Raw genomic sequence first — 109,573 nt, 5'->3', positions numbered from 1 at the left:
CTCCCAAACGGCCAGCAACCCGCACGCGTAGAAGTCGTCCAGAAGTTCTGGTAGTTTCCGGGCCGACAGATACGCGCGCTGCCAAGCGATCGGCTCCAATGCGCTTACGAGCTCCGATACGGCCTTGTCGTCTCGCGCGGCTGCTGCCTGCAGCAGTTTGGGTGTCTCTTCTGGCGTTAGGTCGATTCTGCGGTTCACGCGGATGCGCTCAGTCATTGCGGGTACGCGCTTCTAGTTTCTGGTCAAGCAACGAGTCCACTTCTAGCATGATTTCCGTTGCCCTTTCTATGTTCATGTCGGCGATGGCTTTCGCGCGTCGCTGCAGTGCGCGACGTATCAGCCAGTCAATCGGCTTCCGCATGTCCGCAGTCATCGCTCCCTGAGTTTCCGGAGCTCCACGAGCTCGAACGCGAGTTTGCGGAACATGCGCAGTGTCATCACGACGTAGGCGTCGGCGACTGGCTTGCGAGCGCGTTTGACGACCGCGACGCCGTAATCAGTGCCGGCAACCGCGGCTTGTTTCTCGGCGCCTTCTACGCCTTCACGTACGCCGTCTGTGACGTTGCGATAGTTCTTGGCCTGCAGGGTGAAATCACCCGGACCGATATCCACGTCGCCGTCGTCCAGGTAGCCGTGCTGGATTTTTCGGGCGGCCCGTAGTCCGCCGTCCTGTAGAAATCGCACTATAGCGGTCTCGAACGCTGTGCCTTTTGCCTTGTTAGCGCTGCTCATTTCGGCCGCCGTTTCGCACCCGTACGCGCCCACTTGCGAAGGCTAGCCACCGTGGTCGTTAGTGCGTCGCGCATTTCCTCGAGGTCGGGATGCCGAATCGTTACGGCCTGTGTGTCGATGACCCATCGTTTGTCTTGGTAGGTTCCGCCGCGGAACCCCCGGATCGTTCCAATTATCTCCCAGTGGCCGGTCATCGGCTCAAGTTCGAGCTCGCCTTCTGGGTGTCTATTCAGAAAGGCCAGTGCCGTCTCGGCTCGCGACAACACCGTGCGGACTTCTGTCAGCTCGTTGGAAGTCAGCCGGCCGATTTCGTAGTCAGGTGGCATCCCCATTCGATTCTCGGCCGCCCTTGAGGGACTCGGACCACAGTGGGCGGGACTGCGGGTTGAAATGCGCAGGTGGCGCAGACTTGAAATAGCGAATCTTGTTGTGCCGCGGCACGAGCGTGCGGATAGCTTCGATTTCCGCGACGTGAGCCGATCCGTAGTTGGCGTGCTTGAACATGCGCACGTCATAATGCCGCGGCCACCAGTCCTTTTGCACGTGTTCGGCAAGGCGCGCGAATGGCGAGCGAATGGAACTGCCGACATACAGTAGGTCGCCGTTGTTGGCGTCCATGATGTGGTAGGTGAAGCCGATATCGGGGTCGGTGTCATCCCACCAGGCCGTTCGACGTGTCGCGGGCCTACGACGTACTATCTTGTATCGGCCGTGCAGCCACTTCGCCAGTCCGACAACCGCGATGATCGCGAGACCCGCGGCGAATGGCCACGCGACCCGGATCAGTATCACAGATCGGCCATATGACACAGCGCCAGCCATACACGCTTTCGCAGCCGCATTCGTGGCTGTTGGTTCGGCGCCGTGCGCACGAAGGCCAGCACATCTCTTCGACAGCCCTCACACAGATCGATACTGACAGTTGTGGCCAGCGAGTCATAACGAGACGCATATACGTGTGTGAACGTGTTGTCCCGTTTTCCCGTGTGCTTGCAGCGATTGCACATCAGCATCTCAGCCATTTTCGGTCCCTTCAGTTGCACAGCACCCATCGCAGCCGTGTACGCCCTGCCAGCTGCGGCCGGCCGATACGTGGAATGCCATTCGCCCTGCGGTGCTCGGCAGTCGATACACAGGAACTCGCCGCCTGATTCAATGACTGCCGGTCCACGGTGCGTACATTCGCTCACGCTGACCACACCTCAACCTCGGCCGCTGGCATGATCTCTGTAACTCGACTGGCGGCGATACCGCTTGCAGGGTAGTGCACTACAAACGTCCGGCGGCCGATATACACCGTGGTGTTGATGTTCACGTACCCCGAAGCCATCAAACCGTTATTCCGTTCAGTGTACAGATAGTCCGCAACTCGTATCGCTAGCTGCACGCGATCAGCCGTGTCGTCTACTGGAGTAGGTTGCTTCACGGCCGATTCCGTTTCCGTGACTGCTTCGCGACGGCGCTTTTGGCCCGGCGACGAAGCTTGACGTGATGCGGCACTGTGCCTCTATACATGATCTTGAACTGCAGGGCACGTAGGACCGCGAGCTGCTCAACTCGTGGTGTGTTCATGCGCTCTCCGTGCCTTGGGTTGTCGTCATTCCTCTACCTCCACTTGCAGCCGATGCGGCGGCACTAACGACGCGCTGGCCAAGAATTTGATCGCCGCGGCCCGGTTCTGGAACACGCCCACCGTCAGCCGGTCGCCGGTTTCGGTGTTTACGCGGACCACCTTGAATGGGTATTTCGTGTCGGTCATCGGCGCCATTTCGGGTCGTAGTCGGGATGAGCCGAATCGATAGCGGCCAGATACGAAACAGCGTCACGCCACGCCTCGAACAATGCGGAGTCAGATTCGTCAGCGTATCCGCACGCGTCCACGATGGCGCGCTTAGCCGCGACGTCACGCAGGACGTAAGCGGGATCGTTCGCGGCAATGTGCGTGTCGTCACGCGGGGCTACCGGCTGTTCGACTACCTGCTCCCAGGTCGCGTTTTCTTCGTAGTCCGCGATGACGCCGTCGCAGACAACCCAGGGCCCTGGTGTTGCGCGTTCAGCTATCTGGGCACGCTCATCCAGCCGGGCGCGTACGAAATCAACGATGTCCATCAGGCGGACCTTCTTGTCGGGGCTTCGGGCGCGACACCGAAGCGGGTGGCGGGGCCGTGAGTTCGCACGATTACGTTACTGCGGTGAGCGCCGTCGAGTTGCAGCAGCGCAGTCTCCACCGCAGCGCCCAGTGCTCGTGCCATCAGCGGAGGTACTGCGTTGCCGATCTGCTTGAGCATCTGCCATTCGCTGGTCTGGAAGACGAACCCGTCGTGGAATGACTGGAGGCGAGCGGCCTCGCGGACCGTGATCCAGCGCTCAAAGTCCGGATGGACCCACTCCGAAAGGTCTCGGTGCATCTGCGCCAGAATGGTGTAAGCGGGCTTGTCTGGATGCAACCGCCGCCATTTCTCCGGTCGGGCGCCGTTCCAGATCTCCGGCGGCAGCGTATCAGCCTTGGCGCCCGGCGCCAGCAGAGAGATGAGGTTCAGGCGCCTACTCTGGATCTCTTTGGTGTGGTGGTTGTGGAGCTGAGGTTGAGTACCGACTCGTTTTTTCTTGTAGCCGGAGGCATACCAGCGGCCGTCACGGTCGAGTCTCATCTCGTCCACGATGTCATTCTTGCGTCGGAAACCCGGGTAGCGCAGCGGCTCATAGTGAATGGCCGTCGATTCGGGGAGATCGCCAATCGCCTGCCGGACTGTCATCAGCGGTTGGCTTTCGCGGCCCAGCGCAGCTTCGAGGAAAAGCTGAGCATCGATCCCGAGATCCTCACCGTCCCGCACTCCGAAGAATATCGCCCGCTTCCGGAGCTGCGGAACGCCGAAGTCGCTAGCCGCTACGACCGAGACGCCGCAGTTTCCGTATCCCGCCTGTTTGAAAGCGTCAAGGACTTCGCGTTTGAATCGTCCTTTGGCGAGCAGCAGCATATTCGGAACATTTTCCATCAGGAAGACGCGAGGCTGCAGGGTGGTCAGAATACGGACATACTGCAGGTAGAGCTCGTTGCGGGGATCGTCGAGTATCCGGGTGCCGATCTGGCTGTACCCCTGGCACGGAGGGCCGCCGAAGAGCAGATCGATGCGGCCTCTCTGCACTTCCTCGAAGCGGGATGCCTGCTCTGCCCATGCTGCACTGTCGGCAGCGAGGAAGTCATGCACGTCTCCCTCGAAAAGGGGCACCTCGGGAAAATTGTGCCGGTACGTCTGCGCAGCGAAGCGGTCGAGTTCGACCGCACCTTTGACGTCGAACCCGGCAAGCCGGATCCCTTCGCAGAAGCCGCCGCAGCCGGAGAACAAAGACACTGCACGGTAGGCGCTCACGCTGCGGTCCTCTGGGGTGCCATCACGCACGCCAATCCTGCGCATTGATCGTCGGGGCGGACGCGTCCAACAGGGCCATGCCGAGCATGTACGCCTGCTCCTTGGTGCCGATCATGTTGTTTTCGTCCCGTTCGGGGTCAACCGGTTCAGCGTCGATGTGTATTCCGTTGCTCCACGTGTCGACCTCAACCATGAAGTCTCCGAACCGGATTGGGGGATTGCTCACGGTTTCACTCCTATCTCGCGAAGAACAGACAGCCGTTCAGCACACAGCTCATCATCTTTGGCGTGGCGGCACGTGTTGCAGCGAACGACATAGGCCATGCCGCTCCAACGCTCCAAGGGCTTATGCCGGTCCCAGCGCTCCCGCCATGATGACACCAGTGGCCTCGTGACCTTCGTTGCATGCCAAACCAGGTAACCCAGCGGATCGAACTGTGGGGACGGGGACGGACCAGGCGTGGGGCCGAGGTATTTCTCAAATTCGGCTAGCCGCGCCTGTACGCGTTCGTTCAGGTCATCCAGCATTGCTTCGTCTCCTGAACTTCCGCAGCTCCACAACTGGACCGTCGCTCAGGCCACGCAAATATGGCCCCCACTTTGCATACACCCACGGCCGCCTTGGCACGCCTGGGCGTTCGGCGTCTCGTAGGTACGCGGCGAATGTCTGAATAGTAGTCACGTCGTGAAGCGTGATCTTGCCGTCACTGAGTTTTTGACTCAGCTTTGCGTTCAGGTCATCCGGCATCGGTCGGTCCCCATTCGGGTCGATAGCCGGGACGGTCCGCGTACACCGATGTAAGGTCGCGGATCTCATCACACGGCCACGATTGGCCAACAGGGCCATACGTCTCAGTGCACCGGGCACAAAATGGGTCACCCGGAACAATTTCGCAAGACAAATGCCGTTCGAGGATGCGGCGGTTACGCGCTATCTCAAGGCTCAGACGCCGGGATAGGTTAACGCTGATTATGGCAGGCAACAGACGCGTGTCAGTCACGATGCAGACTGTCAGCCACTCCACCAGGTCATTCGTCATACGCTCGCCTTCGTCCTGTGAACTCGCGTGACGCGGTCGGCTCGGACCGCGCGTATGGGCTCTTTCTTGGATTGGCCGGTTAGGAAGATCTCGACAATGTCGATCCACTCGGCGACCGGCGTCTGTACGTGCTGGACCAGGCGCCAACGGCCGCGGAGGTTCTTGATAGAGAGGATCGTGCCGGCCTTTATCGTGCGGGTGCCGTGTTTGAATTCGGGGCTGTAAGTCCACGTTCCGGTTGGGGTTTCGCGGGTGGTCATGAGATGTCCACGTCGGGAAGTCGGAGCCAGGAGGCGGGCACCATCGCGCCGGTGTGCGCGGCGAGCATGTGCAGCTGCGCACCGTAGAAGGCGTCTTCCTGGTTGTCGTACGGGAATCCGGTTGCCGGGTGTGTGCGGCCTGGACAATGGTGCTCCCATGCCCAATGCTCCGGGCCGTTGCGGTAGACCTGCGCTTTCTTCACGGCAACTCCGCCGTGTCGTGTGTCTTGGTCAGTCGCAGAGCGCACTGCCAGCACGACCACCCAGTGATCGTGTAAACCACGGTCCGGTTTTCGCCTGCGATGGTAATACTGTCTCGGCTGAGCTGAAACACCGAGGCGTCTGCTTCTCGGAAAATCTCGAGGCTGACGAGCGAATGTACGGGCGCTTTAAGGATGCGCACGCGGTTGCCTACTCGCTGTAGTATGATCTCTCCGTAGCTCATGCTTAGCTTCCCTTTCGCCAATGGCGGCCTAAGATCTCTCCATCGGCCGAAATAGGTACGTCTAGAACTGTGGTGCTCATCAGCTCGCCCAGACGTTTTGCGTAGTCTGCGGCCAGGTCTTCGCGGACCTCTGAAATGATCTCGTCGTGTACTAGCAGAATTATCTGCTGCGTCATACCGGCGTCTCGCAGCCGCAGCAACGCATCCGCGAACACGTCACGGGCCACCGACTGGCAGATGAAATTCAGCGCGGCGTAGGATTTACCTGTATCCGTAGGCAGCTTGCGACCGGTGGGCGAGACTACGAAGCCGTTAAGGGTGGCTTCTCGCTGCAGCGCGCGACTGTAGCGTTTGATCTCTGGGTATACGCCGAAGAACTTACCCTGAACGTCGCCGGACTCAGCTAGCGAAAGGCCGGTCTGTTGACTGACCGCGGTCGGCCCGCCTCCGTAGACGCTGCCAAACGCAACTACCTTCAAAATGCCGCGCTGGCGTTTCGCCCACGGGTCGCCCTGTGTGATGCGCTCCGTAAAGTCGTCTCCGTAAATCATGGTGCCGGTTGTGTTGTGTAGGTCGCGACCATTAGCGATGGCGTCTTTCATAGCCGGAATATCCGCTAGGGCCGCGAGCAACCGTAGCTCCACCGCGGCGTAGTCAGACGCGACTAAGACGTGACCTGGTTCGGCAATGACACAGCGACGGAGCCGCACGTCCGATGCGGGCCACTGCTGCACGGGAATGTACGAGACACTCATGCGCGCGGTGCGGGCCTGTAGTGAGTTGAACTTCGGGTGTACGCGGCCCTTTACATCTGCACCGTCAAGCAACTTGCGTACGTAGCTCTGCCAGTGCTGAGCTCGTTTGGTATACATGACCGCTAGAGCAAGCGAGTTGGGCTCTCGGGTTTCGAGAGCCTCGCCCCAGTCCTTCACGTTCACATCGGCCAGGCGGCAGAGCACGAACTTGTCAGTCTTGACCTTGCCGCCGTCCGTGCGTTCCGGAATCTCTTCGCCCATCGCGAGAAGGGCCGCGGCCACCTGGTCACCTGAGTTAGCGTTTTTGACGCCGTATCGGGCGACCGCGTCTGCGTGTGACCGCTCCTCCTCGCGCAAGATCTCGAACAGGTCCGTTGCGTACGGTCGATCAATCAGCATCCCCTTTTGCTCGGGACGCATGACCTCGCCCTGAACCTGTCGCTCGAAGTTCAGCAGGCCGTACGACGGCGAGGGCTTCAGCGCCTTGTACAGGACCGGGAACAGCCGGGACAGCAGGATCACATCGAGACCGGCGTACAGCCAGTAGACTGGCTCTGTGAGGTCAACGAGACCCCAACCGAGCGGCTTCTTTTGGCTGTCCTTGATACCCCAACTTTGCGAGGCGAAGAAGTCGGCTAGCCCCTCTTGAGTGTCGGGTGACGCCGGGTCTACGTACACGTCGCATAGGTCTTTGAGCTTGTGACCCGCTGCGCCAGGCTGCCCCTTGGACCGCGGGTCCTCCAGCCGGCTGATAAGGCCCACGTCGACCATGCGTGACTGCAGCTCGACAGCGTCGTCTACCAACGAATCGACGCCAGCCGCCAGCGCGTCGAACGGTACGTTGAACCCGAGCATTCGTTTGTGTTTCGTGAGAATGTTCCGGGACGCTGATCGCGACCACTCGTCACGCTCGACGGGCAGCACGTACGCCACGCTGGAATTACCGAACTGTGCAAGACGTACGCGGAAGTCGGCGGCGAAATGGAGAAGGTGCGGGGTCTCCGTATCCACCGCAAGCAGCTGTTGCGCGAGGCTCCAACGCACGGCCTCGTCAGCGTCTGCCGCGGTTTCAACGAATCGGATTTGTACGGTGTCGCCGGCTAGTTGGTACGCTTGGGTGCGCACATCAGTAGCCCGCGTCCACGAGGGTCAGCGTTTTGTCGTCTTTGATTTCGTCCCATGCAAACACAACACGGTTACTGGTGTCGTCGACCGTCGTCGCGATGACCCATGCGTCCGGGCCGACCTTGATGTATGCCGGCCCGGTCCGGGTCGACACGAGCACGCTGCCAAGCTTCTCGGGCTCTTCGAGTTCGGGAACCGGCGGCGAGAGCGGGATTCCGTTTACGGAAATATCAGACAGGCCAGAGAGTAGGTACACAGTCACGTCGTCGTCGCCAGCGTAGCCGTAACCAGGAAAGTCGCCCACGGGAACAAATGCTTTGTCGGCCTGCTGAGCCGCGAAACACACAAACCTGATGCGGTCTCCGTCCTCGTCGTATGCCGCTTCGACCACCGTACCGAGTTTGATTTCCGGGGCGGCGGGTGGGAACATGAACTCTCGGTAACGGGTCTTGGCGTCGTCGTCCGTGTCCGCACCAAAGGCTCCGGTATCGTCGTACCGCCACTCGCCGTTGGCGTGCTTGGTGAGTACGCGGTCCGAGATTTTGCCGCGGGCCTTCGTGCCAGCCGGGTACGTGCTAGACATTGGCAACCTCTCCAAAGAGTTCGTCGTATGTTTCGGTGTCGGTCGATGGCGCATTTACAGACACGGGACGATCGTCGGCCACCGTGTCACGTTTGGTGCTCTTTCGAACGCCAACAAGGGTTTGGCCTTTCTCTCGACGTTCACGAGAGATGCCGCGCTCTTCCATGGCTCGGTAGAAGGTCTGGCGTTTCCAGACATCGGTACCTTTGAGACCTTCGCTGTCCGCCCAGTTGCAGTAGAGCAGATAGGCCTGATTACCCAGCACCACAGACGCGGGATCTTTTATCAGGCCCTCGGTCTCGCCGCCGGCCCAAGGGAAAAAGCCGGATAGGGCGTCGCTGGACTCTTTGTAGGAATCGACGGACGCGGTAATCACCATCGGTTCGCGTAACCCGTCCTCGTACCATTCTACCGCGCCACGCACCGCCCACGCTAGAATGCCGGCGGACTCTTTCTGTAACGTGCGTGACAGTTCCTGGTCACGTTCGTCCGGAGCGAACCAGCGCTCAAACGGGATCAGTTTCACACGGCGCCACAGGCCCTCGTCCTGGCCTTTCATCAGCGGTTTGTGGTTTGTCGCCAACATGATCAGGAATGAGGGTTTGAACTCGAAGAACTCTTGGCGCATGAATCGGGCTTGAACCAGATCTGAACCGGTGACCCGTTTGATAAGGGCTTCAGCGATATAGCGTCCTTGATCGCCTTCGCTAGCCATGACGAGTCGCGATCCCTTGAGGGCCGCCACATCGTTCGGGATGCCGCCTCCCGGCTTAGCCTCAAACGTCGAGAAGGCCGTAGTGACGGTGATCGCGCGGAACACTTGGGTGAGCGTCTCCGTGAGGACCGATTTGCCATTAGCGCCCTTTCCGTACAGCACCGCGAACATTTGCTCAGACGTGTGGCCGGTGATGCCATAACCGACCAACCGCTGCAGGTAGGGGACAAGCTCTGGGTAGTTCGGGAAGATCTCCGCCAGGAACCGCTCCCACCGTGGCGCTTTGGCGTCAGGGTCGTAAGTGACACCTAGCCGCCGGCTTAGTTTCATTTCGGGATCGGGGTCCACGAGCTCGCCGCGGCGCAAATCGAGCACGCCGTTCTGAACCGCGAGCAGATCTGGGCTGGCATCGAAATCGTTAATGTCGCAGTGGACACCGGACATGGCTTCCAGGTCCCGCACCATGGCAGCGATAGATGCGGATGACTGGGTGGTGTGCGCGAATTTGAGCCAGGCCTTCTTGTACGGGTGATCGGCCGGTAGCGATTGTGCATAGTAATACACGTCATCGGCGACCGCTTGGGCCTCCGTGCGGACCTGAGAGCGACCGTCGTGCGCCCAGTAGGATCCGTCCCACAGGAAGAAGCCGGCGGCATCCGTGTACCGCACAAGCCCGTTCAGCCGGTCGTACAGGCGCTTCGTGTTGCCTAGATCCGTGTGCGGGTGCCGGGCCACATAATCGAGCTCGCCGCCCGCGGAGTCTTCTTCTTCATTGTTGACTGTCTCGCGTACAGCGAACGGAACCGCGTCGCGGATAGCTTGATAGAGCAATCCCGCGAACTTGACCCCGTCGCGTTCATACCATTTAGAGAGGTCGTCGCCTGGTCCAGGCAACGCGAGACGGCGCGTGTCTATTCCGTGTGACGCTAGCGCTTCGCCCAGCCGGGTTGAGAAGGCGCTTCCGCTGTTGTCAGCGTCGCCGGCGAGGATCACGCGGCGGCCCTGCAAGTGCGGAGCCAGCATCTCGGCCAGAGACTGGTTTCCGTTGCTTGCGCCCGCCACCACGATCGCGTCATGACCGGCGCCAACCGCGGTCAGGCCGTCGCCAGGTCCTTCCGTGATGATGACGACATCGGTGTTAGCACCGCCGTGCAGGTAGGCGTGTTTGTGCCAGGGGACCTTGCCGGAATAGGCGTATAGGCCCGACCAGCGGACACGGTGAGACGTTAGCGCCCGCCCCTGCAAGCCGCGGGCAACGCCGTCGAAATCGATAAACGGAACCGTGATGCGCGGGACCTGACGGAACGTCGCTTTCGTGTATTCGAAGTCGATCGCGTCAGAGCCGGGATCGAGGCCGATGCGTAGGTCCGCGGCAAGCTCGGGGGTTATGCCGAATCGGCGGCGGAGATACTCCAGCGCAGAGCCTGCGAGCTCGCTTCCGTCGTGCAGGCGCTGGAGGGTTTCGTCTACATAGACCGCCAGCCTGGTTACGCTTTCCGCCGGCAAGTCCGCGGCAGGCACAGCCTGCTCCGGGATGCCCGCGGCTTGCCATCCCGTGACGTTGAATAAGGAACGCATTTGGATACCTGCGGCCTTGCAGATCTCCTCCGCGCTGCAGGCTTGCGATCGACACTTCAGGAGTAGGCTGTTGTTCTCTCCGCGGGCAATGCGCAGCGACGGGTCGTGGTCGCCGTGGGACGGGCAGATCGCGAGGAAGGCAGAACCGTCCGGCTGGACGCCGTCGAAGTGAGCCAGGATCGCTTGAAGCTTCATATCACCGCCTTAGTGCTTCTCATGCATGTCTCTCCAAACGAGGGCGGCCGGGTGGACGCCGCGGACTTGCTGTGAGGGCTGGGCTGACGAAAGCCCTGTCAAAATGTCGAACTGAACTGATTTCTAGGTCGATCTCGCAAGAAAACAAAATCCCTAGAGTTAATAGGGGGATGACGTTTTTTCGACATTTTGACAGGTCAGTCCCGCGTCTCGTCGAGCGAATCGCGCATCTTGGCGGCACGACGGATACCCATGTAGGGCAGAACGTCACGCATGACCTGGATAGCCGTCTCGCCGTACACGTCAGCGCGCCACGTGCGCTTGTTGCCGCCGCGGACACGGGTGCGCACCGACTTGGATTTCATGATCTCGGCAGCGCGCTCTACTACATCCTGATCGGCCATCTCGATTTGGATAGCGCGGCGACCCACCCAGCCTTCGCCCTCAATTAGGGCAGCGAGCCACGCGGCGTGATAACTGTTCATGTGCGATCACCAGTCATTAGCGGCTTCTTGTGACATTTCGAGATCGTCTATCCGCGCTTGCAGTGCCGGGACTTGAGACATACGACTGAGAATCTCGGCGCGGGCTTCCATGTCGCAGCGGCATTCGTCCGACTGGACCAGGCAAAAATCGACGGAGTCTTCGTAATGCTCCATCAACTCTGAGTCAGACATTTCGACGTACTCTTCAGCGCTCACAAGCAATCCGCCTCGTCTGGCTCTAGCGCGATGTCCTGAAACCGAACCTCGCCGGCCCAATCGCGCTCTGTTTCTCGGCGAGCTCCGCAGAGGTAACAGAATTCGATGGTGAGGGTGAGGCCGTCTTCAAGACGGTCTTCGGAGTCGTGCTCGAAGTAGTGCGGGCAGTCGTTCATCAGCGCCACCACCCCGTGTTGTTATTCATTTGCGCACTCTCCGTCTGACCTCGGCGCCGTGGAGCACTGCCAGGCCTATAGCGGGGGCAAACGCACCCCAGTTGGTTGTGTCGTAATCAGGCTCGCCGTCAACAACGAGCACCGCACCGCGGCCAAGGCGACCGATTTCGGCGGGACCTATTTCGCGTAGCTTGTCGCCGGCTAAGCGGTATACGCGGACGGTCACTGCAGCGGCCACGATGCGTCATACCCGCTGTCGTAACCCGCGTCGAAGGCTTCTTCAAGCCACCGGCGGATATCGGAGGGGTTTGGAAATTCTTCGAGGTCCGTCGCTAGGTCGTAAATACCTTCCGGGTAGTCCTTTTGATCGAACAGCCAGTTCTCAAACTGGCGGTTCTGGTGGGCGGTCATTCGTCGATCTTTTCCACGTCGCAAAGCTCGACAAAGCTTGGGTCGTCGTCGATAATTTGGCCGGCCAGCGCGTACGCCTCGTCTTCGTTCGCCGCGTCGACCTCGACGGCGCCGTCGAGCCGGATTAGGTATTTAGGCATCGGCCCGCCGATCAATAGCCTCGATCCATTTGACCGCAACCGCGGCCACCTGGATCAACTCCTCGCGAAGGCGGATAGGGTCGGATTCTGCGAATGCCTCGCACACTTCCTCGTCCAGCACGTGTCGGAAAGTCATCTCACTGCGGCCACGAGCCGCCTCGCATTCGAGCTTGGCGTCATTGGCGGCGTTCACCCAGAAGCCGCCACCGGTTCCGTCTGGCAGATTCTGAGCTCCCCACCGCTGGTCTTGGGCGTCGCGCTCATCTCCTACTTCTGCGAGAACGCGCATGGTGACGACGAACTTAGTCAGGTCAACGCTCATGGATAGATCACCTCTAGGTGGCCGAATTCTTCGCAGAGTTCTTGCCAGCTGTAGTAGTCGACGATGTCAGTGCCGTATGTGGACAGGTCCAGCCAGGCCGAACCACGACGCTCGAACCATGTCAGCCATTCATTGATCACGACGGCGCCTGGCGCTGGCTCACTCCCCGGCAGGCACATCGGGCTCGAACTCCAGATCCGCTAGCGCGTCAAGGTCAGCGGGCTCCCCGAACGGCCGCGGCACATCAATGCCGACATGATGGCAAGCGGCGTGTAGAAAAGTGCCGGCGGCGATGCGCGTGGCTGCGACGTAGTGCATCGCGAACTCGTTTGACTCTTCGATCTCTTCCGCCGAAAGACCTTGGGCGGTGCCGCTTTTCTCAAGGGCAACTCGCATGTAGGCGACAACGCGCTCGAACAGCTCGCTCACGGTCAATGCGATGTAGGCGGTTATCGGGTCGTGTCGCAGGTTGTAGCCAATGCCGCAGCCCTCGGTGAAGTTACGCGATATCTGGTCGATCTCCGCAGCCAACGTGTTATTGCCGGCGTACCGCATCTCGCGCTCGTCAGAGGTCTGCTCGGCGAACTCTTTCAAAGAGGCCATGTGCACGGCCCAAGGCACTTCATGTCCAGCCATTTGACTAGTCCTTCGACGTTAAGTACTCCATGAGACGCGGGTTGTCGCGGATGAGACTCAACAACGGCGCCTCCAACAGCCGGACGAGCCGCTCTTCTGCCGCTATCTGACCTGTCGAACCCTTGAAATAGGAACGGAAATCAGGTGATCCGCACACCAAAGCGAGTAGCGCGTGTAGCAGCTCGTGAACGGTCGTGAGACGCTGCACGGTCGGCGGATGAGCAGGGTTAACGGCGATCTCTCCCAGCCACGGGAAGGCAACTCCGTAGTCTTCGCTGTCGATGACCGAACCCTCTCGATCTACAGCGGCCTTCCAACCGACTCGCGTGGAGGCGACAGTGAAACTGATCGGGCCGACCTTGACTTTGCGCGGGGGTTTCACACGATCCCTGCAGCTTCGGCGCGTGCGCGTGCGAGTCGGTCATACTCCGCATGTGCCAGTACTGCGCTGGAGCCGCGAGCATGAATGAGCGTACGTACCCCGTTCCGCGTCTGGTACTTGCAGGTCTCCGAAACCACCTCTTCGGATTCGGTCTGGTCTCGAAGGACTCGACGCGAGTTGTGAACGGGTGTGCTGTCGTAGTTGCTGTCACTTACCGTGTGAATTTCGCCGACAGTCAACGGCTGGTCTAGCAACGGACGCTCTACTACTTCAGCGTCGTTGTACGTATCTAAGTTGATCTTGTCGCACGCGTCTTGAGCAAGCTCGCGCGTCGCGAAGATGTGTGTTACCTCGTAATCGGAATACGAGCCGCTCTCGACGGCATAGACATGTTGCATGTCTCTCCAAACGTGCGATGTAGCAGCCGGCCCGGCAGACCTTTGTCAGTACCGGACCGGCGCTCTGGTGTGCTTAGATCGCTTCCAAAATGTCAGCGATCAACCCGCCTTCGTCGAAGCCGCCTTCGACGTACTGATCGAGGGCGCGTACAACTGCGACACGTTCGTCGGAGTCCATCCGCAAGATGTAGATAGGGACGACGGCGGATGATTCTTCGACGGTGGCCATTACAAACCCTGAACCTTCGCCCACGCCGAAATCTTGGCGTCGTCCCCGTCGTCGGTGTCGTTCAGAACGCCGCCGGTGGTGCCGAACTTCGCGAACTTGATCACCTTGATGCGGCCGGCAACGGTGTCCGAGAACTTGCCGCCGTCCTCGTCAAGGAGGCCGTTGAGAATGGCGCCCTTCACTACGACGCCTTTCTGAATCTCGCCGTCCTTGGTGAGGTCGGCGAAGTCCGCCACGACAGCCTGCTTCGGGCCGAAGTTGCCGGACGTGTCGGTGTGCGGTTCCTGGATGTTGGTAAACACCACAAGGGAGCCGTCGTGCTCTTTGGCGTTGAAGTACGAGCCTTCGCTGCTCTTGGTGGGCTTTTTGTAATCGAGACCCATGTGTTACGCTCTCCTAGCTAGATGGATGACGCGGCGCCTTTACGGGGCGCTTGAACGGTGACTGATTTACGGGGGCGTTGATTGCGTCCTTGCCAAGCCCACGTACGCCTTTCCAGCCGTGCCAAGGCATGACCTCAGTGGCTAGCGCCTTAAATACCGAGAACACCTCCGGTCCTGTATTGATCGGATGCAGCGCCCAACCCTCTGGACGGGTGTGCAGAACGACCGTGGCCTCGTACTCGCGGTTGTCCTCGACAACAGTTTCGCCGTCGACCGTGCGTAAGATGTACGGCGCGTACCGGTAGGCGCTTAATTGCAGCGCCACGGTGTCATAGACGCCGTTACCAGCTTTCGTGTCGCCGAGAACTAGTTGACCGTCGATGACAGCGCACCAGTCCGCGGTACCGAAATATCCAAGCTCTGGATTCCAGACGCTGAACTCCTGGTCGACGAATGTCGGGTGGTACTCGGCAATGAACTGTTCCCAGTTGCCGAGAAACGGCGCCATCTGCTCCGGAACCCAGCCGACTTCTTCGCCGTCCGCCAGACGCTCGTACATCTTGTGGACCTTGGTGCCGAGCTGCGCAGCCGCGCTGGTCTCGCGGTAGGCAGCTCCGCCGATGCGGTTCTCTGCCTCTACGAACTTGCCGTCAACCAACAGGCGCACGATCTCGTCGATGTGATCAACGGCGTATTCTGACGCCTTGTTTGCGCTCCATCTCTGTAAGAAATCTTTAGAGATCAGGCCGCCGATACTTGTTACGCCAGGGATGCGCTTTCCCGTGACCGAGTCCTCAGCGTATTTATGCCCGTCGCCCTCGAACAATATTCGAGGAGGCACCACCGCATCGGTCATGTTCTCCTCGAACCTGTCGCCTGTCGCCGCCGATTACGCTGGCAGGTTCGGCACTCGCGGCCACCGTCCACCTTGCGTATATACAGATTTTCGCCGGAATACAGATGACCGCTTGGGCAGTGTGTTTTGTTTCGCAGATGCGCGCCGGCTTCGCCTCGTCGCACATTTTCGGCGAGCGTTACAGGCTCTAGATGCCATGGGTTGACACACGCGCGATTTCGACAGAGGTGGTCTAAGTGGAGACCGTCAGGTATATCGGCCCGCAGCGCGGTGTACGCCCACCTGTGCGCCCGCCACACATGCGGCCCCACCCGGAAACGCCCGTACCCTGTAGTGTTAGGTGCTCCCGCCCAGATCCAGCAATCGCCAGGACCCACGGTGAGTTTTCGTCCGAACCGCGCCAAATATTCCTGCTCGATAGATAGCCCCGGTGTCTTGTGCGCAAAGCGTGGGCTTAGTACACTGGGGTACGTGGGAAACGCTGTCACTCGTCATCCGATCCGGAATCATCCGGCCACTCCCACGCATCGGCCGGCAGGATCCAAGCGAACAGCCGCAAAAGAGCAGCCTGAATGTAGTAGCTGATCAAAACGCATCACTTCCCGGGTTTAGGCCGCGGTGTTTTCGGCGGCTTAGAGGGTTTAGGGCGACTCGGCGGCGGACGTGGTTTTGGCGGGTGTGTGGTCATTTCCTGAACCAGGCCCACCAAAACAGGTACGGCACCGATAGACCGAAGAATGCAGCGACCGGACACTGCGTTGGGGAGCGCTGCCAGTCAGCGCCCATTAGCGCACCCAGTAGCCGAGGTCCGACAACTTGATCTTGTAGCTGCGGACTGGCAAGCCCGCATCTGCTAGTAACTCTTCGAGCTTCTCCGCGATGCGCGAAACCTTCCGGCCGAGCTTGATCTCTTCGCCCGCGTCCTCGCGGAATCCCTCAAGCGCAGCCTGTACGGCCTGTGCTTCATTCGGGGTCAGCGTGACGACAATTTGGGTGACCTCGTCGGTACGCGTTCGGACTTTCGCCACTTCAGCTCTCCTACCTAATCGTGTACGAGTCGCCGTACGTTTTCCACGTCAGCGGAGTGTGCAGGTCGTAGTTACCGGCCGCCAGGAATAGCCGCTGCATTGTTTCGATGCGCGATGTGTCGCTGTGCGCTTCCTCGCGGAGCATGGCGGCCTTGCGAACGTTCAGGAACGCGTTCAGGAAGACGTATTCTTTGCCGCCGTGACTAGGCAACGGGGCGTACGGAATCGTCGCCGCGCGAATGCCGCCGAAGCTGTCACGGTCGTACCCTGGTCCGTGCATTACCAGCGCGTCGTAGTAAATGAACTGACCAAGAATGCTCAGGCCATCCGCCAGCGCCTGGTTAACAGCCGGCGTGAAGTACTCGTAATCCCGGATCGAGTCTTGAGCCGAACGAAACGTTGCATTGGGTGCCGACGTCTTCCAAGACGAGACGAACGCAGCGCCCAGCCCCGTGTGGCTCGCGGTGCCGTTTACCTTACGCAGTGCCAGCAGGAAACGTAGCAAGCCGGCCTTGGGCGCCAGCACCGCGTACCGCTCGACGACCCGAAGCATGTCGCCCGTTCCGGAGGTGAAGCCGATGATGCCGCCCGTGTAGCCGCGGCCGTCCCCGATATCCTCGATGTAGCCGTACTGTGCGCGCCAGTCCAGAGAGCTGTTCTCCGCGGAACTGACCAACTGCATCGCGATTTCTTTCTTGGCCGTGTCGGCGAGAGTGGTCACTTGAAGATCAGCTCGACGATCCCGGCGCCGAAGAAGCCGCCAGCAACGCCGCCGCCCAAAAGGCCGATAATCGCGGCGACTACGGTCCCTGTGTCGCCCCCAGCCGCCGTGCCCAGTACGCCGCCCACGACTAGGGTCGCGGCGAGGATCGCGATACCTACAAGAATTTTAACCACTTCGAACTGCCTGCCTTCTCGGCTACTGCGCTCGCTGGACGCGAACGTCTACGTAGAACCGCGCCCGGTTGCCTGTTTCCACGTCGGTCACGATCCACTGGTCGAGACCGAAATCCAACCGATAGCGCGAGCCGTCTCGGTATACGTAGCTGCCCGTGTCGCTCGCGGCCCACGCGTGGATGATTTCGGCGACCTCGGTTTCGGATATCACGCCGTCAACCACAACACCACAGAGACGACGGCTCACGCCACGGTCGCCCAGAAAGCGCGCGGGCACAGCGCTCAGGCACCTGAGCCGCCGATCGGCAATGCCTCCGGCAGCGCCATGACCGTACGGACACGGTTCCAGTCCTCACGCGTCATCTGCTTCGTCACCCGACCGGTGAGCCGGTCATACTCGTCCACCAAACCGATGTACAGATCAACCTTGGCGTTGGCGGCGTAGGCGGCGGCGTTGGCGGCGTAGGCGGCGGCGTTGGCGGCGTAGGCGGCGGCGGCGGCAGCGTAGGCGGCGGCGTTGGCGGCGTAGGCGGCGGCGGCGTTGGCGGCGGCGGCGTTGGCGGCGTAGGCGGCGTTGGCGGCGGCGTTGGCGGCGTTGGCGGCGTAGGCGGCGGCGGCGGCAGTGGGCGATTCGCACCAATGTTCAGCCGCCGTAATCGCGGTTTCGCATACACGCCGGTCGCTTTCGCGAACGAACGGAAGTGCTTGCCGCGCGCACCACACCGCGAGCCGAACGTTCAGGACCTTACTGTCCTGCTCGGACCAGTCCGCCACAGCGTCAGCGGAACCAGAGATCCGTGGCGCCATCAACGCCAACCGATGCCTCTCACCGTCGCTCACGGCATCGTTGACGCGAATGCCGGCCGACCGCAGCACTGGGTGCACGCACGTCACGTCGTCAGCCCACGACTTGCCGTCGTACAGCCAGCCGGCGACCTGGACCAGGCACCCGCCATCTTTCGGGGTGGCGCCGACGCCTTTGCGGATCATCGGGATGTAGTCTGGGATGTTCATTTACCTGTCCGCTTTCTTTGAATCGCGACCAACGAGCCAACCAGCCAGCACGAAGGCCGCTATTAGGGCAACTAGGTAGGTGACGAGGGTCATGGATGAGTTGTCTGTGAGCACACAGACGCCGGCGGCGGGGATGGCGGCCCCCAGCACACACGCCCACACTAAGAGAAGCGCCTTGAATTCGGTACTCACGGCTGTCCTGCCTTTACCATGATTCGCTGATTCGGATTTCGTTTCGCTAGCGCCTTGATCGTTTTCTGCGCCAGGTGCCACGAACCGAATACGTGGGTCGTGCCGTTCATGTAGACGGTCCAGCATTCGCCGTCGATGGTGCTCATTTCAGCTCGTCCCGTTGCGCGAGCGTGATTCCGCCTAGCGCGGTTGCGTATGCCTGCGCCTGCGTCCGGTATTCCTGAGCCTTGGATTCGTCCGCCTTGGCCCAGTTCCGCGCCTTCGTAGCGGAGCTATCGCGGACAATTTCAAGTGCGCGAATCAGCTTGCGTGCCTGGTCGCCGCTGATGAATCCTGTGCCGGCTACCGGTGGCGCGGCCAGTTCGTGACCTTGAAGCTTCATGACGCCATCTCCAGTTCCTGAGAGATCTTGATGGAGCCGGTCACCAGGTGGCCGAAGGATGCTCGGGCGCCGTGCTCTTCCAGCAGATTGGCGAGGATGCCCGCGGCGACCAACGCCAGCCCATCCGGCGAGCCGCCAACGTGGTACAGAATCGTGGCGAGGACGTCGGCTTCGGTGTCGCTCAGGGGCAGGCGAGTGGCCACCGGACTAGTCCTCGTCTACCGGGATGTAGACGTCGATCCAGTCGGCGATTTCTGGAAATGAGCTACTAGCGTCCGTGGGTGTGCCGTCGTTCAAGGCGGTTAACTGATCCTGATAAACCGATGTCGGCCAGCCGAGAGTCTCCTTCGCGTCGTCACCCAGTATCGCGTCGTTGAAGCCGTCGGTCGTCGATAAAACCACAAAGGGTTCGCCGCTGTTTACCATGGTGCACGTTTCCCACGCCGCCAGACCTTGTCGCACAAGCTGATCGCCCAGCACGCCTAGACAGCAGTACGCATCTGCTCGACGCAGCGCGCTTCTGCCTTGCTTGAAATCTCCGCTGCGCAGATCCCGCAGCCACTGCTCTTTCACGGCTCGCTTCATCTCAGCCTCTCGCGAAGTCTCGGCGCATCTCGCGCACGTACCGGTAATAGTTCTCGATGCTCATGGGTGATGCGCCAAGCCCGATGTGCTTGACCCGCTCGCGGTGCTGCATGTACGACCGCACGAATCGGAGCGTTGAGGCGAGTGATTCGCCCTGCTCCGCGGCGTACCAGGCTGCATGGACTTCGAGGTCAGGGAAGTGCATGTCAGAGACCGGCCAGCGTGGAGTACTCGACGTATTCAGTGCTGACGTTTTGTTCCGCAAGCGCGTCGTAAACCTCGCGCATACGCAGGCCGTCCCACACGCTACTGTCCACGCCGTTGCCGAGTAGCTTCCGTAGGTTTTCGGCGACCTCGCCCGCCAGAGTGATCGTGACGTTGGCCGGCGTCGGGGGCTTCGGTTCGCGCGCTTCGACCGTCAGCGGGCCGTAATAACGAGCCACAGAGAGCATGCTCCGCCCATCGGTGAACACCTCGGGCTGTTCCCCGCGCGTTCTGTACGAGTCCGCCCCGTCGCTCGACTGGTACCAAGCATCCCCATCGGCGTCTGTCAGCTTGAGTAGTGGCATGTTGTCTCCTAGAGTCTGCGGCGTTGATCTGATCCTAGCGGATCAAAAACGATCCGGATAGAGCTAGAGGGATCTTGTGTCAGCCGTCACGGAAATTGGGTGTCCGATATTGGTCCGAATCCGGGCGTGCGGGTTGTCAATAGGTCCTTCGACCTACACAATGGTGGACATGACAGCACCGGGGCGGCGGAACGGCCGCAAGACAAATCGGAAAGTGGAGCGTTCGCAGGTCAGCGACCTGTCGAACACGGTTGCGCTGGCGGTCTGGTACCTCATGCGCAAGAACGGGATCACGTCCGGCAACCAACTGGCTGCCGAGCTCGACGTGCCGCAGGCCACGATCAACCGCAAGCTGAACGGCCGCGGTGAGTTTGACCTAGGTGATATCGCGATACTCGCCGAGTTTTTCGACGTGAGCGCGGTTGAGCTGATCGCGGGGGCGCGTCTTGGAGGTCAGGTCACTCTAGCGCCGTAGCGGGTATTTCAGTGGATCCAGGTTGACCCGCACGCATGGGGCATGCGGGGCCAAACCGGGACGGTCGGTGGCTGGAGTCAAGGAGTGGTTAGTTTTGCCGCACTAATGCGGAGAACAGGTCGAGCGTACGGGCGCGGTCGGCGTCGGAGCCGACCGGAAAGGCGATGAACTCGGTGGCACCGGCGTCGAGTTGGCGCCGCAGTTGCCGCTCGACCGAGGCCTCGTCGCCCGCGATGACGACGTCCGCTACGCCGTCGACGCCTTCCCGGTCCAGCATCGCGCGGTAGTTGTCGAGAGTGGCCGCCAACCCGAAGGTCTCCGCGACCCAGGTCCGTACGGCCGCTTCGTCGCTGGTCACCGACACGATGACCCCGGCGACGATCCGCGGCGCCGGCCGCCCGATCGCGGCCTTGGTAATCGTCGGTACGACGTGGTCCGCGAGGGTCCGGATACCGGCCCAGTTGGTGATCGTGCCGTCGGTCAGCTCGCCGGCGATCCGTAGCATGGTGGGGCCGAGCGCGGAGATCAGCAGCCCCGGCGGTTGCGCCCCGGGGACCGCGACGGTGCCGGTCGCGGTCAGGGTCTCGCCGGCGTAGGACACCGTCTCGCCGCGCAGCAGCGGTGCCAACGCGGTCAGGTATTCGCGCAGGTGGCGGGCCGGTCGCTGGTACGAGATGCCGAACCGGCCCTCGACGACCGGCCGGTGGCTGACCCCCACCCCGAGGCTGAGCCGGTTGCCGACCGCAGCCTGCGTAGTGAGCGCCTGGCTGGCCAGCGCGACGGGGTGGATGGGGAAGCTCGGCACGATCGCGGTGCCGAGCTCGATGCCCGGCGCTTCACGGCCGACCGCGGCCAGCGTGGTCAGCGGATCCCAGCCGTAGTGCTGGCCCATCCAGAATCCGGCCAGGCCACCGGCGGCCGCCGACTTGGCTTGCGCGGCGATCTGGTCGAAGGTCAGACCTCGTTCGTCGATCAGCAGTCCGATACGCACGAGAACTCCTAAGTGGAGGAATTTTCCTCCGCTTAGCGTACGGTGGTTGTCCGGTGCTTTGCTAGTGCGATGGCCGAGACACTGCGGGCGGACGCTCTGCGCAACCGTGAGCAGATCCTGGCCGCGGCTCGCCGGCTGTTGGTCGAGTACGGCCCCGACCATCCGCTGGAGGACATCGCTCGGGCCGCCGGCGTCGGGATCGGGACACTCTACCGCCGCTTTCCGGACCGTGCCGCGCTGGTTGACGCGGTTATCAGCAATGGCATGGACCAGTTGGTGGCGGCGGCCGAGACGGCGTTGGACGAGGAGCCGGACGCGTGGTCCGCGCTCTGCCGGTTCGTACGTTTCTGCGTTTCGATGCGGCTCGGTGGCTTGTCATCCGTCATCGACGCGCAGCGACATGAGGCCATCCGGCTGCAGCCGGAAACCATCCGCCGCCGGCTGGTCCTGACGGCGGCGCTTGGTCGAATGGTGCGGGACGCCCAAGCCGACGGCATGCTGCGTACGGACGTGGATGTTGGCGACATCGGCATGGTGATCAACGTCCATGTCCGCCAGTCGGCGGGCCTCGCGCACCTCGAGGCGTCAGTGGACGCACGGCTGGCGGAGCTGCTGCTCGCCGGCCTACGCGCCGCCGCGGAGCCGGAATTCCCGCTGCCCGGGGTGCCACTCACCGGCCCCGATATCGGCGGCTGACCGCTAGTCGGCCGTTTCGGCGAGGATCCGGCGCTCGGTGGCCCGCTCGACGAAGACCGAGGCGAGTGGGATGACGCCGGCGAGCATGACCAGGATCGTCCGCTTCATCGGCCAGCCGAGTTTGTTGCTCAGGTCGAAAACGCACAGCAGATAAATGATGTAGACGAGGCCGTGCGCCGGCCCGACCAGCCCGACCACGGTCGGATTGTGCGCGAAATATTCCAGTGGCATCGCGACAAAAAGCAGGACCAGCAGGCCAAGTGCGGTCAGATACGAGAAAATCCGGTAACGCAACAGCGGCCCACGCAACTGCTGGTGGGTCATTCGGGTTTGGGTGTCAGTCATCCTCCGCCGCCAACCGAGCCAAGTAGTCGTTGTAGCGAGCCAATTCCTGGTCATCGTCGTCCGCAGGGGCCGCGCTGCCGGCCTTGACCAGCACCGGCGGTCGTACGACCGGAGCCGGCTCGGGTTCAGCGGTCGCGACCGGCTCGGCGGGCTTGGCGAGCTGTCGGGCCTCCAGCTGCATCATCCGGAACCACGCCCAGACCACGAAGATCGCGAAAAGCGGCCACTCAAGGGCATAACCGGCATTCTGCAGGGTGCCGGTCGGCGAGCCGGCTCGGTACCACTGCCACCAGGCGCCGCCGACGCAGATCGCCAACAACACCAGGGCAGCGACATGCTTCCAGAGCCATCGCCGCGAGAACATCACTTGCCGCACGTCGAAGAGCCTAACCGGTGCCAACTGAGAGACCGCTGGGAGAGGCTCAGACGTACGCCTTCGCCGGCTTGACCATGGCCCGCACGGTCTTGCCGTCGTGGAATTCGCCGATCGCGGTCATCTCCCACCCGCCGCCAGCCCGGCGCAGCGTACACATCACCACGCCGGTGCTGTCCTTGGTGCCGGACAGGTCGAAACGTACGAGCTCGTCGCCAGTCACGTCGTCCAGCAGCCGGCACCAGGCCGCCCGCAGCGTGCTGAACTTCTGGCCGGAGAAGCTGTTGACGGTGAACACCAACGAGGTGACCACGGCCGGGATCCGGGTCAGGTCGACGGTGATCTGCTCGTCATCCCCGCCGTGCCCGCCGACCAGGTCGTCGCCGGAGTGCTGGACCGCGCCGCCGGCGCCCTTCTTCGACATGAACCAGACCTTGTCCACGTCCTTGCCGAGCGCGTTGAACAGGATCACCGACGCGTCGAGGTCGATGGACCGGCCCGATCCGGCGGCCCAGCCCAGACCCATCCGGACCCGTACCAGCGGCGGCGCGCCCGTCTTGACCAGCGAGACGCTTTGGCCTTTCTGCAGCGAAACGCGGCCCTTGTCGAGGTTGATCCGGCCACCGGCGGCTGGCTCGGGCCGCTTCTGGTACGCGGACTGTTGCGGCGCGGCGGCGGGCGGCTGCTGGTGCGCGGGCGGGCCTGGCGGAGGTGCGTACGGCGCTGCACCTGGTGGCTGACCGTACGGCGCCGGTGGTTGCCCATAAGGCGCTGCTGGCGGCTGGCTCGGCGCTGCCGCGGGTGGATGGTACGCCGGCGGTGGCGCGGGCGATTCCTCGACGCTGATACCGAAATCGGTGGCGATCCCGGCGAGGCCGGTGGCGTAGCCCTGGCCGACCGCGCGGACCTTCCACGCGCCCTGCCGGCGGTAGACCTCAACCAGCACCAGCGCGGTCTCACTGGCCAGCCCGGTCGGTACGAAATGGGCCACCGGGGCTCCGCCGGCGTCGGTGACGGTGGCCGCGAGGCCTTGTACGGACGCGAAAGTGCCGGTCCCGTCGACGGTCGCGGTGATCACCACCTTCTCGATCTGCGCGGGCACCGCCCCGAGGTCCAGCCGCAGGGTCGACGGCGGCTGCAGCGTGACGCCGGGAGCCGAAGGTTGGTTGAAGAACACGAAATCGGCGTCCGATCGCACCTTGCCGGTCGCGGTGACCAGCAGCGCCGCGATGTCCAGAGCCGCCGAGGCAGTCGCCGTGATGACCACCGCAGCGCCGGGCAGCGCCGTGTTAGCGCCTTTGGTCAACTCCACCACGCACTCCTTTTCACCGTTTGCGGCAACCCTACGACCCGGATGCCAGTGCCGGAGACCGAAACTGGCGAGCCATCGGTGACCGGCGGCATAGACTCGGCACATCACGAGGAGGACACCATGAGCGCTGGAGATGCCGCGCGGGCGAAGAGTTTGTCGGACCGGGCCCGGTTCCCGGGGATCAGCCCGCGGGCGTACGAACATCCGGCCGACCGGGGCGCGCTGGTCGCGCTGCGGTCGGTGCCGGGGTTCGACAAGGTGCTCCGGGCGATTTCCGGTGCGGTCGGGGAGCGGAGCGTGCGGCTGCTGGCCCTGGCCTCGCACATCCGGGTGTCGCCGCGCCAATATCCGGTGCTTGACCAGCTCCGAAACGAGACCGCGACGACGCTGGACATCACCCCGGTGCCGGAGATGTTCGTGGTCCGCGACCCGGTCCCGCAGGCGATGGCGATCGGCCTGGACACGCCGATCATCACCATCACCACCGGGCTGCTGGAGCTCTGCGACGAGGACGGGCTGCGGTTCGTCATCGGCCACGAAATGGGTCATGTGCTGTCCGGTCACGCGCTTTACCGGACGATGTTGCTGTGGTTGATCCAGCTGGCCCAGAATTTCGCGTGGTTGCCGCTGGGTTATTGGGGCTTGCGGGCGATCATCATGGGTTTGCAGGAATGGTTCCGAAAGTCGGAGCTTTCCTGCGACCGGGCCGGCCTGCTGTGCGTGCAGGACGCCAAAGCCGCGCTGCGGGTGCACGCGGTGCTGGCTGGCTCGACCGACCCGGACGAGATGGACGTGTCGGGATTTCTGGGCCAGGCCGAGGAATACGAGTCCGGCGGGGACATTCGGGACAGCATCCTGAAACTGCTGCACCTGTCCGGGCAGACCCACCCGCTGGCCGCGATGCGGGCCGCCGAGCTGCAGAAATGGGCCGGCAGCGAGGCGTACGAGCGGATCCTGGCCGGGGACTACCCGCGCCGGTCCGACGACGCGAGCACCCCGATCAGCGAGGAGGTCAAGGCGGCCGCCCAGTCGTACAAGGAAGCGTTCACCACCTCGCGCGACCCGCTGAACAAGGTGGTGAACGACGTGGGTGGCATAGTCGTCGGCGCCGCGTCCCGCGTTCGCGACTGGGTCCGGACGCCGTCCTCCGGCAGCACACCGCCCTCGGGCGGCACGAACGGCTCCGACCGTACCGACCGCGACGACAGCGGCGGCCCCGACTCACCGAACTGAGATCGTCAGAGGCTTGCCGGCAGGCCGAAGGCCGGGAACAGGCTCGGGTCGTGGAAGGCCACGACGTGGGTGACGCCGGTCGCGGTCACTGTCAGGACCTGCAGGGACTGCGGGTGGTGGCCGCCGTCCGGGCCACGCCGATAAGTGCCGAAGGCCGGCTGTCCGTTCGCTGACGTCGGCACCATTCGTACGGCGCCGCGAGTGTGCAGCGCCTTCGCAGCGAGGAAGCGGACGACCAGCTCGCGACCGGTGAACCAGGTCAGGTGCGGCGGCATCTCCAGCGCGGCTTCCTCGGTCAGCACGTCCATAAGGGCGGTCATGTCGGCGTTTTCGAAGGCGGACGCATAGCGGGTGAGCAGCACCCGCAGCTGTTGGTCGCTCGGCTCGCTGACGTCCTCCTCGATCAGCGCTGCCCGGCGCAGCTGGGCGCGTGCCCGCTGCAGCGCGCTCGCCACCGCCGCGGTGGAGGTGCCGAGCAACTCCGCGACCTCGGCCGCGCGCCATCCGAGCACGTCTCGCAGGATCAGCACCGCGCGTTGGCGGGGCGTCAGGTGCTGCAGCGCGGCGATCAACGCCAGCCGCATGCCCGCCCGGGCCGTGTGGACGGCCGCCGGGTCGTCCGGATACGGCTGCAGCCAGGCTGTCTGCGGTGACGCCGTGATCAGGGCGGCTTCGCTGTCCGCGGAGGGGCCGCCAAGGCCGGACGGCAGCGGTCGCCGGCCGCGAGTTTCCAACGCCCGCAGGCAGGTGTTGGTGGCGATCCGGTAGAGCCACGTACGCAGCGAGGCCCGACCCTGGAATCCGTCGTACGACCGCCAGGCCCGCAACAACGTCTCCTGCAGTTGGTCCTCCGCGTCGTGCAAAGAGCCAAGCATCCGGTAGCAGTACGCGAGCAGCTCCGCCCGGAACGGCGCGGTGAGGTGGTCGAAGTCCTCGTCCGCCGAGGTCACTGCTGCTGGCCGCATCGCCGTCCTCCGTCGCTCGTGCACCGGTCTCCACTCGTACAGACCCGGACCGGGCGGCGAAGTAATCGGCTCGCGCCCGGCCAGTTCCGCGGACCGCTCGGATCGATATCGGTGACTGTGCCACATCCGATCCGGAGGATAGACATGACAACGAAACAGCGCTGGGTGCTCGCGCTGACCTCAGCGGCGTCTTTCATGATCGCGCTGGACACCACCGTGGTGACGACCGCCCTCAGCACGATCCGACGAGATCTCGGCGCGTCCGTGGAGACCCTTGAATGGGTGGTCAACGCGTACGTGCTGACCTTCGCGGTGCTGCTGCTCACCGGTGCCGCGCTCGGTGACCGGTTTGGCCGGCGGCGGATGTTCGTGGCCGGGCTCGCGACTTTCACGGTCGCCTCGGCGGCCTGCGCGTTGGCTCCGACGATCGGCCTGATGATCGCCGCCCGGGCGGTCCAGGGCGTCGGTGCCGCGCTCGTCCTGCCGTTGGCGATCACCCAGCTCAGCGCCGCGTTTTCAGCTGAACAAAGGGGAAAAGCGCTGGGCATCTGGAGTGGCATCACCGGCCTGGCGACCTTTGGTGGGCCGTTCATCGGCGGCGCGGTAGCGCAGGGTTTGGCCTGGCAGTGGATCTTCTGGATCAACGTACCGGTCGGGCTGCTCGCGGTCGCGTTCACTTTCTTGCGGATCAACGAAAGCCGTGGGCCGAACCGCGGCCTCGACGCCGGTGGGGTGGTGCTGGCGATTGGCGGGTCGCTGGGGCTGGTTTGGGGACTGGTACGGGGAAACGCTGCCGGCTGGGGCAGCCTGGAGGTGGTCGCGTCGCTGACCGTTGGGGTGGTGTTGGTGGTTGCCTTTGTCGGCTGGGAAATTCGTAGCCTTACGCCGATGCTGCCGATGCGGTTCTTCGCCGTCCGCGGGTTCAGCAGCGCCAACGCGGCGAATTTCGCCATGATAGCGGGCATGTACGCGACGCTGTTCTTCCTGGCGCAGTATTTCCAGACCGCGCAAGGCGATGGACCGTTGCTGGCCGGGCTGCGGATCATGCCTTGGACCGGCACGCTGATGGTGTGCGGGCCGGTGGCCGGTCGGCTCGCCGACCGGTTCGGTGAACGCGGCCCGCTGCTGGCCGGGTTGCTGCTGCAGGCGATCGGCAGCGGCTGGTTGGCGCTGATTATCTCGCCAGATCTGGGTTATGGGTGGATGCTGCCGCCGATGATTCTCGCCGGCTGTGGAATCTCGATCGCGATGCCGGCCGCGCAGAAGGCCGTCGTCGGTGCCGTTCGTCTGGAGGAGATCGGCCCGGCGTCCGGAGGTTTCAGCATGCTACGCCAGCTCGGTGGCATGTTCGGTATAGCGATCGCCGTCGCGGTTTTCGCCGCGGTCGGGAGCTATGCCTCACCGCACGATTTCTCCGGCGGTTTCGCGGCCGTACTCACCGCCGTCACCCTGTTCGCGGTCATCGGCGCCGCCTGCGCCGCCGCGCTGCCGGGCCGCTCACGCACCGCCCCGGCCGTTTCCGCACCGACTGTTTCGGTCGCCAGGTGAATGCCCCGCCGCATCAGGCGGCCGGATATTCCTCGGCGTCGGCTTCTTCGAGGTCTGCTTCCAGCAGTTTTCCGGCCATCACAAGGGAAGCGATCGCCGAGCCGCCGGCGAGGCCGGCTACCAGCCAGCGGTTCACCCGGGGCAGCCGTCGCCAAGACAGCAGCGTGGCGGCGAGGTCGGCGAGGTCGGCCACTCCACCGAAAGCGATCCAGCGGGACGCCGAGACGAGAGTGTCGTCGTTTTCCTGCTCGCCCATCGCGGTCAGCGTGCCGAGGCCGAGGACCACGTCACGGCCGCCCATCGCGCGGGCCAGGACCTTGGTGCCGGTGTGTTCCGCGTCGGCGCCCACCCACGTACGCCCGAGCAGTCCCGGAGCGACCAGAGCGGAGAGGCCCAGCACGGTCCGGCCGACAGCTAGCCAGCGGGCGCCGACGGCGGCTTGGGCGGGAGTGACCTTCATACCTCCACTTTGTCACGACCAGCCAACACCGGCTGCGTGGTTGTCTCACGCCGACGCTTGCGCACCTCCAGCATCGCGAGCAACACGAAGCCGGCCACCGCCATGATGCTGAACGTGAACCACTGATACGCGTACGACTCGTGGTTGCCCTCGTCCAGCGCGCCCTGCGGGATCGCCTCCGGATATTTGCCGGTGACGGCCGGATTCTGGCTCACCAGCTCGACATATCCGTCGTACGTGGGGGCGCCGATCGCCTTGCCCAGCGCGGCCGCGTCGATCCGGGTCACCGAGATCATCCCGCCCACGCTGGACTGGTGCGTGTCGCCGGGCTCCGGCAGCCGGATCCGGCCGGTCACGGTGACCATGCCGTCCTTGCCGGCGATCGGCGCCGGCACCGGCTGCTCCTTCGACGGGTTCTCGCCGAACGGGATCCAGCCGCGGGCGACCAGCAGTCGGGTTCCGTTCGAGGTGACCAGCGGGGTCACGATGTAGAGGCCGTTGTCGTCGGCGATCTGTCGGTAGCGGACCAGGATCTGGTGGCCGGTGTCCCAGCGGCCGGTGGCCACCACCGAGCGGTATTCGATCTGGGTGGTCGGCGCCTTGTCCGTACGCATCAGTTGCTCGACCGGCGTCGCGGTGGCCGACCGGGTGGCGAGGATGTGCTGGTTCTCGTCCCGCACCCCCTGCAGCCGGCCCAGCTGCCAGAACCCGAGTGCCACGAACGTCACCGCCATCACGATGACCAGGAACCCGAGGATGATCCATTTCGGTTTGCGAAGAAACGCCAGCACGCGATCACCGTACGCCGGCCCCCACCCGCCACTGCCCTCAGTCCCGCTCGTTTGTCCGCGTCGACGCGATGCGTGCGTTGGGCCTGGGTTCACCTCACTCGGGTGTTGATCTTGAAAGTTGGCACCCAGCGGCCATGGTCGTTGAGTGCGGCACAATGTCCCGCAGTCGACGTCGAGTGCGGGACATTGTGCCGTGGTCGATGAGCGGCCGGCCTTCCAGCGACGCGAAGAGTGGCCCGGACGAATGACAATCCACAATGGATAGTCATGACGTTGGTCAGTGTTATGGATGGGTGTTCTCTGCGTAACGTGGATGGTGGGGTTGATCCCGCTATTCAGAAGAGGTAATGCATCTATGTTGACAAAAATAATGGTCGGCGCGGCGACTGGTGCGCTCGCGATGGGTTTGCTGGCGGCGCCCGCGGCGGCGGCGCAGCCAGCGGACTGGGTTTTCAGCCACCAGACATTTTCCAGCAGTGACGCCTGCGAACAGGGCGGCCGCGCTGACAAGCAGGCGGACCGCAACATCAAGGCCTTCAAATGCACCCAGGACGGTGTCTGGTACTTGTGGCTGAACTACACCTGAGTGGATCCGTTTAGTCCGCGCAAAAGAGCGAGCAGCACCTGGTTGGTCGGCGTGGGAATGCCATAGCGGGCGCCCAAAGCGACGACCGCGCCGGTGATGAACTCGTGTTCGGTCGGGCGGCCGGCGAGGCGGTCGTAAAGCATCGAGCTGCCGCCTGGATCGGCTGTGTGCCGCAGGTACGCCCGCATGCTGAGGTCCACCTCGTCCGGCTCGAAGTGGGCGCCGTCCGCGGTGCCCACGGCGACCGCCTCGACCAGCAGCGCGCGACTGAGCTCGACGATGTCCGGCTCGGTCATCACGTCGAGGCGGCGCAGCGTGAGCGCGGTGATCGGGTTCGCGGTCACGTTGTTCAGCAGTTTGCGCCAGGCCGCGGTGGGGAAGTCCTCGTCCTGCCTGACCGGCACCGGCGAACCGGCCAGCACCTGCGCGAACCGCGCCCCGACCGGGCCGGCCGGCACGGTGATCTGGCCATCGCCGCGCAGCTCGACCTCACCGGGCGCGATGCGTTCGGCCGGCTGGTAAATGAGCGACGGCAGGATCTCGGTGCGGTCGCTCACGAGCGGACGTACGCGATCGCGCTGCCCGATCCCGTTCTGGACCACCACGACGACCGTCTCCGGGCCAACCAGCCGGTCCAGCCAGCCGCGAATGCCGGCGGTGTCCTGCGCTTTGGTAGCGACGACCACCCAGTCGTGCGGGTCGACGGCGGCCGGGTCCGTGACCGTACACGCCGGGACCTCGGTCGTCTGGTCGTTCTTGGTGATCCGCAGCCGGTCGAAGCCGGTGCGTACGCACAGTGTCGGCTTGCCGCCGACCTCGGTGGCCGCCCAGCCGATCGCGCTGCCAATGGCGCCGGCCCCGACGATCGCCAGTGAGCTCACGCGTTCTCCTTCGGTCCGTACGCCCGCAGCCAACGGGACAAGGCCTGGAAGTACCGCTCGCGGGCTGGTTTGGGCGACAGCGCGAGGTCGTGCAGGCCACCGGCGATCCGCTGCACGGTGACCAGCGGTCCGACCTTGGGCGCCCAGCGCGCGGTCTGCTCCACATCCAGCACCGCGTCCGCGGTCAGCAGCGACTCGTCCCAGCCGCGGGTGATCACGTACGCCGTCGATGCGGCCACCAGCACTGGGCAGGGCACTTCCAGACCGCCGTGCAACTGGCGCTGCGCCACTCGTACGGCCCGCAACCAGCCGGCTCGCAGCGGTACGCCGACGATCGGCTTCCACCTGAGGTCGAACTGCCATTCGCCGTAGTAGTCGGCGTGCACGGACTCCGAATACGGCGTGCGGTGCAGCGACGGGATCACCGCCATCGGGCGGGTCCGGCCGAGCGCCTCGATCCAGTCGCCGCCCCGGCCACGCAGCGCCGGCGGCACCGGGAGCTGGAAGAACGGCGAGTTCAGCAACATCGCGTCGAGGATGCCGCGGCCGTCTCGGCGGTCCCGTCGCGCGTGCGCCCACATCGCGGCGATCAGGCCGCCGGTGGAGTGGGCGTTCAGGATGACGGAGTCGTGGCCGTCGGCGGTGATCAGCGCATACGTGGCGTCCAGGTCGGCGGCGTACTCGCCGAGATGTCGCACGTACGCGAGGGTCTGGTGCGATAGCCAGCTGCGACCGTTCTTGCGCAGGTCAACGGCATAGAAGTCGTAGCCTTGCTCCACCCAGAAGTCGGCCAGGTGGGTCTGGAAGAAGTAGTCGGCATAGCCGTGCACATAGAGCATCGCGCGCCGAGTCGCGACCGCGGCGCGGCGGCGGATCACCGTCGCGACGACCGGGCCCTGCTCGTCCGGGCCGAACTCCAGCGTCGTTCGCTCGTACGGCTCGCCGAGCAGGTCAGTCACCCAGGTCCGTACCACGATCCCGTTCCACCCTTCGTCGCTCCAACCGTACGCGGGAGTCGGTGCCCGACGATGTCGACGGTGGTGGAGGCCACGCATAATTGTGGCCGTTTTATTGTCGATTGGCGCCTTTGGGCGGCCGTTTTGGGGCCGACAAACATCACTTCCACGCATAACTCGTGGTAAACGCGTGGTGACGCTTAGCCTGTGCTGGTGATCGTCTCTGTGGTCGGCATGGCTGGGACCAGCGCGAACGGTTCGCGAGCTGAGGAGTCGTTCAGCTCGCCGGCGGAACTGAAGTCGTTGTTGGAGGACGCGGACCTGGTGGTCGGCGCGCTGCGGCATATCGCCGCCGCCGACGTGCCCCGGGACGTGCCGGTGGTCGAGCTCGGGCCGTTGGAGTCGGCGATGGCCGCCATCGACCGGCTGCGCGCGGACGAGATGGCGATGGTCGCGGCGGCCGAGAAGCTGCCGCACACCGAGTTCGAGCCGACCCAGGTCTTCTCCACCGGCAAGGGGCAGGCGCAGGTCGTCGTACTGGCCGGCGGCGACCCGACCTTCTTCGGCATCGTACGAGTGCTCGCCGACCGGTTCGGCCGGTCCGCGCTGAAGGTGTGGCCCACCATCTCGTCGCTGTCGCAGCTGTTTGGCAAGCTTGGGATGAGCTGGGATGACGCCGTCGTGATCAACGCCAACGGGTCAGGTGAGGAGGAGACGCGGCGCGCCCTGAACGCCTGCCTCGCCTTCCCGAAAGTGGCCGTGATCAGCACCGATGGCGAACTGCCCGGCAAGCTCGGCCGCGGCCTGCGGCACCGGGACCGGATGCTGGCGGTCGCCTCCGCGACCGGCACCGCGCAGGAGCAGGTCACCGAGCTGACGCCGACCGCGGCCAGCGCCCAGTGGTTCACGCCCTCCACGGTGACCGTGGTGTGGCGGCCGGTGGGTGTTGCGGTCGCCAAGGCCCGCGGTGTCCACGTGTGCGCCGGCGCTCCCCGCGTCCCGTACCGATGGGCGCTCGCGGACGCGGCTTTCGCGCACCAGGACGCTGCGGTCACATCGGCGGAAGTACGGGCGATCGCGCTCAGCCGGCTCGGTCCGGGCCCCGGTGACCTGGTGTGGGACATCGGCTCGGGGGAGGGGTCGGTGGCGGTCGAGTGCGGCCGCTTCGGCGCGGCGGTCGTCGCGGTCGAGGCCGATCGCGGTGCGTGCGTACGCATCGCCACCAACGCCCGTGCGCACGGTGTTGAGGTCGACGTGGTGTCCGGGAGGGCCCCGGAAGTGTTGGCGGACCTGGCCGACCCGGACGCGGTCTACGTCGGCGGCGGAGGGGCCGCGGTGGTCGCCGCCTGCGCGGCGCGGGTCCGCCGCTGCGTGGTGGTCGCGGTGTCCTCTGTGGACGAGGTCACAGCCTGCCGGTCCGCGATGACGTCCGCCGGGCTTGCCGTCGATGGTGTTCTGCAGCAGGCTTCTGGTCTGACCGGGCTCGGGTCCGGTGACCGGCTGGCCACCGCCAGGCCGACGTTCCTGCTGTGGGGGGAAAGATCGTAGCGACATCATCGCCGTACCAGCTGGGTCTGCGGCTGGCTGGCCGCAAGGTGCTTTTGGTCGGCGGCGGCGCGGTCGCGCAGCGCCGGCTGCCGGCGCTGCTCGACGCGGCCGCGCGGGTCACCCTGGTGGCACCGCTGGTGACGGCCGGCATTGAGTCCTTGGTCAGCGCCGGATCGGTGGCTTATGCGGCTCGCACGTACCAGCCGTCCGATGTGGACGGTGCCTGGTTTGTGTTGGCCGCCACCGATGATCCGGTGGTGAACGCCGCCGTCGCGGCCGACGCCGAGCGGCTGCGGATTTTCTGCGTACGCGCCGACGAAGCGTCCGAGGCCTCCGCATGGACGCCGGCTGTCGGCCGGCACGAGCAGGTGACCGTGGCCGTCCACGCCGGCCGCGACCCGGCCCGCGCCGCCGCCATCCGCAGCTTGATCGTCGAACGGCTCGCCGACGGCTCGCTGGATGCGCCGCCGGTCCGCCCCACCGCCAGCGGCATTCCCGGCGTCGCGTTGGTCGGCGCCGGCCCGGGCGACCCGGAGCTGATCACCGTCCGCGGCCGCCGGCTGCTCGCCCGGGCCGAGGTCGTCGTGGTCGACCGGCTGGCACCGCATCTGTTGCTGGACGAGTTGCGCAGTGACGTCGAGGTCATCGACGCGGCGAAAATCCCGTACGGCCGCTACGTCGCCCAGGAGAAAATCAACGAGGCGCTGGTTTCCCGGGCGCTGGCGGGAAAATTCGTCGTACGGTTGAAGGGCGGCGATCCGTTCGTCTTCGGCCGTGGCGGCGAGGAGATCGAAGCCTGCGTGGCCGCCGGCGTGCCCGTACAAATCGTCCCCGGCGTCACCAGCCCCATCGCGGCCCCCGGCGCCGCCGGCATCCCGATCACCCACCGCGGTGTCGCCCACGAGTTCACCGTGGTCAGCGGCCACGTCCCGCCGGACAGCCCGCAGTCCCTGGTCGACTGGGACGCCCTCGGGCGGCTGCGCGGCACCCTGGTCCTGATGATGGCGATCGAACGCCTACCCGCCATCACTTCCGCCCTCCTGGCCGCCGGCCGACCAGCCTCGACCCCAGCCGCCGCCGTACAGGAAGGCACCATGGGCAGCCAGAAAGTCGTCACCGGCACCCTCGCCACCATCGCCACCGAAGTCACCTCCGCCGGCCTGAAACCACCCGCCGTCGTCGTGATCGGTGACGTGGTAGCGGTAGCCGAGCGACTCCTCCCCGCCCTGAGCTAGCCCTTCCTGTCGGCCCTGTCTGAAAGCCTCGATTCGGGGGCGGCATTTTTAGGGGCAAGCCCGCTATCGAGGTCAGAAAGTCAAGGTCACGGGCGAAGGTCAAGGGCGAAGGTCAAGGTCAAGAGCGGCGGTTGCCTCGGGGGAGGGTGGATCCCGGTTCTTCCGGGTTTTGGTGTGGCGTGGCGTTTGGGTACGGGGAGAACGGACACCTCGCGCTGCTGGTGATGACGTTGCTTAGTTCTGTGCCCTGTTTGTCGCGTTTCCCGAGCCGTTTCCCGGGTATCGCTCGCCGAGTGCGGGCTTTTGTACCGCACTCGACCCCCGACCTGTGACAGCTGGGACTGGTGGGGCTCCTGCGGTGTGCCCGTCCCATTCTTCGGGACGAGAGTTGTTGATCTTGGTTAGTTGGCCTACCCAAAACGGACATCGGCCTGAAATGTCTGGTTTGGGTAGGCAAACTAACCAAGATCAACAAAGGATGTCGCGGAGAGTAGCCGAACTCGCAGCGGGTGGTGGCGCAGAGTAGCGAAGTCGACGGGGGAGGATGGGGTCGCGTGAGGGTCGATGGAGTGGGGTGAGGGGGATGTGCTTTTTTGCGAGTGTGGGCTGCTTGTTCTCCCCGTCGGCGGGCGTAGCCCTGCACATTTCCTGACCCGGCGGTGGCAAACAAAAGCCGGGCACGGCACCCAAGCTCCGCCGCCGGGCCGGGAAATGTGCTGCCCTTGGGCGCCGACGGGGAGAACAAGCAACCCAACCACCCACCTGCACCCAAACTCCGTTCTTCCTAGAGGCGCCGCCCGCAGGGCAGACCTTGACCTTCGCCCTTGACCTTCTGACCTCGACCTCCGTCTTTGAAGCCCTTGACCCGCACCTCAGCGTAAAAGAAAGCCCGGCGTCGGAAGAATCCGACGCCGGGCGGAAAGGGTGGGATCAGCCGCCGACGGACTGGTTGTATTGGCTGATGGTGGTCTTCAGGCTCGCTTCGGTGGCGTCGAAGGTGGCCTTCGGGTCCTTGCCTTGCAAAACGATTGCCTGCATCGCGTTTTCGACGGCTTTACGTGTCTGCGGCAGGGTGCCGAGCGCGCAGCCCTGAGTGGCGGTGGTGAGTTTGGTGTTCTGCAGCTGGGTGATCGCGGTCTTGAACTGCGGCCGCTGGCCGACCCAGGCCTGGTCGACACTGGTGGTCAGGGCCGACTTGCTGATCGGGAAATAGCCGGTGGAGGTGTGCCAGGTGGCCTGGGTGTCAGCGCTCGCCAGGTATTTGATGAATTCCCACGAAGCGCGTTCCTGCTCGGGCTTCTTTCCCTTGCCGACCACCCACAGGGAGGCGCCGCCGATGATCGGGCCGCCAGTGTCGGACGCGTTGACCTTCGGGTAGAAGCCGGTGCCGATGTCGAACTTTCCCTTGGTGGCCTTGAGGAAACCGCCGAGCGAGCCGGTGGATTCCAGGGTCATCGCGACCTTGCCGGCGGTGAAGGCGTTGTCGCCGTTCTCGGTGTTGCTGTCCAGCTTCAGCGCGAGGCCCTGGTTGACCATCTGCGTCCACCACTGCATCAGCTTGACGTGCGTGGGGGTGTCGAGTTTGACGCTGGTGGCCCGGCCGCTGCGGCCGTTGGAGGCGTCACACATCTCCTCGTTCGCGGCCGCGGTCCACTGCTCGAAGAACCAGCCGTAAAGGGAGGCGCCGAAGCCATACTGTACGACGTTGCCCGAAGCGTCCTTGACCGTCAGCTTCTTCGCCGCGGCCATGATGTCGTCGAGGGTTTTCGGTGGGTTGTTCGGGTCAAGGCCGGCCTTGGTGAAGGCGGTTTTGTTGATATACATCAACGGCATCGACGTGTTGAACGGCATCGAGTAGAGCTTCTTGTCGATGGTGTAATAGCCCGCGATGTTCGGCTGGATGTCCGACGTGTCGAACTTGTCCTTGTCCACAAAGGACTGCATTGGCAGGATCGACTGGGAGTCGATCATGAAGCGGGTGCCGATGTCATAGACCTGCAGGATGTCCGGCGTCTGGCCGTTGCTCAGCGCGCTCTTGTACGCCGTCAGAGTGTCGTCGTACGTGTTCTTGAACTGCAGGTTGACCTTGATCTTGCCGGTGTGCGAGGCGTTGAACGCGTTGGTCACCTTCTGCAACGCGTCGCCGTTGGCGCCGGACATGGCGTGCCAGAAGGTGACGTTGACCAGGCCCTTGCCGTTCAGCACCTCAGCGCCGGGGGCTTCGGTCGAGGTGCCACCGGAGCCCCCGTTGGACGCGGCTGAGCTGCAGGCCCCGAGCATGGCGACCGCGGCGAACGCGGCCACCAGGACGGCACCTTTGCCGCGAGTGAGTCGACGCACTTTTCCCTCCGAAAATTGGGTGGATCTCATTTCACCGCACCGGCGGTGAACCCCCGGATCAACCAGCGCTGGCCGAAAATGACCAACAACAGAGTCGGCACCAGGGTAATGGTAATTCCGGCCAGTAGGATGCCGGGGTCGCCGAACTCATTGCTCTTCAGCGCGAAAACCGCGGTTTGCAGCGTGTTCAGTGAATTGTCGCCGGAGGCGATGATCAGCGGCCAGAAATACATGTTCCAGCCTTGCAGGAATGACCACACCGCCAACGCGGTCAGCGACGGGCGTACGGCCGGCAACAGGATGGTGAAAAGAAATCGCAGATGGCCGCAACCGTCGATTTCGGCGGCCTGCCGGAGCTCGTTCGGGAACTGCTTGAAGGCCTGCCGCATCAGGAAAACCCCGAAGCCGACGGCCAGGAAGGGCAGCACCAGGCTCAGCCGGTTGTCGCCTATTCCGAGGCTGCGTACGAACAACGCGTTCGGCACCACGATCGCCTCGTACGGCACCATGATCGTGGCCATGAACACCCAGAACAGCAGCTTGCCGATGGGGTTGCGCAGGAACACCAGGGAGTACGCGGCGAGGCAGGACGTGACCACCTGCGCCACCATCATGGTGATGCCGACGAACAGCGAGTTCGCGAATGCCGGCCCGAGCGGCACAGTGGTCTGCTGCAGCGCGGAAAGATAGCTCGACAGGGTGAAATGGCCGAGCAGGTTGGGCGGTTGCTGCAGCAGATCCGACGACGGCAGGAAACCGCCGACCACGGTCAGCAGCACCGGGAAGAGCAGGACAATGGCCGCGATCACCAGCCACACGTAGATGATCGTGGCCGAGACCTTGCTCGGCTGGGTCACCCGACTCACCGGTAGTGCACCCGCCTTTCGATGACCCCGAACTGCACGACCGCCAGCAGAACACCGACGACGAGCAGCACCAGCCCCTGAGCGCTGGCAAGGCCGTAGTTGCTGTTGTTGTTATGGAAAGCGTTGTCGAAAACGGAGTAGACCAGCGTCGCACTGGAGCCGTTCGGGCCGCCGTCGGTCATCACCTGCACCTGGCCGAGGCTCTGCAGCGCGGTCAACGTGGTGGTGACGATCGCGAAGAACACGCTCGGCGAAATCATCGGCAATATGACACTGACGAACTGCCGCAGGCCCGAGGCGCCGTCGATGGTGGAGGCCTCCAGCACGTCCTCGTCGACGCCGGCGAGGCCGGCGCCAAGCACCAGGATGTTGAACCCGGAGACCATCCAGACTGTCACGCCGGCGACCGTGACGATCGCCCAGTTCGAGTCGGTGGTCCAGCCCGGCGCGGCGATCCCGACCAGCCGCAACGCCCAGTTGATCGGCGACATCGCCGGGTTCAGCATCAGCAGCCAGACCACGCTCGCGGTGGAGGCGGAGTAGGCGAACGGCAGGCTGAAGAGCGTACGAAACACCCGCATGCCGCGCAGCGGCTGCGAAATCGGGGCGGCCAGCAGCATTGGCAGAACCACCCCGGCGACCACCACGATCAGGGTGAATTCGGCGGTCTGCAGCAGGATGTGGCCGAACTGAGGGGTGAGTAGCTGCTCGAAATGTTGCAGACCGACGAACCGGGTCGGGTTGCCGAGGATGTCGCTGCCCCGGGTGGACAGGAACACCGCCTGGAAGAGCGGGAAGATCACGAACGTCCCGACGCCGGCCAGCGCGGGCAGGACGAACAGCAGCGCCAGCGCGAGCTCGCGGGGACTCCAGCGACGGCGCCGCCGGCGGGCGGGGACCGGCACCGAGCGTGCCGGGGCGGCGGTGGGGGAGGCGGTTACGGATACGGGCACGGCTGGCGAGTCTGGGTCAGTGACCGGGCTGGCCGACGAATCAGCGCTGTCCGTGGCATGACGGCTGCCGGAACGGCTGGTGCGGTCGTGGTCCGCAGAATTCACCCTTTTTGCCTTTTTCTCGATGTAATCATCGTTTCCTCAGGTCAACGCGGGCGCAGTCTAGCGCCCCGGGCATCAGTTGACGCGCAGATCGCCCCTTCCGGACCGATGCGTTTTGCCTCCGCGGTCGGTCTGTATTCGTATGGCGCAACGTGTGGAGTTCGTCCAGGAGACCAGCCCGTACCGGGGTGAGCTGCTCGCGCACTGTTACCGGATGCTTGGTTCGGTGCACGACGCCGAGGACCTGGTGCAGGAGACCTATCTGCGGGCGTGGCGCGCGTACGACGGCTTCGAGGGCCGTTCCTCGGTGCGTACGTGGCTTTACCGGATCGCCACTGGCGCCTGCCTGAACGCGCTGGAGCACAGCAGCCGGCGGTCCCTGCCGTCCGGTCTTATGGACGCGACGTATGAACCGGTCGTGGCGCCGGTCGCGGCCCGTGCGGAGGTTTCGTGGCTGCAGCCCTTCCCAGACCGGCTGCTCGGCACCGACGCGACCGACCCGGCCACCATCGTCGCCGAGCGGGGCAGCTTGCGGCTCGCACTTATAGCCGCGCTGCAGCACCTGCCGGCGCGCCAGCGCGCGGTCCTTATCCTGCGGGACGTGCTGGCATGGCGGGCCGATGAAGTCGCGGAGTTCTTCGGCACCACGACCGCGGCGGTCAAGAGCGCGTTGCAGCGCGCGCGTACGCAACTCAAAGCGGCCGCACCGAACGAGCGGGCCAGCGTCGACCTCGCCGGCCCGGATCAGCGGGCGCTGCTCGACCGCTATGCGGCGGCCTTCGAGAACTCCGACATCGCGGGGCTCCTGCACACCCTCCGTGACGATGTCGAGTTCGAAATGCCCCCCATTCCGACCTGGTTCAGTGGCCGGGACGAGGTCGTCCGCTTCATCGGCGACTACGTCCTTCCGGCGCCCGGCGACCTGCGACTGGTGCGTACGAGTGCGAACGGGCAGCCGGCTTTCGCCATCTACAAACGGGAAACGGACGGCCGGCATCATGCGCACGGGATCCAGGTGGTCACCGCCCGCGCGGACGGCGTCAGTCGGATCGTGACTTTCCTTGGCACGGGGCTGTTTCCGGATTTCGATCTACCCTCGGTGCACCCGTACGAGCTGGCCGTCCAACGCTGACCGCTCCCTTTCCGGCGGCTGTCCGGTCTGTATTCGTACCCACTTCCTGAGGTCGAAAGAGGACAACCTGATGGTCGCTCTTGTCACCGGCGCGAGCCGGGGTTTTGGTCGAGCCACTGCGATCGCGCTGGCCGAGGCGGGTCACGACGTGGTAGCGGTGGCGCGTGACCGCGCTCTTCTCGAAGAACTACGGGCGAAAGTCGGCCCGGCGGTGACTCCGGTGGTCGCCGACGTCACCGATCCCACCGTCGCTGGTCAGCTGCTCGACACGTACCAGCCGACGACGCTCGTCCTGAACGCCGGCGGGGTCCCGCTGACCCGGCCGATCCACCAGCAGACCTGGCAGACTTTCAGCCATAACTGGGAAGTTGACGTGCAGCACGTTTTCCACTGGACCCGGGAGGCGTTGCTGCGGCCGTTGGCGCCGGGCAGTACGGTCGTCACAATGTCCAGCGGTGCCGCGGTAAAAGGCTCGCCGATGAGTGGCGGCTATGCCGGCGCCAAGGCGGCGATCCGGTTTGTTTCCTCGTACGCGGGCGAAGAATCCGCGCGGGCCGGGCTGGGTATCAGGTTCGTCGCGCTGCTCCCGCAGCTGACTCCGGGGACCGATGTCGGGTCGGCGGGGGTCGCCGCGTACGCCAAAAGGCAGGGCGTCGATGTGCCGACCTTCATAGCGAACATGGGTCCGGTGCTGACTCCGGACCAGGTCGGCCTAACCATCGCCGACCTGGTCGCTGATGCCGGCAAGGATCAGGCCGCTTACCTTTTGACGGCGGAAAAACTCGCCGCTCTCTAGACGGGTTGGGAAACGTCCCGGAGCGCGGCGATGACCTCCAGCGACCGTACGCGGTCCGACAGCGCGCTCAGGTTGGTGGTCACCATCAGCTCGTCGGCGCCGGTCGTGGCGAGCAGGTCGTCAAGGCCGGCGCGTACGGTCGAGGGCCCACCGACGATGTAATGCGAGGTCAGGTTCTCGATAAAGGCGCGGTCTTCGGCGGTGTAGTCGTACGCGGCGGCTTCTTCTGGGGTCGGGAAGGCGATCGGCCGGCCGCGCCGCAGCGACATCATCGCGAGCGCGAGCGGAGCTGCCAGGTATTCGGCGCGCTCGTCGTTGTCCGCGCCCACCACCGAGGCCGCGACCAGCGCGTACGGTTCCTTGAGAACCTCGGACGGCTGGAAACGCTCGCGGTAGAGACGCAGCGCCGGCAGGGTGTTCTGGGCGCTGAAGTGGTGGGCGAAGGCGAAGGGCAGCCCTAGAATCCCGGCCACCTGCGCGCTGTAGCCGCTGGAACCGAGCAGCCACATCGCCGGCTGGTTGCCGCGGCCGGGGGTGGCCACGATCGGCGCGTACGGGTGGTCGGCCGGGAAGTCGCCGCCGAAGAAGGCGAGCAGCTCGCCGAGCTGTTGCGGGAAGTCGTCCGCGGACAGCGGGTCGGCGGATCGGCGCAGCGCTCGGGCGGTGTTCGGGTCGGTGCCGGGCGCTCGGCCGAGGCCAAGGTCGATTCGGCCCGGGTGCAGCGCCTCCAGGGTGCCGAACTGTTCGGCGACCACCAGCGGTGGGTGGTTCGGCAGCATCACCCCGCCGGAGCCGACCCGGATGGTGGTGGTCGCGGCCGCTACCGCGCCGATGAGCACTGCCGGCGCTGAGCTCGCGATGCCGGGCATCGAGTGATGCTCGGCCAGCCAGTAGCGCAGGTAGCCGAGCCGCTCGGCGTGCCGGGACAGTTCGATGGTGTCGCGGACCGCCTGGGCGGACGTACGGCCGGCGCCGACCGGCGCGAGGTCGAGCACGGACAGCGGGACGTTCGACAGGTCAGCCACGTCAGCTCATAACCCGCCGCAGCGAGGCAATCTTCCCGGCGAGGCGGGCCAGCGGATTCTCCGCCGGTGGGGTGCCCAACGGCACGGTGACGGTCAGCTGGAAACCGTCGCCATCGCCGATCCGTACGCTGCCGCCGGCCAGCTCGACCCGCTCGGTCAGGCCGCGCAGCCCGTTTCCCGGTCCGGCGGCGGCACCGCGGCCGTTGTCGGCGACCGTGAGCACCACCGTGCGGTCTCCGGTCCGTACGGTGATTTCGCAGGTGGTGGCCTTGGAGTGGCGGATCACGTTGGTGACGGCCTCGCGTACGGCCCAAGCCACTACGGCGGCCGCTGACGGCGGCGGAGCGGACCCTTCGTGGGTGATCGTCGGGCGGATGTTGGCGGCCTCGAGCGCGTGCGCGGACCTGGTGATCTCCTCGGCGAGGCTGCTTTCCCGGTAGCCGCTGACGGCTTCCCGAACTTCGCGCAGCGCGTCCCGGCCGATCCGCTGGATGTCGGCGACCTGTTCCTGCCCGCGCGGATCGTCGCGGCCGAGCCGGTCGGCCAGCTCGGCTTTGATCACGATCAGTGACAGCGTCTGGCCGAGCAGGTCGTGCAGGTCGCGGGCGAACCGCAGCCGCTCCTGCTCGACGGCCGCCTGCGCCAGCTCCTCGCGGGCCGCCCGGAGCTCGCCGATGGCGGCCAGGAACCGCCGCATCGTGGTCACGACTACCCCGGAAATCAGGGTGGTGTAACCGATCGCGAGCGCGTTGTCGATCGACCAGAACAGCGCGATGGCAACCGATCCCACTGTCAGGGCGAAAATGCAGACGTACGCCTGCCGCCATGGCAGTCCCGTCGCCATTCCGATGGACAGCAGCGCGAGTGGGCCAAAGCCGCTGCCGCCGAAGGCGATGATCATCAACGGTGTGGTGAGCGCCAGCAGGATGACGAGGATGACAGGGCGCGATCGGCCCGCGGCGTCGCGAACGCCGAACCACACGGCCAGCAGGTAAAGAGCGATGAAGACCGGCAGAATGATCGCGCCGAACCACAGCGGATGGATCTTCGCGTCGAACAGGTCGGTGATGTCGCCGAGCACGATGACCACCCAGGGCATCAGTGCGTACGGCGAGATTCTCGAGTCGATTTTCTCGTGGTCGGTGGTGTCGACCGCGGTCACGGCTGTCCGGATTTCTGCTGGACGACACCGCGGAACAGATCTGGGCGGAATTTTCGTACGCCCGCACCGAGATCCGCCGCGAGACGCTCGCCACGGCCGAGTTTCATCCGGTACCAGTCGGGGGACAGTTCTTCAAGATCTTGGTGCTTCTTGGGCGAGGAAATCAGCAGTGCCACATCGTCGCCGGTGCCGACCTCGATCGCGGTCACGTCCTTCCAACCGAGCTGGACGGTCGTGCCGGAGTTCTCGAATCGCACGCCACCGGCGGTAAAAGTGACCTTCGACCGCTGGTTTGCCTGCACAGCCGCGGCCAGTAGCAGGATCAGCGCGAGAAGTGACAGCAGCGCCCCGATAATGAACATGATCACCCGGCCGGCCGGCGGGAGGTAATTCGTGTGCGCGGTGCCAATGGGGTGCGCCGGATCCACGTGGTTGGTGATGGCCTGCCAGATCGCGCCCGGCCCGAGCACCAGGCAGGCGAGGGCACCGCCGAGCAGTGCCCCCACCGAGCCCTGCCGCGCACCCTTGACCACCACCGGTTCGATGTCCACGATTCCCCTTCCCACTCGGGCAATGATCACACGACGAATGGGATGCCCCGCGTCCGAGCGGCCACCGCGATCGGTCCGGAGTAGGAGTCCGCGGCGGCTCGTACGGCTGCTTCGTTGTCAGTCTTTGGGAAAAGGTGGGTGAGTATGAGTTGCCCGACCTCCGCCTCGGCGGCCAGTTGGCCCGCCTGGTGGGCACTGGACAGATGCTCGGCGCTGGCCGCCGGCACCTCGTCGGCGAAGCTCGCCTCGGCCAGCAGCAGGTCGACGCCGGCGGCGAACGCGGGCAGCGCCGGGCTTGGACCGGTGTCGCCGGTGTACGCCATGGTCTGCCCGCCGGCCGTCAACCGGACGCCCGCGTTCGGCAGGAAATGCGGAAGATTGGTCGTACGCACCGAAAATGGCCCGATGTCGAAGGCGTCGTCGGCGCTGAACTCGACCAGTTCGTACGCGGAGTCAAGCCAGCCGGGGCGGTCCAGAGCTAGTACCGCGGTGAGCGCACCGGGGAGGGCATGCACCTTCAGTCGCGGCGCGTTGACCGCCGACCGGGCGCGCAGCAGCGGGTTGAGGTCTGCGCAGTGGTCGGGGTGACCGTGCGTGACGAAGACGGCGTGGACCTCTTCGGTGAGCCGCGGGAACACCGCGTAACCGGGGTCGATCAGCAGCCGGAAGCCGTCGTGCTCCACGACATAGCCATTGCAGGCACCGCCGGGCGCCGGGAAGGCGCCGTCGCCGCCGATGATTTTCAGCTCCATAGCGGCTGATTATCGCCGTTTGGCAGGATGATCACATGCGGGCCGTCGTGTATCAGGGTTTTGCCGAGCCACCGTCCCTGGTGGAGGTCGCCGACCCGGTGCCGCCAGCCGGCGGTGTGGTCGTACGCGTGGAGGCCACCGGGCTGTGCCGCAGCGACTGGCACGGTTGGCAGGGCCACGACTCGGACATCTCCACTTTTCCGCATATTCCCGGGCATGAGTTCGCCGGTGTGATCGCCTCCGTCGGCGCTGGCGTGATCGGCTGGCAGGAGGGTGACCGGGTGACCGCGCCCTTCGTCTTCGCCTGCGGGGCCTGCCCGGAATGCGTGGCCGGCGACCATCAGGTGTGTCGTCGGCAGCAGCAGCCCGGGTTCAGCCTGCCCGGCTCTTTCGCCGACTACGTCGTCGTGACGGACGCGGCCACCAACCTGGTGGCGCTGCCGCTCGCGGTCGACCTGGCGACCGGCGCCAGCCTCGGCTGCCGCTTCGCCACCGCGTACCGAGCCGTCGTCGCCCAGGGACGTGCCGCCGCCGGTGAGTGGGCGGTGGTCTACGGCTGCGGAGGCGTGGGCCTGTCGGCCGTCATGATCGCGGTCGCCCGCGGCCTGCGGGTGGTCGCCGTCGACGTGTCGGTCCAGGCTCTGGAGCTGGCCCGGTCCTTCGGCGCTTCGGTCACCGTTCTTGCTGGTGACGCGCCTGATGCGGTGATCGAGGCGACCGGCGGCGGTGCCCACCTGTCTCTCGACGCGCTCGGCAGTCCCGGCACCTGCGCCGCCGCCGTCGCGAGCCTGCGCCGCCGCGGCCGGCACGTTCAGGTCGGGTTGCTCCCCGGCGGGGCCCCCGACCTGCCGATGGGCCGGGTCCTCGCGTACGAACTGTCCGTGGTCGGCAGCCACGGCATGGCCGCGCAGGCCTACCCGGGCATGCTCTCTCTCGTCGCCTCCGGTCAGCTCCGCCCGGACCTGCTCATCACCCGGTCTATCTCTCTCGACGAGGCTCCGGCGGCTTTGGTCGCCCTCAGCACCGCCAGCCCCACCGGCATCACCATGATCGCGCCTTCGCTGAGCACTACCTAAAAATGGCGCCCCCGAACTCGAGTCAAGTCTGTGGGGGTGACAGTTTTGGACACCAAGGAGCGCTAGGACAGCACGGACGTCACCAGAGCGCGGGCTTCGGACTGGAGGGCGGCCAGGTGGTCGTCGCCGCGGAAACTTTCCGCGTAGATCTTGTAAACGTCCTCGGTGCCCGACGGGCGGGCGGCGAACCAGCCGGATGCGGTGACCACTTTCAGTCCGCCGATCGGCTCGTCATTTCCGGGCGCCCGGGTCAGGGTGGCGGTGATCTTGTCGCCGGCGAGTTCGGTCGCGGTCACCTGGTCCGCGGACAGCTGGGCGAGCGCGACCTTCTGGTCCGGGGTGGCTGGCGCGTCGATTCGCGCGTACGACGGCGCGCCGAACTTTTCGGTGAGCTGGCGGTAGTGCTCGCCCGGATCGGACTGCGTGGTGGCGAGGATCTCGGCGGCCAGCAGATCCAGCAGGATGCCGTCCTTGTCGGTCGTCCACACTGATCCGTCCATCCGCAGGAAAGACGCGCCGGCACTTTCCTCGCCGCCGAATCCCACCGAGGCATCGGAAAGTCCGGGTACGAACCACTTGAACCCGACCGGCACCTCGATCAGGTCCCGACCGAGTTCGGCGGCGACCCGGTCGATCATGCTGGAGGAAACCAGCGTTTTGCCGACAGCGGCCGAAGAAGGCCAGCCGGACCGGTTCCGGAACAGATAGTCGATAGCGACGGCCAGGTAGTGGTTCGGATTCAGCAGGCCGGCGGCCGGTGTGACGATGCCGTGCCGGTCGGCGTCGGCGTCGTTTCCGGTGGCCAGGTCGAAATCCGAGCGACGAGAGATCAGCGACGCCATCGCGTACGCGGATGAGCAGTCCATCCTGATCTTGCCGTCCCAGTCCAGCGTCATGAACCGCCAGGTCGGGTCCACCAACGGATTGACGACCGTCAGCTCCAGATGGTGGGTTTCCGCGATAGCCGCCCAATAATCGACCGAGGCGCCGCCCAGCGGGTCGGCGCCAATGCGTACGCCGGCACGGCGAATCGCGTCGATGTTGACGACGGACGGCAGGTCGTCCACATAGGACCCCATGAAGTCGTACGAGTGCGTGGTCGAGGCCGTACGCGCGCGAGCCGTCGTAACCCGCCTTACACCTTCCAGTCCCGCGGCCAAATATTCGTTGGCGCGCTTGCCGATCCAGTCGGTGATCGCGCTGCCGGCCGGGCCACCGTTCGGCGGGTTGTACTTGAAGCCGCCGTCGGTGGGCGGATTGTGGGAAGGCGTCACCACCACACCGTCGGCGATCCCGGAGGATTCCCGGTTATGCCGCAGAATGGCGTGCGAAACGGCTGGTGTCGGGGTGTAGCGGCCGGCCGCGTCGATCGCGACCGTCACCTTGTTCGCGGCGAAGACCTCCAGCGCGGTCCAAAAAGCCGGCTCGGACAGCGCATGGGTGTCCTTGCCCAGAAAAAGCGGCCCGGAAATGCCCTTCCCGGTGCGGTAGTCCACGATTGCCTGGCTGGTGGCCGCGATGTGGTCCTCGTTGAAGGCGGTGTTCAGCGACGCGCCGCGATGTCCGGACGTACCAAAGGAAACTCGCTGGCTCGGCACCGCAGGGTCGGGGTGCTCGGTGTAATACGCGGTGACGACGGCGGCGACGTCGATGAGGTCTGCTGGCCGGGCCGGCTGGCCGGCGCGCGGGTCTGTCGGCATGGGATCTCCTTGAGGTCAGCGGAAAAGTCACACCCGGGCCGGGTCGTGCGACGGCTGTTACTGGGCGGACGGGCCCTGGTTGCGGGCTTTCATGCTGTACGGCCGGCCCAGTGACGGGCCGAAGGCGGCCGTCTCGGTCGGGTCGACGGACCGGGTGGCCTCGTTCAGCTGCCGGTCGGCCACCGCGAAGGCCACCGCGCAGCGGCTGATCATCGGACCGCCGACGGTGGTGATGATGTGGATGTCCGGGTCGGCGCCGTAGCTGAGCACCGTCGACACCACAACCTCGGGCGGCACATGCAGGCGGGCAGCGGCCTCCGCGGTGGTAAGCCAGTCCGTTCCCTGCGGCATGCGCCCATCGTACGCGTCACATCAGAACGTGATTGCCCCCAGCGCGGGTGATCGGTTACCGTCTTGGACAGGTCATGAGTGCCAGCGCGTAGCCCCGGCTTGCTGGCCGGCAACCCTCCAACCGCGGTGGGGTGCCCCGGGTGAGGACCGGGCTGTCGGCGATATCGGCGACGGCAAGCGCGGGCCCCGCAGCGGGTCCATGACCCGAGGGGCCTGCCATGACCGCCGTTATCTCCCGCCAGATCGATGCCCTGTTGCCCGTCGTGGGCGGCGATCTGGCCGCGCCGCTGGTGACCGGCGAGTGTCGCCCGTACGCGAACCTCGACTACGCGGCGAGCGCCCCGGCGCTGGCCGGAGTCGCCAGTCACGTCAACGAACTTCTGCCGTTCTACGCGAGCGTGCACCGCGGCGCCGGTTACGCGTCCCAGGTGAGTACGGGTGTGTACGAGTCGGCTCGCGCGATCGTCGCGAACGCGTTCGGCGCCCGCGATGACGATGTCGTCGTCTTCACCCGCAACACCACCGACGCCTTCAACCTGCTCGCCGGCTGTGTGCCCGCGGACCGCGGCGATGTGCTGGTCCTGGACCTCGAACACCACGCCAACCTGCTGCCTTGGCGGGACCGCGACTACCGCTGCCTGCCGGTCTCCTCGACGCTCGAACAGACGCTGAAAGATCTCGACTCGGCGCTCGCCGCGGCGCCCGCCGCGCTGGTCACCGTCACCGGCGCGTCCAACGTGACCGGCGAGTTGCTGCCGCTCGAGGAGATCGCCACCATCGCGCATCGGTACGGCGCCCGGCTGGCCGTCGACGCGGCCCAGCTCGCCCCGCACCGGCCGATCGACCTGGCCGCCGCCGGCATCGACTACCTGGCGTTTTCCGGCCACAAGCTCTATGCGCCGTTCGGTGCGGGCGTGCTGGTCGGGCGCCGCGACTGGCTCGACACCGGTCGGCCGTACCTGGCCGGTGGCGGTGCCGTCCGCCAGGTCACCCTGACCGACACCGCGTGGGCGCCAGCGCCGGCCCGGCACGAGGGCGGCACGCCCAACGTGCTCGGCGCGGCCGCGCTCGCGAGGGCGTGCCAGCTGCTCGCCGCGCTGCCGGCTGGCGCGCAGGAAGCCCACGAAGCCGCCCTTCAGGAGCGGCTGCTGGACGGTCTGGCCGGGCTCGACGGCGTACGAGTGCACCGGATCTTCCCGGACAGCCCCGGCGCGATCGGAGTGGTCACTTTCAGCCTGCCCGGATACGACCCGGGGCTGGTCGCCGCGTACCTGTCGGCCGAGCACGGCATTGGCGTACGCGATGGGAAATTCTGCGCGCACCCGCTGCTGTCCCGGCTTGGGCTGGCAGCCGGCGCCATCCGCGCGAGCCTCGGCGTCGGGTCCTGCTCGGACGACGTGGACCGGCTGGTCAGGGCGCTCTCGGAGTTCCTGGAATCCGGCGCGAAGTGGACGTACGCGCAGGTCGACGGCCGTTGGACGCCGTCCCCGGACCCGCGGCCGCGACCGGACTGGGCGCTGGGTTCCACCGCCGGCACCTCGCCCTGCGCCAACTGATCCGGGAGGGGTCTCGCCGCCGCCGCTGTAGACTGCGTTTTCGCAGGTCAGGCGGATGGAGGAGCGGTCGTGGGGTTCGCTGCGTCTGGTGGCCTGTCCAGTGAGGTCAACCTGCTGTCCCAGGGCACCGGGAGCCTGGCTCGGGGCGTGCCGCCGGTGCAGCCGGGAACGCTGTTCGTGCTGGGCGTGCACGGTGGCATGAGCGTTTCGCCGAATTCACGGTTCACCCTGGTTTTTGGCCGCAACGAGCCGGAAGTGCATGTCTGTGTCGGCGTCGACGACCCGCGGGTGAGTCGCCGGCAGGGACATCAGCTACGACGGATCCCGCTGGGTGCTGGAAAACCTGGGCCGGGCGCCGATCCGACTGCCGGGCGCGCGGCTGCTGCTCAAGGGCCACCGGGAAGTGCTGCCGATCGCGTACACACCGCTGTTTGTTGTTTGCCAGGAACGTGAACACCTGCTGGAGGTGCGAGTCGCGGACCGGCAGCTGCCGGCGTCCACGAGCGTGCCGGAGATGAGTACGCGGCACGTGCCGGCCTGGCCGCTGAGCGATCGAGAGCGGCTGGTGCTGGTGTCGTTGGGCCAGCGCTACCTGCGGCATGAGGTGCATCCGCGGCCGCTCGCGTGGGCCGAGGTGGCGAGCGAGCTGAACGTGTTGGGCGCGCAGGAGAACTGGGGGCCCAAAGGCGTCGCCCATGTGGTGATGAACGTGCGGGAGCGGCTGCGGAAGAAAGGCGTGCCCGGGCTGGTACGGGACGAGGTCGGCGAACCGGTCGGTAACGCGCTGAACCACAATCTGCTGATCGAGTTGCTGCTGTCCGCGACGCTCGTACCGACGGGCCTCCGGCTGCTGGACTGACCACCTTCGAGTCGTTGATTTGGACATTTCGGGCGTACGTTGCGCTCCATGGCGAGCACTCTGCGCGCCGCCTCAGCCGCGTCCCCGAAGCTGAGCGTTGAGCCGCGCGGCCTGACGGGTCAGGTGGTCCCGCTCGGGCAGGCTGGATGCCAGCGGGGCCGCCTCGGCGTAGAGCCGCGCCGCGGTCACCGGATCGCCGTCACGTTCGTGCAGGTACGCGAGTACGGCGGTGTGACGAGGCAACGTGCGGTCAAGCCCGTCAAGAGCGGCCAAGCCGGCTCGCGGACCGTCGGCCTCGCCCACCGCGACGGCCCGATTGAGGCGGGCCACTGGGCTGTCTGTCAGGCGTACCACCTCGTCGTACCACTCGACGATCTGCACCCAGTCGGTCTCCTCGGCCGTCCGAGCGTCCGCGTGCAACGCGGCAATCGCGGCCTGGGCCTGGTATTCGCCCAGGCGGTCGCGGGCCAAGGCGCTCTGGAGTACGTCCACGCCCTCGACGATCAAGTGGGTGTTCCAGCGGCCGCGGTCCTGGTCGGCGAGCGGGACGAGGCTGCCGTCGGGGGCGGTCCGGGCCGGCCGGCGGGCGTGATGCAGCAGCATCAGCGCCAGCAGGCCGGCGGCCTCCTCGTCCCTGGTTTTGCCCACCAACTGGCGGGTGAGCCGGATCGCCTCGGCGGCAAGGTCGACGTCACCGGAATAGCCCTCGTTGAACACCAGGTAGAGCACCCGCAACACAGTGCCCAGATCACCAACCTGGTTGAACCGGACACCGGAGACGGTCCGCTTGGCCCGGCTGATCCGCTGGGCCATGGTCGCCTCGGGCACCAGGTAAGCCGCCGCGATCTGCCGGGTGGTCAGGCCGCCGACCGCGCGCAGGATGAGCGCGACGGCCGAAGCCGGGGTCAGCGACGAGTGCGCGCACAGGAAGTAGAGCTGGAGGGTGTCGTCCACACCTTCGCCCGGACCGGCTTCGGGTTCACTGTCGACACGTACCTCACGATGCCGCCGGGACGTGTCGGCGCGAGCGGCGTCCAGGAACTTGCGCCAGGCCACCGTGACCAGCCAGCCCTTGGGGTCCTGCGGTGGGCGATCGGCCCAGCCACGCACCGCCTCGACGAGAGCCTCCTGAACGGCGTCCTCGGCCGCCGCGAAGTCGGCCCCGCGACGAACGAGGATGCCGATCACGGTGGGGATGAGGGGCCGCAGCAGGGCCTCGTCGATGGTGGTCACTCCGTGATGGTGTGCGATGCGCCCATGAACGGCCGCAGCTCCAGCCATTCGTGGATGGGCCTGCCACCGGCACCCGGCGCCGCGGACAGCTCGCCAGCCAGCTCGAGCGCCCGCTCGTACGTATCGGTGTCGATCACCATCCAGCCGGCGATCACGTCCTTGGTCTCCGCGAACGGGCCGTCGGTGACCGGCGGGCGGCCCTCGCCGTCGGAGCGTACGAACGTGCCCTCCGCGGACAGCGCCTGGGAGTCGACGAACTCGCCCGACTCCTGCAGCCGATCGGCGAAGTCGCGCATGTACTTCACATGGGCCGAAACCTCCTCCGGCGTCCACTGGTCCATCGGTACGTCGTTGACCGCCGCCGGAGCGCCGCGGTAGTGCTTGAGCAGCAAGTACTTGGCCATCGATTTCTCCTCAGTGCAGTACGACCCATTGTCGTCAGGTTCACGCCAGGGACGGAGACGACAACGGGTTCTCGACATCCTGCACGAGATTCTTTTCGGCCCGGTTCTGAACCTCAGGTGTCGGTCCAACACAACAAAGCATCGGTAAAGAGCATCCTATGTAACGTTCATGCGTAGGCGGGCATGGTCAGCCGCTGTTGCCGTCACCCCAAGCGGGTGGGGCGGTCGATGCCCTTAAGGTAAACGTTTCGCCTGCTCAGAATGGGTGTCGAAGTTGTTGATCTTGTTCACTTTGCCTACCCAAAAAGGACAATTCAGTCCTATGTCCGTTTTGGGTAGGCAAAGTGAACAAGATCAACAACGAATCTCAGTTACCGAAGCGTTTTCGGCGCATCGGGGCGTTGCGGACATGGGGTTGGTGGCGGCGATGCGCGAAAGATCGTCCGTTTGGTCCCTTGTGGGGACAGAGTGTCAGTCGGTATTGATGACGAGTTGATGGGCAGCGGCTGAGAGGCGTGATGGCGCAACCGGGGAACGTGGCCGCGCTCACACCGGGTGGGGGCAGCGTCCAGCAGGACGCGGCCGCCGGGGTGGTCGCTGAGCTGGTGGCGTATTCGCTGCTCAACCATGCCGCACAGCAGATCGCCGAAGGGGTGGCGGCGGTGCCGCCGTGGCGAGTCCTGGTGGTCGAGGACCGTACGCTCGCAGCCACCGACTGGTCTTATCACGCGGTCACCGAGCAGATGGGCCGACTGAGCGCCGAGCTCAAGGCGGCCAGCGAGAAAGTCGCCGAGGCTTCCGCGCCGCCGAAACAGTTGCCGTCACCATCTTCGACGGCGTCGGTCCATCCTGGCCAGGAAGGCCTGCTGGCCGAAGTGGCCGCGGCGGCGACCGCCGCGCTCGGGGTTGCGAACGCCGTTCCGGCGGTGGTTGGCGCGATCGCTGACACCATCGGCTACCTGCGTACGGACTACACCATCACCGGCCGCGCTTTCACCGTGAAGTCCACCGCTTTGGTGACCGCGGTGGCCCGGGCTCTCCGGCAGCAGGGCGTACGGTCCGAAGTGGACGGTTTCCATACTTTCCCGGCCACCACCGCAAGCCTCGCGGCTTTCTCCGATTTCCAGCACCTGCAACGAGACCTGACGGTGTCTCGGCTGACTTTCGTGCAGCAGAAGCTGTCGCCGGCGATCGCTGAGGTGGCCAAGGGGAACACCGCGCTGATGGCGGCTCAGGCCGAGGTCACCGCGGCCCGCGCGGCTCAGCCGCCGGACCAGGTCAGGGAAAAGCTGGCCGAAGCCGCCGCCGAGGAGGCCGCCGATCGGCTCTCCCGGGCGCAGCAGGCGCAGACGCTGGCCCAACAAGTCGCCGATCTCGCCGCCGCGTCGCTGACCCGGGCCTCGACCTTCGAGACGACCGTCACCACCGTGCCGGCCGGCGGTGGGTTGCCGCCGCTCGCGGTGGCCGCGACGCTGGAGCGGCTGCATGCCAGCGGGGACAACGCGATCACCCATGTGCTGTATGTCGGAGTTGATGTGGCCGGCGGCGAAACCGTGGTGAAGAAACGGTTTCTCGGTGCGCCGGGGATCCGCTACATCGGTTCTTGCCAGGTTTCGGCGATGCTGGTGGGCAACGACGGCGACGTGGCTTGGGCTCGCACGATGACCCTGGTCGGGCAGCTCAAATACTCTCCGGGTAAGGGAAAATTCGCTACCCCGGAAATGGTCGAGGTCAAGATGAACGATCAGTCGCGTTAGCTCGCAGCTGTTTGCGCGTACGAGTGAAGATTTTCGGGCTGTTGATGGCGAACGCACCGGTCATTCGGTCGCCGCGATGGTAGGTGGCGACGAACTTGCGTTCTTCCGGTGAGCCGTCGATGATTCGGATCTCGTCGGTAGGAGCCGTCCGGCCGGCGTACTGAATCCAGGCGTCGTACTGCTTCGACCAGAAATAGCCGCTGGCGCGGTAGTGGGTGATCGTACGACCGGCCAGCAGATTTGCGACCGCGACGGCTGGCTGGTCGTTGGCGTTCGTCCAATGCTCCTGCCGGACGTACGCGTCGTGCTCGGCCGACCAGTAGCGCGCGACATCCCCGGCGGCGACCACATTTGCCAGCGGCGTCACGCAACCCGCGTCGGTGAGAACCCCATTGTCGAGATGCAGACCGGAACCGGTGAGCCAGTCGGTGGCCGGTCGCATGCCGATCCCGACCACGACCACTTCGGCCGGCAGCAGGCGCCCGTCGGCCAGCCGTACGCCGGACACCCGTCCGTCCACAGTGGACAGGCCGGTGACTTTCGTGCCGTACAAGACAGAAACTCCGTTTTCAGGGTGCAGTCGTGCGCATACCTGCGCGAGTTCTGGCCCGAGCAAGGGGGCGAGAGGATCCGCTAACGCTTCCACGACGGTGACCCGAAGTCCGAGGGCACGGCAACTGGCGGCGACCTCGGAGCCGATGAACCCGGCGCCGATGATGACAACATTTTCGGGCCCTGCCTGGAGATCTTGACGTAAGGCGATGGCGTCGTCGAGGGTTCGCAGCACGTGGACGCCGGCGACCGAAGGCCCCGGAAGGTGCCGAGCATGGCCACCGGTGGCGATGACGACGCCGTCGGTCGGGATGTCGGTGTCGTCCGCCAGCACGACCGTGCCAGCGGCGGTGTCCAGCTTCGTTGCCGGCACACCGAGTCGCCAATCGGCGTTGAGCGCCGCCACATCATCGGTGATGGCCAGCGCGATGCCGTCCTGCTCGGCCTTGCCCTGCAGGAACTCCTTCGACAGCGGTGGTCGGTCGTACGGCTGGTGCGGCTCGGCGCCGACCATTGTCAGGGCGCCGTCGTAACCGGCCTCGCGTAGGGCCTGCGCGGCCCGCAGCCCGGCGAGCGAAGTGCCCACCACCGCGATTCTCTTCACGCCACCTCGGCTGTCCCGTTGTCGGCCGCTGTTTGGTCGGCGACGCTGACGTACACGTCACCGTCGCTGACCACCACAGGATACGTGCGGACCGGCCGTTTTGCCGGTGGTCCGGTCGGCACGCCAGTACGCAGGTCGAAGCACGCCTCGTGCAGCGGGCACTCCACGAAACAGCCCTCCAACCAGCCATCGGACAGCGAGGCGTCCTGGTGGGTGCAGGTGTCGTCGATGGCGTAAAGCTCGCCGTCGGCGTTGAAGACGGCGACCGGGACCGGTCCGACCACCCGTACCGACTCACCTGGTGGCAGATCGGTGAGGGAGCAGGCGCGGATCATGGCATACCTCACAAGACCGTTGCGTAGTCGACAACTCAGTTCGCGCTCCGCAACACTGTGCGGCAGCCTTACCGGTCCCGTCAAGCCCTCAAAATGTGTCTGATGCGGACTGCGGTTACTGTTGCGCTATGAGCAATTCGGACTCCGGGCGAAATCCCGCCGCTTTGGTGCAGTCCGTAGACCGGGCCGTGACGGTCCTGGAGCTGGTGGCCAAGCACGGTGAGGCCGGCATTACCGAGATCGCCACCGAGCTGGGCGTCCACAAGTCGACGGTGTCGCGATTGCTGTCCGTGCTGGAAAGTCGCGGCATGGTCGAGCAGTTGGGGGACCGCGGGAAATACGTGATCGGGTTCGGGATCGTACGCCTCGCTGGCGCCGCCACCGGTCGGATCGATGTGGCCAGGCTTGGTCAGGTGAGCTGCCAGGAACTCGCCGACCAGCTCGGCGAAACGGTGAACATCGCCATCCTGGACGAGGATTCGGCGATCAACATCACCCAGGCGCACGGTTCGGCCGCGGTGTCCGCGCAGAACTGGATCGGCCAGCGGACGCCGCTGCATGCCACTTCCAGTGGGAAAGTCCTGCTCGCGCACATGCCGGTCGACCGCCGCCGACGGCTGTTGCGGCGCAAGTTGGAGGAGTTCACGCCGCGGACGATCACCGACGCCGACCAGCTCAAACAGGAGTTGGAACGGGTGGTTTCGGACGGCTATGCCACGTGTTTCGAGGAGCTGGAGCTCGGCATGCACGCGGTCGCTGCGCCGGTTCTGGGCCAGCGCGGCGAAATCGTCGGCGCGATCAGCGCCTCCGGCCCCGCCTACCGGCTGCCCCGGCGGCGGATCCGGCAGGTCGCCGACGAGCTGGCCGAGGTGGCCGGCCAGCTGTCCGAGCAGCTCGGCTATTTGGCCTAATTCTGATTTATCGTTCGCGGTCTTGACAGGGGCGTCCTCGATCGCGCACCGTGTTGCTGATAGCGGAACAGGGCGCTCTGTACGCAACACCCTCCCCGGCCGGCTAGGAGCTCGGAATGGCTGTGCAGCCCCGTGTTGTCATCATCGGCGCCGGCATTGTTGGCTGCGCGCTGGCCGATGAGCTGACCGAGCGCGGCTGGACCGATCTCACCGTGCTGGAGCAGGGGCCGCTGTTCGCCACCGGCGGGTCGACCTCACACGCGCCTGGGCTGGTTTTCCAGACCAACCCCAGCAAGACGATGACCGAGTTCGCCAGCTACACCGTGCGAAAGTATTCTTCCTTGACATTGGACGACGCCTGGTGTTTCCGGCAGGTCGGCGGCCTGGAGGTGGCGACCACCCAGGCACGGCTGGTCGAGCTGAAACGCCGGCGTGGCTGGGCGACCTCCTGGGGCGTGGAAAGCTCGCTGCTCTCGCCGTCCGAGTGCGCCGAGCTACATCCGTTGCTTGATCCGGAAAGAATCCTCGGCGGTTTCCACACCCCGACCGACGGGTTGGCCAAGCCAGTCCGGGCGGCGCAGGCACAGGCTCGTCGGGCCATCGACCGCGGCGCGCGCTTCCTGGATCAGCAAAAGGTGACGGCGATCGATCGTACCGCCGGCCGAGTTCGGGGCGTACGCACTGAAACGGACGAGTTCCGGGCGGACGTGGTGATCTCCGCGGCCGGCATGTGGGGGCCGTTGATCGGCGCGCTCGTCGACTTGACCGTACCGTTGGTGCCGATGGCCCATCAGTACGCCAAAACCACGCCGCTGCCGGACCTGCGCAGTGACGGTTTTCTTGAGGCAACCCTGCCGATTCTGCGCCATCAGGATGCCGACCTGTATTTTCGCGAGCACGGCGATCGGCTGGGCATTGGCGCGTACGGGCATCGGCCGATGCCCATCGAGCCGGCCGAGATTGGCTCACTGCCAGGGATGCCGTCCGAATGGCCGTTCACCCCGGAGGATTTCGAGCAGTCGTGGGCCGACGCCGCGGACCTGCTGCCGGCGCTCGCGTCGAGCAAGGTCGAAGAGGGCGTCAACGGCCTCTTTTCCTTCACCGCGGATGGCAATCCGCTGCTTGGCGAGCACCCCGACCTGGCCGGATTCTGGGTGGCCGAGGCCGTGTGGATCACCCATTCGGCCGGTGTCGCGCGCGCGATGGCCGAGTGGCTGGTGGACGGCGCGCCGCGGACAGACCTGCATGGCTGCGACCTGAACAGGTTCGAGACCGCGCAACTCGCGCCCGGCTACGTGCACGCCCGCAGCTGTCAGAGCTTCGTCGAGGTCTACGACATCCTGCACCCGTTGCAGCCCGCCGAAAAATATCGCTCCCTACGGACAACGCCCTTCTATGAGCGGCAAAAAGACCTCGGTGCGGTGTTCTTGGAGGCGGCCGGCTGGGAAAGGCCGCACTGGTACGAGGCCAATGCCGATCTCCCCGAGGTGGCTGGCATCCCCGCCCGCAACGAGTGGGCCTCTCGGTTCTGGTCACCGATCGCCGGCGCCGAGGCGTTGGTGGCCCGCGAGCGGGTCGCGATGTTCGATATGACCCCACTCAAACGGCTGGAAGTGACCGGCCGGGGTGCGCTGCCTTTCCTGCAGACGCTGACAACGAACCAGGTCGACAAGAAGCCGGGCGCTGTCACGTACACGCTGATGCTTGGCGAGGACGGCGGCATCCGCAGCGACCTCACGGTGGCCCGGCTCGCCGACCACACCTTCCAAGTCGGAGTGAATTCGCAGCTGGACCTGGACTGGCTGCGCCGGCAGCTGCCGGCCGACGGATCCGTGCAGGTCCGGGATCTCACCGGCGGCACCTGCTGTATTGGTCTATGGGGACCGAGGGCGCGGGAAGTGTTGGCACCGCTGACAAAACAGGACTTCTCGCATCGGGCGCTGGGATATTTCAAAGGCCAGCAAGCGTATGTCGGCGGGGTGCCGGTGACGGCGTTGCGGCTGTCGTACGTCGGTGAGCTCGGGTGGGAGCTCTACACTTCCGCCGAATACGGCCGGTTGCTATGGGACACGTTGTTCGAGGCCGGCCAGTCGGCTGGGATCATCGCCGCCGGGCGGAGCGCCTTCAACAGCATGCGGCTGGAAAAGGGCTATCGACTGTGGGGCACGGACATGACAGCCGAACATGACCCGTACGAGGCGGGTGTCGGTTTCGCGGTGAAGATGGACAAGGGATTTTTCGTTGGACGTGAGGCTTTGGAGGGAAAGCCGCCATCATCGCGACGACTTTCCTGTCTGACCATTGACGATCCGTACGCGGTGGTGATGGGATCGGAACCGGTGTATGTGGGCGGCCAACCGGCCGGCTATGTGACGAGTGCCGCTTTCGGCTACACGATAGGGAAGAGCATCGCGTACGCGTGGCTTCCGGTCGAGGCGGTGGCTGGCACCACCGTGCAGGTCGAGTATTTCGGCGAGCGGGTGCCGGCCACGGTGGCCGCCGAACCACTGTTCGATCCGGGCATGGCCCGGCTGCGCAGCTGACTTTTCGGGAGTGGCCATGTCTTTCGATGTGATCGTGATCGGCCTCGGCGGGATGGGCAGCGCCGCCGCGTATCAGCTGGCTCGGCGCGGCCAGCGGGTGCTCGGGCTGGAACGCTACGGCCCGGCACACAACCGCGGCTCCAGCCACGGTGGCTCGCGGATCACCCGCCAGGCCTATTTCGAGGATCCCGCGTATGTGCCGCTGTTGTTGCGGGCCACCCAAATGTGGGAGTCGATCGAGAAGGAGTCCGGCCGGCGGATTTTCTACCGTACCGGCGGGGTGATGATCGGTCGGCCGGACAGCCTGACAGTGTCCGGCAGCCGGCGCAGCGCCGAGGAATGGGACCTGCCGCACGAAATGCTGGACGCGGGAGAGATTCGTCGCCGGTTCCCGACCATGCGTCCAGAGCCGGACGAGATCGCCTTGTACGAAGCCAACGCCGGCCTGGTGGTGCCGGAAGCGAGTGTGGCCGCGCACCTCGCGTTGGCCGCGCGTTCGGGCGCTGAGCTGCATTTCGAGGAGCCGGTTTTGTCGTGGCATGCCGGCGATGCCGGCGTGCGGGTGACCACGGCAGATGGTGTCTACACCGCGGATCGGTTGGTGATTTGTCCGGGCGCATGGGCAGCGGACGTGCTGGCCGATCTTGGGCTGCCCTTCCGGGTGGAGCGGCAGGTGCAGTTCTGGTTCCGGCCGCGCGGCGGCACCGATGCGTTCCTTGTCGACCGGCATCCGATTTTTGTTTGGGAAGGCGGAGAAGGCCGGCAGTTCTACGGTTTTGGCGTACACCATCGGGAACAGCCGGGAGTAAAGGTGGCATTTTTCCGCGGCGGCGCCACTTGCACGCCCGAGACGATCGACCGGACCGTGCGACCCGAGGAAGTGGCCGCGATGGCCGCTTTTGTCGGCCGCCACATCCCGGACCTGCCGGGCGAGTTTCTCCGCGCCGCCACCTGCATGTACACCAACACCCCGGACGAGCATTTCGTGATTTCCGTGCATCCGGCGCACCCGCAGGTCGTGGTGGCGTGCGGTTTTTCCGGCCACGGCTTCAAGTTCGTGCCGGTAGTGGGCGAGATCCTGGCCGACCTGAGCATCGACGGCGCCACCCGGCACCCGATCGCCCTGTTCGACCCAGCCCGCCTGACCCAACTCGCCGTCTGAGAGGCCAGCCGAAGATGACCGCCCGCTCCCTGGTGTCGACGCTCCCTGGCCGCTACTACACGGATCCGGCGATTTTCGCCGCTGAACAGCGGAAAATCCTGGAGGAGATGTGGTTCTGCGCGGTCCGGGCCGCCGACCTGCCGCGGCCGGGTGATTTCCAGACCGCACAGATCGGCCGGGAAAGTGTGCTGGTGACTCGCGGCCGCGACGGTGTTCTGCGCGGATTTCTCAATATCTGCCGGCATCGCGGCGCCCAGCTGTGCACCCAGGAGACCGGTTCGGTGAGGCGATCTTTTCAATGCCCGTACCACGCCTGGACGTACGGCCTGGACGGGAAGCTGGTGGCCGCTCCCAACCTGACCAATATGCCGGACATTGACCGTCTGGAGTTCGGCCTGCGACCGGTGCGAGCGTACGAATGGCTGGGTTATGTGTGGCTCTGTCTGGCCGCGGATCCACCGTCTTTTACCGAAACCGTGATCGACTCGGTGACCGCTCGACTCGGTGCGGCCGCAGTGGTCGACAGTTATCACCTGGACGACCTCGCACTTGGCCGGCGGATTCGCTATGACGTGAAGGCAAATTGGAAGCTGGTCGTGGAGAATTTCATGGAGTGCTATCACTGCGCGACGATCCACCCGGAACTCACCGAGGTGCTGCCCGAATTCGCCGAGGGCTACGCGGCGCAGTACTACGTCGGCCACGGAGCCGAATTCGGCCCGGAGATCGCCGGCTTCACGGTGGACGGGAGCGCTGGTTTCGGTGTTCTGGAAGGTGTTTCGACCGATCAGCACCGCCGCTACTATGCCGCGACCGTACGACCGCAGGTGTTCCTGAACCTGGTTCCCGACCATGTGATTCTGCACCGAATGTTCCCACTCGCGGTGGACCGTACGATGGTGGAATGCGACTGGCTGTTCGCCCCCGAAGTGATCGCCGCCGGCCGTGACGTCTCACGCTCGGTGGAGCTCTTCCACCGCGTCAACGAGCAGGACTTCGCCGCTTGTGAGCGTTGCCAACCCGCGATGGCCTCTCGCGCCTACGCCGACGGCGGCGTGCTCGTACCAACCGAACACCACATCGCCGAGTTCCACGACTGGGTAAAGGCTCTGCTCTGACTGCGGTCACATCCGTACCGCAGATCGAGTGGTGATCGCACGCAGGGTGACTACGGTCATTTGTGGATGTTGAGTCATGTGCGTCCAGTGCACGTGCACGGCCAGCTCTCGGTGCAGTGCCATGCCCGGCAGACAGGGATGACGCTCGCGGCGGCCGGTGGCAACAGGGGCTGGTGGTCCCGCGCGTGGATCTTCGCTACCTCGATCATCGAAAATTGCTTAGGGCTTGAACGCGCGCGCTCCGCATTTTGCTGATGTGATTGAGAAAATGACCACGTTCCGATCGTACGAACTCGATCTTTTTGACGGTGATAGCGGTAGAATGGTGTCATGGCCGCCGGCGATGAAGGCACAGATCCAGAGCTCTGGATGTGTAAACCCCGACAGTTGGCCGATTTGCTGCGTGAAGCCGAGCAGGACATTCGACGACGGCAGGCGCGGGCATTGGATATTGTCGCGGCGATTCATCGGAACCGGGTCGGCAAGGCGCTCGGGCATGACAACACCATGAGGATGCTGCAAGATAATCTCCTGCTGTCCCCGACCGAAGCTGGTCGCCGCCTTAAACGCGCATTGAACCTGTGCAGCAGCCAAGCCCTCACCGGTGAAACCCTCGCACCCAAACTCGGTCTTGTCAGTGACGCTATGCGCAGAGGTGAACTCGCGGATTCCCAAATCGACACGATCCTGGCGATCGTGAACAAACTCCCCGCCAGAGTGAACATCGAAGAACGCGAAGGCGCCGAAGCTTCCCTGGTGGAACACGCGAAGAGCCACCCCGCCCGCCGCCTCGTCGAACTTGGCCAACGCATCCACGACCACCTCGACCCCGACGGCCCAGCACCATCCGAACGGGAGAACGAGAAACCGCGCCGCGAACCGTCCCTACACACCGGTCGTGATGGGCGACTGAACTTCCGGGGCTCCTTCGACGGCGAAACGGGCACCCTGCTCACTGAAATCCTCAGCCCACTGGCCAAACCCCGCCCCACCCAAGACGGCCACCCAGATGAACGGTCAGTCTCCCAACGCAACGGCGACGCGCTCGCCGACGCACTCAACCTTGTCGCGGACACCGGGAAACTCCCCATCCAAGGCCAAGAACGGCCCCACCTCACCATTACCCTGGACTGGGAAATGCTCCGGGAACGTCTCGGTGTCGCGTACGCGCACACTGGCATCGCTATTTCTCCGGAATCCGGCCGCAGGCTCGCTTGTGACGCGGACATCACCCCGATGCTCCTGGGCCGCAACAGCGTACCGCTCAACGTCGCCCGCACCGAACGACTCATCCCCGCCCACCTACGAAAAGCACTCATAGCGCGAGACAAAGGCTGCGCCAGGTGCGGTCGACCACCCCGCTGGTGCCGCGGTCACCACGTGGTCCACTGGGCCGATGGTGGCGATACTTGCCTGGAGAATTGCGTGCTCCTGTGCGATGCCTGCCATCGCCTGATCCACCACAGCGACTGGGAAGTACGCATCATCGACGGAATCGTCGAATTCATCCCACCCGCATACCGGGACCCCGAACGAAGACCCATCCGTGGAATCAACCAACTCGCCGCATAAACAAACCACCCGGCCGCCGGGCACCACCACACCCGGCGGCCCACAACCCTGCCCGCCCACCGACGTTGTACTTCGAGTTTCGCGTTGTGGGCCAGGGATATGGTCGCCGATGTGATCGCCCGGGAGTTCGATGTCCGGTTGGCGGTGACGACGGTGGGGAGCTTTCTGCGGAATTAGGCCAGCAACCCCGCTGGCCAGGGCTCATGGCCCTTAACGGACCATAAACCCGGACCATGCGCCAATCCGCTGAAGTCGAGTCAGGAGGCGCGCCAGACTGTGCCGCGGCGTTCGTATTCCATGGTGGCTTCGACTTGGATCGCGTACGTGGAGCCGAGTTCTCGATCTATCAGGTGCAAAGCCAACTCGAAGCCGGAGGTGATGCCGCCGGCCGTCACGATGTCGCCGTCGTCGACGACGCGGGCGTTGGTGAGGACGGCGCCGTAGCTGACGAGTTTTTCGCGGGCTGAGTGGTGGGTGGTGGCGGGGCGGCCTTCCAGCAGGCCGGCGGCGGCTATGAGAACGGAGCCGGAGCAGACTGAGGCGAGGATGAAGTCGTCACTGGCATTGTCCTTGATTTCGCGGAGTTGTTTGGGGAGAACGCCCTTTTCCAACTCGGCCCGCAGACCAGGTCCGGGGCGACCGGCGCCGCCGCCGGGGATGACCAGGATGTCGGCGTCTTGTGGAGTCCATTCGCGGAGGTGGCTGAAGGTGACTCCGTTGCCGCCGGTGACCTCGGCTTGGCCGGTGGAAGTGACCAGAGAGAGGTCGAATTCAGTGGCGCGGCTTGCGTGCCGGAAGACTTCGTACGGGCCCAATGAGTCCAGTTCGTCGAAACCGTCGTAAATCAGCACTTCCACTCGCATGGAGCTTCCCTTCGTTGGTCTGACTTCATGGTCGTACGACTGAGATGCGATCAACAGTGGCAAGAACGACTACGTTCGATAGAATCTGGCCATGGTGCACAAGGTGGCGGTGCTGGCCCTGGACAGCGTGGTCGGCTTCGATCTTTCGATTCCCTGTCAGGTCTTCAACGCGACCCGGCTGGCGACCGGCGAGCGGCCGTACGAGGTGCGGGTTTGCGGTCCGGCGCGGGGTGTCGTGGCCAGGGCCTCGGGCGTGGATATCTTCCGGATCGAGCCGCCTTTTCCGTTGGCCGCGGCGGCTGACTGCGACACGATCCTGGTGCCCGGAGTGTCCGTTGACGAAGAGTTTTCGGCGGAAGCGCTGGACATTTTGCGGACAGTGCGGCGGCGGGGAACGCGCATAGCCGCCATTTGTACGGGTGCGTTCGTGCTCGCCGCTGCCGGGTTACTCGATGGCCGGCGGGTGACCACGCATTGGGCGTTCGCGGCGGCGCTGGGGCGGCGGCATCCGTTGGTGGAGGTGGATTCCGCGGTTCTTTACGTGGATGAGGGCGATGTGCTGACCTCGGCGGGAGTGGCCGCCGGACTCGATTTGTGCCTGCATATCGTGAGGACCGACCATGGTGCCGCCGTCGCGGCGAATACGGCCCGCAGTGTGGTCATGCCGCCACAGCGCGATGGGGGTCAGGCGCAGTTCATCGTGCATCAGGATCCGGCCGCCGACACTGGCACGTTGGTGCCGACGATGTGCTGGATGCGGGAAAATCTCGACAGAATACTGACTCTCGACGACATCGCGCGACACGCGGGCACGAGTGTTCGTACGCTCAACCGCCGATTCAAGGACCAGATTGGCGCCACGCCGTTGCAGTGGCTGATTGGCCAGCGACTGAGTCGCGCGCGGGAGCTGTTGGAGACGACCAGCTTGTCGATCGAACAGGTCGCCCAGCACGCCGGTTTTGGCTCCGCGGTGGGCCTTCGGCAACATTTCGTGCGTACGCTCGGAACCGCTCCAGTCGCCTATCGCCGGGCATTCCAGGAAACGGCCCTGTGATAGCGAGCCCCGTGACCGCAGATCACCGGGCCGGCTACCGGAAAAGTCAGCCGATGGCAGTGCGAACAGCGGTCCGCAGCGCCGGCAGTTTGGCATAGAGCTTGTCGCCGGGACAGAGCGTGTTGTAGTAGTCGCGGTGGCCCTTGATTTCGTCCGGCGAGATGCCGTACTGGGTGCAGACGTACGCGCACATCGCGATCAGGGCGTTCCACTGCGCCGCGGGCGGCTCCACGGTCATGTAGGTGCCCTCGTTCTCAATACCGATCGCGTTGTCGTTCTGGCCGGGGCAGTGCGCGCCGCGGATCATCGTGTTGCCACTGCGCAATGCGGCCAGGCTGCCGTGCCGGCCTTCCAGGTCGTAGCCGCCGCGGCTGATGGTGAAATGCTGGCCGGTGTCGGACCAGCCGTTGTTGTCGATGTGGTCGGCCTGCTCGTCCCGGGCCACCTGGAAGGCGTGCGCCTGCGAATAGTCGGTGCTGTTCGCGTCGGCGATGTGGTGCACCAGGATCCGGTTGGCCGGATGGTTGAGCGTCACCAGCGGATCAGCCGGCGGACGCGCACCCCATTCGGCGCAGCTGTAGATACGCGGCGCGGCGGCGGCCTGGGCGCTGCTGGGAAGCGCCAGCCCGGTGATGCCCAAACCGGCCACGGCGCCCGCGCCGAGCAGAAAGCCACGTCGGTTCAACGACCTCGAATCAGCATCCATGGGACGAAGTATGGGAGCGAGACATACAAGAGACATACATCCGCGATTTGTACGACGTGTGACCTGAATGGGGCGTTGACGTAAATGCCCGCCAATCGTTACGGTCCAGCGCTGGACTCGGCCGGAGAGGAACGCCATGGGTGCAGGGATTCGCGCGCTGGTTTTTGGGGCGGCAATGGGATTGGCGGTCGCAATGGCGCCAGCCGCGGCCACCGCGGCCGTAGCGGCGCCGCCACCGGTCCTGCGGGTGATGCCGTTGGGAGACTCAATCACGTACGGCGTGGGCAGCAGTACGGGTGCGGGCTATCGGCTCCCGCTGCGGAATCTGGCCGCCGCGCAGTCGCGTTATCGGATCGATTTCGTCGGTTCGCAGACCTCGGGAGCGGCCGCGATTCCGGATCCGGACAACGAGGGCCACAGCGGATTCCTGATCGACGACATCCGCAACGGTGTGGACGGTTGGCTCGCGGCGGCGCGCCCGGATGTGGTGCTGCTGCACATTGGCATCAACGACCTGGACCGCTCGCCGGATCCCACCCACGCGCCGGATCGCCTGCACACGCTGGTGGACCAGATTTTTGCTGACAAACCAGGCGTGACGGTGATCCTGCAGGGACTTATTCCTATCACCCAAGGCCTTCAGTCCGATCCGGTGACGTACAACAACGCGGCCCGTGCGCTCGCGACCAGCGAACAGCAGGCCGGCCACCACCTCCGGTATGTCGACCCGGCCGCGTTTACCAGCGCGGACATGGCCGATCGGCTGCATCCGAACGACAGCGGCCACGCCAAGCTCGGCCAGGTTTTCTTTGCCGCTCTTGACCAGGCTTTCACCGACGGCTGGGCGACTTCGGTACGGTCAAAGGGCGCGGCGAACGAGGTGGCCGAAAGTGGCCGCGTCCGGTGGGCGGATTTCGACGGTGACGGTCGCGCTGACTATGTCGTGATCAATGCGAACGGCTCGGTTTCGGTGTGGCTCAACCACACCGGCAGTTGGCAGGCGCTCGGTCAGGTTGCGACCGGGCTGACGACAAACGCCGGGCTAGTACGCTTCGCTGATTTCGACGGCGACGGCCGTGCGGACTACTTGTTGTTCAATCCCAACGGATCCGTACGCGTCTTCCTCAACCGTGGCGGGGACGGCCATGGTGGGTGGTTGGATCTGGGTCAGGTGGCCACGGGCCTGACCAGCGACGCCACTTCGGTACGGTTCGCCGATTTCGACGGCGACGGCCGCGCGGACTACATATTGTTCAACTCCAACGGATCCATCCGCACCTTCCTCAACCGCGGCGGCGATGGGCACGGCGGCTGGGTGGATCTCGGTCAGGTGGCGGCCGGCCTGACGAGCGACTCCAGTCGGGTCCGGCTGGCGGACCTCGATGGGGACGGCTGGGCGGATTACGTTCTTATGAACCAAAACGGCTCGTTCAGCGTTTGGCTGAACCGGGGCGGTGACGGCCACGGCGGCTGGGTCGCGGTGGGGCAGGTCGCCACTGGCGTGACAACCGACGCGAGCCAGGTCCAGTTCGCCGATATCGACGCTGACGCGCACGCGGATTGCCTGCGTACGAACGCGAACGGCTCGGTCAACGGCTGGCTGTGGAATGGCGGCGACGGGCACGGCGGCTGGATCGACGAGGGCCAGATCACTCCTGGCTTCTGATCATCCCGGGCGATGGACGTTACGGTGATCGCATGACGAGCCAACCGGACCTGCTTTACGTCGGGTCGTACGCCGGCGCCATCACCACTGTCGAGATAGGACCCGACGGTGACCTGACCGCCATCGGCAGTACGACGGACACCGCCTGTCCCTCGTTCCTCGCGGCGCATCCCAGCGGTGATTTCCTTTACGCCGTCGATGAAGGCGACGAGGGCAGCGTGGTCGCGTACGCGATTCGGCCGGACAACGACCTGGAGCGCCTCAACGCGCGTCCGGCCGATGGCAGCACCACCGCCCACCTCACCGTCGACCCGAGCGGGAAATTCGTGCTGTCGGCCAACTACGGGTCAGGCAGCGTCGTCGTGCACCCGATCAACCCGGACGGCAGCCTGGGGGAGCGGACCGGCTTCGCCCAACATCACGGTAGCGGCCCGGAAAAGGAGCGCCAGGAGGGGCCGCACGCGCACGTCGTACGGTTCGCGCCGGACGGCCGGTACGCGCTGGTGGCGGATCTGGGTACGGACGAGATCATCACGTACGCGTTGCCAGGTGGCGCGCTGGAGCGGGTCAGCGCGACGAAACTGCCGCCGGGCACGGGTCCCCGACACCTGGTTTTCGGGCCGGACAAAAGCGTTTATGCGGTGGGTGAGCTGGATTCGACCATTCACGGCTTCGCGTACGACCCGGAAACGGGTGCGCTGACCGAGCGAGACACCTGCCCGGCCAGCGTCGCCGGGAACGGTGTTCGCAATTACCCATCCGAAATCGCCCTCTCGGCCGATGGTCGGTTCTGCTATGTCGCCAATCGCGGTGACGACGTGGTCACCGTCTTCGGGATCGCCGGTGGCAGCGTGAGCGCGAAGGCGGAGGTGTCGGCCGGCGGGCAATGGCCGCGGCATCTGGCGGTCGCCGGCGACCGGCTGTGGGTGGCCAACCAGAATTCCGGGGACCTCGCCGCATTCGTTATTGACAGGTTCGCAATTCCGCGGCCATCCGGGAAGTCCTTGCAGGTGGAGGCGCCCGCGTGCATTCTGCCCATGGTGCGGAAATAGAGTGCGCAAATGACCGGTAGTGGTCAGTGTGTCGCCCTGAGCTGTTGTTTTCCGTTTAGCTGAATGGCAGCATTCCGCAGACTTGGGAGCGTCAAGCCATGCCCGACCGCAGGGGATTCCTGAAACTCACCGGTGCCGCCGTCGCGGCCGCGACCGTCGCACTACCCACTGCCGCGTACGCACAACGGGCGAGCGGGTGCCTGCTTTACATCGGCTCGTACGCGCACGCCATCACCACGCTCGCGAGCAGCGACCTGTCCACGGTCAGCTCGGCGGCCGGCCTCGCCTCGCCGTCGTATCTGACCGTGCATCCCAACGGCCGTTTCCTTTACGCGGTCGACGAACAGACCGCCGGCACGGTCACCGGCTTCACCATCGGGGCCGGTGGCGTTCTCACCCAGCTCAACACCGTCTCGTGTGGCGGCAACGGTCCGGCGCAGCTGACGGTGGATCCGACCGGAAAGTATGTGCTGACAGCGAATTACGGCGACGGTACGGTTGGCGTCAACGCACTGAACGCGGATGGCAGTGTCGGCGCGTCCACCGATCTCGTACGCCATCAGGGCGCCACTCCACACGCGCACATGGCGCGGTTCGCGCCCAGCGGCCGGTTCGTGCTGGTGAGCGATCTCGGCACCGATCAGGTGTTCGCGTACCAGCTGCGGGGCGGCAAACTCAAGCAGACCGCGGTCACCGCGCTGCCGACCGGAACCGGGCCGCGGCATTTCCGGTTCGCGCCGGGAAACACGGTCTACCTGGTCGGTGAGTCCGACTCGTCATTGCGGACTTTCTCCTACAACCCTGTCAGTGGCGCGCTAACCCAACGCCATGTCCAACCGGCCACAAAGGACACTTACAGCGTTCGCAACTATCCCTCGGAAATCGCGCTTTCACCGGACAATGTCTTTTGCTATGTCGGCAATCGCGGCGGTGACGTGATCACCACCTTCGACATCAGCACCGGTACGCCCAGAGTGCTGTCGGATGTCTCGGTGCACGGCCAGTGGCCACGGCATTTCGCGGTGACCGCGGACCGGATCTGGGTGGCGAACCAGAATTCCAGCAACCTGACCGCTTTCGACCGCGATCCGCTGACCGGCCTGCCGACCTACACGAGTCAGCTGGCGCTCGGGTCGCCGTCTTTCGTGCTGCCGGCCCATTCCCGGTAGGGGATCCGGCGGAGGCTGAAGATTTCCCCGAGGGTGCCCCACTCGTCCCGGCCGAGTCGCGCGGCCGGGTCGAGGTGGTGGGCGTCGGGCTTGCCGTCCGCCAACAAACTGGCGGTGGCGACGGAAAGATGCAGCACCTGACCGAAAACCACGGTGCTGTCCCCGAAGGATTTCTCGCCGACGAAGCGGCATTCCAGCGCCGCCGGTGATTCCGCCACTCGGCGCGGTCTTACCGCCGTGCTGTCCGTCAAAGCCAGCTCCGCGACCGCCGCCTCGCTGTGCTCGGGCGGAAAGTTCGTCGAGGTGAGGTTGATTTTCTCGGCCAGCGAGCGGGAAGCGAAGTTCACCACGAACTCACCAGTGGCTCGTACGTTCCGGATGGTGTCCTTCTCACCGACCGAAGTGAAGGACACCACCGGCGGTTCGGCGCTGGCGACCGTGAAAAACGAATGCGGCGCGAGGTTTTCCACGCCGTCGGCCGAAAGCGAGGACACCCACGCGATCGGCCGCGGAATCACCGTCGCGGTCAGCCAAGGGTAGGTGCCCCCTGGCGGCAGCGTGCTGACGTCGATCTCGGTCCGGTCGTCGGTCACGACTATCCCTTCCGCAGCGCCGCCAACTCGGCGAACAGCGTAGCGACCGCCTCCGGATCCGCCACTCTTACCGTCGCGGCGGTCTCGCCGGGCCCGACCTTGACGCCCACATCACCCTCTGACAGCGCCAAAAACGCCTTCTCGTCGGTCACGTCGTCGCCGACGTAGAGCACCGCGGTCGCGCCCAGATCCGCGCGCAGTTGGGTGATCGCCGCGCCTTTGCTGACGTCGACCACCGCCAGCTCGATCACGCACTTTCCCTCTGTGGTGAAAATCCCCGGCTCCGCCGCCGGTCCCTCGCGGACCTCGGTCAGGACCGCTTGCGCGACCTCGGGGGCGGCATTGCGTACGTGCACGGCCGCGCCGGTCGGCTTCGGCTCGATCGCTACCCCCGGACGGCCACCGACGAGGTGCTCCAGCCGGGCGGCGAGCTTGATCACGGCCGGTTGCAACGCGTCCAGATCGAGGCTGTGGTCCGAGGTCTCGGCGCCGTGCGAGCCGACCAGGTGCCATTGCGGCGGTGGGTCGAGCAGCCGGCGAAGGACCTCCAGCGAGCGGCCGGTGATGATGGCCACCTCGGTCTCGGGCAGGTCACCCAGCGCCCGCAGCGCGGCCACTGACTCCGGCAGTGCGCGCGCGGACGCGGGATTGGACACGATAGGCGCCAGCACGCCGTCGAAATCGGTCGCGACCAGCAGTCTGGTCGTCTGTGCGAGGTCTTTCATGCGTTGGTCTTTCGCAGTGAGTCAAGGAAAGACGCGGCCCAGTGGTTCACGTCGTGGCTGGTCACGTGCCGGCGCATCGCGCGCATCCGGCGGGCTCCCTCGGCCGGGTCCTGGTTGAGCGCGGCCACAATCGTCTCCTTCAGGTGCGTGATGTCGTGCGGATTCACCTGGTACGCCTGGCGAAGCTCGGCCGCCGCGCCGGTGAACTCGCTCAGCACCAGCGCGCCGCCGTGATCGGTACGCGCCGCCACATATTCCTTCGCGACCAGGTTCATGCCGTCCCGCAGCGGCGTCACCAGCATCACGTCGGCGACCCGGTAAAGCGCGCAAAGCTCGTCGCGTCCGTATGACTGGTGCAAATACTGCACAGCGGGGTGCCCGAGCGTGCCGAAGTCGCCGTTGATCCGGCCGACCTGCAGCTCGATCCGGTTGCGCAGCGCCTTGTAGTGCTCGACGCGCTCCCGGCTCGGGGTGGCGACCTGGATCAGTACGGTGTCCGGGACGGTGATCGAGCTGTCTTCCAGGAGCTCCCGATAAGCCTGCAGACGCGTACTAATGCCCTTGGTGTAGTCCAGCCGGTCCACGCCGAGCAGCACGTGTTTGGGCTCGCCCAGCTCCGAATACAGCTCCTTGGCGCGCTGCACGACCTCCGGCGAGGCCGACAGGTCGGACATGCCCTTGGTGTCGATGGAGATCGGGAAGGCCTCGGCCCGTACGACCCGGGGCTCGCCGTCGGCGTCCGTAACCTCGACCGTACGGCCATGTGGTTGCAGCCCGCAGAGCTGGCGCGCGAGCCGCAGGAAGTTGGCCGCGCCGCCGGGCAGCTGGAAGCCGATCAGGTCGGCGCCGAGCAGCCCTTCCACGATCCGGGTCCGCCACGGCAGCTGCATGAACAGCTCGGTGGGCGGGAACGGGATGTGCAGGAAGAAGCCGATCCGCAGGTCAGGGCGCTGAGCCCGGAGCATCGCCGGCACCAGCTGCAGCTGGTAGTCCTGGATCCAGACGACCGCGTTCTGGCCGGCCACCGCGGCCGCCGCCTCGGCGAACCGGCGGTTGACCGTCACATACGTGTCCCACCAGGACCGGTGGAACTCCGGCGGTGCCACCGCGTCGTGGTAGAGCGGCCACAGCGTCGCGTTGGAGAAACCTTCGTAATAGCGCGCGACTTCCTTGCTGGACAGCGGAACCGCATGCAGGAGCATGCCGTCGCTTTCGAACGGCTCGGGTGCGTGGTCGACATCGCCGGACCAGCCGATCCACGCGCCGTCCCGGCTCTGCATGATCGGTTCCAGGGCGGTCACCAGCCCACCCGGGCTGCGTCGCCACTCCACCTCGCCGTCCGGCCGGACGACCCGGTCGACCGGCAACCGGTTGGCGACGACGACGAAATCCCGATCCGCGGTGCCTGCTGCGATGCTGCTGCCCAACCGAAGCCCTCCTTGGCGGGTCCTTGTGGGACCGGACCCCAGGTGTGGATTTCCCGGTTCGTCTTGCTTCAAACTTTACCTAACGGCCGTACGGCTAACCGGGTTTCGTCGACTAGATCACTGTCCGGTGCAGGCTAGAGAATCCGCTCATAGCAGACACTTTGCGGATTATCGACATACGATCCAAAAGCATCTATACGGTCGTATCCGCCACGCTCGTAGAGCGTGATCGCTTCCGGCTGCTCGGTGCCGGTCTCCAGCCGGGCGACGGTCGCGCCGCGGCTCCGGGCGGTCTGCTCCAGCGCCGCCAGCACCGCCCGGCCGGCACCGCGGCCGCGGTGTTTTGGTACGACGTACATGCGTTTGATCTCGACAGCCTCCTCGTCGAGGTCGCGCAACGCGCCACATCCCACCGGCTCCCCCGTGAACGCGTCGGAAACAACCAGGAACACGCTGATGGTCGCCGCGGTCGGCTTGGCGCCCGGCTCGGTGTCCTGCCCGTACCGGGCCAGCAGCTCCGCCTCCTGGTCGGCACGCAACTCCACGCCGACCGGGTCGTCCCAGGCCACCGGCTTCACGCTCCATCGCACGTCCATACGTTACCCGGCCCGCGGCGCCACCGGCTCCTACTCGCGCCGAGGCCGCACCAACCGGCAGCCGACCTTGCCCGCCTGGGACAATGGGAGTGAGACGAAAGCAGACGCGCCGCCGCCAGGGTTCTCCGGCGGCGGCAGGGGAGGAACCACTTCAGTGGCTCAGTACATCTACACCATGCGTAATCTACGCAAAGCGCACGGCGACAAGGTCATCCTCGACAACGTGACGCTGTCGTTCCTGCCGGGCGCGAAGATCGGCGTCGTCGGCCCGAACGGCGCCGGCAAGTCCAGTGTGCTGAAGATCATGGCCGGCCTGGACCAGCCGTCCAACGGTGACGCGCTGCTCGCGCCTGGCGCGACCGTGGGAATGCTGCAGCAGGAGCCGCCGCTGACCGAGGACAAGACGGTCCGCGAGAACATTGACGAGGCCGTTTCCGAGCTGCGCGGCTGGTTGACCCGCTTCGAAGAGGTCTCCAACGCGATGGGCGACCCGGACGCCGACTTCGACACGCTGATGACCGAGCAGGGCGACCTGATGGAGAAAATCGAGGCGCACGAGGGCTGGGAGCTGGACAGTCGGCTCGACCAGGCGATGGACGCGTTGCGCTGCCCGCCCGGCGACGCGGACGTACGAGTGCTTTCCGGTGGTGAGCGCCGACGGGTCGCGCTGTGCAAACTTCTGTTGCAGCAGCCCGATCTGCTGCTCCTGGACGAGCCAACCAACCACTTGGACGCGGAGTCCGTGCAGTGGCTGGAGCAGCACCTGGCGAAATACCCCGGCGCCATTCTCGCCGTCACCCACGACAGGTATTTCCTGGACAACGTGGCCGGCTGGATCATGGAGCTGGACCGCGGCAGCGCGATCGGCTACGAGGGCAACTACACCACGTATCTGGAGAAGAAGGCCGAGCGGATGGCCGTCCAGGGACGAAAAGACGTGAAGCAGGCGAAGCGGCTCGCGGACGAGCTGGAGTGGGTACGGTCCAATCCCAAGGCCCGGCAGACCAAGAGCAAAGCGCGACTGGCCCGGTACGAGGAAATGGCCGCCGAGGCCGACAAGACCCGCAAGCTCGACTTCGAGGAAATCCAGATCCCGCCGGGCCCGCGGTTGGGCAACGTGGTGGTCGAGGTGGATCACCTGGACAAGGGCTTCGACGGTCGCGTACTCATCAAGGACCTGTCGTTTTCCCTGCCGCGTAACGGCATTGTCGGGGTGATCGGCCCGAACGGCGTCGGTAAGACGACGCTTTTCAAGACGATTGTCGGGCTGGAGAAGCCGGACTCGGGCACCGTACGCATCGGTGACACCGTTCAGCTGTCCTATGTGGACCAGAACCGGGGCGGCATCGACCCGAAAAAGAACGTCTGGGAAGTGGTCTCCGAGGGCTTGGACTTCATTCAGGTCGGCAAGGTCGAAATGCCGTCTCGCGCGTACGTTGGCGCCTTCGGCTTCAAGGGCCCGGACCAGCAGAAACTGTCCGGCGTGCTGTCCGGCGGCGAGCGCAACCGGCTCAACCTGGCGCTGACCCTGAAGCAGGGCGGAAACCTGATCCTGCTCGACGAGCCGACCAACGACCTGGACGTGGAAACGCTGTCCAGCTTGGAAAACGCGCTGCTGGAATTCCCCGGCTGTGCCGTCATCACGTCCCACGACCGGTGGTTCCTGGACCGCGTCGCGACCCACATCCTGGCCTGGGAAGGTGACGAGGCGGACCCGGCGCAGTGGTTCTGGTTCGAGGGCAACTTCGACTCGTACGAGAAGAACAAGATCGAACGCCTCGGCCAGGAAGCGGCCCGCCCGCACTCGGTCACCTACCGCCGGTTGACCAGGGACTAGCGTCCTAGATAAGGCTGAGGGATCTCTCCACGGGAGTCCGCTGGCGTACGCGTGCCATCACCGCATCGGCACTGCGTACGCCGGCCAGGCAGCCCAGGGATTGCTGCAGGTTCAGCGCCCGCTGGGACTGCTCGGCGGCGGCCGCGAAGTCGCCTTCGGCGAGCCGCAGCTCGGCGAGCACGGTCAGCGCGATCGCTTCCTGAAGCCGATATCCGTGGTCGCCGCAGGCACGCAGGCTCGCGCCGACATGGACGGCCGCGGTGCTGAGCTGACCGGCGGCGACCAGCGCGGCGGCGAGCCGAGTACGGGCTTGCAGGCCCGGCCGGCGGTGGCCGTGCGCGTCGGCGAGCGCCCAGGCCCGGCCGAGAACCTCGATGGCGAAGGTGTGCTCACCGCTGACCAGGTGAGCACGGCCGAGGGCGCCAAGGGCGTCGATGTGCGCGTGGCTGTCGCAGTTTTCGGCGACCGCGACGGCCTGCCGGCCAAGGCTGACCGCCTCGTCGAAATGTCCTCCACTGGCGGCCATCTCGGCGCGAGTGAGCAGCACACATGCCTCGGTCGGCCGGTCGCCGTGCAGCTGGCTCAGTCGGTACGAGACGGTGAGGTGTTCCAGCGCCTCGGGAGCGCGGCCGAGCAGGAAGAGACAGGCGCCCTGCAGGCACAGCTCGTGCGCGGTGGCGCCATCGCCACCGGCCGTCCGCCGGATGGCCGCGGCCTGTCGCAGGTGGTCCAGTGCCTCCGAAATTTTCCCTTGATCCAAAAGAAGCATGGCGTAGAAGGCCAACATTCCGGCCATCCCGTACACATCGTTGTAGCGGCGGCCGGCGGCGATCCCGCGTTGGGTGGCGGCGACCGCGTCGGCCAGAGTTCCGTTGTTGACAAAGATAGGCGCGGGACGCGGATAGGGCGTACGGGCGACGAGGTCCTGCCCGTCCTGCTGCCGCAGCCGCAGGCTGCGTTCGTAATGCTGGAGAGCAAGGTCATAGCGGCCGGCATTGGTCTCCAGGAGTGCCACGCAGACCTCCATTTCGGCCTGAGCCGGCACCACGCCGGCCTTTCGGGCGGCCCGCAGGCCATCGGTGACCACCGACCGCCACTCCTCGGAGTGGTTGTTGCCGCTCAGGTAACCGGCCGCGGCGCTGGCCAGCCGCCAGGCCATCGGCAGCGGACCGAGCTGACCGGCGACGCGGGCGGCGGCCACCAGGGTCGGACGCTCGGCGTCCAGCCAGCCGCGGGCGGCGGACGGACAGGCGAAGTGCGGGTTCTGGTGTCCGATCAGGACGGCCGCACGCGTACGCGCCAGCAGGTCCGCGTACCAGCGGTCCCGGGCCTGCTCCCGATCGGTGGCGGTGTCCTCCTTCTCCGCTTGCTCGCCGGCGTACCGGCGCAACAGGTCATGCAGCCGATAACGACCGGCCTCGTGGTGCTGGAGCAGGCTCGCGGTGGCGAGCACGTCCAACCGGTGGGCGGCCACGTCGGCGCTGGTGGCCAGCAGTGAGGCCGCGCCTTCCGCCGTCACGTGCGGCCCCGGCACCAGCCCGAGCCGGCGGAACAGCGTCGCGTCGACCGGGTCGAGCCGCTGGTACGACTGCTGGAAGGCGGCTCGTACGGCCGCGCGCTGGTCGTCGACCACCGCGAGCTGGCCGAGCAGGTCGCCGGCGCGCAGCTCGGCGACCAGCTGACCGGCCGTGTGGCCGGGCCGGCTGGCCAGGTTCGCGGCGGCGATCCGCAACGCCAGCGGGAGCATCGCGCAGATCTCGGTGAGATCGTCGATGTCCGTACCGCAGGCATCGGGTGCGTCCAGGGCGGCTCGTAACAGGGCGCGCGCTTCAGCTGCGGTGAGTATGTCCAACGGCACGGAGACCGCGCCGGCCGAGACCCGCAGCGCCCGCAGGTCCGTCCGGCTGGTGACCAGCACGGCGCTGCCAGGTGCACCGGGCAGCAGCGGCTCGATCTGCTCCACCGATCTCGCGTCGTCCAGGACGAGCAGCACCCGCCGGTCGGCGATCCGGGTCCGCCACGCCGCCGCGCGCGCGTCCAGTCCGGCCGGTATCGAAGCCGCGTGCAGACCGGAGGAGGAGAGCAACTCGGCGAGCACTTCGGCTGGATCGCGGGGCGCTCGACCGGCGCCGTCGAGGCGTACGTACCACTGGCCGTCCGGGAAGTGCCGGGTGACATCGTGGGCGACTTGCAGGGCGAACGCTGATTTCCCAACGCCTGGGCCGCCGTGTACGGCGACGATGGACACTGTCTTGGAGAGTCTGGTGAGCCGACAGGCGATGCTCGCGATCAGGTCGGTGCGGCCGCTGAACAGCGGGTCGCGCAGCGGGAGCTGGCGCTGCAGCCGCCACGGATGTTCGGCGCCGCCGGCCGGGGCAGCCAGCCAGTCGGCGTGGTTGAGGATGTCTTTTTCCAGCGTACGCAGGGCGGCGCTGGGTTCGATGCCGAGGGTTTCGGCCAGCCGCCGGCGGGCCGTTTGGTACGCCTCCAGGGCCTCGGCCTGCCGCCCGACCCGGTAGAGGGCCACCATCAGGTGCTCCCAGAATCGTTCGCGGGCCGGGAACTCCGTGGTGAGCTGGCTCAGCTCCGGAATCATCGCGGCGTGCTTACCGGTCTCCAGGTCGGCCTGAATCCGCCATTCCAGGGCCAGTTCGCGGCGCTCGGTGATGCCGACCAGCTCGTCCTGGCTCAGCAGGTCGACATCGACGTCGGCAAGCAGAGGTCCGCGCCAGAGCCGCAGTGCCGCCGCCAGCAGTTCGCCGCGGGCGGCCGGGTCGGCGTGGTGGTGAGCCGCGCGCTGCAACAGTCCCTCGAACTGCCCGGTGTCAAGCTGTTCGACGCTGACATCGATCAGGTAGCCCGGTGTTTGCGTACGAATCAAGATGCTGTCCGTGTCGCCCAGCACCTGCCGTAGTCGGCTGATCGCGGTGTGCAGCGCACGGCGGGCGTGCACTAACGACATCTGGGGCCACAGCCGCTCGATCAACGAGTCGGCTGGCACGATCTGGCCAGGTCGTACCAGCAGCGCGGTCAGCAGAGCCCGCTGCCGTGGCTGGCGGATCTGGATGAGTCGGGTGCCGTCCATGACCTCCAACGGACCCAGTAACCGGAACTCCACTCACAAAGAGTCGCACAACCGCACAAACGCCGAGGTCCCGACTTGTTTAGCGGTCCTACTGTCAGCCGCTGTCAGGTGCTGACAGTGCGCGGTAAGCGCTGGGTAAGGCTGTCTCCGTAAAGTCCATCGACGATGGGTGGGGATCGTTGGATGTTCTGAGAACGTTCCCAGATAGGACAAGAAGAAACGATGAATGCTTTACCTGGTCTTTACTTGAATTCACTACCTCTTTATATAGCGGCAAAATAGGCGACTTAAGTCGGATGGCCGCTCGGTAAGTCTCTGGCTAGCGTTGTGGTCGTCTCGTAGGAAATTTTCGCAGCTTGTAATGACCCGACAACGCGTGTTCTTCGTGCCCTCCAGTTGTTGAGGGCTAGTTCCGGTGGTGCGGGGACGGCTGGCTCACACTCGCCGCCGTTCCGATAGCGAGGGGAAAGAATGACCGAGATAATCGATTTCCCGCTGGTTGGCGGGTTCGGCCTGGAGACCTGCCCTACGGAGTGGGTAGCGATGGGATCGCTGTCGATGACGAACTCATTGCGGGTGGACGGTGAGGATCAGGCGCATATTCAGGCGCTCGTCGAATCCGAGGCGCAGGCGCCGCCGATTGTCGTGCACCGTTCGACGATGACGGTGATCGACGGCATGCATCGGCTGCGGGCGGCGGTGCTGCGTGGAGCGGATCAGATCGAGGTTCGCTTCTTCGACGGTGACGAGCGGGAGGCCTTCGTTCTCGCGGTCGAGCTGAATTCCCGGCATGGCCTGCCGCTTTCGCAAGCCGACCGGAGTGCGGCCGCGGCCCGGATTATTCGTACGCATCCAGAGTGGTCGGACCGCTCGATCGCATCTTTTGCCGGTTTGTCAGCGAAGACAGTCGGTGCGATTCGCCGGCGTACGACTGAGGACATTCCCCGGTTGAACGTGCGAACCGGAAAGGACGGGTGTGCTCGGCCGTTGAGTACGGCGCATGGGCGCCGGGTCGCGAGTGACCTGATTCGTGCCCGGCCCGGTGCGAGCCTGCGGCAAATCGCCAGGGAGTCGGGAATTTCGTTGGGCACGGCCAGAGATGTGCGGATGCGGGTGGAGGCGGGGAAGGATCCGGTGCCGCCGCAGCAGCGCACCTCCGAGCATCGGCAGGGGGGTGCGGTCCGGCCGGCGGCGCCGATGGTGAGCCCGGTGCCGCGGCCGCGGGAGGTCGTGCTGCCGGTCGATCTCTCGGCCTTTTTGCAGGATCTGAAGAAAGATCCGTCGCTGCGGTTCTCCGAGTCCGGCCGGATGTTGCTCCGGCTGTTCGACGCGCATTCGCTGTCCGTCGATGGCTGGCGCAGGCTGGCCGACGCGGTGCCCAGTCACTGCGGCGACATTGTCGCGTCGGTGGCCCGCCGGCTTTCCCAGTCCTGGTTGTCTTTCGCCGAGCAGGTGGAACAGCGGCAAGTCGAAATGGAGCGCGTCCTGTAGGGTCGAATTCAGCGACGAATATGTTCGCGTTTTCGGCCTCCTGACACGCAGTTAGCGGTAAAAGTGTCTGGCCAGGGTAGATTCTGGCCAGACCCTTTTCATGTTCTACTGCCGAAATTAATGCGAAGGGGAAGACCTTTGTCTGCAACGGACACCCAACTGGCGGTTATTTCCTGGCGGTTCCGGCCCGGCTGTGCGCGGGAGGTCCGGGAGTTGTTGCTGCAGTATCCGCGACCCGAGTCCGCGCAGATTCGGGACGAGGCCGGCACTGTGGTTGGCTCAATGGTGCGGACCGCGGTCTTCGTACGGGACAACCAGGTGGTCCGGATCATGGAGTTCACCGGCCCGCTGCACGCGCTGCTCAAGCAGAAGTCGACCGAAAACCGCGACTTCAGCGTCGACATCGCGTTACAGGAATACCTGGAGCACCCGGTCGACCTGACCACTCCGGACGGATTCCGACAGTTTTATGGGGAGTCCGCCATGGAGATGCTCTACGTCCGCAGCGCCGCTGACGCTGTCACCGCCTGACCAGGAGATTTTCCCGTGATCATTGACGTACACAGCCATATCATCTCGCCGGAGATCGTCCGCCGATCGCCGATGCCGGCCAGCCTCGGCGACATCGAGGGCGCGATCGAGGCGAAGCAGGACGCCGGCATCGACCTGACCATTGTCGGCAGCCCGAGCGGCGCCAGCACGATGGTGCCGGCTGACTGCGTGGACGGATACCAGCGGCCGTTCGACCAACTGCGGTCGTATCACGACTGGCTCGGCGGCACCGTCCAAAGCTATCCGCGCAACCTTCGCGCGTACGCGTACTGCGATGTCTACGCCGACGAGAAGTCGTTGGAGAGCACCGCGGAAATCCTCAGGGACCCGGCTTTTGTCGGCATCATTGCGAACTTCAGTGGTGCCGACGGGTATCTCGACTCGTCTCGCTGTGACGACTTCTTCGCGATGCTCGCCGAGGTCGACGTGCCGGTGTTGCTGCACGCCGGGCCGACACCGGCCTGCGGCAACGGGGTCACCGACTACGGCATGCTGGAAATGGTCGCGCGGTCCTGCGACGCGACCCTCGGCCTCGCGGCGATCGTGCTTTCCGGGCGGTTGGAGCAATATCCGAACCTGAGGTTCATTTCGTCCGGCAGCGGTGGCGCCACCAGCGCGCTCGCCGACCGGATCGACTTCGCCTGGAAGCCGGCGCACTGGGACGACTGGATCGGCGCCCAGCGCCGCAGCAAGAAGACCAGCGACCTGCCCAGTGGTCCGCCAGCCCGGCTCGGCGTCGGCGGGCGTACGAACACCGCCCCGAGTGAAATGGTGCGCAAGCTTTTCGTCGACACCACCGCGGACGGCCCCGAGCTGCACCTGGCCAACCTGCGTGTTTTCGGTCCGGAGCACATTCTTTTCGGCACCGACGCGCCGCCGATGCCCACCGTGTTCAGGGACAAGGTGGCTTCCATCCGGGCGCTTCCCATCACGGTCGCCGAGCAGGAGCGGATTTTCAGCGGCAACGCGTTGGAAATGTTCGACATCCAGGACATCACGGCGACCGAGCCGGTCACCGCTGCGAGCCGGTAATGGAAATCCGTTATGCCAAAGGGCACACCGGCGGCAACGACTTCCTCCTGCTGCTCGACCAGGACGCCCGGATCGAGCTGACCGCAGCTGCCGTACGCGCGATCTGTGACCGTTTCACCGGCCTCGGCGCCGACGGCATCCTGCGTCTGGTCCCAGTGGAGTCAACGGATTCCGCGGCAGCCTGGTTTATGGACTGCCGGAACGCCGACGGCTCCGCGTCGCCGATGTGCGGCACCGGTTTCGGACTTTCCGCATTATATCTGGTCGATCAACGGCGTACTGAACCGGGGGAGGTGTGGATTGCCACCCCTGGCGGCACAACTCGCGCCTTCGTCGACGGCGACGCGGTGTCGGTAGAGCTACGGTCGCCGCGTTTTCTGGACACCGCCAAGGCAAGCGTGGACGGCGTCGGCTACGACGGCGAGATTGTGGCCCTGGGCAACACCCATCTGGTCTGCGTCATCGACACCCCGGTGGCCGAGCTGGATCTGAGCCGCCGGCCGGAGTTCGACCAGGATCGCTTCGGTGCCGACCTGGACGTCACGTTCGTCAACGAGATCGGGCCGGACCGGATCGCCGTACGGGTGCACCAGGCGGGCATTGGCGCGGACCGGTCCTGTGCCACCGCGGTCTGCGCGGCGGCCGGGGTTGTCCGTCGCCTCGGTGGCGCTTTGCCCGCGAAGACAACGCAAGTTGACGCGGTCGGCGGCACCGTGCAGGTCGAGTTCACCGCCGAGCGGACCCGGTTCAGCAGCACCGCGGCACTGGTCGCGCAGGGTGTGGTGAACCAGCGGTGGCTGGACCGGCTGGCGACGGCGGCGGCCCGGTGAGCCTGCGATTCGCGGCGCTGAGCTATCGGGTCCGGGCCGGCGCCACCGACCAGGTACGGCGGATCTTCTCGCCGCAGGGCTTCCAACGGGCCGCTTCGCCCGCGGTGGTGGACGCCGCTGGCCGGGAGGTCGGCTACATGGCCGCCACCGCGCTTTTTCTCAAGGACACCACCATGGTGCGTATTTCCCAGTACGAAGGGGAATTCGACGACCTTGGCCGGCACATCGCCCGGCTGCCGGGAGCGCGGCGGGCAGAGGAGGCGCTGGCCGGTTGGTTGGACGAACCGGGCCGCCGCTGCGGCGGCACGCCGGACGAGTTTTTGGCCAACTTCCGGCGAAACACCATGACTCCAGTGGCCAACCGGACGTACCAGGACCGAGTGTCCGCGATCACCGCCGTCCACCGCCGGTTACGACCGGGCGGGGATGACCGTGTTTGTGCTTTGTTCGCAACGGAAACCGGTATCGGCGAGCCTGAGCGCCTGCACGCGGTGGCGGCTTTCGTACGGGACGGCGACCTTGTCGAGGTTATTCAGCACGAGGGTGAGCCGGCCGCGGCGATTGAGGAATTGCTGGCGCTTCCTGGACGCAGGGACCTGGAGCGTGAACTGAGTGACCTGCTGGCCGAGCCCGGTCGGGGCAAATCCCTGGCGACCAGAGTGATGCCGTCGATCTCGCAGTTTTCGGTGGCCGACCGGGTGGGGACGGCCGGTGGCGACTAACGCACTTCTTCTGACCTGGCTGGCCTCTCTGCGACACCTCGGTGGGGTCTGGCATATCGATGATCTGGAAAGGGAAATAACGATGGCGGAAGCATTCCGGGTGATGCTGCGGTTCGAGATCAAACCCGGCATGACAGCGGGCTTCGAGCAGACCTGGCTGGAGGTCGGGAAGGTCATCACCGACCACCCGGCGAACCTCGGGCAGTGGCTGATGCGCAGCGCCGACGAGGAAAACGTCTACCACGTGATGAGTGACTGGATCGACGAGCCGCGGTTCCGTGCTTTTGAGCGGTCCGACCAGCACATCGAGCACCGGCAAAAGCTCCACCCGTTCCGTTCCGGCGGATCCATGACGACCGTCAACGTGGTGTATGCGCTGCAGGGGTGTGCGGCGCGGTGAGCAACCGGGTTCGAGTGCTGGTCTGGCACCGCATCGCGCAGGACGGCCCCGACCGCATTCCGGAGATCTATCGCGGCATCAGCGAGGATTTGGCACGTACGCCCGGATTGCTGGCCAACGAGCTGCTCTATTCCAGGTCCCGCCCGGGAACCGTCGCGGTGATGAGCGAATGGCGTGACATGGACGCGTTTCTGGCTTGGGAGCAGGGGCCCGATCATCGGGGCACCACGGCGGGCCTGCGGCCGTACCGAGACCTCGACCGTGACCCGCAGTACGAGTTGTACGAGGTCGCCGAGTCGTTCGTCAGCGGCTGAGGAGGAGTCATGGTGGCAGCACTGACCAAAACTTCGACACCGTGGCACCGGTGCGCGTCCTGCAATGAGCTCATCTATGCGAAAAAGCTGGAGCGGAACCTGCACGTCTGCCCGGACTGCGGGTCGCATCACCGGCTCACCGCGCCGCAGTGGCTCGACCTGCTGGTCGACCCGGGTGCGCAGCCGGTGTTGGCGGGACCCATCGGGGCCGCGGATCCGCTTGGTTTCGTTGATTCGATGCCCTATCCGCAACGTTTGGAAGCAGCGCGGCGCAAAACCGGGCTGGCCGAGGCCGTGGTGTGCGTACGCGGCCGGATCCAGGGCTGGCCGGTGGTCGTCGCGGCGATGGATTTCCGCTTTCTGGGCGGAAGCCTTGGCGCCGGTGCCGGCGAGCTGATCGTCGCCGCGGCGGCCCGCGCGCTGGCTGACGGAGTGCCGTTCGTGATCGTCACCGCCTCCGGCGGCGCGCGGATGCAGGAGGGCGTGATTTCCCTGCTGCAGATGGCACGTACCAGCCAGGCGCTGGCTGAGCTGGACGAAGCCGGCCTGCTGACCGTCTCGGTCATCACCGATCCCACGTATGGCGGCGTGGCGGCCTCTTTCGCGACGCTCACGGACGTGATCCTGGCCGAGCCGGGCGCGCGGCTGGGATTCGCCGGTCCGCGGGTGATCGCCGAGACGGTCGGGGAAACGCTGCCCGAGGGTTTCCAGACCGCCGAGTTTCTGTTGGCCAACGGGCTGATTGACGACGTACGTCCACGGGCCCTGATGCGGGCGACGCTCGGGAAACTTCTCGCGGTGGCGGACAGTGGCAAAGCCGGCCGCCCCGGTCGGGCCGTACCGCGTCGTACGGGCGAGCCGGTTGTCACCCAGGCCGACCAGTTGCCGGCCCGACTCGCGTGGGATGTCGTGCAGTTGGCTCGCCATCTCGATCGGCCGTCCACTGTGGACCACATTGGCCAGCTGATAGATGGTTTTGTGGAACTGCATGGCGATCGTGCCTCCGGCGACTGTCCGGCGATTGTTGGTGGCCTGGGACTGCTGCGGGGCCGCCCGGTGGTGGTGATGGGCCATCAGAAGGGGCACAGCACCCGCGAGTTGGTGGACCGCAACTTCGGGATGGCGTCGCCGCAGGGCTATCGCAAGTCGGCCCGGTTGATGCGGCTGGCCGCCAAACTGGGCCGGCCGGTGGTGACCTTGGTGGACACTCCGGGCGCGCATCCCGGCGTGGCCGCCGAACAACACGGCCAGGCGGTCGCGATCGCGCAGAACCTGCGACTGATGTCCGGCCTGCCGGTGCCGATCGTGGCGGCGGTGACCGGTGAGGGCGGCAGCGGCGGCGCCCTCGCACTGGCAGTCTCGGATCGCCTGCTGGTGGCCGAAAACGCGGTCTACTCGGTGATCAGCCCGGAAGGATGTGCGGCGATTCTCTGGAAGAGCCGGGCACATGCGCCGCGAGCCGCGCAGGCGTTGCGGGTGGATGCCCGCGCACTGTTGGAATTCGGCGTGGCCGACGGGGTCGTACGAGAGCCCGCCGGAGGTGCGCACGAGGATCCGGCGCTGGCCAGCGGCTGGCTCGGCGACGCTCTGTGCGCAGCACTGGATGAGCTTCTTCCGTTGTCTCCGGCCGAAATCGTCCGCCGCCGGCGAGAGCGGTTCCGAGCCGTCGGCCGCCCGAAGCCCACCACCGAAAGCAGGAGGCTGGATGCCACCGCATGACGACCCCGAGATCCTTCGGCAGCTCTGCGCCCACGCGGCCGAGCTCGCCCAGGCATCCGGCCGGCCGCTCAGCCGGCTGACCGTACGTACTGGCGAGACCGTCGTCGAGCTGGAGTGGGCTCTTACGACGACCGCCGCGCCGGAAATCCCTGCCGGTCCCACCGAAGCCGAGGCCGAGCTCCGCTATCTGCGTTCGCCCATGGTCGGCACCTTCTATCACGCGGCGACTCCGGACAGCGCGCCTTTCATCGGCGAGGGTGACGTCATCGAGATCGGCCAGCCGGTCGGGATTTTGGAGGCGATGAAGCTGATGAACCCGGTCGAGGCGGACATCGCCGGCCGGGTACTGGAAATCGTGGTACCGGACGGCACTTTCGTCGAGTACGACCAGCCGCTGGTGCTGCTCGCGCCGGCCGGAGCGTAGGCGATGTTCAGCAGCGTCCTGATCGCGAACCGCGGCGAGATCGCCCTGCGGGTCGCGCGTACCTGCCGAGAGCTGGGAATCCGGGTCATCGCGGTCTATTCGACAGCGGACCGGGACACCGCCGTGGTCCGGTTCGCCGACGAAGCGGTCCACATTGGACCGCCCACGCATCGGCGCAGCTATCTGAACGTGCCGGCCATTATCGAGGCAGCGCTGTGTACTGGCGCGGAGGCGATCCATCCCGGCTATGGTTTTCTGTCCGAGGATCCGGACTTCGCGGAAATCTGCGCCCAGAACGGCATCGCCTTCGTCGGACCGCCGCCTGAGAGCATGGCGTTGCTGGGCGACAAGGCGCGTACGCGTGCGTTGATGACCGACGCGGGTCTTCCGCTGCTGCCAGGCAGCCGAAAAACCCTCGACAGCGCCGATGAGGCTCTGCGTTTCGCCGAGTCGGTGGGATTTCCGGTGATCGTGAAGCCGGCCGCGGGTGGCGGTGGCCGGGGGATGGCGATCGTACGCGATGCGGGCTCGTTTTCGCGGGCGTATCTGGACTGCCAGGCCAACGCACAAGCCGTCTTCGGCGACCGCCGGGTCTATGTCGAACGGTTTCTCGACCAGGCAAGGCATGTGGAAATCCAGGTGTTGCGGGATGCGTTCGGACATGCGGTCTCGCTCGGTGAGCGTGACTGTTCCGTCCAGCGTAGGCACCAGAAACTCATCGAGGAGACTCCCGCTCCGGATCTGCCGGCCGACTTGCTGGCGCGAATGGGCCGGGCCGCGGTCAGTGGTGCGGCGGCCGCCGGCCTGATCGGCGCCGGCACGTTCGAGTTCCTGGTCGACGAACGCGGTGATTTCTTCTTCATGGAAATCAACGGCCGGATTCAAGTGGAACATCCGGTCACCGAGATGGTCACCGGCGTCGACATCGTCGCCGAACAACTGAATATCGCCGCCGGCCGGCGAATGGCTCTGCGGCAGCAGGACGTGGTGCCACGCGGGGTGTCCATCGAATGCCGGGTGGTCGCCGAGGATCCGGCCCGTGGATTCCTGCCCACGCCGGCGACGCTGACCGAATTCGAACCGCCCGGCGGTCCGTTCGTACGCGTCGACACCCACGGCTATCCTGGCTGGTCGCTCGGCCCGGATTACGACTCGCTGCTAGCAAAAGTCGTCGTCTGGGCGCCAACTCGGGCCGCCGCCATCGCACGCATGGACCGCGCCCTCGGCGAATTCCGCGTCACCGGTCCCGGCCTTTGCACCACCATCGAGTTTCTCCGCGGCGTCCTCGCCGATCCGCTCTTTGTCGGGGCCAAACACACCACCGCCCTCATCGATCACCTCACCCGAATGTGACGAACGGTTACGTCTCCTGTGAGCTGTTTCGTTACATTCAAGGAAAAGTTCGCGGGTGTTGTACAGGGATCGCACCGGGTTAAAGTTATTGCCACGATGTAAATGCCTTTTGATTCTGATAAATCTGAGGAAAGGAAAGCGGGACAGTGGCGCATAGAACACTGATTGTCGCGCATATGGATCCGGCCGACACCGACGCGGTGGCGGACCTGTTCGCGGAGTCGGACGCGACCGAACTACCGCATATGGTGGGTGTGCAGCGCCGTTCGCTGTTCCGGTTCCATGGCCTCTACTTTCACTTGGTGGAAGCGCAGGAGAACATCGCCCCGCGGCTTTACCAGGCCCGCAGCCACCCGCTCTACCAGCAGCTGAACAGCGGGCTGGCGAAATACATGCGGCCGTACGACCCGAACTGGAAAGAGCCCAAAGACGCCATGGCCGAGCAGTTCTATTCATGGCACGCCGAGTAGTCGGGAGTCGTACGATCATGCCGAAAATCCACGTTGACAGTGTTGAGCCGAACCGCCGCCGCGGTGGCGAACTGCGGGTGTTGCTGAGCCCCAAAACGGCCGCTTCCACCTCCGGATTCATGGGCGTTGTCAGGTTGGCGCCGGGAGAGTCCATTTCCGAGCACTACCACCCGTATTCCGAGGAGTTCCTGTACGTGGTCAGCGGCCATCTGCAGATGCGTTTGGACGACGAGAAAATCGACCTCGGGCCGGGCGAGTCGCTGATGGTGCCGATCGATGCCCGGCACCGGCTGGAAAACAGTGGCACCGAGCCGGCCGAAGGCGTGTTCTTCCTCAGCCCACTGGCGCCCCGGCCGGAGCTGGGGCACGTCGACACCGAAGAGCAGCCGAACCAGCAGGAGCCCCAGTTGTCGGTCTCCCATGAGTAAAGCTGTCGTCACCGGGATCGGCGTGGTCGCGCCGGGCGGGATTGGCACCAGGGCGTTCTGGGACCTGCTGTCCTCCGGCCGGACGGCTACCCGTGCGATCACCCATTTCGACACCACCGGCTTCCGGTCCAGGATCGGCGCCGAAGTCGACTTCGATCCGGCCGATTCCGGGCTCACCCATCAGGAAACTCGCCGGATGGACCGCGCCGCACAGTTCGCCGCGGTGTGTACGGACGAAGCCATCGCTGACAGTGGCCTCGACTTCGCCGGCATCGACCCTGGCCGGATCGGCGTGTCGATTGGCAGCGCGGTCGGTTGCACGGTCAGCCTCGAGCGTGAGTATGTCGTGCTCAGCGACACCGGCAAGAACTGGCTGGTGGACGAGACGTACCAGGTGCCGCACCTCTATTCGTACATGGCGCCAAGTTCGCTGGGCTGCGAGGTGGCCTGGCGAGTCGGCGCGGAAGGTCCGGTCGCCGTGGTGTCGACCGGTTGCACGTCCGGATTGGACGCTGTCGGTCACGCGGTCGGGCTGATCGAGGAGGGCACCGCCGATATCGTCCTCGCCGGTGCGACGGACGCGCCGATCTCCCCGATCACGGTCGCGTGTTTTGACGCCATCAAAGCGACTTCGCCAAACAACGAGGACCCCGAGCACGCCCTCAGACCGTTTGACCGGCGCCGCAACGGCTTCGTCCTCGGTGAAGGCGCGGCGATTTTCGTCCTGGAGAGCGCCGAACACGCTCGCCGCCGTGGTGTGCGTGGGTACGTCGAAATCGGTGGTTTCGCGACCCGCAGCAATGCTTTCCACATGACCGGCCTGAAACCGGACGGCCGGGAGCTCAGCGAGGCGATCGCGGTGGCGATGGACCGGGCGCACGCCAACCCCGAGGACATCGACTACGTCAACGCGCACGGCTCGGGAACCAAGCAGAACGACCGGCATGAGACGGCGGCTTTCAAGCGAGCGCTGGGAGAACGAGCCCACCAGGTGCCGGTCAGCTCGATCAAGTCGATGATCGGCCATTCGTTGGGCGCCATCGGGTCGCTGGAGATCGCGGCATGTGCGCTGGCGTTGCAGAACCAGGTGGTGCCGCCGACGGCGAACCTGGAAGAGCCCGACCCCGAATGCGATCTGGACTATGTCCCCAAAGTCGCTCGCGAGCGGGAACTGGAGACGATTCTGACCGTCGGCAGCGGCTTCGGTGGATTCCAGTCCGCGATGGTGTTGAGCAAACCGGCGGGTGAGATTCATGTCTGACGACCGCGCGATCATCACCGGAATTGGTGCCACCGCGCCGAACGGGCTCGGCACCGAGGCGTACTGGGCGGCGACGCTCGACGGCAAGAGTGGTATCCGGGAAATCGAGAGTTTCGACCCGGCGAACTACACGACCCAGGTCGCTGGCCAGGTGCCGGAGTTCGTCGCGACCCAATATGTCCCGGCGAAAGTGATGGTGCAGACCGACCGGTGGACGCATTTGGCGCTCGCCGGCGCGGCGATGGCACTGGCCGACGCAGGTTTGGATCCGGCTGGTATGCGCGAATACGAGATGGCCGTGGTGACCGCCAGTTCGTCTGGCGGCAGCGAGTTCGGCCAGCGGGAGATCCAGAAGCTCTGGAGCAACGGTCCGCAACACGTGGGCGCGTACCAGTCGATTGCCTGGTTTTATGCGGCTTCCACTGGCCAACTGTCGATTATGCACGGAATGCGTGGCGCCTGTGGCGTGCTGGCCTCCGAGCAGGCCGGTGGGTTGGACGTGGTCGCGCAGTCCCGCCGGCTGTTGCGGCGGCCGGACACCACGACCGTGTTGACCGGGGGCGCCGACCATGCCCTTTGCCCGTACGGAATGGTGGCCCAGTCGAGCACCGGACGGCTCAGTAAGGCGGTCGATCCGGAGCGGGCGTACCAACCGTTCACGGCGGACGCCGCTGGATATGTGCCGGGTGAGGGCGGCGCGCATTTCGTGATGGAGCGCGCGGATGAGGCGAAAGCGCGCGGGGCTTCGCAGCGATATGGCGAAGTTCTCGGTTACGCGGCGACCTTCGACCCGCCGCCCGGCTCGCCGCGGCCGCCGTCGCTGCGGCGCGCGATCGAGGGTGCGCTGGCCGACGCCGGCCTCACCTCGGCCGACGTGGACGTGGTTTTCGCTGACGCGGCGGGAGATCCCGAGCTGGATCGGATCGAGGCCGGTGCGATCGCGGCGGTTTTCGGTCCGTACGCGGTGCCGGTGACCGCGCCCAAGACGATGACCGGCCGGCTCTATGCCGGTGGCGCCTCGCTGGACCTCGCGGCCGCCCTGCTGAGCATCCGCGACAACGTCATCCCGCCGACGGTCAATGTCGGCGAGGTGGCGACCGGTTGTCCGATTGACCTGGTCACCGAAACCCGGCCGGCGCGGGTGCGTACCGCCCTGATCGTCGCCCGTGGATATGGCGGATTCAACGCCGCGCTTGTGGTACGTGCGATCTAACACTCTTTCGGAGGAATTTATGGAAATCGACCTGACTGGCAAGAAGATCCTGCTCACCGGCGGCACCAGGGGTATCGGTCGTGGCATCGCGCTGTCGCTGGCGCAGGCCGGTGCCAACCTGATCACCTGCTACCGCAACGAATCCGACTCGGTCGAGAGTCTGATCCGAGAGCTCAAGGACACCCCCGGCGAGCACCACGTGATCCGCGCCGACATCAGCCAGCCGGACCAGGTGCAGCGGCTGGTGGACGAGGCCGGTACGCGTTTTGGTGCACTGGATGTGATTGTCAACAATGCCGGCGCGATCAGCCACATCCCGTTCGAGAAGCTCAGCCTCGACGACTGGCGGCTGGTGCTGGACACCAACCTGACCGCGAGTTTTCTGGTCATCCAGCGCGCCCTGCCGCTGCTGGGCGAGTCAGCCTCGGTGATCAATATCGGCTCGAAGGTCGCCCTGGTTGGGGTGCCGATGCGCGCGCACTACACCGCCGCGAAGGCCGGTCTGATCGGACTTACCCGTTCGCTGGCCAAAGAACTGGGCCCGCGCGGCGTCCGCGTCAACGTCATCGCACCGGGAATCATCGAAGCCGCGGATCTCGCTGAGCGGACCACCCCGCAGGAGTACGAGCAAATGCAACAGCGGCTGGCGCACTACAAGAAGATGGCCGCGCTGGGCCGGCTCGGCACCCCGGATGAGATTGCCGGTGTAGTGCTCTTCCTGGCCAGCGATCTCTCCCGGTATGTCACCGGCGAAACCATCAACGTCGACGGCGGCATGTAGTCGTCGCCGGTTCTAGAAGGGAGAAGTGCGATGAGTGAGTTCACCGCGGACGAGTTGGCACGCATCATGCGGCAGTATGCCGGGGTCACCGATCCGCCGCCGCTGGACGGCGAGCAGCGGGACACCGACTTTGCCGAGCTGGGCTGCGATTCCCTTGGTCTGATCGAGGTCAAGGCCAGGATCGAAACCGAGTATCACGTCACCATTCCGGAAAACGGGTTGTCCACGCCGGCCGAGTTGATGGACTACGTCAACGAGCAGCAGAAGGCGAAGCGATAATGGCTGGGCACACCGAAAACAGTGTCGTCATCGAGGCCCCGCTGGACCTGGTGTGGGACATGACCAACGACATCGAGTCGTGGCCGGCTCTGTTCACCGAGTACGCATCTGTCGAGGTCCTGCGCCGGATTGGTCCCACCGTACGATTCCGGCTCACCCTGAAGCCGGACCAGAACGGCACCGCGTGGAGCTGGGTTTCCGATCGTACGTCCAATCCGGCCACCCGCACGGTCCGTGCACACCGTGTGGAGACCGGCAACTTCGAGTTCATGGACATCTTCTGGGAATATACCGAGCTTTCCGATGGCGTTCAGATGCGCTGGGTGCAGGACTTTCACATGTTGGACACCGCCCCGGTGGACGACGAGGCGATGACCAACCGGCTCAACACCAACACGGTGATCCAGATGAACCACATCAAGCGGGCGGTCGAAAAGCGCGCCGCAGAGCTGTCTGAAGGGGCTTTCCGATGACTCAGGCTCCGCCAACCCCGCAGGCTGGTTTTCCCCACCTGGCTCAGCTTCCGCCGCGGGTGCGGATGTTGACGATGGTCACCGCGCACCACATTTCCCACGTCATGCACGTGATCGCGGAGCTGGGCATCGCCGACAAGGTGGCGGCCAAGCCGCAGACCGCTGGTGAGTTGGCCGACGAGACCGGTACGGACACGGCCGCGCTGGCCCGGGTGTTGGATGCGGCGACCGCGGTCGGGGTTTTTCGGCTGCAGCCGGACGGCAAGTACGAGATGACCGCCGAGGCGGAGTTCCTCCGCTCAGATGTTCCGGGCAGCGTTAAGGACTTCGCCGTCCACATCGGAAACGTCAGCCGCCTGCACTCGTACGGTGAGCTGCTGAACACCGTACGGACCGGCGAGACGGCCTTCAACCGGGTACACGGACAGCCGGTCTTTGACTACTTCGCGGACAAGCCGGAGCTTTCGGCGCCGTTCAACCGGGCGATGACCTCCTTCTCCGGGCACGCTGCGACGGAGCTCGCGAAGCTTGGCCCATTCGGCGACTTCAGTGTGGTGGCGGATCTCGGCGGCGGCCACGGCCTGATGCTGTCCGAGATTCTCAAGCACCACAGCAATGTCCGCGGCCTGCTCTACGACCGTCCCGAGGTCACCCCGGGAGCGCCGGCCCTGCTGGAAAAGGCGGGCGTCGCCGATCGTACGACCGTGGTCTCCGGCGACTTCTTCAGCAATGTGCCCGAAGGTCCGGACGCGTACATTTTGAAGAGCGTCCTGCACGACTGGGACGACGGCGAATGCGGCACGATCCTGCGCAATGTGCGCAAGGCCATCGGCGAAAACACCGATGCTCGGCTGTTCCTGATCGAGGCCGTGATGACCGAGGCCAACGTCTGGGACTTCAGCCGGATCCTGGACCTGGAGATGCTGGTCAACGTCGGTGGCCAGGAGCGCACCCAGCGCGGCTGGGCGACTTTGCTGGCGGCCAGTGGATTCGAGCTGGTCAAGGTGACCCGGGCGGTGCCACCGAACAACATTCTCGAGTGCAGGCCGGTATGACCCGACCCCGGGTGTCCGCCGGCATCGTGTGGAGCACCAGCGCGCCGATCCCGGCCGGCCGGGCCCAGCTGGGCCTCGCGCGGGCCGGTGGGCTGGATTCCTTCTGGGCCGTCGACCACCTGATCAGCCCGTTTCCGAAAGCCGTGTGGGACCCGGACTTCACCTTCCTGGCGAAGAAAACGTCGACGCCGGACGAGGCGTACGACTTCGCCACCATGTTGGGGCATCTGGCCGGCAAGGCCGGCCGGATGCGCCTGGGCGTGGGCGTCACCGACCCACATCGCCGGCATCCGGCACTGCTGGCCCAGACCTTCCTCACGCTGTCACACCTGACAAAAAGGGCCCCGATCCTCGCGCTGGGAGCTGGTGAAAGGGAAAACCTGGACCCGTACGGAATCGAGCACAGTCAGCCGGTGAGCCGCGTCGAGGAGGCACTGCAAGTTCTCCGTGCCTGCCTCGACGCGGACGGTTCGGTCGACTTCGACGGGAAGTTCTTCCAGCTGGACAAGGCGGTCATGGACCTGCGTCCGCCGCGTCCGGACCGAGCACCTCAGCTGTGGCTGGGAGCCAACGGTCCACGAATGCTTGCCCTGACTGGAAAGTACGCGGACGGCTGGTATCCGTGGGAGCTGGTGCCGCCGTCCGAGTACGAGCGGCGGCTCAGCATCGTGACCAAGTCGGCGCTGACCGCTGGCCGCGATCCGGACCGGATCGAGGCTGCACAGGTCATTACCTACGTGGCCGGGTCAAACCAGCAGAATGTGGAAAAGCTGCTCCGCAGCAAGGCGGTCCGCTACCTCGGCCTGTTCGCGTCGGCGGCCGAATGGGCGAACCACGGCGTGGATCACCCGCTCGGGCCCGACTACACCGGCCCGGTCGACCTGATGCCACATCGGTACAGCCGGAGCGAAATGCTGCGGGCGATCGACGCGGTTCCGGACGAGTTGATCCGGCAGCGAATGCTGGTGGGTACGCCCAAACAGCTGCTCAGCAGGATCCGGGACCTGGTCGACGTTGGCCTGCGGCATGCGGTTCTCGTCCCCGCTTCGGCGCTGGTTTCCCCCGCTGATGCCGCTTTTGGGCTCGGCAGCGCGCTGTGGATGGCGAACAGATTGAGGCACGGATGAGGGGACTCGAAGGCCGCCGCGCGCTGGTGACTGGCGGTGCGCGCGGCATTGGCAGGGCTTGTGTGCTGGCGCTGGCCAAGGCCGGGGTGAGGACTGTCGTCGCCTATCGTACAAAAGATCAGGCAGTGGTGGATCTCGACGTGGAGTTGGCGGAAATCGGCTCCGGTCACCGGCTCGTCCAAGCAGACGTGACCAGCGCCGAAGACGTTGCCGCGCTGGCAAAACAGTGTGAGGACTTCCTCGGCGGCCTCGACATTGTGGTCAACAACGCCGGTGTGATCAGTCATGTGCCCTATAGCGTCCTGTCGGACGACGAGTGGGATCGGATCGTACGCACCAACCTCGACGGTACGCACCGGGTGACCAAAGCTGTGTTGCCGCTGCTGGGAAACGGCTCCTCGGTAGTCAACATTGGTTCTGGTACGGCCGACGCCGGCGTGCCGACGCTTGGCCACTATGCCGCCGCGAAGGCGGGTGTGGTCGGGTTGACCAAGGCCCTTGGCAAAGAACTCGGCCCAGTGGGCGTACGAGTGAACGCCGTGGTCGCGGGTTTGGTGGAGACCAACATGATCTCCAGCTATTCGAACGAGCAGCGCGAGCGGCTCGCCGCGATGACTTCGCTGCGGCGGCTCGGAAAGCCTGAGGACATCGCCGGTGTGGTGCTTTTCCTCGCCAGCGATCTGGCCCGTTATGTGACAGCCACGACCGTACGCGTCGACGGCGGAATGTAAGAGAAAGGGACTCTTCAGATGTCAGGTCTCGACGTACTCGTGGTGGGTGCGACCGGGCAGCAGGGCGGCGCCACCGCGCGGGAGTTGCTGGCGCACGGCCACACGGTACGTGCGATGACCCGTACGCCGAAGTCGCCGGCGGCACGCGCGCTTGCCTTGGCAGGTGCCAAAATTGTTCGAGGCGATCTCACCGACTGCGGATCGGTCGCGGCCGCCGCGGCCGGAGCGGACGCCGCTTTCCTGGTGTCCGACACGTTCGACGCGGGAGTGGAAGAGGAAACCCGGGTCGCCATCAAAGGGGTGGAAGGGTTTCGTGCGGCCGGGGTCGGTCACGTGGTCTACACCTCGGCGGCCAGCGCGGACCGGGACACCGGCGTGCCGCATTACGAGAGCAAGCGGCGAGTCGAGCACTACCTGCGCGAACAGGCCGTGCCGCACACGGTGATCGGGCCCGCTTTCTTCATGGAGAACAGGTTTTTCGGGCTACGCCGGATCGACGACGGCTGGATCCTGCCGAGCCCGATGCCGGTGGACCGGCAGCTCCAGCAGATCCCAGTGGACGACATCGGCGCCTTCGCGCGGCATGTTTTTGAGCACCGGGAGCAGATGCTGGGTCAGCGGATAGACATCGCCAGCGACGAGCTGGATGGTCGGCACACCGCGGACGCACTCTCGCAGACCTTGAGCGCATCCGTACGAGCCGTCGCGGTGCCGGCCGATGCGGCCCGTTTCGGGCCGGATCTGGCGAAGATGTTCGACTACATCACCCGAGTGGGTTTCGTCGCGGATGTGGCTGGGCTGCGTCGCGACTTCGCCGACGTGCACTGGCAGCGGTTCGGTGACTGGGCAACGAAACAGGACTGGGTGGCTCAGGCCGGCCGGGCCGAACCACAGTAGACGAGAGGATTATCGTGACCATAGAAGAAAAGGCCGTGCCGGAGCTGTTCAGTGACGGCTTCCTGGCCGACCCGTTCCCGACCTACAACCACCTCCGGGAGAACGACCCGGTGGTACGCATCGACTATCCCGGCCACCGGCTGAGCGTCTGGTTCATCACCCGGTACGAGGACGTGCGTGCCGCCTTCGTGGATCCCCGATTCTGCAAGGACCGTACGACTCTGGGCAGCGACTGCCCGTTGGCGTCCACCGCGCACCACGACCCGGAGCTGGTCGCACTGACCCGCTGTCTGAACATGGTCGACGACCCCGAACACACCCGGCTGCGCCGGTTGGTCTCCACCGGTTTCACCCCGCGACGGGTGAAACAAATGGAAACCGAGGCGCGCGCGTACGCGAACAAACTGATCGACGCGGTGGTCGCGGACGGCAGGATGGATCTGGTCGCGAACCTCGCGAACCCGCTTTCTTTCGACATTATTGGCGGCATGATCGGCGGCCTGCCCGATGAGGAGGGCCGCGGTTTCGACCGGGTCCGACTGCGCGAGCTGGGTCAGCGGCTGACGACGCCGATCAACGGTACGACTCCGTTGGAATACAACGAAATCAAGCATGAGATCAAGCGGCTCACGCTGGACCTGATCGAGCGCCGGCGCGGTTCGGACGGTGGTGACTCGTTCAGTGCCTTCGTCCAGGCCAACGAGCGCGGCGAGATCACCGACGACGAGTTGCTCGCGATGATCGTCACCCTGGTGGTCGGCGGCATGGACACCACTGCCTCCTTCATTGCCACCGCTTTCCACTCGCTGTTGACAAACCCGGAGCAGCTGAAGGTGCTGCGCGAGCAGCCTGAGCTGATGGAATCGGCCGTTGAAGAGCTGCTGCGCTACGCCGGCGGCATGCAGATGGCGTCTTTCCATTACACCAAGGAAGAGGTGGAGATCGGTGGGGTGACGATCCCGCGCGGCGAGGTGGTCGCTTTCGTGCTCTTCGCGGCCAACCGGGACCCGGAGCAGTTCGAGAACCCGGACCAGCTGGACCTGAACCGGCCGGACAACTCGCATCTGGGTTTCGGGCTGGGCATGCACAACTGCCTCGGCCAGAAGCTCGGCCGGATGCTCACCACGGTCGCGATCGAGACCGTGTTGGAAAGGATAGGCGACTTCCAGCTCGCGGTGCCCGCCGACCAGGTCCACTGGCGGCCGGGTGCACTGCTTCGCGCGCCGCATGAGCTGCCGGTCGTTTTCACCGCCAAGTCTTAGAAAGGGAGACGTAGTCATGGCCGACGCGCCGAAAATGTTCACGCCGGAGTTCCTCGCCAACCCGCACCCGGTGTGGAAGCACCTGCGCGAGACCGCGCCGGTCGTGCCCGTGGTCTATCCCGGCGAAATGACGATCTACTTCGTCACCCGGTTTGACGAGGTCCGCAGCGTGCTGGCGGATACCAGATTCAGCAAGGACCGGTCCGCGCTGACGGACGGGGATCTGCGGCCGGAGCGGTTCGAGCGGGACGAGCGGCTGGCCGCTTTCCACCAGAACCTGAATATGGTGGACCCGCCGAACCACAGCCGGCTGCGCAGGGTCGTCGGACGCCAGTTGCCGCCCCGCAAGGTCCGTGCGCTAGAGGACCGCGCGCGAGCGTACGCTCGGGAATTGCTGGAAAAGTTCGCTGAGACCGGCAAGGCGGACTTGATTGGCGATCTGGTGTTGCCGTTCGCAGAAAAAATTCTCGGTGACTTCAATGGCACGGATGTGTTGACAGCTGAGGAAAACCGTTTCATGCGGGACAAGATCAGCCTGCTGATCAGCCCGCCGTACGATCTGCGGCTGGACGACTTCGAAGTGCTCAAGCACGAGATCATGGAGGTCATCGTCACGTTGCTGGAGCGCCGCGAGGCCAACCCGAACGACTGCGTTTTCAGCGGTTTCATCGCCGAACGCGACGCGGGGGAGCTGTCCGAGCTGGAGCTTTTCGCGCTGACCATCACGATGTTGTTCTCCGGCATCGAGTCGGTCATCGCGTTCACCGGTACGGCCCTGCATTCACTGCTGCGCAATCCCGAGCAGTTGGAGCTGCTGAAGGCGCGGCCCGAACTGTTGCAGAACGCGATCGAGGAGCTGATCCGCTACGACAGCGGCACCCAGATCGGCACCTTCCGGTTCACTCGTGAGGAAATCGAGGTGGGTGGCGTCGCTATCCCGGCTGGTTCGACAGTCTGCCCGCTGCTGGCCGCCGCCCACCGCGACCCGGCGAAGTTCGCCAACCCAGACCGCCTGGACATCACCCGGGAGGACAATCACCACCTCGGTTTCGGCCTGGGCATTCACAACTGCATCGGCGCGTTGTTCGGCCGGATGCTGGCTGGCATCGCGGTCGAGGCGATCGTCACCGGACTCGCGGACGTACGACTCGCCGTCGAACCGGCCGACCTGAAGTGGAAGCCGGGCCTGCTGCACCGCGCGCTTTTCGAGCTGCCGGTGGCATTCGCGCCGGTCGGGGTGCCGGCGTGACCACCACGCAGCAGAGCCACGACCAGGAGTTGGCGCAGATCCGGGAAAACACCCCGGTCTGCCCGGTGACGCCACCCCATGGCGTACCGACGTGGCTGGTCACCCGGTACGACCACGCGCGGGCCGTGCTCGTCGATCCGCGCATCAGCAAGGATATGCACAGCGCGATGTCGGCCTATCAGGCGCTGTTCGGCGACTCGTCGATGGCGTTGGACGACAACATGATCTTCTCTGACGGACCCAAACACACCCGGCTGCGCCGGCTGGTCGCGAAGGCCTTCACCCCACGGCGGGTGGAGGCGCTGCGGCCGCGTACCCAACAGATCACCGACCAGTTATTGGACGCGATCGGCCCGTACGCGCCCGTCAACCTGGTTGAGGCGTTCACTTTTCCGCTCCCCATCACCGTTATCTGTGAGCTGCTGGGTGTGCCAGCGGACATGCGTGCGGACTTCCAGCGTTGGTCGACCACCGTCGCGGGCACTGTCTACGACGATGATTCCGTACGGTTGCAACAGGCGGCTGAGGAGCAGATGCATCACCAGCTCGTAGAGTTGGTGGCACTCAAGAGAAAGGAGCCGGGCGACGATCTGCTGACCGATCTGATCGCTGCGAGGGACGACGGAGATCGGCTCTCCGAGGCCGAGCTCGTGTCGATGACGTGGTTGCTGCTCTTCGCTGGCCACGAAACGACGGCGCGGTTGTTGGGGAACGCGATCCATGCACTGCTCACCCATCCTGACCAGTTGCGCAGGCTGGTGGCCGAGCCGCACCTGATCGGCACCGCAGTCGAGGAATTCATCCGTTTCGACGGCCCGGCCGAGAACGCCACTTTTCGGGTCGCCACCGAGGATATTCCGCTCGCGGACGCGGTCATCGAAAAGGGTTCGCTGGTGCAGATCGTGCTGGCCACCGCGAATCGAGATCCCCGGCACTTCGACCGCCCGGAGGATTTGGATATCGGGCGTACGGACAACCACCACCTCGGCATGGGTCACGGCATCCACTACTGCCTCGGCGCGTCACTTGCCAGGATGGAAGCCGAAATCGCCATCGGCACCCTGTTCCGCCGCTTCCCGCACCTCACCCTGGCCGGCGAGGTCCCACGGCTTGGCCCCGAAAACCCGGCCTTTCGTGGTGTTTCAGCCCTTCCGGTTCTCCTGCACGCGCGAACTTGACGTTTTCGCTGCCGATACGCCGAAAACGACAGCGAAAACGTCGAGCTCGCGAACGAGTCGTCAGGAGGCGGACATCAGGCGGTGCAGGAAGTCCATCAGGACCGTTCGCTCGGACTCGTCGAGGGCCTGGAAGGTGCGTTCCGCGAGCTCGACGTTGTGTTGGCGGATTTTCTCGATGTGTTCCCAGCCGGCCGGGGTGATGGTGATCAGCGTGGTCCGGCGGTCGTTCCGTGCTGGCGTACGCGCGACCAGCCCGTCGCCTTCGAGGGTGTCGGCGAGCGCGGTGACGGCCCGCGGGGTGACGCCAAGGGCCGTGCCGATGTCGCTCATCCGGGCCCCGGAGCCGATCGACTCCAGCGTCACCATGAACCTCACAGCGGCCACTGACCAGCCCAAAGTCGCGAAATAAGTGCCGGCCTTGCGGCGCATCTCCTGCGCGGCGCGAGTGAACGTCTGGCTCAGGTCGGCGGCGCTTGGTGTCGTACTCAACAAACCTCCTTGGAAGTATTTACATACTTCACTATCCTCCTGTACATAATACAGGAGTTCATCAGTTCTTCGAAGGGAGTGGCCCATGGCGGCTGACAAACCGGCCGTATTGGTCGAAAACGTACGGAAGCGATTCGGCGAGACCGAGGCGTTGCGAGGCCTGGACCTGTCTGTCCAGCCCGGCCAGATCGTCTGCCTGCTCGGCCCGAACGGTGCCGGCAAGACGACCGCGGTCCGCATCATGGCGACCCTGCTGCGCCCGGACAGTGGGCGGGTCGAGGTCGCCGGGCTGGACGTCGTACGTGACGCCCACCGCCTCCGTTCGCTGATCGGCCTGACCGGGCAGTATGCCGCCGTCGACGAATACCTGACAGGGCGCGAAAACCTGGACATGTTCGGCCGGCTCTACAAACTGCCGAGGCGGGCCACGAAGGCGCGTACGGCAGAGTTGCTGGCTCGTTTCGAGCTGACCGACGCGGCCAACCGCCCGGTCAAAACGTACTCCGGCGGCATGCGTCGGCGCCTGGACCTGGCGGCCAGTCTGGTCGTCTCGCCGCCGGTGCTGTTCCTCGACGAGCCGACCACCGGCCTGGATCCGCGCAGCCGCCTCGGCATGTGGGAGGTCGTACGCGGCCTGACCGCCGCCGGCACTTCGGTGCTGCTGACCACCCAGTATTTGGAGGAGGCTGATCAGTTGGCCGACGACATCTACGTCATAGACCACGGCCAGGCGATTGCGCACGGCACCGCTGACCAGCTGAAATCCCAGATAGGCGGGGAGCGGCTGGAGATCACCATGGCCGACCCGGGGGATCTGGAGCTGGCCGCGGACGTGCTCCGCGGCTTCGGTGACGGGATCCCACATGTCGACACTGAGCGGCGGAAGGTCGCGGTCGCGGTGAAGTCGCGTACGGGCCTGCTCACCGACGTGGTGCGCGAGCTGGACGGGACCGGCGCCGGCGTACAGGACCTCGCGATGCGGCGGCCAACGCTGGACGACGTTTTCCTGGTGTTGACCGGACACAGCGCCGAACCGGTCGCCGAACTCGTGGAGGTGGCCTCATGACCGTGCTTTCCTCAGCGGCCCCACCGCGGGTGATCGCGGTGCCGTCCAGCAATCCACTTCTGGGCTTCTTCTTGGAAGTCTGTGTGCTCGCCAAGCGCTATCTGATCCATTTGCGCCGGCAGCCACAGCAGTTGATGTTCGCCACCGCGCAACCGGCGCTTTTCGTGCTGATGTTTCGTTTTGTGTTTGGTGGGGCCATCAAGATCGGTGCTGGCGCGACCAACTACGCCAGCTATCTGATGCCGGGCATCTTTATCCAGAGCGTCACGCTCGGCGCGATGACAATTGGCGTACGGCTGGCCGAGGATATGCACAGCGGCCTGATCGACCGGTTCCGGTCGCTGCCGATCTCTCGGGCGGCGGTCCTGACCGGACACACCACCGCCGGTCTGCTGCGCAATCTTTTCGTGGTATGTATCGTTTTCGTGGTGGGCCTCGCGGTGGGCTTTCGGCCGGCCCTGGACCCGCTGGGCTGGCTGGCCGCGATCGCGTTGATTTTGGGCTTCACGTTCGCGATTTCGTGGGTCGCGGTGACGATCGCGCTCTATGTCTCCAATCTGGAGGCCGTGGAGATGGCCGGGCTGACGCTGCTCATGCCGCTGACTTTTGTCAGCAGCGCGTTCGTTCCGACCCAGTCGATGCCCGGACCGCTGCGCTGGTTTGCCGAACACCAGCCGGTCAGCGTCGTTATCGACGCAGTACGGCCGTTGTTCCTGGGCACCGACCCCGGCCCCTACCCATATTTGGCGCTGCTGTGGATCGTCGGCATCGTCGCGGTCTTCTCGCCGCTCGCGGTGCGCGGCTACCTGCGCGCCACATCCAAGTAAAGAAAGAGGAAACCCATGATTCGTGACCTTGCCAGAGACACCCGCGACCGGGATCTGCCCGAGCTGATCGGCATCCTGGAACAGGAACTTGATTCGGTGGCCGCGCTCGCTGGCGAACTTTCCGAGCAGGACTGGGACAAGCCCACCGACTGCCCGGGCTGGTCGGTGAAGGACCAGGTCTCGCACATTGTCGGCGTCGAGCAGCGGCTGCTCGGTGACAAGGACCCCGAGCACGAGCTGCCGGCCGACCTTCCTTACCTGCGCAACGAAATCGCGCGCCAGGTCGAGGTGGCCGTCGACTACCGCCGGTCCAAGCCCGGTGCGGACGTACGAGCCGAGTTGGTGGAAACCACGAAGCGGCGGCTTGCGCAACTGCGTGAGCTGGCCGGCGGCCCGGACGCCGATCCGGAGGTCAAGGGGCCGCTGGGCCACACTCGTACGATGTCCGGCCTGCTGCCGGTGCGTACGTTCGACATCTGGACCCATGAGCAGGACATTCGCAACGCGACCGGCCGACCGGGCAATGTGGACGGTCCGGTCGCGGCCGAGGTGAGTGGCTCGCTCGTACGCATGTTGCCTTATGCGGTAGGAAAGTCCGGGCTGCCGGCTGGAACGACCGTGGAGCTCACGGTGATCGCCCCGCTGCCGTTGAAGACGGTCGTGCTGCGGGTGAAGGCCGCCACCGGCAGCGAGCCGGTGGAGACCGACTCACCGGACGTACGCCTGTCGATCTCCGGCGAGCGGCTCGCTCGGGTCGTCACCGGCCGGCTGCGTCCCGAGGACGCGGGCATCACCGCCACCGGCGAGGAGGCCCATGTGAAGGCCCTTTTCGACACTCTTTTCCGCGTCACTCCGTAGTTCTTGTCCGCAACGCCCCGTTGCCCGCACCACCCGCAAGTAACGGGGCGTTGCGGACACCCCACCCAAAGGAGATTATTGGTGATTGGTCGAATTGTTTTGGTCGCGGCCGCTGCGGGAGCACTGGCTCTCACTTTCAGCGCACCGGTGTCGGCGGCGACCGGGTCGGTCGTGGCGACGCCTGCTTCCGGGCTGACCGATGGTCAGAGCGTCACCGCGGCTGCGGCCGGTTTCGCGACAGGGGAAGGGATTCAGGTCACCGAGTGCGCGGCGGTGGGTACGTCGGTCGGCTGTGACGAGCCGGACGGTGCCAGCGCGACCGCCGATGCGAACGGAAAAGCAGCTGTCTCGCTCACCGTGCGCAAGTCCTTCACCGCGTACACGAACGGAGCCGCGGTGGGGTCTGTGGACTGCACCACGGTGAGCAAGGGGTGCTGGATCGGCGCGGTCAACGCTGGTCACACGACGTACGGATCGGCTGTGATCTCGTTCTCCTGAAACAAAAAAAGAGGACATCGCGAATGCGATGTCCTCTTTTTACGCTCTGGTGAAGGTAACCGGGAGCGCTGTCACGCCGTGGATAACGAAGTCGGCGCGCCAGCGTACTTCTTCCACCTGACATCCCAGTGCCACCTCAGGCAGCCGGCGTAGCAACGTACGCAGAGCGATGTCGCCTTCCAGCCGGGCCAGTGGTGCTCCGGCGCAGCGGTGAATGCCGTGGCCGAAAGCCAGGTGCGACCTGGGGGCGCGGTCCAAAACAAGTGTTTCGGCGTCCGGATAACGCTCCGGGTCGCGGTTGGCGGCGTCGATCATCACCGTGAACGACTCGTCCTTGGCGACCTTGACACCGCCAACTTCCATGTCCTCGCTGGCATAGACGACCGCGGGTGCGAATGGGCTTTCATAACGTAGGAATTCCTCGATGGCGAGCGGGATCCGCTCTGGGTCCTCGCGCAGGCTCAGGAGCGCCTTTTCGTCCTGCAGCAGCGCGAACATGGCGTTGCCGATCAGGTTCACGGTGGTCAGGAAGCCGGCCACGATCAGCAACATGATGGTGGAGGCCATTTCCCGATGAGTCAGCGGCTCTTCGGCCTGCACGAGATCGGTGACCAGATCGGTGCCCGGATCGCTCTGTTTGGTGGCGATCAGCCGGTCGACGAAGTCCATCAGCCGGGGCGCCGCGTCCTGATTGAGCTCGGCAACGTCCTGATTGGTGTCCTCGACGAAAAAGACCTGCATGATCGTCATGATTTCGTCGTGCGTACTGCTGGCGATGCCGAGCAGCTCGCAAATGACCCGCATCGGCAACTGAAACGCGAAGTCCGCGATCAGCTCGGCTTCGCCGCGGTCGGCGAAACCGTCGATCAGGTCGTCGCAGATTTCCTGAATGCGGGGTGCGAGCGCGGCGATCCGGCGAGGGCTGAAAGCGGGCTGAACGGCCCGGCGGAGCCGGCCGTGCTCGGGTTGGTCGTGGCTCAGCATGTTGTCCGCGAACGGGTTGTTGGCGGCGTCGAAGGTCTCGTCGGCCTGCGGATCCGCGAGCACCGCGCTGGCCGGCTCGACCTTGCTGACCCGGGGATCCGCCAGCACCGCGCGGGCCTGGTCATAGCGTGTGACCACCCAGGTCACCCCGCCATAGGGGGTACGGCCGCGAACCGGCCCGACCAGCGCCCGCAGGTGGTCGTACGCCGCATGTCGGTGCGCGTTCAGGCGGCCGTCGAGTATCTCGGTGGCAAGAGTTTCCCCATCTGTCATAGAGCAAATCGTGCCAGCGCGCCACCTGTTCAATCAATGATGTTCAACCGTACGACTGCGCCCTTGCGGCAGTCGATCAGCTCTGGTCAGCGGAAAACCCCGCGGGCGAGAAGATGTAACGCGGACGTGATCCGGTCCGGGCCGAGGTGCCGGGTTTCTTTCTGGAAACGGAAAGCTTCCGGTGCGAGCGGGGCCAACAGAATATCCACCAGCGCGTCCGGATCCGCCAAGTCCGCCTCGACGAGCAGTGATCTCACGTGTACGCGCCAAAATCCGTACGCACCGCCAGTGAAGCGGGCGTCACCGACCTCGGCGCCGAGCACCAGATCGATGTGCTGGTCGAGCAATTCCACCATTGCCGTGTAGAAAGCGGCCATTCGCTCGGCCGGCGCGGCGCCCGGCCCGAGCGGCGGCTCACCGTGCAGCAGCTTCTCCTGCAGCTCACGTTCATGCGCATCGAGCAGTGCCACCGCGATCGACACCGTGTCGGGATAGCGGCGGTAGAGCGTGCCTCGACCGACGCCGGCCTCCCGCGCGATGTCGTCCATCGTGACGGCTCGCGGGTCGCGGCTGGCGAAGAGCCGCCGCGCGGCGGCCAGCACCCGTGCGCGGTTCCGCGCCGCATCGGCACGTTCGGGCCGGTGGGGGCCTTCGTCGAGCAAGTTCATCGGCTCACTCTACCGCGTAACTGGACAGTCTGACCACTTGGCGCTACGGTCATAAGTGGACGCACCGTCCAGTTAATTCCAGCCAGGAGTGTTCCGATGACCCATCTGCTGCACCTCGACACAAGTGCCCGCTCCCGTTCCTTCTCCCGCGAGCTCACCGCCCGGTTTGCCACCGCGTGGCGAGCGGCACACCCCGATGGCGGCTACACGTACCGCGATCTGGCGGCCGCTCCGCCACCGCCAATTGGCGAAGCCTGGACCGAAATCTGTGACGCACTGATGGCCGAGCGGATCACCGACATCTCCCGCTATGCGGAAGTTGTTCGTACGCCCGCACAACGCGCCGCCTGGTCGGTCGTCGAGCCGCTGTTGGCCGAGCTCGTACGCGCCGATGTCGTGTTGATCGGAGCGCCGATGTACAACTTCGGCATTCCCGCCGTGCTCAAGGCCTGGATCGACCAGGTGACCTTTCCGCGAATGTCGTTGGCGGGCCGGGCTTTTGTCGTCGTCAACGCCCGCGGCGGCTCGTACGTGCCGGGGGCGCCACGAGCGCCGTACGACTACCAGGAGCCCTATCTGCGGGATTTCCTGGCTGGTCACATGTCCGTCGACGACGTCACCTTTATCAGCTCCGAACTGACAAACGCGCTGGTCGACCCGGTGATCGCAGACCTGGCTGGAAAGCAGCGTGAGTCCCACCTGCTGGCCACCGAGCTGGTGGACAAACAAGCGGCGAGTTCTCAATGAGCTGGGTGGTGCTGGTGCTGGCCGGCCTGGTGGAAGTCGCGTGGTCGCAGAGCATCAAGCCAACGAACAACTTCACTCGCCCGTTGCCAACGCTGCTCTGCCTGGCGCTCGCCGCGGTCGCGGTCTACCTGTTGTCGTGGTCGATGAACAGCTTGCCGGTTGGCACCGCCTACGCGGTTTTCACCGGAATAGGCGCGATCGGTGCGATCACTCTGGGTGTGGTGGTAAACAGGGACCCGCTCAGCATTGGCCGTTTCGCCGCGCTGGCACTGATCGTCGGCGGCATCGTCCTGGCCCGCGTCACCACAACCGCTCCCACTGAATAATTCGCGAATGTAACGAAGCAGCTCTGTTCTGTGAGCCGTTTCGTTACATTCGCGGGGAAAACCTAGCGGGTGATCACCTGGTGGAACCAGTGGTAGCTGGACTTGGGGATCCGGGCCTGCGTTTCGTAGTCGACATAGACCAGCCCGAAACGCTTGGAGTAGCCATAGCCCCACTCGAAGTTGTCCATCAATGACCAGCAGAAGTATCCGCGTACGTCGACGCCTTCCTCGATCGCCTGCCGTACTGCCCGCAGGTGGGTGTCGAGGTAGGCCACTCGTTCCGGGTCGTCGACCGCGCCGGCACTGTCCACTGTGTCCACGTAGGCGCTGCCGTTTTCGGTGATATAGACCGGCGGCAGCTGCGGATATTCTGCGGCCAGCCAGGTCAGCAGCCGGCGCAGGCCGTCCGCCTCGGTCGGCCAGCCCATCGCGGTACGGGACAGCTCGGCCGGCGGGTTGTCCCACACCCCGATGTCGGTGGCCACCCGCTGGGTGAGATCGGTGTCGGCGCTGGGCGCATGCTTGGCATATTGCGGCATGTAGTTGTTCACGCCGAAAAAGTCCAGTGGCTGCGCCACAATCTCCAGATCGCCATCCTGTCGGAAGGAGAAGTCGCTGATGGGCGACCACACCTCCTGCTCGGCCACCGGCCACCGGCCGGCCAGCAGCGGGTCGGAGAAGACCCGGTTCTGCAACAGTTCGGCGCGTACGGCGGCAGCCTTGTCCTGAGGGCTGTCAGTGGCCGCCCGCACGTGGTTCATGTTCAGCGTGATGCCGAATTTCTCGTCGCCGTACTGCTGGGCGCGCATGGCCTGTACGGCCAACCCATGGCCGACCAGCAGATGGTGCGCGGCCGCCAGCGCGCCATGGCCTTCCTGCGCGCCGGGAGCGTGCCGGCCTTCGGCGTAGCCGATGAAAGCCGAACAGTAGGGCTCATTCAGCGTTGTCCACATAGGAACGCGATCGGACAGGGCCGCGTGTACGATCGCCGCGTACTCACCGAATCGCTCCGCGGTGTCCCGTACTCGCCAGCCGCCGGCGTCTTCCAACGCCTGCGGGAGATCCCAGTGATAGAGCGTCAAATAGGGCGTGATGCCGGCGTCGCCGAGTTCATCCACCAGCCGCTGGTAAAAGTCGAGCCCCTCGACGTTCGCCGGGCCCTTGCCGTCGGGCTGGATCCGCGGCCAGGCCACCGAGAACCGGTATGCGCTGACGCCGAGGTCCTTCATCAGCCCGATGTCCTGCCCGTACCGGTGAAAGTGGTCGCAAGCCACGTCGCCGGTGTCGCCGTGCGCGGTCTTTCCCGGCGTGTGCGAGAAGGTGTCCCAGATCGACGGGCCGCGGCCGCCTTCGCCGACCGCACCCTCGATCTGGTACGCCGCGGTGGCGGTGCCCCAAACGAACCCGGCAGGGAACACCGGGAAGTCCATTGTAGACACTATTCCCCCTTCGTGATTTCGAGAACTTGTACGCCAAAAGGCGGCAACGTCACGTCATCCACCGGCTCGCCGGCGAGCGTCCGCAACGGCACTTCTGGCCGGATGGTCACCTCGGTCGGATGCTGGCTGACGAACCAGCCGAACCGGCGACCGTCGGCGTGTACGAGCGTGTCGGTCAAGACCCGCGGATCGTCCACCACCAGTTCGCGGGCTACGCCAGCGATCCGCGCCAGCGCGTCGTAAATCCGATAAGTGGGCTCCGGATTCACGTCCTGGTTGGCCGAGGCCAGGTATTCCAACGGATACGTGCACAACACGGTCTCGCCACTGCCGGTGGCGTGCCGCAAAAGTGCCGGCCGGCCGTACGCGTCGACCGCGACGACCTTTGCGTCGCGCGCCTGCACCGGCAGGTAGGCGCGGCTGTTTTCGTTGCCGGCGGTTCGAAACCGCAGCACCTCGCCGGCCGCTATCGAGCCGAAGTCGTCGGTGAACGTCATTTCCACGACATCATCGACGATCGGTTGCACCAGCCCGTACGAGAGTTCGTGCTCGACCCCGAACATGTCGTTCAGCTTCGGGTGCCAGAACGCCCGGTGGAAGTCCTGTTCCCCGGAACAGAAAGACAGGTAGACGACGGCTCCAGCAGCGGCCAGCTCGCCGAGTTGGTGCCAGGTCGGCGCGAGAATCTGCCGGACGCAGGGGAGCAGGTAGAGCTTCGAGTCGGTGGCGATTCCGTCCCGTTCGCGGGTGAACGCGACCGGTAGGCTCGCCTCCCGGGCGGCCACATAGCCCTGCCGGAGGGTACGGAAGACGAAACTTCGGTCCGCCGCCGTGGAAACCGGATAGTCGCACTCCAGGTAGGCGGTGACCACCAGAGCAGCGTCGGTATCCGCGCGCCGGGTGCGTACGAAGTCCACATCGGACAGTGTCTTCGCGAAGTCCCGAAGCTCCAGCAGTGGCGCCTTGGGCTCGCCGGTGTTCGTGGTGATCCCGAAATGCATCTCGAACGGGTGGTGACGGTACGGCGGCTGGTCGGCCAGATGGTCATAATCGGTGTTGTTCCACGCGATCCAGCCGGTGGCACCGGCAAGCAGCGAGTTGTGCAGCGTTTGCCGGTAGTAGTGGTGCTGGTTGGCCACCGACACGAAATCCGTCGACAGCCCGAACTCCTCCATGATCACCGGCTTGCCAGTGACCGCGGACAGCTCGCAGATGAAGGCCGCGCCCAGGTGCTGGCGGATCTGATCCGTCTCCATCCGGTAGACGTGCGGGCCGGTGAAGTCGGTGAGCTTTCCGGTTTCCCGTACCGAGAAGCCGTTGTCCTCGCCGGTCACCTCGATGCCCCAGGCGCCGTCGCCGAGGGACACCGGCTGGTCGCCGCCACCGGCCCGAACGGCCTGCACCATCAGCGTCGCCCAGCTGATCACGTCCTGCGCGGGCGCGGCGGGTTGTCCGCGCCGCCGGCCGTAGATCGGCATTTCGTTGCTGATCAGCCATCCGGCGACGGCCGGGTGGTCGTGCAGGGCGGACACCATCCGCTCGATAAACCAGGCCTGCCGGCTCACCATCCATACGTCGGCATAGAGATCTCGTCCACCGCGCCAACTCGGATCCCAGTTCTCGCCGGACATGTGCCCGACGATGAAGGTCGGGATGGAAGACATGCCGGTTTCGATGTGTGCGTCAAGGAAATCCCGGAACAGCTCGACCTTCCCAGTGTCGACAGTGTCCGGTTCGGGGTGAAAATCCGGCCAGTAGAAGAATGACCGGGTCTGGCGCAGCCCGTGGTCCGCCAGCACCCGCAACTCTTCCCGTACGACCGCCGGATCGTAGTCTCGCCACATCAGCGGGCCGCCGGTCCGGGACCAGAAGTTGGCTCCGAGCCAGCTGGCCGGTTGGCCGTCCACGATCAGTTTTTCCGCAGGGCGCCGCATAGGCACATGTCTCCGTTTCTGTCGCGCGAGTTACTTGACCGCGCCCGCGGTCAGGCCCTGCACGAGATATCGCTGCATCAGCAGGAAAGCGACCACCACCGGGACGCTGACGACCAGCGAGGCGGCCATCGTCTGGTTCCAGTAGACCGAGACCTGGGTGGAGTATTCGGAAAGTCCGACCGCCAGCGTCTTGGAGTTGTCGTCGGTCAGCACCGAGGCGAACAGCGACTCGCTCCAGGAGGTCATGAAGGAATAGATCCCGACGGCCACGATGCCGGGTTTGGCCGCCGGCACGATGATTGACACCAGTGTCCGGATCGGGCTCGCACCGTCCACGGTGGCCGCCTCGTCCAGCCCGCGCGGGATCGAGTTGAAATACCCGACCAGCATCCAGATCGAGAACGGCAGGGTGAACGTCAGGTACGTGATGATCAGGCCGAGCAGGTTGCCGGTCAGCCGGATTCCGGTCAGTTGCCCAATGTTGACGTAGATCAGGTAGAGCGGGAGCAAGAACAGGATGCCCGGGAACATTTGGGTGGACAGCACGGTCATCCGGAACAGCTGCCGGCCGCGGAAGGTGTAGCGGCTGATCGCGTACGCGGCAAGGACGGCCAGTGTCACCGAGATAACGCTGGACGTCAGCGAAACGATCACGCTGTTGCTGAAATACCGGGCCAGTGGCACGGTCGTCCAGATATCGATGAATGGCCGGACGGTGATGGTGGTGGGAAACCAGGTGAAGTAGTTCTGCACGTCCGACAGCGGCTTGAACGCGGTGGAGATCATCACGTAAATCGGCACCAGGGTGAACAAGAGTAGGCCGGTCAGGCCCACCACCCGTACGGCCTTGAAGACCCGCGACTCATGCATCCTGGGTCCTCCTGGAGGTGATCAGCAGGTATCCGACCGTGACGATCAGCAGGAACAGCAACAGCAGCACCGACATCGCTGACCCGAGGCCGAAGTTCCAGGTGATGAACGAGCTTTGGTAGACGTGGATGGAAACGATGTCAGCGCTGGCCGGCGGCGAGTCCGCGAACAGCGTGTAGGGCACGTTGAAATCGTTGAAAGTCCACAGGAAAAGCACCAGGACCAGCACCTGGTCGACCGGTCGCAGCATCGGCAGGGTGAGCTTGCGGAACTGCTGCCACATGTTCGCGCCGTCCACCGCGGCGGCCTCGTAGATGTCGCCCGGGATCGACTGCATGCCGGCCATCAGGGTCAGCAGCGCGAACGGCCACAGCCGCCAGACCGCCACCACCACCATGCTGATGAACGCGTTGTTGCCCAACAGCCAGAAAGTCTGGCCGTTGGTGATGTGCAACTGCGCGAGGACGTGGTTGATCATGCCGGTGTTCTGTCCCAGCATGAACTTCCAGACGATCACCGATGCGAAGACCGGCAGCGCGTACGGGACGAGGAAAATCGTCCGAAGCACGGCCCGGCCGCGAAAACTGCGCTGCAGGAGGGTGGCGCCGAAGACGCCGAGCAGCCAGCTGAGCGCCACCACGACCACGCTGAAAGCGATGGTGACGCCCAGGGA

129 protein-coding genes and 1 riboswitch (2 of these 130 running past the window's edge) are annotated in these 109,573 nt (G+C 65.4%); of the genes, 53 read left to right on the top strand and 76 right to left on the bottom strand.

The window, feature by feature from the left end; translation table 11 throughout:
• From ABD301_RS29300 to ABD301_RS29110, 40 genes are all read right to left on the bottom strand, one after another.
• On the bottom strand, positions 1 to 216 hold the beginning of the coding sequence (locus ABD301_RS29300) for a hypothetical protein (protein WP_163571057.1). The gene continues 495 nt to the left of window position 1, outside the view; the window shows 216 of its 711 coding nt (coding positions 1–216); the start codon lies at positions 214 to 216; the stop codon falls past the left edge of the window.
• The gene (locus ABD301_RS29295; protein ID WP_344313555.1) at positions 209 to 373 is read right to left on the bottom strand and encodes a hypothetical protein; all 165 of its coding nucleotides are present in this window, start codon (positions 371 to 373) and stop codon (positions 209 to 211) included. Before ABD301_RS29295 ends, ABD301_RS29300 begins: the two co-directional genes overlap by 8 nt.
• A complete protein-coding gene (locus tag ABD301_RS29290) occupies positions 370 to 765 on the bottom strand; it encodes a hypothetical protein (protein ID WP_344313554.1) in 396 nt (131 codons plus the stop codon). Before ABD301_RS29290 ends, ABD301_RS29295 begins: the two co-directional genes overlap by 4 nt.
• 282 nt (positions 766 to 1,047) lie before the next feature.
• The gene (locus tag ABD301_RS29285; protein ID WP_163571061.1) at positions 1,048 to 1,524 is read right to left on the bottom strand and encodes a hypothetical protein; all 477 of its coding nucleotides are present in this window, start codon (positions 1,522 to 1,524) and stop codon (positions 1,048 to 1,050) included.
• A gap of 805 nt (positions 1,525 to 2,329) precedes the next feature.
• Positions 2,330 to 2,491 carry a hypothetical protein gene (locus tag ABD301_RS29280; protein WP_163571063.1) on the bottom strand — a complete coding sequence of 54 codons (162 nt, stop codon included), beginning with the start codon at positions 2,489 to 2,491 and terminating at the stop codon, positions 2,330 to 2,332.
• Positions 2,488 to 2,841 carry a DUF6221 family protein gene (locus ABD301_RS29275; protein WP_344313553.1) on the bottom strand — a complete coding sequence of 118 codons (354 nt, stop codon included), beginning with the start codon at positions 2,839 to 2,841 and terminating at the stop codon, positions 2,488 to 2,490. The genes ABD301_RS29280 and ABD301_RS29275 overlap by 4 nt, the downstream gene beginning before the upstream one ends.
• Positions 2,841 to 4,103, bottom strand: coding sequence for a DNA cytosine methyltransferase (locus ABD301_RS29270; RefSeq protein ID WP_344313552.1), 1,263 nt, complete (start codon positions 4,101 to 4,103; stop codon positions 2,841 to 2,843). Before ABD301_RS29270 ends, ABD301_RS29275 begins: the two co-directional genes overlap by 1 nt.
• Positions 4,104 to 4,125: 22 nt before the next feature.
• Positions 4,126 to 4,329, bottom strand: a complete 204-nt coding sequence (locus ABD301_RS29265) for a hypothetical protein (protein WP_163571068.1) — start codon at positions 4,327 to 4,329, stop codon at positions 4,126 to 4,128.
• Positions 4,326 to 4,631: a hypothetical protein gene (locus tag ABD301_RS29260; protein WP_279581752.1), complete on the bottom strand. Its 306-nt coding sequence runs from the start codon at positions 4,629 to 4,631 to the stop codon at positions 4,326 to 4,328. Before ABD301_RS29260 ends, ABD301_RS29265 begins: the two co-directional genes overlap by 4 nt.
• Before the next feature lie 209 nt (positions 4,632 to 4,840).
• Complete coding sequence (locus tag ABD301_RS42745; RefSeq protein ID WP_486320499.1) at positions 4,841 to 5,143, bottom strand: DUF6221 family protein; 303 nt, start codon at positions 5,141 to 5,143, stop codon at positions 4,841 to 4,843.
• Positions 5,140 to 5,403: a DUF7246 family protein gene (locus tag ABD301_RS29255; protein ID WP_163571070.1), complete on the bottom strand. Its 264-nt coding sequence runs from the start codon at positions 5,401 to 5,403 to the stop codon at positions 5,140 to 5,142. Before ABD301_RS29255 ends, ABD301_RS42745 begins: the two co-directional genes overlap by 4 nt.
• Positions 5,400 to 5,606 carry a hypothetical protein gene (locus ABD301_RS29250; protein WP_163571072.1) on the bottom strand — a complete coding sequence of 69 codons (207 nt, stop codon included), beginning with the start codon at positions 5,604 to 5,606 and terminating at the stop codon, positions 5,400 to 5,402. Before ABD301_RS29250 ends, ABD301_RS29255 begins: the two co-directional genes overlap by 4 nt.
• Before the next feature lie 244 nt (positions 5,607 to 5,850).
• Positions 5,851 to 7,728 (bottom strand): DNA polymerase, encoded by a 1,878-nt coding sequence (locus ABD301_RS29245; protein WP_344313551.1) that lies wholly within the window; start codon positions 7,726 to 7,728, stop codon positions 5,851 to 5,853.
• A 1-nt stretch (position 7,729) separates the two neighbouring features.
• Positions 7,730 to 8,311 (bottom strand): hypothetical protein, encoded by a 582-nt coding sequence (locus ABD301_RS29240; RefSeq protein WP_163571078.1) that lies wholly within the window; start codon positions 8,309 to 8,311, stop codon positions 7,730 to 7,732.
• Positions 8,304 to 10,799 carry a phage/plasmid primase, P4 family gene (locus ABD301_RS29235; RefSeq protein ID WP_344313550.1) on the bottom strand — a complete coding sequence of 832 codons (2,496 nt, stop codon included), beginning with the start codon at positions 10,797 to 10,799 and terminating at the stop codon, positions 8,304 to 8,306. Before ABD301_RS29235 ends, ABD301_RS29240 begins: the two co-directional genes overlap by 8 nt.
• A 197-nt stretch (positions 10,800 to 10,996) precedes the next feature.
• On the bottom strand, positions 10,997 to 11,284 hold the full coding sequence (locus ABD301_RS29230; RefSeq protein WP_163571083.1) for a hypothetical protein: 288 nt from the start codon (positions 11,282 to 11,284) through the stop codon (positions 10,997 to 10,999).
• Positions 11,285 to 11,290: 6 nt separating this feature from the next.
• Positions 11,291 to 11,500 (bottom strand): hypothetical protein, encoded by a 210-nt coding sequence (locus ABD301_RS29225; RefSeq protein ID WP_163571086.1) that lies wholly within the window; start codon positions 11,498 to 11,500, stop codon positions 11,291 to 11,293.
• Positions 11,497 to 11,688: a hypothetical protein gene (locus ABD301_RS29220; protein ID WP_163571088.1), complete on the bottom strand. Its 192-nt coding sequence runs from the start codon at positions 11,686 to 11,688 to the stop codon at positions 11,497 to 11,499. The genes ABD301_RS29225 and ABD301_RS29220 overlap by 4 nt, the downstream gene beginning before the upstream one ends.
• A 210-nt stretch (positions 11,689 to 11,898) precedes the next feature.
• On the bottom strand, positions 11,899 to 12,087 hold the full coding sequence (locus ABD301_RS29215) for a hypothetical protein (RefSeq protein ID WP_344313549.1): 189 nt from the start codon (positions 12,085 to 12,087) through the stop codon (positions 11,899 to 11,901).
• Positions 12,084 to 12,227: a hypothetical protein gene (locus ABD301_RS29210; protein ID WP_163571090.1), complete on the bottom strand. Its 144-nt coding sequence runs from the start codon at positions 12,225 to 12,227 to the stop codon at positions 12,084 to 12,086. Before ABD301_RS29210 ends, ABD301_RS29215 begins: the two co-directional genes overlap by 4 nt.
• The gene (locus ABD301_RS29205) at positions 12,220 to 12,549 is read right to left on the bottom strand and encodes a hypothetical protein (protein ID WP_344313547.1); all 330 of its coding nucleotides are present in this window, start codon (positions 12,547 to 12,549) and stop codon (positions 12,220 to 12,222) included. The genes ABD301_RS29210 and ABD301_RS29205 overlap by 8 nt, the downstream gene beginning before the upstream one ends.
• Entirely contained in the window at positions 12,546 to 12,689 is a 144-nt protein-coding gene (locus tag ABD301_RS29200; protein WP_163571091.1) for a hypothetical protein, read from the bottom strand. Before ABD301_RS29200 ends, ABD301_RS29205 begins: the two co-directional genes overlap by 4 nt.
• A 19-nt stretch (positions 12,690 to 12,708) precedes the next feature.
• The gene (locus ABD301_RS29195) at positions 12,709 to 13,185 is read right to left on the bottom strand and encodes a hypothetical protein (protein WP_163571093.1); all 477 of its coding nucleotides are present in this window, start codon (positions 13,183 to 13,185) and stop codon (positions 12,709 to 12,711) included.
• Positions 13,186 to 13,189: 4 nt separating this feature from the next.
• Positions 13,190 to 13,567, bottom strand: coding sequence for a hypothetical protein (locus ABD301_RS29190; protein WP_163571095.1), 378 nt, complete (start codon positions 13,565 to 13,567; stop codon positions 13,190 to 13,192).
• Positions 13,564 to 13,965, bottom strand: a complete 402-nt coding sequence (locus ABD301_RS29185) for a hypothetical protein (protein WP_344313546.1) — start codon at positions 13,963 to 13,965, stop codon at positions 13,564 to 13,566. Before ABD301_RS29185 ends, ABD301_RS29190 begins: the two co-directional genes overlap by 4 nt.
• A gap of 73 nt (positions 13,966 to 14,038) precedes the next feature.
• The gene (locus ABD301_RS29180; protein ID WP_163571099.1) at positions 14,039 to 14,194 is read right to left on the bottom strand and encodes a hypothetical protein; all 156 of its coding nucleotides are present in this window, start codon (positions 14,192 to 14,194) and stop codon (positions 14,039 to 14,041) included.
• Positions 14,194 to 14,577, bottom strand: a complete 384-nt coding sequence (locus ABD301_RS29175) for a hypothetical protein (protein ID WP_344313545.1) — start codon at positions 14,575 to 14,577, stop codon at positions 14,194 to 14,196. The genes ABD301_RS29180 and ABD301_RS29175 overlap by 1 nt, the downstream gene beginning before the upstream one ends.
• A 13-nt stretch (positions 14,578 to 14,590) precedes the next feature.
• Entirely contained in the window at positions 14,591 to 15,433 is an 843-nt protein-coding gene (locus ABD301_RS29170) for a hypothetical protein (RefSeq protein ID WP_163571103.1), read from the bottom strand.
• A complete protein-coding gene (locus ABD301_RS29165) occupies positions 15,430 to 15,732 on the bottom strand; it encodes an HNH endonuclease signature motif containing protein (protein WP_344313588.1) in 303 nt (100 codons plus the stop codon). The genes ABD301_RS29170 and ABD301_RS29165 overlap by 4 nt, the downstream gene beginning before the upstream one ends.
• A gap of 486 nt (positions 15,733 to 16,218) precedes the next feature.
• Positions 16,219 to 16,461: a hypothetical protein gene (locus ABD301_RS29160; protein WP_163571105.1), complete on the bottom strand. Its 243-nt coding sequence runs from the start codon at positions 16,459 to 16,461 to the stop codon at positions 16,219 to 16,221.
• A 10-nt stretch (positions 16,462 to 16,471) separates the two neighbouring features.
• Entirely contained in the window at positions 16,472 to 17,182 is a 711-nt protein-coding gene (locus ABD301_RS29155) for a chitosanase (protein WP_344313544.1), read from the bottom strand.
• Positions 17,179 to 17,358, bottom strand: a complete 180-nt coding sequence (locus tag ABD301_RS29150; RefSeq protein ID WP_344313543.1) for a hypothetical protein — start codon at positions 17,356 to 17,358, stop codon at positions 17,179 to 17,181. The genes ABD301_RS29155 and ABD301_RS29150 overlap by 4 nt, the downstream gene beginning before the upstream one ends.
• Before the next feature lie 22 nt (positions 17,359 to 17,380).
• Entirely contained in the window at positions 17,381 to 17,569 is a 189-nt protein-coding gene (locus ABD301_RS29145; protein ID WP_344313542.1) for a hypothetical protein, read from the bottom strand.
• Positions 17,570 to 17,640: 71 nt separating this feature from the next.
• Positions 17,641 to 18,348 carry a hypothetical protein gene (locus ABD301_RS29140; protein ID WP_344313540.1) on the bottom strand — a complete coding sequence of 236 codons (708 nt, stop codon included), beginning with the start codon at positions 18,346 to 18,348 and terminating at the stop codon, positions 17,641 to 17,643.
• Between the two features lie 212 nt (positions 18,349 to 18,560).
• Positions 18,561 to 18,710, bottom strand: coding sequence for a hypothetical protein (locus ABD301_RS29135; protein ID WP_163571111.1), 150 nt, complete (start codon positions 18,708 to 18,710; stop codon positions 18,561 to 18,563).
• Complete coding sequence (locus ABD301_RS29130) at positions 18,707 to 18,946, bottom strand: hypothetical protein (RefSeq protein ID WP_163571113.1); 240 nt, start codon at positions 18,944 to 18,946, stop codon at positions 18,707 to 18,709. The genes ABD301_RS29135 and ABD301_RS29130 overlap by 4 nt, the downstream gene beginning before the upstream one ends.
• A complete protein-coding gene (locus tag ABD301_RS29125; protein ID WP_163571115.1) occupies positions 18,943 to 19,149 on the bottom strand; it encodes a hypothetical protein in 207 nt (68 codons plus the stop codon). The genes ABD301_RS29130 and ABD301_RS29125 overlap by 4 nt, the downstream gene beginning before the upstream one ends.
• A 4-nt stretch (positions 19,150 to 19,153) precedes the next feature.
• Positions 19,154 to 19,531: a hypothetical protein gene (locus tag ABD301_RS29120; RefSeq protein WP_279581757.1), complete on the bottom strand. Its 378-nt coding sequence runs from the start codon at positions 19,529 to 19,531 to the stop codon at positions 19,154 to 19,156.
• 1 nt (position 19,532) lies between these two features.
• On the bottom strand, positions 19,533 to 19,736 hold the full coding sequence (locus ABD301_RS29115) for a hypothetical protein (protein WP_163571119.1): 204 nt from the start codon (positions 19,734 to 19,736) through the stop codon (positions 19,533 to 19,535).
• 1 nt (position 19,737) lies between these two features.
• Positions 19,738 to 20,100, bottom strand: a complete 363-nt coding sequence (locus ABD301_RS29110; protein WP_279581758.1) for a hypothetical protein — start codon at positions 20,098 to 20,100, stop codon at positions 19,738 to 19,740.
• A 169-nt stretch (positions 20,101 to 20,269) separates the two neighbouring features.
• Between ABD301_RS29110 and ABD301_RS29105 the strand changes: the two genes are divergently transcribed.
• Positions 20,270 to 20,575, top strand: a complete 306-nt coding sequence (locus ABD301_RS29105) for a helix-turn-helix domain-containing protein (RefSeq protein ID WP_344313539.1) — start codon at positions 20,270 to 20,272, stop codon at positions 20,573 to 20,575.
• An 88-nt stretch (positions 20,576 to 20,663) separates the two neighbouring features.
• Here ABD301_RS29105 and ABD301_RS29100 read toward each other — a convergent pair whose 3' ends face one another.
• Complete coding sequence (locus ABD301_RS29100; protein WP_344313538.1) at positions 20,664 to 21,566, bottom strand: TIGR03564 family F420-dependent LLM class oxidoreductase; 903 nt, start codon at positions 21,564 to 21,566, stop codon at positions 20,664 to 20,666.
• Positions 21,567 to 21,635: 69 nt separating this feature from the next.
• Here ABD301_RS29100 and ABD301_RS29095 point away from each other — a divergent pair, with 69 nt between their 5' ends.
• Entirely contained in the window at positions 21,636 to 22,262 is a 627-nt protein-coding gene (locus ABD301_RS29095) for a TetR/AcrR family transcriptional regulator (RefSeq protein ID WP_344313537.1), read from the top strand.
• Between the two features lie 3 nt (positions 22,263 to 22,265).
• On the opposite strand, the gene ABD301_RS29090 is transcribed toward ABD301_RS29095, so the two are convergent.
• The 3 genes from ABD301_RS29090 to ABD301_RS29080 are packed head-to-tail and all read right to left on the bottom strand — an operon-like array spanning position 22,266 to position 24,292.
• On the bottom strand, positions 22,266 to 22,607 hold the full coding sequence (locus tag ABD301_RS29090) for a DUF3817 domain-containing protein (protein ID WP_344313535.1): 342 nt from the start codon (positions 22,605 to 22,607) through the stop codon (positions 22,266 to 22,268).
• Positions 22,600 to 22,983 carry a hypothetical protein gene (locus ABD301_RS29085; protein WP_344313532.1) on the bottom strand — a complete coding sequence of 128 codons (384 nt, stop codon included), beginning with the start codon at positions 22,981 to 22,983 and terminating at the stop codon, positions 22,600 to 22,602. Before ABD301_RS29085 ends, ABD301_RS29090 begins: the two co-directional genes overlap by 8 nt.
• A 46-nt stretch (positions 22,984 to 23,029) precedes the next feature.
• The gene (locus tag ABD301_RS29080; RefSeq protein ID WP_344313530.1) at positions 23,030 to 24,292 is read right to left on the bottom strand and encodes a TerD family protein; all 1,263 of its coding nucleotides are present in this window, start codon (positions 24,290 to 24,292) and stop codon (positions 23,030 to 23,032) included.
• Between the two features lie 120 nt (positions 24,293 to 24,412).
• Between ABD301_RS29080 and ABD301_RS29075 the strand changes: the two genes are divergently transcribed.
• Complete coding sequence (locus ABD301_RS29075) at positions 24,413 to 25,525, top strand: M48 family metallopeptidase (protein ID WP_344313528.1); 1,113 nt, start codon at positions 24,413 to 24,415, stop codon at positions 25,523 to 25,525.
• Positions 25,526 to 25,530: 5 nt separating this feature from the next.
• Here ABD301_RS29075 and ABD301_RS29070 read toward each other — a convergent pair whose 3' ends face one another.
• Entirely contained in the window at positions 25,531 to 26,490 is a 960-nt protein-coding gene (locus ABD301_RS29070; protein WP_344313527.1) for a sigma-70 family RNA polymerase sigma factor, read from the bottom strand.
• A gap of 144 nt (positions 26,491 to 26,634) precedes the next feature.
• Here ABD301_RS29070 and ABD301_RS29065 point away from each other — a divergent pair, with 144 nt between their 5' ends.
• On the top strand, positions 26,635 to 28,038 hold the full coding sequence (locus ABD301_RS29065; protein WP_344313526.1) for an MFS transporter: 1,404 nt from the start codon (positions 26,635 to 26,637) through the stop codon (positions 28,036 to 28,038).
• A gap of 13 nt (positions 28,039 to 28,051) precedes the next feature.
• Here ABD301_RS29065 and ABD301_RS29060 read toward each other — a convergent pair whose 3' ends face one another.
• Positions 28,052 to 28,498, bottom strand: a complete 447-nt coding sequence (locus ABD301_RS29060) for a hypothetical protein (protein ID WP_163571128.1) — start codon at positions 28,496 to 28,498, stop codon at positions 28,052 to 28,054.
• Positions 28,495 to 29,289, bottom strand: a complete 795-nt coding sequence (locus ABD301_RS29055) for an SURF1 family cytochrome oxidase biogenesis protein (RefSeq protein WP_344313524.1) — start codon at positions 29,287 to 29,289, stop codon at positions 28,495 to 28,497. Before ABD301_RS29055 ends, ABD301_RS29060 begins: the two co-directional genes overlap by 4 nt.
• A gap of 355 nt (positions 29,290 to 29,644) precedes the next feature.
• Between ABD301_RS29055 and ABD301_RS29050 the strand changes: the two genes are divergently transcribed.
• Entirely contained in the window at positions 29,645 to 29,875 is a 231-nt protein-coding gene (locus ABD301_RS29050; protein WP_344313523.1) for a hypothetical protein, read from the top strand.
• On the opposite strand, the gene ABD301_RS29045 is transcribed toward ABD301_RS29050, so the two are convergent.
• A complete protein-coding gene (locus ABD301_RS29045; RefSeq protein ID WP_163571134.1) occupies positions 29,866 to 30,756 on the bottom strand; it encodes a 2-dehydropantoate 2-reductase in 891 nt (296 codons plus the stop codon). The genes ABD301_RS29050 and ABD301_RS29045 overlap by 10 nt on opposite strands.
• Entirely contained in the window at positions 30,753 to 31,730 is a 978-nt protein-coding gene (locus ABD301_RS29040) for an alpha/beta hydrolase (RefSeq protein WP_344313521.1), read from the bottom strand. Before ABD301_RS29040 ends, ABD301_RS29045 begins: the two co-directional genes overlap by 4 nt.
• A 195-nt stretch (positions 31,731 to 31,925) precedes the next feature.
• Between ABD301_RS29040 and ABD301_RS29035 the strand changes: the two genes are divergently transcribed.
• Both ABD301_RS29035 and cobA read left to right on the top strand, forming a co-directional pair.
• A complete protein-coding gene (locus ABD301_RS29035) occupies positions 31,926 to 33,260 on the top strand; it encodes a bifunctional cobalt-precorrin-7 (C(5))-methyltransferase/cobalt-precorrin-6B (C(15))-methyltransferase (RefSeq protein WP_344313520.1) in 1,335 nt (444 codons plus the stop codon).
• Positions 33,242 to 34,495 (top strand): uroporphyrinogen-III C-methyltransferase, encoded by a 1,254-nt coding sequence (gene cobA, locus ABD301_RS29030; RefSeq protein ID WP_344313519.1) that lies wholly within the window; start codon positions 33,242 to 33,244, stop codon positions 34,493 to 34,495. The genes ABD301_RS29035 and cobA overlap by 19 nt, the downstream gene beginning before the upstream one ends.
• 930 nt (positions 34,496 to 35,425) lie before the next feature.
• On the opposite strand, the gene ABD301_RS29025 is transcribed toward cobA, so the two are convergent.
• From ABD301_RS29025 to ABD301_RS29015, 3 genes are read right to left on the bottom strand one after another with little or no spacing between them, the layout of a single operon-like run.
• Positions 35,426 to 36,835 (bottom strand): ABC transporter substrate-binding protein, encoded by a 1,410-nt coding sequence (locus ABD301_RS29025; protein WP_344313518.1) that lies wholly within the window; start codon positions 36,833 to 36,835, stop codon positions 35,426 to 35,428.
• Positions 36,836 to 36,861: 26 nt separating this feature from the next.
• Entirely contained in the window at positions 36,862 to 37,701 is an 840-nt protein-coding gene (locus tag ABD301_RS29020) for an ABC transporter permease subunit (protein ID WP_163571991.1), read from the bottom strand.
• Positions 37,698 to 38,654, bottom strand: a complete 957-nt coding sequence (locus tag ABD301_RS29015) for a carbohydrate ABC transporter permease (RefSeq protein ID WP_163571992.1) — start codon at positions 38,652 to 38,654, stop codon at positions 37,698 to 37,700. The genes ABD301_RS29020 and ABD301_RS29015 overlap by 4 nt, the downstream gene beginning before the upstream one ends.
• A 244-nt stretch (positions 38,655 to 38,898) precedes the next feature.
• Between ABD301_RS29015 and ABD301_RS29010 the strand changes: the two genes are divergently transcribed.
• Together ABD301_RS29010 and ABD301_RS29005 are read left to right on the top strand one after the other, a co-directional pair.
• A complete protein-coding gene (locus tag ABD301_RS29010) occupies positions 38,899 to 39,888 on the top strand; it encodes a sigma-70 family RNA polymerase sigma factor (protein WP_344313517.1) in 990 nt (329 codons plus the stop codon).
• 70 nt (positions 39,889 to 39,958) lie between these two features.
• Positions 39,959 to 40,684: an SDR family oxidoreductase gene (locus tag ABD301_RS29005; protein WP_163571993.1), complete on the top strand. Its 726-nt coding sequence runs from the start codon at positions 39,959 to 39,961 to the stop codon at positions 40,682 to 40,684.
• Here the strand turns inward: ABD301_RS29005 and ABD301_RS29000 are convergent.
• Genes ABD301_RS29000 through ABD301_RS28985 form a run of 4 tightly spaced genes read right to left on the bottom strand, consistent with a single transcriptional unit; the run spans position 40,681 to position 44,174 of the window.
• Positions 40,681 to 41,709 (bottom strand): LLM class flavin-dependent oxidoreductase, encoded by a 1,029-nt coding sequence (locus tag ABD301_RS29000; RefSeq protein WP_344313516.1) that lies wholly within the window; start codon positions 41,707 to 41,709, stop codon positions 40,681 to 40,683. The two genes, ABD301_RS29005 and ABD301_RS29000, sit on opposite strands and share 4 nt — an antisense overlap.
• A gap of 1 nt (position 41,710) precedes the next feature.
• Complete coding sequence (locus ABD301_RS28995) at positions 41,711 to 42,871, bottom strand: sensor histidine kinase (RefSeq protein WP_344313515.1); 1,161 nt, start codon at positions 42,869 to 42,871, stop codon at positions 41,711 to 41,713.
• Complete coding sequence (locus ABD301_RS28990; RefSeq protein WP_344313513.1) at positions 42,868 to 43,437, bottom strand: hypothetical protein; 570 nt, start codon at positions 43,435 to 43,437, stop codon at positions 42,868 to 42,870. The genes ABD301_RS28995 and ABD301_RS28990 overlap by 4 nt, the downstream gene beginning before the upstream one ends.
• An 11-nt stretch (positions 43,438 to 43,448) precedes the next feature.
• Positions 43,449 to 44,174 carry an MBL fold metallo-hydrolase gene (locus ABD301_RS28985; RefSeq protein WP_163571996.1) on the bottom strand — a complete coding sequence of 242 codons (726 nt, stop codon included), beginning with the start codon at positions 44,172 to 44,174 and terminating at the stop codon, positions 43,449 to 43,451.
• Positions 44,175 to 44,209: 35 nt separating this feature from the next.
• Between ABD301_RS28985 and ABD301_RS28980 the strand changes: the two genes are divergently transcribed.
• Positions 44,210 to 45,250, top strand: coding sequence for a zinc-dependent alcohol dehydrogenase family protein (locus tag ABD301_RS28980; protein WP_344313512.1), 1,041 nt, complete (start codon positions 44,210 to 44,212; stop codon positions 45,248 to 45,250).
• A 62-nt stretch (positions 45,251 to 45,312) separates the two neighbouring features.
• Here the strand turns inward: ABD301_RS28980 and pgm are convergent, their stop codons facing one another.
• The gene (gene pgm, locus ABD301_RS28975) at positions 45,313 to 46,950 is read right to left on the bottom strand and encodes a phosphoglucomutase (alpha-D-glucose-1,6-bisphosphate-dependent) (protein WP_344313511.1); all 1,638 of its coding nucleotides are present in this window, start codon (positions 46,948 to 46,950) and stop codon (positions 45,313 to 45,315) included.
• A gap of 57 nt (positions 46,951 to 47,007) precedes the next feature.
• Positions 47,008 to 47,301: a hypothetical protein gene (locus tag ABD301_RS28970; RefSeq protein ID WP_344313510.1), complete on the bottom strand. Its 294-nt coding sequence runs from the start codon at positions 47,299 to 47,301 to the stop codon at positions 47,008 to 47,010.
• Positions 47,302 to 47,371: 70 nt separating this feature from the next.
• Positions 47,372 to 47,487: riboswitch (SAM riboswitch) on the top strand.
• A 32-nt stretch (positions 47,488 to 47,519) separates the two neighbouring features.
• On the opposite strand from ABD301_RS28970, the gene ABD301_RS28965 reads away from it, so the two are divergent.
• Positions 47,520 to 48,857, top strand: coding sequence for an aminotransferase class V-fold PLP-dependent enzyme (locus ABD301_RS28965; protein ID WP_344313509.1), 1,338 nt, complete (start codon positions 47,520 to 47,522; stop codon positions 48,855 to 48,857).
• A 331-nt stretch (positions 48,858 to 49,188) separates the two neighbouring features.
• On the top strand, positions 49,189 to 49,716 hold the full coding sequence (locus ABD301_RS28960) for a hypothetical protein (RefSeq protein WP_344313508.1): 528 nt from the start codon (positions 49,189 to 49,191) through the stop codon (positions 49,714 to 49,716).
• Positions 49,717 to 49,788: 72 nt separating this feature from the next.
• Here ABD301_RS28960 and ABD301_RS28955 read toward each other — a convergent pair whose 3' ends face one another.
• Entirely contained in the window at positions 49,789 to 50,940 is a 1,152-nt protein-coding gene (locus ABD301_RS28955; protein ID WP_344313587.1) for an RNA polymerase sigma factor, read from the bottom strand.
• A gap of 5 nt (positions 50,941 to 50,945) precedes the next feature.
• Entirely contained in the window at positions 50,946 to 51,353 is a 408-nt protein-coding gene (locus tag ABD301_RS28950) for a YciI family protein (RefSeq protein ID WP_163571999.1), read from the bottom strand.
• A gap of 518 nt (positions 51,354 to 51,871) precedes the next feature.
• Here ABD301_RS28950 and ABD301_RS28945 point away from each other — a divergent pair.
• Positions 51,872 to 53,110, top strand: a complete 1,239-nt coding sequence (locus ABD301_RS28945) for a hypothetical protein (RefSeq protein ID WP_344313507.1) — start codon at positions 51,872 to 51,874, stop codon at positions 53,108 to 53,110.
• On the opposite strand, the gene ABD301_RS28940 is transcribed toward ABD301_RS28945, so the two are convergent.
• Positions 53,085 to 54,266: an NAD(P)/FAD-dependent oxidoreductase gene (locus tag ABD301_RS28940; protein ID WP_344313506.1), complete on the bottom strand. Its 1,182-nt coding sequence runs from the start codon at positions 54,264 to 54,266 to the stop codon at positions 53,085 to 53,087. The genes ABD301_RS28945 and ABD301_RS28940 overlap by 26 nt on opposite strands.
• The gene (locus ABD301_RS28935) at positions 54,263 to 54,601 is read right to left on the bottom strand and encodes a bifunctional 3-phenylpropionate/cinnamic acid dioxygenase ferredoxin subunit (RefSeq protein WP_163572003.1); all 339 of its coding nucleotides are present in this window, start codon (positions 54,599 to 54,601) and stop codon (positions 54,263 to 54,265) included. The genes ABD301_RS28940 and ABD301_RS28935 overlap by 4 nt, the downstream gene beginning before the upstream one ends.
• A 128-nt stretch (positions 54,602 to 54,729) precedes the next feature.
• Here ABD301_RS28935 and ABD301_RS28930 point away from each other — a divergent pair, with 128 nt between their 5' ends.
• The 5 genes from ABD301_RS28930 (at position 54,730) to ABD301_RS28910 (ending at position 61,907) form a co-directional block, all read left to right on the top strand.
• On the top strand, positions 54,730 to 55,512 hold the full coding sequence (locus ABD301_RS28930) for an IclR family transcriptional regulator domain-containing protein (protein ID WP_163572004.1): 783 nt from the start codon (positions 54,730 to 54,732) through the stop codon (positions 55,510 to 55,512).
• A gap of 116 nt (positions 55,513 to 55,628) precedes the next feature.
• Positions 55,629 to 58,055 carry a GcvT family protein gene (locus ABD301_RS28925; RefSeq protein ID WP_344313505.1) on the top strand — a complete coding sequence of 809 codons (2,427 nt, stop codon included), beginning with the start codon at positions 55,629 to 55,631 and terminating at the stop codon, positions 58,053 to 58,055.
• 16 nt (positions 58,056 to 58,071) lie between these two features.
• On the top strand, positions 58,072 to 59,217 hold the full coding sequence (gene solA / locus ABD301_RS28920) for an N-methyl-L-tryptophan oxidase (protein WP_344313504.1): 1,146 nt from the start codon (positions 58,072 to 58,074) through the stop codon (positions 59,215 to 59,217).
• A gap of 14 nt (positions 59,218 to 59,231) precedes the next feature.
• Complete coding sequence (locus ABD301_RS28915) at positions 59,232 to 60,335, top strand: aromatic ring-hydroxylating oxygenase subunit alpha (protein ID WP_163572005.1); 1,104 nt, start codon at positions 59,232 to 59,234, stop codon at positions 60,333 to 60,335.
• 330 nt (positions 60,336 to 60,665) lie between these two features.
• The gene (locus ABD301_RS28910; RefSeq protein WP_344313503.1) at positions 60,666 to 61,907 is read left to right on the top strand and encodes an HNH endonuclease; all 1,242 of its coding nucleotides are present in this window, start codon (positions 60,666 to 60,668) and stop codon (positions 61,905 to 61,907) included.
• A 257-nt stretch (positions 61,908 to 62,164) separates the two neighbouring features.
• Here ABD301_RS28910 and ABD301_RS28905 read toward each other — a convergent pair whose 3' ends face one another.
• Positions 62,165 to 62,770 carry a DJ-1/PfpI family protein gene (locus tag ABD301_RS28905; RefSeq protein ID WP_344313502.1) on the bottom strand — a complete coding sequence of 202 codons (606 nt, stop codon included), beginning with the start codon at positions 62,768 to 62,770 and terminating at the stop codon, positions 62,165 to 62,167.
• A 94-nt stretch (positions 62,771 to 62,864) separates the two neighbouring features.
• On the opposite strand from ABD301_RS28905, the gene ABD301_RS28900 reads away from it, so the two are divergent.
• The gene (locus ABD301_RS28900; RefSeq protein WP_163572051.1) at positions 62,865 to 63,824 is read left to right on the top strand and encodes a GlxA family transcriptional regulator; all 960 of its coding nucleotides are present in this window, start codon (positions 62,865 to 62,867) and stop codon (positions 63,822 to 63,824) included.
• Positions 63,825 to 63,870: 46 nt separating this feature from the next.
• Here the strand turns inward: ABD301_RS28900 and ABD301_RS28895 are convergent, their stop codons facing one another.
• Positions 63,871 to 64,530, bottom strand: coding sequence for a peptidoglycan recognition protein family protein (locus tag ABD301_RS28895; RefSeq protein ID WP_344313501.1), 660 nt, complete (start codon positions 64,528 to 64,530; stop codon positions 63,871 to 63,873).
• Between the two features lie 136 nt (positions 64,531 to 64,666).
• Between ABD301_RS28895 and ABD301_RS28890 the strand changes: the two genes are divergently transcribed.
• From ABD301_RS28890 to ABD301_RS28880, 3 genes are all read left to right on the top strand, one after another.
• On the top strand, positions 64,667 to 66,196 hold the full coding sequence (locus ABD301_RS28890; protein WP_344313500.1) for an FG-GAP-like repeat-containing protein: 1,530 nt from the start codon (positions 64,667 to 64,669) through the stop codon (positions 66,194 to 66,196).
• Between the two features lie 32 nt (positions 66,197 to 66,228).
• Positions 66,229 to 67,248, top strand: coding sequence for a lactonase family protein (locus tag ABD301_RS28885; protein ID WP_344313499.1), 1,020 nt, complete (start codon positions 66,229 to 66,231; stop codon positions 67,246 to 67,248).
• A 98-nt stretch (positions 67,249 to 67,346) separates the two neighbouring features.
• Complete coding sequence (locus tag ABD301_RS28880) at positions 67,347 to 68,417, top strand: lactonase family protein (RefSeq protein WP_344313498.1); 1,071 nt, start codon at positions 67,347 to 67,349, stop codon at positions 68,415 to 68,417.
• Here the strand turns inward: ABD301_RS28880 and ABD301_RS28875 are convergent.
• The 4 genes from ABD301_RS28875 to ABD301_RS28860 form a co-directional block, all read right to left on the bottom strand.
• Positions 68,366 to 69,010 carry a flavin reductase family protein gene (locus ABD301_RS28875; RefSeq protein ID WP_313885841.1) on the bottom strand — a complete coding sequence of 215 codons (645 nt, stop codon included), beginning with the start codon at positions 69,008 to 69,010 and terminating at the stop codon, positions 68,366 to 68,368. The two genes, ABD301_RS28880 and ABD301_RS28875, sit on opposite strands and share 52 nt — an antisense overlap.
• A gap of 2 nt (positions 69,011 to 69,012) precedes the next feature.
• Positions 69,013 to 69,735 carry a trehalose-phosphatase gene (gene otsB, locus ABD301_RS28870; RefSeq protein WP_344313497.1) on the bottom strand — a complete coding sequence of 241 codons (723 nt, stop codon included), beginning with the start codon at positions 69,733 to 69,735 and terminating at the stop codon, positions 69,013 to 69,015.
• The gene (locus ABD301_RS28865) at positions 69,732 to 71,162 is read right to left on the bottom strand and encodes an alpha,alpha-trehalose-phosphate synthase (UDP-forming) (protein ID WP_344313496.1); all 1,431 of its coding nucleotides are present in this window, start codon (positions 71,160 to 71,162) and stop codon (positions 69,732 to 69,734) included. Before ABD301_RS28865 ends, otsB begins: the two co-directional genes overlap by 4 nt.
• A 134-nt stretch (positions 71,163 to 71,296) precedes the next feature.
• On the bottom strand, positions 71,297 to 71,752 hold the full coding sequence (locus ABD301_RS28860; protein WP_344313495.1) for a GNAT family N-acetyltransferase: 456 nt from the start codon (positions 71,750 to 71,752) through the stop codon (positions 71,297 to 71,299).
• Positions 71,753 to 71,912: 160 nt separating this feature from the next.
• Here ABD301_RS28860 and ettA point away from each other — a divergent pair, with 160 nt between their 5' ends.
• Positions 71,913 to 73,595 carry an energy-dependent translational throttle protein EttA gene (gene ettA, locus ABD301_RS28855; protein WP_344313494.1) on the top strand — a complete coding sequence of 561 codons (1,683 nt, stop codon included), beginning with the start codon at positions 71,913 to 71,915 and terminating at the stop codon, positions 73,593 to 73,595.
• A 4-nt stretch (positions 73,596 to 73,599) separates the two neighbouring features.
• Here the strand turns inward: ettA and ABD301_RS28850 are convergent, their stop codons facing one another.
• Entirely contained in the window at positions 73,600 to 76,713 is a 3,114-nt protein-coding gene (locus ABD301_RS28850; RefSeq protein ID WP_344313493.1) for an AfsR/SARP family transcriptional regulator, read from the bottom strand.
• Positions 76,714 to 77,151: 438 nt separating this feature from the next.
• Between ABD301_RS28850 and ABD301_RS28845 the strand changes: the two genes are divergently transcribed.
• The 24 genes from ABD301_RS28845 to ABD301_RS28730 all read left to right on the top strand — a co-directional run bounded on the left by ABD301_RS28845 (position 77,152) and on the right by ABD301_RS28730 (position 97,921).
• Positions 77,152 to 78,171, top strand: a complete 1,020-nt coding sequence (locus ABD301_RS28845) for a ParB/RepB/Spo0J family partition protein (RefSeq protein ID WP_344313492.1) — start codon at positions 77,152 to 77,154, stop codon at positions 78,169 to 78,171.
• Positions 78,172 to 78,309: 138 nt separating this feature from the next.
• Positions 78,310 to 78,702: a SchA/CurD-like domain-containing protein gene (locus ABD301_RS28840; protein WP_344313491.1), complete on the top strand. Its 393-nt coding sequence runs from the start codon at positions 78,310 to 78,312 to the stop codon at positions 78,700 to 78,702.
• Positions 78,703 to 78,717: 15 nt separating this feature from the next.
• Positions 78,718 to 79,755: an amidohydrolase family protein gene (locus ABD301_RS28835; RefSeq protein ID WP_344313490.1), complete on the top strand. Its 1,038-nt coding sequence runs from the start codon at positions 78,718 to 78,720 to the stop codon at positions 79,753 to 79,755.
• On the top strand, positions 79,755 to 80,585 hold the full coding sequence (gene dapF, locus ABD301_RS28830; RefSeq protein ID WP_163572020.1) for a diaminopimelate epimerase: 831 nt from the start codon (positions 79,755 to 79,757) through the stop codon (positions 80,583 to 80,585). Before ABD301_RS28835 ends, dapF begins: the two co-directional genes overlap by 1 nt.
• Positions 80,549 to 81,307, top strand: a complete 759-nt coding sequence (locus ABD301_RS28825; protein WP_344313489.1) for a SchA/CurD-like domain-containing protein — start codon at positions 80,549 to 80,551, stop codon at positions 81,305 to 81,307. Before dapF ends, ABD301_RS28825 begins: the two co-directional genes overlap by 37 nt.
• A complete protein-coding gene (locus tag ABD301_RS28820) occupies positions 81,297 to 81,707 on the top strand; it encodes an antibiotic biosynthesis monooxygenase family protein (protein ID WP_344313487.1) in 411 nt (136 codons plus the stop codon). Before ABD301_RS28825 ends, ABD301_RS28820 begins: the two co-directional genes overlap by 11 nt.
• Complete coding sequence (locus ABD301_RS28815) at positions 81,704 to 82,021, top strand: antibiotic biosynthesis monooxygenase family protein (protein ID WP_163572022.1); 318 nt, start codon at positions 81,704 to 81,706, stop codon at positions 82,019 to 82,021. The genes ABD301_RS28820 and ABD301_RS28815 overlap by 4 nt, the downstream gene beginning before the upstream one ends.
• A gap of 9 nt (positions 82,022 to 82,030) precedes the next feature.
• Positions 82,031 to 83,740, top strand: coding sequence for an acetyl-CoA carboxylase carboxyltransferase subunit alpha (locus ABD301_RS28810; protein WP_344313486.1), 1,710 nt, complete (start codon positions 82,031 to 82,033; stop codon positions 83,738 to 83,740).
• Positions 83,727 to 84,164 carry an acetyl-CoA carboxylase biotin carboxyl carrier protein gene (locus tag ABD301_RS28805; protein ID WP_344313485.1) on the top strand — a complete coding sequence of 146 codons (438 nt, stop codon included), beginning with the start codon at positions 83,727 to 83,729 and terminating at the stop codon, positions 84,162 to 84,164. The genes ABD301_RS28810 and ABD301_RS28805 overlap by 14 nt, the downstream gene beginning before the upstream one ends.
• A 3-nt stretch (positions 84,165 to 84,167) precedes the next feature.
• Positions 84,168 to 85,517: an acetyl-CoA carboxylase biotin carboxylase subunit gene (locus ABD301_RS28800; RefSeq protein WP_344313484.1), complete on the top strand. Its 1,350-nt coding sequence runs from the start codon at positions 84,168 to 84,170 to the stop codon at positions 85,515 to 85,517.
• 146 nt (positions 85,518 to 85,663) lie between these two features.
• Positions 85,664 to 85,987 carry a TcmI family type II polyketide cyclase gene (locus tag ABD301_RS28795; RefSeq protein WP_163572025.1) on the top strand — a complete coding sequence of 108 codons (324 nt, stop codon included), beginning with the start codon at positions 85,664 to 85,666 and terminating at the stop codon, positions 85,985 to 85,987.
• Positions 85,972 to 86,415, top strand: coding sequence for a cupin domain-containing protein (locus ABD301_RS28790; RefSeq protein WP_344313483.1), 444 nt, complete (start codon positions 85,972 to 85,974; stop codon positions 86,413 to 86,415). The genes ABD301_RS28795 and ABD301_RS28790 overlap by 16 nt, the downstream gene beginning before the upstream one ends.
• Positions 86,408 to 87,676, top strand: coding sequence for a beta-ketoacyl-[acyl-carrier-protein] synthase family protein (locus tag ABD301_RS28785; RefSeq protein WP_163572026.1), 1,269 nt, complete (start codon positions 86,408 to 86,410; stop codon positions 87,674 to 87,676). Before ABD301_RS28790 ends, ABD301_RS28785 begins: the two co-directional genes overlap by 8 nt.
• Positions 87,669 to 88,889 carry a ketosynthase chain-length factor gene (locus ABD301_RS28780; RefSeq protein WP_163572027.1) on the top strand — a complete coding sequence of 407 codons (1,221 nt, stop codon included), beginning with the start codon at positions 87,669 to 87,671 and terminating at the stop codon, positions 88,887 to 88,889. Before ABD301_RS28785 ends, ABD301_RS28780 begins: the two co-directional genes overlap by 8 nt.
• Before the next feature lie 19 nt (positions 88,890 to 88,908).
• Complete coding sequence (locus ABD301_RS28775; RefSeq protein WP_344313482.1) at positions 88,909 to 89,670, top strand: SDR family NAD(P)-dependent oxidoreductase; 762 nt, start codon at positions 88,909 to 88,911, stop codon at positions 89,668 to 89,670.
• 30 nt (positions 89,671 to 89,700) lie between these two features.
• Positions 89,701 to 89,949, top strand: a complete 249-nt coding sequence (locus ABD301_RS28770) for an acyl carrier protein (protein WP_163572028.1) — start codon at positions 89,701 to 89,703, stop codon at positions 89,947 to 89,949.
• On the top strand, positions 89,949 to 90,422 hold the full coding sequence (locus ABD301_RS28765) for an SRPBCC family protein (RefSeq protein ID WP_163572029.1): 474 nt from the start codon (positions 89,949 to 89,951) through the stop codon (positions 90,420 to 90,422). Before ABD301_RS28770 ends, ABD301_RS28765 begins: the two co-directional genes overlap by 1 nt.
• Positions 90,419 to 91,477, top strand: coding sequence for a methyltransferase (locus ABD301_RS28760; protein WP_344313481.1), 1,059 nt, complete (start codon positions 90,419 to 90,421; stop codon positions 91,475 to 91,477). Before ABD301_RS28765 ends, ABD301_RS28760 begins: the two co-directional genes overlap by 4 nt.
• The gene (locus tag ABD301_RS28755; RefSeq protein WP_344313480.1) at positions 91,474 to 92,604 is read left to right on the top strand and encodes an LLM class flavin-dependent oxidoreductase; all 1,131 of its coding nucleotides are present in this window, start codon (positions 91,474 to 91,476) and stop codon (positions 92,602 to 92,604) included. The genes ABD301_RS28760 and ABD301_RS28755 overlap by 4 nt, the downstream gene beginning before the upstream one ends.
• Positions 92,601 to 93,335, top strand: coding sequence for an SDR family NAD(P)-dependent oxidoreductase (locus ABD301_RS28750; RefSeq protein WP_344313479.1), 735 nt, complete (start codon positions 92,601 to 92,603; stop codon positions 93,333 to 93,335). The genes ABD301_RS28755 and ABD301_RS28750 overlap by 4 nt, the downstream gene beginning before the upstream one ends.
• A gap of 18 nt (positions 93,336 to 93,353) precedes the next feature.
• Entirely contained in the window at positions 93,354 to 94,232 is an 879-nt protein-coding gene (locus ABD301_RS28745) for an NmrA family NAD(P)-binding protein (protein WP_344313477.1), read from the top strand.
• 14 nt (positions 94,233 to 94,246) lie between these two features.
• Complete coding sequence (locus ABD301_RS28740; RefSeq protein ID WP_344313476.1) at positions 94,247 to 95,494, top strand: cytochrome P450 family protein; 1,248 nt, start codon at positions 94,247 to 94,249, stop codon at positions 95,492 to 95,494.
• 16 nt (positions 95,495 to 95,510) lie between these two features.
• Positions 95,511 to 96,743, top strand: a complete 1,233-nt coding sequence (locus ABD301_RS28735; protein ID WP_344313475.1) for a cytochrome P450 — start codon at positions 95,511 to 95,513, stop codon at positions 96,741 to 96,743.
• The gene (locus tag ABD301_RS28730; RefSeq protein WP_344313474.1) at positions 96,740 to 97,921 is read left to right on the top strand and encodes a cytochrome P450 family protein; all 1,182 of its coding nucleotides are present in this window, start codon (positions 96,740 to 96,742) and stop codon (positions 97,919 to 97,921) included. Before ABD301_RS28735 ends, ABD301_RS28730 begins: the two co-directional genes overlap by 4 nt.
• Positions 97,922 to 97,981: 60 nt before the next feature.
• Here the strand turns inward: ABD301_RS28730 and ABD301_RS28725 are convergent, their stop codons facing one another.
• Positions 97,982 to 98,410, bottom strand: coding sequence for a MarR family winged helix-turn-helix transcriptional regulator (locus ABD301_RS28725; protein ID WP_163572041.1), 429 nt, complete (start codon positions 98,408 to 98,410; stop codon positions 97,982 to 97,984).
• Between the two features lie 85 nt (positions 98,411 to 98,495).
• Here ABD301_RS28725 and ABD301_RS28720 point away from each other — a divergent pair, with 85 nt between their 5' ends.
• The 4 genes from ABD301_RS28720 (at position 98,496) to ABD301_RS28705 (ending at position 101,659) form a co-directional block, all read left to right on the top strand.
• Positions 98,496 to 99,476: an ATP-binding cassette domain-containing protein gene (locus ABD301_RS28720; protein WP_163572042.1), complete on the top strand. Its 981-nt coding sequence runs from the start codon at positions 98,496 to 98,498 to the stop codon at positions 99,474 to 99,476.
• On the top strand, positions 99,473 to 100,303 hold the full coding sequence (locus ABD301_RS28715; protein WP_344313473.1) for an ABC transporter permease: 831 nt from the start codon (positions 99,473 to 99,475) through the stop codon (positions 100,301 to 100,303). The genes ABD301_RS28720 and ABD301_RS28715 overlap by 4 nt, the downstream gene beginning before the upstream one ends.
• Positions 100,304 to 100,318: 15 nt before the next feature.
• A complete protein-coding gene (locus ABD301_RS28710) occupies positions 100,319 to 101,161 on the top strand; it encodes a maleylpyruvate isomerase family mycothiol-dependent enzyme (RefSeq protein ID WP_344313472.1) in 843 nt (280 codons plus the stop codon).
• An 81-nt stretch (positions 101,162 to 101,242) separates the two neighbouring features.
• A complete protein-coding gene (locus ABD301_RS28705; RefSeq protein WP_344313471.1) occupies positions 101,243 to 101,659 on the top strand; it encodes an enediyne antibiotic chromoprotein in 417 nt (138 codons plus the stop codon).
• A gap of 39 nt (positions 101,660 to 101,698) precedes the next feature.
• Here the strand turns inward: ABD301_RS28705 and ABD301_RS28700 are convergent, their stop codons facing one another.
• Both ABD301_RS28700 and ABD301_RS28695 read right to left on the bottom strand, forming a co-directional pair.
• Positions 101,699 to 102,916, bottom strand: coding sequence for a cytochrome P450 family protein (locus ABD301_RS28700; protein WP_344313470.1), 1,218 nt, complete (start codon positions 102,914 to 102,916; stop codon positions 101,699 to 101,701).
• An 86-nt stretch (positions 102,917 to 103,002) separates the two neighbouring features.
• On the bottom strand, positions 103,003 to 103,584 hold the full coding sequence (locus tag ABD301_RS28695) for a TetR/AcrR family transcriptional regulator (protein ID WP_344313469.1): 582 nt from the start codon (positions 103,582 to 103,584) through the stop codon (positions 103,003 to 103,005).
• Positions 103,585 to 103,680: 96 nt separating this feature from the next.
• Between ABD301_RS28695 and ABD301_RS28690 the strand changes: the two genes are divergently transcribed.
• Both ABD301_RS28690 and ABD301_RS28685 read left to right on the top strand, forming a co-directional pair.
• Positions 103,681 to 104,331: an FMN-dependent NADH-azoreductase gene (locus ABD301_RS28690; protein ID WP_344313468.1), complete on the top strand. Its 651-nt coding sequence runs from the start codon at positions 103,681 to 103,683 to the stop codon at positions 104,329 to 104,331.
• Positions 104,328 to 104,657 carry a DMT family transporter gene (locus ABD301_RS28685; RefSeq protein WP_344313467.1) on the top strand — a complete coding sequence of 110 codons (330 nt, stop codon included), beginning with the start codon at positions 104,328 to 104,330 and terminating at the stop codon, positions 104,655 to 104,657. Before ABD301_RS28690 ends, ABD301_RS28685 begins: the two co-directional genes overlap by 4 nt.
• A 62-nt stretch (positions 104,658 to 104,719) precedes the next feature.
• On the opposite strand, the gene ABD301_RS28680 is transcribed toward ABD301_RS28685, so the two are convergent.
• The 4 genes in view from ABD301_RS28680 to ABD301_RS28665 are tightly spaced (at most 30 nt apart) and all read right to left on the bottom strand, a layout consistent with a single transcriptional unit that may run on beyond the window.
• Positions 104,720 to 106,087, bottom strand: coding sequence for a GH1 family beta-glucosidase (locus tag ABD301_RS28680; protein WP_344313466.1), 1,368 nt, complete (start codon positions 106,085 to 106,087; stop codon positions 104,720 to 104,722).
• 8 nt (positions 106,088 to 106,095) lie between these two features.
• Positions 106,096 to 108,030, bottom strand: a complete 1,935-nt coding sequence (locus ABD301_RS28675) for a glycoside hydrolase 5 family protein (protein ID WP_344313465.1) — start codon at positions 108,028 to 108,030, stop codon at positions 106,096 to 106,098.
• Between the two features lie 30 nt (positions 108,031 to 108,060).
• A complete protein-coding gene (locus tag ABD301_RS28670) occupies positions 108,061 to 108,900 on the bottom strand; it encodes a carbohydrate ABC transporter permease (protein ID WP_344313464.1) in 840 nt (279 codons plus the stop codon).
• Positions 108,893 to 109,573: the 3' portion of a carbohydrate ABC transporter permease gene (locus tag ABD301_RS28665; RefSeq protein WP_344313463.1), read on the bottom strand. 312 nt of this gene lie beyond the right edge of the window; the window shows 681 of its 993 coding nt (coding positions 313–993); the start codon falls outside the window, past its right edge; its stop codon occupies positions 108,893 to 108,895. The genes ABD301_RS28670 and ABD301_RS28665 overlap by 8 nt, the downstream gene beginning before the upstream one ends.

Origin of the sequence: Fodinicola feengrottensis, assembly GCF_039530045.1 — a bacterium.
Taxonomy (GTDB): domain Bacteria; phylum Actinomycetota; class Actinomycetes; order Mycobacteriales; family HKI-0501; genus Fodinicola; species Fodinicola feengrottensis.
Note: the sequence above shows the minus strand (reverse complement) of the source record. Positions and strands in the feature narration are given on the sequence as shown.

Bases quoted from the DNA above. Each gene is read 5' to 3' on its own strand.
- ABD301_RS29295 (WP_344313555.1), bottom strand. From the start codon at position 373: ATGACTGCGGACATGCGGAAGCCGATTGACTGGCTGATACGTCGCGCA.
- ABD301_RS29280 (WP_163571063.1), bottom strand. From the start codon at position 2,491: ATGACCGACACGAAATACCCATTCAAGGTGGTCCGCGTAAACACCGAA.
- ABD301_RS29275 (WP_344313553.1), bottom strand. From the start codon at position 2,841: ATGGACATCGTTGATTTCGTACGCGCCCGGCTGGATGAGCGTGCCCAG.
- ABD301_RS29260 (WP_279581752.1), bottom strand. From the start codon at position 4,631: ATGCTGGATGACCTGAACGAACGCGTACAGGCGCGGCTAGCCGAATTT.
- ABD301_RS42745 (WP_486320499.1), bottom strand. From the start codon at position 5,143: ATGACGAATGACCTGGTGGAGTGGCTGACAGTCTGCATCGTGACTGAC.
- ABD301_RS29255 (WP_163571070.1), bottom strand. From the start codon at position 5,403: ATGACCACCCGCGAAACCCCAACCGGAACGTGGACTTACAGCCCCGAA.
- ABD301_RS29240 (WP_163571078.1), bottom strand. From the start codon at position 8,311: ATGTCTAGCACGTACCCGGCTGGCACGAAGGCCCGCGGCAAAATCTCG.
- ABD301_RS29235 (WP_344313550.1), bottom strand. From the start codon at position 10,799: ATGAAGCTTCAAGCGATCCTGGCTCACTTCGACGGCGTCCAGCCGGAC.
- ABD301_RS29230 (WP_163571083.1), bottom strand. From the start codon at position 11,284: ATGAACAGTTATCACGCCGCGTGGCTCGCTGCCCTAATTGAGGGCGAA.
- ABD301_RS29215 (WP_344313549.1), bottom strand. From the start codon at position 12,087: ATGACCGCCCACCAGAACCGCCAGTTTGAGAACTGGCTGTTCGATCAA.
- ABD301_RS29210 (WP_163571090.1), bottom strand. From the start codon at position 12,227: ATGCCTAAATACCTAATCCGGCTCGACGGCGCCGTCGAGGTCGACGCG.
- ABD301_RS29205 (WP_344313547.1), bottom strand. From the start codon at position 12,549: ATGAGCGTTGACCTGACTAAGTTCGTCGTCACCATGCGCGTTCTCGCA.
- ABD301_RS29195 (WP_163571093.1), bottom strand. From the start codon at position 13,185: ATGGCTGGACATGAAGTGCCTTGGGCCGTGCACATGGCCTCTTTGAAA.
- ABD301_RS29185 (WP_344313546.1), bottom strand. From the start codon at position 13,965: ATGCAACATGTCTATGCCGTCGAGAGCGGCTCGTATTCCGATTACGAG.
- ABD301_RS29180 (WP_163571099.1), bottom strand. From the start codon at position 14,194: ATGGCCACCGTCGAAGAATCATCCGCCGTCGTCCCTATCTACATCTTG.
- ABD301_RS29175 (WP_344313545.1), bottom strand. From the start codon at position 14,577: ATGGGTCTCGATTACAAAAAGCCCACCAAGAGCAGCGAAGGCTCGTAC.
- ABD301_RS29170 (WP_163571103.1), bottom strand. From the start codon at position 15,433: ATGACCGATGCGGTGGTGCCTCCTCGAATATTGTTCGAGGGCGACGGG.
- ABD301_RS29140 (WP_344313540.1), bottom strand. From the start codon at position 18,348: ATGATCCGCAAAGGCGTCGGCGCCACCCCGAAAGATGGCGGGTGCCTG.
- ABD301_RS29135 (WP_163571111.1), bottom strand. From the start codon at position 18,710: ATGAGCACCATCGACGGCGAATGCTGGACCGTCTACATGAACGGCACG.
- ABD301_RS29130 (WP_163571113.1), bottom strand. From the start codon at position 18,946: ATGAAGCTTCAAGGTCACGAACTGGCCGCGCCACCGGTAGCCGGCACA.
- ABD301_RS29120 (WP_279581757.1), bottom strand. From the start codon at position 19,531: ATGAAGCGAGCCGTGAAAGAGCAGTGGCTGCGGGATCTGCGCAGCGGA.
- ABD301_RS29115 (WP_163571119.1), bottom strand. From the start codon at position 19,736: ATGCACTTCCCTGACCTCGAAGTCCATGCAGCCTGGTACGCCGCGGAG.
- ABD301_RS29110 (WP_279581758.1), bottom strand. From the start codon at position 20,100: ATGCCACTACTCAAGCTGACAGACGCCGATGGGGATGCTTGGTACCAG.
- ABD301_RS29105 (WP_344313539.1), top strand. From the start codon at position 20,270: ATGACAGCACCGGGGCGGCGGAACGGCCGCAAGACAAATCGGAAAGTG.
- ABD301_RS29095 (WP_344313537.1), top strand. From the start codon at position 21,636: ATGGCCGAGACACTGCGGGCGGACGCTCTGCGCAACCGTGAGCAGATC.
- ABD301_RS29090 (WP_344313535.1), bottom strand. From the start codon at position 22,607: ATGACTGACACCCAAACCCGAATGACCCACCAGCAGTTGCGTGGGCCG.
- ABD301_RS29075 (WP_344313528.1), top strand. From the start codon at position 24,413: ATGAGCGCTGGAGATGCCGCGCGGGCGAAGAGTTTGTCGGACCGGGCC.
- ABD301_RS29070 (WP_344313527.1), bottom strand. From the start codon at position 26,490: ATGCGGCCAGCAGCAGTGACCTCGGCGGACGAGGACTTCGACCACCTC.
- ABD301_RS29065 (WP_344313526.1), top strand. From the start codon at position 26,635: ATGACAACGAAACAGCGCTGGGTGCTCGCGCTGACCTCAGCGGCGTCT.
- ABD301_RS29060 (WP_163571128.1), bottom strand. From the start codon at position 28,498: ATGAAGGTCACTCCCGCCCAAGCCGCCGTCGGCGCCCGCTGGCTAGCT.
- ABD301_RS29050 (WP_344313523.1), top strand. From the start codon at position 29,645: ATGTTGACAAAAATAATGGTCGGCGCGGCGACTGGTGCGCTCGCGATG.
- ABD301_RS29010 (WP_344313517.1), top strand. From the start codon at position 38,899: ATGGCGCAACGTGTGGAGTTCGTCCAGGAGACCAGCCCGTACCGGGGT.
- ABD301_RS29005 (WP_163571993.1), top strand. From the start codon at position 39,959: ATGGTCGCTCTTGTCACCGGCGCGAGCCGGGGTTTTGGTCGAGCCACT.
- ABD301_RS28985 (WP_163571996.1), bottom strand. From the start codon at position 44,174: ATGGAGCTGAAAATCATCGGCGGCGACGGCGCCTTCCCGGCGCCCGGC.
- ABD301_RS28980 (WP_344313512.1), top strand. From the start codon at position 44,210: ATGCGGGCCGTCGTGTATCAGGGTTTTGCCGAGCCACCGTCCCTGGTG.
- pgm (WP_344313511.1), bottom strand. From the start codon at position 46,950: ATGCCGACAGACCCGCGCGCCGGCCAGCCGGCCCGGCCAGCAGACCTC.
- ABD301_RS28970 (WP_344313510.1), bottom strand. From the start codon at position 47,301: ATGCCGCAGGGAACGGACTGGCTTACCACCGCGGAGGCCGCTGCCCGC.
- ABD301_RS28965 (WP_344313509.1), top strand. From the start codon at position 47,520: ATGACCGCCGTTATCTCCCGCCAGATCGATGCCCTGTTGCCCGTCGTG.
- ABD301_RS28950 (WP_163571999.1), bottom strand. From the start codon at position 51,353: ATGGCCAAGTACTTGCTGCTCAAGCACTACCGCGGCGCTCCGGCGGCG.
- ABD301_RS28945 (WP_344313507.1), top strand. From the start codon at position 51,872: ATGGCGCAACCGGGGAACGTGGCCGCGCTCACACCGGGTGGGGGCAGC.
- ABD301_RS28935 (WP_163572003.1), bottom strand. From the start codon at position 54,601: ATGATCCGCGCCTGCTCCCTCACCGATCTGCCACCAGGTGAGTCGGTA.
- ABD301_RS28930 (WP_163572004.1), top strand. From the start codon at position 54,730: ATGAGCAATTCGGACTCCGGGCGAAATCCCGCCGCTTTGGTGCAGTCC.
- ABD301_RS28925 (WP_344313505.1), top strand. From the start codon at position 55,629: ATGGCTGTGCAGCCCCGTGTTGTCATCATCGGCGCCGGCATTGTTGGC.
- solA (WP_344313504.1), top strand. From the start codon at position 58,072: ATGTCTTTCGATGTGATCGTGATCGGCCTCGGCGGGATGGGCAGCGCC.
- ABD301_RS28915 (WP_163572005.1), top strand. From the start codon at position 59,232: ATGACCGCCCGCTCCCTGGTGTCGACGCTCCCTGGCCGCTACTACACG.
- ABD301_RS28910 (WP_344313503.1), top strand. From the start codon at position 60,666: ATGGCCGCCGGCGATGAAGGCACAGATCCAGAGCTCTGGATGTGTAAA.
- ABD301_RS28905 (WP_344313502.1), bottom strand. From the start codon at position 62,770: ATGCGAGTGGAAGTGCTGATTTACGACGGTTTCGACGAACTGGACTCA.
- ABD301_RS28895 (WP_344313501.1), bottom strand. From the start codon at position 64,530: ATGGATGCTGATTCGAGGTCGTTGAACCGACGTGGCTTTCTGCTCGGC.
- ABD301_RS28890 (WP_344313500.1), top strand. From the start codon at position 64,667: ATGGGTGCAGGGATTCGCGCGCTGGTTTTTGGGGCGGCAATGGGATTG.
- ABD301_RS28885 (WP_344313499.1), top strand. From the start codon at position 66,229: ATGACGAGCCAACCGGACCTGCTTTACGTCGGGTCGTACGCCGGCGCC.
- ABD301_RS28880 (WP_344313498.1), top strand. From the start codon at position 67,347: ATGCCCGACCGCAGGGGATTCCTGAAACTCACCGGTGCCGCCGTCGCG.
- otsB (WP_344313497.1), bottom strand. From the start codon at position 69,735: ATGAAAGACCTCGCACAGACGACCAGACTGCTGGTCGCGACCGATTTC.
- ABD301_RS28845 (WP_344313492.1), top strand. From the start codon at position 77,152: ATGACCGAGATAATCGATTTCCCGCTGGTTGGCGGGTTCGGCCTGGAG.
- dapF (WP_163572020.1), top strand. From the start codon at position 79,755: ATGGAAATCCGTTATGCCAAAGGGCACACCGGCGGCAACGACTTCCTC.
- ABD301_RS28810 (WP_344313486.1), top strand. From the start codon at position 82,031: ATGGTGGCAGCACTGACCAAAACTTCGACACCGTGGCACCGGTGCGCG.
- ABD301_RS28805 (WP_344313485.1), top strand. From the start codon at position 83,727: ATGCCACCGCATGACGACCCCGAGATCCTTCGGCAGCTCTGCGCCCAC.
- ABD301_RS28800 (WP_344313484.1), top strand. From the start codon at position 84,168: ATGTTCAGCAGCGTCCTGATCGCGAACCGCGGCGAGATCGCCCTGCGG.
- ABD301_RS28790 (WP_344313483.1), top strand. From the start codon at position 85,972: ATGGCACGCCGAGTAGTCGGGAGTCGTACGATCATGCCGAAAATCCAC.
- ABD301_RS28785 (WP_163572026.1), top strand. From the start codon at position 86,408: ATGAGTAAAGCTGTCGTCACCGGGATCGGCGTGGTCGCGCCGGGCGGG.
- ABD301_RS28780 (WP_163572027.1), top strand. From the start codon at position 87,669: ATGTCTGACGACCGCGCGATCATCACCGGAATTGGTGCCACCGCGCCG.
- ABD301_RS28775 (WP_344313482.1), top strand. From the start codon at position 88,909: ATGGAAATCGACCTGACTGGCAAGAAGATCCTGCTCACCGGCGGCACC.
- ABD301_RS28770 (WP_163572028.1), top strand. From the start codon at position 89,701: ATGAGTGAGTTCACCGCGGACGAGTTGGCACGCATCATGCGGCAGTAT.
- ABD301_RS28765 (WP_163572029.1), top strand. From the start codon at position 89,949: ATGGCTGGGCACACCGAAAACAGTGTCGTCATCGAGGCCCCGCTGGAC.
- ABD301_RS28760 (WP_344313481.1), top strand. From the start codon at position 90,419: ATGACTCAGGCTCCGCCAACCCCGCAGGCTGGTTTTCCCCACCTGGCT.
- ABD301_RS28755 (WP_344313480.1), top strand. From the start codon at position 91,474: ATGACCCGACCCCGGGTGTCCGCCGGCATCGTGTGGAGCACCAGCGCG.
- ABD301_RS28750 (WP_344313479.1), top strand. From the start codon at position 92,601: ATGAGGGGACTCGAAGGCCGCCGCGCGCTGGTGACTGGCGGTGCGCGC.
- ABD301_RS28745 (WP_344313477.1), top strand. From the start codon at position 93,354: ATGTCAGGTCTCGACGTACTCGTGGTGGGTGCGACCGGGCAGCAGGGC.
- ABD301_RS28735 (WP_344313475.1), top strand. From the start codon at position 95,511: ATGGCCGACGCGCCGAAAATGTTCACGCCGGAGTTCCTCGCCAACCCG.
- ABD301_RS28720 (WP_163572042.1), top strand. From the start codon at position 98,496: ATGGCGGCTGACAAACCGGCCGTATTGGTCGAAAACGTACGGAAGCGA.
- ABD301_RS28715 (WP_344313473.1), top strand. From the start codon at position 99,473: ATGACCGTGCTTTCCTCAGCGGCCCCACCGCGGGTGATCGCGGTGCCG.
- ABD301_RS28710 (WP_344313472.1), top strand. From the start codon at position 100,319: ATGATTCGTGACCTTGCCAGAGACACCCGCGACCGGGATCTGCCCGAG.
- ABD301_RS28700 (WP_344313470.1), bottom strand. From the start codon at position 102,916: ATGACAGATGGGGAAACTCTTGCCACCGAGATACTCGACGGCCGCCTG.
- ABD301_RS28695 (WP_344313469.1), bottom strand. From the start codon at position 103,584: ATGAACTTGCTCGACGAAGGCCCCCACCGGCCCGAACGTGCCGATGCG.
- ABD301_RS28690 (WP_344313468.1), top strand. From the start codon at position 103,681: ATGACCCATCTGCTGCACCTCGACACAAGTGCCCGCTCCCGTTCCTTC.
- ABD301_RS28685 (WP_344313467.1), top strand. From the start codon at position 104,328: ATGAGCTGGGTGGTGCTGGTGCTGGCCGGCCTGGTGGAAGTCGCGTGG.
- ABD301_RS28680 (WP_344313466.1), bottom strand. From the start codon at position 106,087: ATGGACTTCCCGGTGTTCCCTGCCGGGTTCGTTTGGGGCACCGCCACC.
- ABD301_RS28675 (WP_344313465.1), bottom strand. From the start codon at position 108,030: ATGCGGCGCCCTGCGGAAAAACTGATCGTGGACGGCCAACCGGCCAGC.
- ABD301_RS28670 (WP_344313464.1), bottom strand. From the start codon at position 108,900: ATGCATGAGTCGCGGGTCTTCAAGGCCGTACGGGTGGTGGGCCTGACC.